The organism is Mesorhizobium sp. STM 4661, from assembly GCF_000359125.1.
GTDB lineage: Bacteria > Pseudomonadota > Alphaproteobacteria > Rhizobiales > Rhizobiaceae > Mesorhizobium.
In genome coordinates, this window is the sequence record NZ_CAAF010000027.1 from 1 (window position 1) to 115343 (window position 115343).

Below are 115343 nucleotides of genomic sequence, written 5' to 3' on the forward strand. Positions count from 1 at the left end.
CCGTCTTCGAAACTTTGCTGGAACAATTGTCTTTGAGCGTTGATGAAGTCGACTTCCATAACGCACTGGCCAGCGCCGCCGGCGCCTTTGACATTCCCGCATTCGCCTATCTGTCTCTGGTGTCTGATCGCGTGACAAGACCCAGGCTGATATCGAATTATCATGCCGGTTGGACGTCGCACTACTTGCGCCACCAATATGAAAGGATTGACCCGGTCATAGAATGGGCTAGGTGCAGCGAATGTCCCTTTCAGTGGGGACCGGGTTTCGGCCATGCCGGCATTTCAAAGCGACAGCATCAGCTTTTCGATGAGGCTGCCGAATTCGGCATCTGCTGCGGACTGACGATTCCACTTGTCGATCGCCGCGGCGGTGTCGCTGCGATGACCTTCGCGGCAGACAGGCTCGATCCGACCTTCCTGCGCATCGCCGAGCGATATGAACAGGCGCTCGAGATTATGGCCATGTGCTTTCACATTGGCGTTCGCCGCAAGCTTTCGGGCGATCTGGCGGTGGATGGTGTTTCGCTGACGCCCCGTGAGTACGAGTGCCTGGAATGGACGGCGAAGGGCAAGTCCGCCTGGGAGATCGGCTGCATCTTGGGGATCAAGGAGCGCACGGCCGCTTTCCATTTGGACAATGCTAAGAAGAAACTCGGCGTGCGCACCAAAAATCAGGCGGTGACGCTGCTGGCCTCCTCACGATCATCAATCCTCTGAGGAACAGAATCCCTCTTTGATCTACCTGTGCAAATGCACAGGCAGTCGCGGCATGAAGGTTCGCCTCCAATGGCAGGGTCATACCTGCGAGGAGACCATCATGATTGAGCTTATTGCGCCCGGCTGGTACGGCGCCTTTGCCGACGAACTTCACGAAATGCACCGCCTGCGCTACCGCGTCTTCAAGGAGCAGCTCGACTGGAACGTGCGCACGACCGGCGGCTTCGAGATCGACTCGTTCGATTCCCTGAAACCGCACTATCTTGTGTTCCGCGATTCCGCTGGTCGCGTCGGGGGCGGCGTACGCCTTCTGCCCTCGACGGGGCCGACGATGTTGCAAGATGTCTTTTCGAGGCTATTGGAAGGAAGAACAGCACCCCCGGAACCGAGTATCTGGGAAAGCAGCCGTTTCGCCCTTGATCTTCCACCGTCTGCACCGAAGGGCAGTGGGAGCATTGCTGTTGCCACCTATGAACTCCTCGCCGGCATGATCGAGTTCGGTTTGTCGCGGCGGCTCACCCATATCGTTACGGTTACGGATTTGCGCCTGGAACGAATCCTGCGTCGCGCCGGATGGCCGCTGGTCCGGATCGGTCCGCCCCAGACAATCGGCACCACGCGCGCTGTTGCCGGCTTTTTGGATGTCTCAGACGAGAGCCTTGCTGCGGTCCGCCACAATGGCGGTCTTGGCGGTCCCGTGCTGTGGGCGCCGGTGCTTTGCACGGGCGCCTGACATGGCTATGAGAGGCAACGACGCCGACTGGCCGGACTGGCAGGATGAGAAATCTTATCGCTACACGCGGCACCTGACGCGACGCGGCTGGGCCTGGGAATTCGTACGGCGCAATCCGGCCTTCCAGCGTGACTGCAGGCTCTCGCTTGAGCAGGCAGAATTTGCAGAAAGTTGGTTCGAGGTAGAAGTGGTGAGATCGTCGCTCGATCTCACGCAGTGGGGACTCCTTTTTCGCAAGCTCGTTGAGGCGCGATGCGGCTGTGTTCTGGTGCTTCCGCCAATGCCCGCATGTTCTGCCGCTCATTGCGGAAAAGGCACTGTCGACCGAAACGCTTTCGTTTGATCTCGCTGCATTGCCATGTCGGGCGGCACTCGTGGTCAGGGCGGACGGTCGCCAGCATGTCATGCTGCGAAATGCTCACCGGGATTTACAACTGGCTGTGGAGGGCGCGGACGTTTTGCGCCCCGTTCGACTTTCCGTCGACGCGATCTGGCCCGCCGATCGGATGAGACATCACCTGAATGCGCTCGAATGCCTCAATGCTCTTCACGCGACCGGGCAACTTCCCGACAGGCTGTTTCCGCCCGAAGCGCGCGCCAGCCGTTTGCGCTTCGTCCTCCAGGCGCTTGACGGCTCGCTGGGCGGGGCATCGCACCGCCAAATCGCAAGGGCCTTGTTGGGCCGACAACGCGTCCAGGCCGACTGGACGGATCCGCGCAACCACCTTCGCGATCGCATTCGCCGTGCCGTCCGGCGCGGTCACATGCTCATGGATCGCGGCTATCAGGATTTCCTCGCCTGAAGGTGATTGCAATAGGTCACCTGGAGTCGCTCAGCGCGCGAACAGTTCTTTGTATCCAGTCGTAACCATCCAGTTTGCCCGACCGAGATGGCTGCGAACCGCCATTCGAGCGCGCTCAGGTTCTCGCACCGGATCGATGCCGAGGACGAGCTGCGCCATCTCATCCTCGCTGGCATCGTCGGCGGACGCGTCCAGGAGCCTCATATAGACCGTGAAGTGCTCGTTGTCGTAGGCGGTCACGCGGTCCGACCACGGGACTTCGTCTTGAACTTTGGGTTTCATCGCGACCTCCTGGGGTTCGGGTTTGTCGTCATCGGATGGGGCAAGACATCTCCTCGTCGGGCTAATCATATCGAATAGGAACGATCGTTCCTAGAACGATAGTTCCGGTTCTGGTCCCATCTTGCCATGGACCTCAAAGAGGTCATGGCGATCAACATGCGTCGTTTGCGCCATGATCAGGACCTGACGCAGGAAGAATTGGCTGCCCGCGCAGAGCTGAGCATGCGCTATGTGGGCTCGATCGAGCGTGCTCGGGTTTCCGCAAGCGTCAGTGTGCTTGGCCAGCTCGCAAAAGCGCTTGACGTTGATCCTTGTGAGTTGATTAGGCCGCAGTAACAAAGGCGATCCGGCCCATCCCGGATTGCCGCAATCGATTTTGATGGCGCGCAGCCGGCCGCCGGTGACCTGAGCCCGCTTTCTTCGACATGGGTCTAGACCATTCGGCTTCGCTCCCTGGCGCAGCTTTCGTGACCTACAGCGCTGACCTTGAGCGATAATCATCGCCAGATCGCATCCGCGAAGTCGCGATCCCTAACAGCAGGTAGTTCGGGCAAAGTCGATGCTCGTGCGAGTTGCTCCTTAAGTTTGTAGAGTATACTCCGTGGTGAAATCCTCAACAAGAGGGTGGCCTCTCGCGTATGGGAATCCGAGAGGTCTTTGCCCGCAATCTGCGTAGGCTTCGCGAGAAAAAGAAGCTGTCGCAGGAGGCGCTGGCACATGAAGCTGGTGTTGATCGAACCTACATCAGCGCTCTTGAGCGCAGTGTATATGCGGCTACCATCGACATGGTCGAGAAGCTCGCTACGGTGCTGGAGGTTGAACCGGCAACGCTGCTCGATCCGCGATCTGAATAGACTTAAGCACCGTCTGATGCCGGCGATCTTTCGATCGCCCCGCGAACGCCGGCTGCTGGAACAGCTGATAGCGGCGCGCAAGAACAAGGGCTTAACCCAGGCCAAAGTAGCCGAAGCGCTTCGCGGCCCGCAGTCTTTCGTGGCAAAGAGTATGAGGGCGGTGAACGTTGCATGGACGTCATTGAGTTCCTCGACGTAGCTGAAGCGCTCGAAATCGAGCCTTGCGAGGTTCTCGCAGATGTGCGTTGCTTGCTGACCGATAGCTCGTACTGTGCTTGACTGTGCCACGCCGGCGGCAGATGGTTCGGGCAAATCGATGACAATGTGAATTACATATTATAGTTGATAAAGCACCGTGATCCGCTGAACTCCGCGCATGGATATGCGCAAGCTGGTCGGACGAAATGCACGCAGGATCAGAGAGAAGGCCGGCTTGACGCAGGAGCAGCTTACCGAGATCTCCGGCTTCAGCCAGCAGTACATCAGCGGGCTGGAGAAGGGCAAAAGGAACCCCACCATCGTCACGTTTTATGAACTGGCACAGGCCCTCCGTGTCAGCCACATCGATCTGGTGCGACCTGACTGACCAGGATTAAGCGCTATTTGGAAATGGCGCCGACGCGCCGCGGACATTTCAATCGCTTCCGTCGCATGGTTAATGCTGCGCACACTCTCGAGATAGGCGAAGAACGGCACGACGTGCTGCCAGATGCGCCGCTAGTCTAGGTCTGAGTGATCGCCGGGTATCGCCGACCCCAGTCGCCGGCCCCGAAATCCTCCGGAGCCTTCATGCCGGCTTTGGCGTCCGCGGCCCGGTAGATGGCGCTGAGCGTCGTCACGACGGCTTCGCGACCTTCCGCGACACGAACTCAAGCAAATGGCGGATGAGGCGCACGATGCAGGTTAGCACTGTCGCCTAGGTAGAGGTGGCGCCGCTCGCCTCCCTGTTGGCCAAGCAGTTTGCCAGCTTGCCGTCTTACCAGCACCTCGCCAGTCTCGTTGCGTTCTTGTTTAGGCCTTGCAACAGATCCTTCAAGGAAATTTATGGAATCTTTGCGACCGCAAATCGCTGTCAATGGTAGGCTCACCACAACTTTCGAGTTCCGCGGCGGCAGAAATCTGGTGTGTTTATGTTCCGCTGCCGAACAGCATTTGCGAAGAGCCCGATATGACAAAGCGAGCAGGACGAGGGGTTCGGTTCTTCTATTTGGCGCCGTGCTGACCAATGATGATACTTGCCGATCGCCTAATGACAGCAGCGCATCTTGATCGCCTACGGATTCTGGGCCTTTGCGCGCATGCCGACCTGACTGTCAGCGAACTGGCGGAGATTCTCGATCTTCGTCGGGAGCGCGTTGCGCGACACGTCCGGATGCTGGCCAGAGCCGACTTTCTTTGCGGCAACGGACAACGTCCTTTGTCCTCATATCATCTCAATGCAGGGGGCAAGGACGGAGGGTTGGTTCAATTCCTGGTCGATCTCCTGCCGCACGACGATGGGTGTCATAAGCGGGACCTGGAGCGGCTCGAGGCGGTACAAGACGCGTGGTCGAAGGGGACTGCTGCTTGATCGTAAAAAGATCTGCCCAGATGGGAGCGCAACTACCATGAACAACTCCGCTGACGTAGCCATGGCAGAACCCGGCACATACGGACGGTCTTCCTTGGTCCACGTCGATTGCCGCGTTCATGAACTGCTTCTACGACAGAGGCGGCAAGAGCGGACGATGCTCAAACTCATCGCATCCGAGAACTTTGCCTCCTCAGCCGTACTGGAAGCGACCGGCTCTATCTTCGCGAACAAGTATGCCGAGGGCTACCCGGGTGCGCGCTACTACGCGGGAAACGAGATCGTCGATGAGCTTGAGACCCTCGCGATCGAGCGCCTGAAAGCGCTCTTTGGCGGTGAGCACGCCAACGTCCAGCCTTATTCGGGCTCACCAGCCAACCAGGCTGTCTATCGCGCGCTTTTGAGCCCCCGCGACAAAGTCATGGGCTTGCCTTTACCCGAAGGCGGCCATCTGACTCATGGGTGGTCCGTCAACTTTTCCGGCACTGATTATCAACGCGTCCCATATGGGCTGCACGAAAAGACGCAGCAAATTGACTATGACCGCTTGCGCGAGACAGCCAGGCGGGAACGGCCGAAACTGATTTGGGTCGGCGGAACTGCCTATCCGCGTGCCTTTGACTACGCGGCAATGGCAGAAATCGCTGCGGAGGCGAACTCCTATCTCGTGGCGGACATCGCCCACATCAGCGGCCTGATTGTCGCTGGAGCGCATCCGAATCCCGTGGTTCATTGCGACGTCGTCACCAGCACATCTCACAAGTCGATCCGCGGCCCCCGTGGAGGCTTTATTTTGTCGAAGAATGAAGATCGTTATCAGGCGCTCTATCATCCCACGAGCAAACACCATCTCGCCAAACGGATTGATCGCGCGGTGTTTCCTCAACTGCAAGGTGGGCCGCATATGAATATCATCGCCGCGCTCGCTGTTGCTTTGCAGGAAGCCGCGACCCCCTCTTTCCGCACCTACGGTCACCAGATCGTCAAGAATGCCAAGGCGCTGGCCGAGGCGCTTCTGGGTCGTGGTTATGATCTGGTCACCGGCGGGACTGACAATCACATGCTGATCCTTGATCTTCGGGACCGGCCGCTATCAGGCAAAGCCTATGCCGAGCGCCTGGCAAGGGCAGGCATCATTACGAACTTTAATATGGTGCCGGGCGACCCGCGCGACCCGACGGTCACAAGCGGAATCCGCTTGGGGTCGCCGGCGGTGACGTCCATGGGCATGCGTGAAGGGGAAATGGTGCAGATCGCCGCTTTTATTGATTTGGTCTGCCGCCAGCCCGACGACCCAGAAGTTCATGCGAGCGTACGAAGAGACGTTGCTAACTTCTGCACTGCGTTCGACGTCCCCGGCATCCCCGACCGGTAAGCCACCTCAATCCAGAAACTCCCCACCTTCCAACACTTGCAGCGAGGACATTCCATGACCAGGCAGTTCGTGTTCTCTTCCGAATCCGTCGGCGCGGGACACCCCGATAAGATGGCAGACAACATCTCCGATGCCATCCTCGATGCGATCCTCCGGACCGACCCGAAGGCGCGCGTCGCCTGTGAAACGTTGGTGAAGACAGGGATGGTCGTTCTGGCTGGCGAGATCACCAGCCACGCGGAGATCGATTACAGCCAAGTTGCCCGCGATACGATCCTCGATATTGGGTACGACGACGATGCCATCGGCTTTGATGGTCGACGTTGCGCCGTCGTTCTGGCTCTCTCCGAGCAGTCGCCCGACATAAGCCAGGGCGTTGATGAAGGACGAGGGCAGGATCTCGAGCAGGGGGCGGGGGATCAGGGCCTCATGTTTGGATTCGCATGCAACGAGACGGATACATTGATGCCCTTGCCGATCCAACTCGCTCACCACTTGACGAAAAGACAGGCAGAGGTCCGGAAAACGGGACAGCTTGGCTGGCTGCGTCCGGACGTGAAATCTCAAGTGTCCGTACGCTACGAGGGTCTCCGCCCGGTGGCGCTGGATACCATAGTCCTGTCGACGCAGCATGACGAGGCGGTCTCACAAGCCACGGTCCGCGAAGGCGTCATCGAGGAGATCATCAAGCCGCTCTTGCCGCCCGACCTGGATACGACGGGGATCAGATTTCTGGTCAACCCAACAGGGCGGTTCGTGGTCGGTGGGCCTGCCGGCGACTGCGGTCTCACTGGACGCAAGATCATCGTCGATTCCTACGGTGGAATGGGGCGTCACGGCGGCGGCGCCTTTTCGGGTAAGGACCCGTCCAAGGTTGACCGCTCGGCCGCCTATGCGGCGCGGTACGTCGCAAAGAATATCGTTGCCAGCGGACTTGCGGAGGTCTGCGAGGTTCAGCTTGCCTACGCGATCGGCGTGGCCAGTCCGGTTTCTGTGATGGTCAACACCTTCGGAACCGCAAGAATCGAGGAAAAAAGGATCGAGTGCCTTGTTCTTGAGCTTTTCGATCTCCGACCGAAAGGCATCATCAAGATGCTTGATCTCTTGCGCCCGATATACCGCAAGACCGCGACATACGGACACTTCGGCCGTGAAGAGCCTGAGTTCACCTGGGAGAAGACGGACAGAGCCGACGACTTGCTGCGTGAAGCAGGACCGGCAGCTGCGTGAGGGCCGCTGGATCAAGCGCATGCGGCAACCCATTTCAACTCGCTCGACCCGCGCCTGGCCGGCATAGCAGAAAGCCGGTGGGTAGTTGGCGGAGACATTGATGCCGGATTATGACGTGCTTTGCATCGGCAATGCCATTGTCGACATCATCGCCCAGTGCGACGAGGAATTCCTCGAGACCAACGGCATCATCAAGGGCGCGATGAACCTCATCGACACCCAGCGCGCCGAACTTCTGTACAGCCGCATGGGTCCAGCGATCGAGGCGTCCGGCGGCAGTGCCGGCAACACGGCGGCCGGCGTCGCCAGCTTCGGTGGTCGCGCCGCCTTCTTCGGCAAGGTGGCGAACGATCCGCTCGGCGAAATCTACGCCCATGACATCCACGCCCAGGGCGTCGCCTTCGACACCAGACCGCTCGAGGGCCTGCCGCCGACGGCGCGCTCGATGATCTTCGTCACCCCCGATGGCGAGCGTTCGATGAACACCTATCTCGGCGCCTGCGTCGAGCTCGGGCCGGAAGATGTCGAGGCCGACAAGGCTTCCAGCGCCAAGGTCACCTATTTCGAGGGTTATCTGTGGGATCCGCCGCGCGCCAAGGAGGCGATCCGGCAGACGGCCAGGCTGGCGCATGCCGCAGGCCGCGAAGTCTCAATGACGCTGTCGGATTCGTTTTGCGTCGACCGCTATCGCGACGAGTTCCTCGAGCTGATGCGCTCCGGCACAGTCGACATCGTCTTTGCCAACAGCCACGAAATCAAATCGCTCTACCAGACATCGTCGTTCGACGAGGCGTTGGTGCAGATCCGCAAGGATTGCCGGATCGCCGCCGTCACCCGCTCGGAAAAGGGCTCGGTCATCGTGCGCGGCGACGAAACCGTCACCATCAAGGCGACGACAATCCGCGAACTGGTCGACACGACCGGCGCCGGCGACCTCTATGCCGCCGGCTTCCTCTACGGTTACACTGCAGGACGCAGCCTGAAGGATTGCGGCGACCTCGGCTCGCTGGCGGCCGGGCTGGTGGTCCAGCAGATCGGGCCGCGCCCGCGGCAGAATTTGCGCCGCGAGGCCGAGCAGGCTGGGTTGTTGTAGGGGGGCGTTAATGACGAGCTGCCCGTCTGCCCTCCCGGGGGCTGTGCGGAAAAGTGCGCGTAAATCGAAATGTCGGATGAGCATCCGCGTGAGGCGGCAGCCCGGGGCATGTCACGATCGAAACGGTTGATCGCGGTGCCGCCCTTTAGCGCGACCCTTTTGCCGTGTGATACAGGGAACGCGTTCGGATCAGCAGCTCGACCTGGCGAATGTTTTGCTCACCCGCGATCATCGACCTTGTGTGGCAACAGGTCGGCCGGGATCGTCATGCGATAGAGCGGGCGAAGCGGCCAACTGGTGAATTGACATCAACGCATCGCCGATTGAGATTATCCTGCCGGGAGCGCAGTGCGTTGTTCAAGCCAGTCGGACGATCATGGGCAAATACAAAGACCATCGTGAGCCACGCCGGCATCGTCATGACAATGACGCGGTTTCTTTTTCCGAACGGTCTTCCGAGCCAAGCTACTTTCAGCGTTCGTCCACTGTAACCGCGGATCCTGTCGACGCCGAAGTGGTGTGGTTCAACACCAGCAAGGGTTTTGGCTTTGTCAAATTGCCGGAGGGCATCGAGGCCTATCTGCACATCCGGGTGCTGGAGGCGGCCGGGAGCCGCGGTGTTTCCGAGGGAACGCGTCTGAAGGTCACAACGGAAGAAAGTCCAAGAGGTCATCAGGTCGCGCAAGTGCTGGAGGTCAGCGATCAGACCGCGAGAACTCAGCTACATACGCGTCGCACTGGAGAGTCCACCGCCGGGACGAGTGCCCAGGTGGAGAGCGAGGGCACGGTCAAGCGGTACAATCCCCAAAAGGGCTTCGGCTTCATTGCTCCTGAAAACGGTGAGAAGGACATCTTCGTTCATGCCACCGCGCTGACCCGCTCAGGACTGAGCATGCTGATGGAGGGTCAGAAGGTGTTTGTCCAATGCGGGCAGGGCAACAAAGGCCTGGAAGTTCGGAGCATTCGCCTCGCTTAGAGCCAAATGCGTTGGCCCTACCGAAATCGCGCCTCAGACAAAGAAAAAGCCCGCTACCGGGAGGAGGTGGCAGCGGGCTCGATTTAGAATGAGACGCGGGAGGAGGTGCGCCCCATTCAGCGTCGGCACCACATCTGGGAGGAGTAGATGGCCGACAACATGATCATACCGATTGCCGCGGATATTGCAACGCACAAATTTTATCTCGCGAGTGCGAAATGGATGTCTGATCCGCTTAGCCCATCCTGAAAAAGTGCGGTCAGGCTGCGGCTTTTTTGCGGGGACGCTTGGCAGGTGCCGGCGTTCCCGGTTCCTTCGGCTTGCGGCCCAGACCCATCGTCTTGGCCAATGCCGAGCGCGCCGCAGCGTAATTCGGCGCCACCATGGGATAGTCCGCCGGCAGCTCCCATTTCGCGCGATATTCGTCGGGCGTAAGGCCATAGTGGGTCGCCAGGTGACGCTTGAGCGACTTGAACTTCTTACCGTCCTCAAGGCTGACAATGTAATCGGGTGTAACCGATTTTCTGATCGGTACGGCAGGCTTGAGAGCTTCCGACTTTTCTGGTGCGGCACCACCAGCAGTGGCTTTCAATGCGATGTGGACCTGGCCGATCAGCCCAGGCAGTTCACCGACGGGAACCGGATTGTTCGAAACATAGGCTGAGACGACATGGGCGGTGAGTTCGATGAGGTTGTCGGCTTTGCTCTCGGTTTCTTCGGTCATGAAAACGCTCCTGCGGAATTAGAGTAGCCGGGTAAGAATCATCTCGTAGCTTAATAGTGACGACCGCGTTTGATGGCAACCAAAGCCATTGCATGATGTGTTGGCGGATCGCTGCACGCCCGGTCGCCGTCGCGGATCTTCCTCTTGAACCGTCATCGCCCTGACAACACATTGTGCCATGGTCGCCGTGTCGATGCGGCGCCTCTTCACCGCAAATTGGCTATTTAGAAAGTTGGGAGAAACCAATGAATGCTGAGGCTTTCGGCAGCCCCCTTTTCGTGAAGCGCGCCACGCACATCATCCAAGAGATCGCCGGCCTTGCGGATGCAATCGATTTTCTCAATGAATGGCCGGAAGATCGCAGAGACATGATCCACGAAGCCGCCCTGAGGGCATGCTACGATGCGTACGATGGGCGCAAGCCGGTAAGCACGGCGCGCAATGCCTTTTTCGGCTTTGCGAAGCGGGTCGCCATCTTGGAAGATTCAACCTCCGCGATGCAGTGGATCGCCGCCTGCAGATCGGGCAGTGGAAAAGTGCAGGTGTAGATTTCGACGAAGTGTTTGAGACTGGCGCGAGCCGCGTCGAATAGTGCAGTATGCACAGGTTTCACGGTTAGACCACGCGAATGAGAACCAGTTCCTCACCACCAACTGCAAAACCGCAGATCGCACGCAAGCTCACCATGGCCAGACGCTGCTCATGGTGATCGCTGGTCGCCAATGCCCAGGTTCGGTGGCGCAGATGCAGCGGTCGCATTCGGCTGACTAAATGCGACCCGGCTGTTTGCCGCATAGTGGCTGTGGAGGAGGGGGATGACCGGGTTGATCAGATTTGAGAGGCCAGTCGTTGTTCAGGTTAGCCGCCGCAGCTCGGAGCGTATCGTGTTCGACGTCAACGACGCGGCCGCTATCTTGCTGCGGGATCTGCATCATGAGACCGATAAACGCAGAATAGCGATGGACACCTGTCTGCAGGTGTTACGCGGTAAGACCCATCCACCAGCTGCTCGACGAGCTTTCGTCGCGGCCGCGCTCGAAGCACGCATTCTACGCGGCGATTGAGATTTAGGACGCCGCTCATGAATTTCGGCCATCTGCGCATCGCTATTGGGCGCGGTCCGAACACCCCTGCCGGCTCCGCCAGGAGCAAGCCAACACCGCACTTTCCGCGGCGGCTTTCCTGGTCCGGCGCCTGATCTTCCACCATCAAAACACAAGGGTCCGCCAGCCAGCTGCGGCCGCTCGGCTTCGCCGTCGCGGTGATGGTGATTGCAGCCAGAGGCAGACGGAGCCATCGAGCGGGAATTGGCCCGGTGCAGATGGCAGAGCGTCGATGCCGCCTCAATAGTCTCCAGAAGTGCCGTTTGAACCTTCCCCAGCTTAGCCCTGTATCCGGTTTCCCGGAACACGCTCCGCAGACCGGCGCCGCGTGATCGCCGATGCCTCTCCCGATGGTCGGGAACGGGGTTTCGGCGATCAAGGTCGGGGAGACGATAGTGATACTGGATTATCCCAATACGGAATAATCCGAAACTGGCTGGCGGTGAGCCGCCTCGTTTCTGGCCGGCTCATTTGAGGCCAAGCCTCCTTCGATCGCCAGCCAACGGCGGCGTCTGGAAAGCTGACTTCGACGCGCCGTAACAAGGGCCGCGGCCAGGCCAAGCTTGCCGAGGCGCTTCGTCACCGGCAGCGCGATTGCCTTGGGCGCGCCGGATAGACTCCCCCAAGGTTGCCCGGTGTGTGGCGTTGCCGCTCACCGCCGGCGAGTGGCACCGAGCCCTACGCCGTCTGCGCTTTTTCCCGAATTGCGCGTGCCGCAGCCACCATGTTCACCAGGGCAGGGCGGACCTCCTCCCACCTGCGCGTTTTGAGACCGCAGTCGGGATTCACCCACAGTTGGCCATCCGACAATCGCTCGCGCGCAAGCATGATGAGGTTGGAAATTTCGCCCACTTCCGGGACCCGCGGCGAGTGAATGTCATAGACGCCGGGACCGATCTCGTTCGGATACTTGAAGGTTCGCAGCGTATCGAGCAGTTCCATCTGCGAGCGCGAGGTTTCAATGGAGATCACATCGGCATCCATTGCGGCAATCGCGTCCACGATATCGCCGAACTCGGAGTAGCACATATGGGTGTGGATCTGGGTCGCATCGCCGACGGCCGTTGAAGCCAGCCGGAAGCATTCGACGGCCCAGTCGAGATAGGCCTGCCACTCGGCCTCGCGCAGCGGCAAGCCCTCGCGCAGTGCGGCTTCGTCGATCTGGATCATCCTGGCGCCGGCCTTTTCGAGGTCGCTCACTTCATCGCGAATGGCGAGCGCGACCTGGCGGCAGACGGCTGAGCGCGGAAGGTCGTCCCGGACGAAGGACCAGTTGAGGATCGTCACCGGGCCGGTAAGCATGCCCTTCACCGGCTTCGGCGTCAGCGACTGGGCATATCGCCACCAGTGTAGTGTCATCGGATTTTGTCGCGACACATCGCCAATGATGATCGGGGGGCGCACAAAGCGCGAGCCATAGCTCTGCACCCACCCGTGTTGCGTGAAGGCGAAGCCGCAGAGCTGCTCGGCGAAATACTGCACCATATCGTTGCGCTCGAATTCGCCGTGGACCAGCACGTCGAGTCCGATCTCTTCTTGCCAGCGAACGGCGGCTTCTATCTCTTTTTTCAGGAACGCCTCGTAGTCGACGTAACTCAGCTCGCCCTTGGCATGGGCTGCCCGCGCCTTGCGAACCTCGGCTGTTTGCGGGAAGGAGCCGATCGTCGTGGTGGGGAAGGAAGGCAGGCCAAACGTGTCGCCCTGAAGCTTGGAGCGCAGGTCGAATGCGCTCTTCCGACGCGTCATGGCGACCTTGATGCTGGCGACCCGTCCTTCGACGAGCGGATCATGCACCTTCGCGGATGTCGCGCGAACGGCGGCAGCCTCAGCCGACGCCTCTAGTTCGGCGGCGACCGCGTCCCGGCCTTCAGCCAGGGCACGGGCGAGCACGACCAGCTCGTCGGTTTTTTGCGCCGCGAAGGCGAGCCACGATTTCACGTCCGCATTGAGTGCCGTCTCCATGTCCAGGTCGATCGGCACATGCAGCATCGAGCAGGACGGGGCGATCTCCACGCGGTCCAACGGCCAGCCGGCGACGATCGGCTTGATGCGGTCAAGTATGGCAGGCAGGTTCGCGCGCCAGACGTTGCGGCCGTCGATCAGCCCGAGCGAGAGCACAAGTTCCTTCTGCGCGAGCCGGCCGACGGTCTCCAACTGCTCTGGAGCGCGCACGAGATCGACGTGCAGTCCCGCCACGGGCAGAGAAATTGCGGTCTCGAGATTGTCTCCCAGCGATCCGAAATAGGTAGCGACCATGATCTTCAACTCCGGTGCTGCTTTTGACAGCCGGCAGTAGGCGAATTGGAGCGCATCCCGTTCGTTGGGAACCAGATCGACCACGAGCGCCGGCTCATCGATCTGCACCCAATCGGCTCCCGCGAGCCTCAGCCTCCGCAGGAGCTCCTCGTAGACCGGCAACAGCCTTGGCAGGAGCGCGATAGGGTTGAAACCTTCCTCAGGTGACTTCGCCAACTTGAGAAAGGTAACCGGTCCAAGCAGGACCGGGCGCGTGTGGATGCCGAGCGCCTTGGCCTCGAGGAAATGATCGACCGGTTTCGCCGACGAGAGGGCAAAGCTCTGATCGTCCGTAAGTTCCGGCACAATGTAGTGATAGTTGGTGTCGAACCATTTGGTCATTTCCATCGCGGCAAGGCCATGCCCGTTGGCCGCATGCTCGTCACCGGCATGTCCGCAATCAGCGGCCTGATCTTGGTTGCCGCGCGCCATTGCGAAATAGGTATCGAGTGGGACCTCGCCGTCAGTCCAGGCGTATCGTGCCGGCACAGCGCCGACCATGGCGACGGTGTCGAGGACATGGTCGTAAAGCGAGAAATCGTTGGACGGAATTTTCGACACGCCGTGATCGTGCTGCTCCCTCCAGCTGCCGGCACGCAGCGCCTTCGCCGTCGCGAGCAGGTCGGCAGCGGGAGATTTTCCGGACCAGTAACTTTCAAGCGCGAATTTCAGTTCCCGCCTTCGACCGATACGCGGTACGCCGAGCGTTGTCACAGGAATTTGTTGAGAGACAGTCATGCCATACCCCGATGGTTGGGGCGTGGGGACGAGGAACGCGCGAGTAGGCGGCACGAAGCCGGGCTACCGCGACCTCCGAGACACCCCGCCCGTGGACGTTGTTCGTCGTGGCAGGTCTCCTGGCTCGCGGGTCAAAGCCTCTGCCCGTCTTCCCGAGGCCGTTCGCCTCAGTGACATCAATGGGCTTGGCTCGCCGCTAACAGTTGCGGGGGCAGCGCCGGCATCACACCGGCTTCCCTCTTAGCTCCGCTACGGCAGTGCCGCGCGGAGAACCATGACATGCGCACAATCACAGCCGCTTCGCTCCTTGTCAATACCATATAACGAGATGTTTATGTGATGATGCGAATAATGCATTGCGCTGACCGGTCTCTTTCGCCCCAAAAGCCGCATACGATGCGGCCATCGGTGCTGGCTCGGAGAGGTCTTTGTCCCATCGGCACGAAAAGAGCGTGTCGCAACAGGCGTTGTCGCATGCGGCCGACGTTGCCAATGCCGCTGATGTGCGAGCCTTCCAACTATCTCAACGAGAAAAGGAAAAGCTCCGGCCTCACCGAGGCCACCAAGAACGAAGCGCCGTGGATCGGCGCTGATCCGCAAGACTTTGCAACCGTCAGATATGCAGCGGGCGGTTCTTACGCGAGGCCGCGAACGCGGCTTTGGGAACCCAATCGCGGGCGAGGAGGGGTTGGAGCGGGTTCGTGCCGATAGTGAATTTCCTACCCTCTCCCACATTATTGAGCATGTGCCCGAGCGACCGCACACAAGGCCGCATCAAGAGAAAGCCCGGTCAACTGCAGGGATTCTTCATTCTTGATTTCATTGGATACGCCCGGCCGCCCTGAGTTTCTTGATTCGACTATTTTTCAGCTCAGGAGGCAAAAAGTTAACACGATTGTCCAGTTTAGTCATGAATTGTTCGAAATCCATATTGATCTGATTTATAAACAGTCGATTCGAGTACATCTTCCGAACCTGATGATCATCTCTTGGAAAGACAGTGTACCAAGGGATGCCTCTGTTTTTCTGCCTGATTGAGTATAATTCAGCACCAATGTCCATATCACTGAAAGAATATCCAATGAGTAGGACGCAGCTGTTCTCAAATCCGCCCATGGCTTTTGATATCATCTTTCGATACGATGATATCATTTCAAAATAATCGAATTGAGTTATAACCAAGCCACCTTTACCGACCGGCTCGTGGGCGTAGGTTAAACTTCCGTGCGGCTTGTAGAGCGGCATGCGACCGCTCAAAGCTTGCCTATCATCATAAATTATGTCCGGGGGGAGAGAGCTACTCGATTTGTAGCCAAGCTCAACTAGCTCATCGTAGTTGGTCGTGAATATCGACCGCGCTCCCAGATTGGCCAGTGCAACATGCTGCCACAATGGCAGGAAGCAGGTAAAATGTTCGACCAAGAACTCAGACATCGGCGTTCGGCCGGTCTTGGTTTCGATTATCGCGGCGGCATGCTCTAGGCTCATGAGCTTTAGGCTCTCCGGGTCAAACGCAGTCGAGCCGTCATGCTTGAAACGCTGCCATAGCGTGTTTCGCAGAGCATATGCGTTGGGAAGATCCTCGCCCAATTTGTTCTTGGCGCCTATCGAAGCTCCTGCGCCTAGAAAAATTGTCAACCGTCCGCGAAACAAATCCCAATTGGACACGAAGTCTTCGAAGTTGTCGTCGATTTTGCCCGGCACGCGTTAGAACCTTATGTGGGGAAGTGATTTTGTGTACTAGACGCGGAGTGCGACTCATAGTCTTAAAGCAACATGGTCACAAAAATATTAGGCGGACGTTACGTCCTCAAAAGGAAGCTGCTGCCGGGTAGTGTCGAGCGGGGCGAGCCCGAGTTATGGCAAGCACAGGACGCCGGTGACGTGTACTATGTCAAATTGTGGCCTCGTCGCAGCGGCGACGAAATGGACATCCGGGCCTTGTGGAATCGAGAGGTTAGAGGCCTCAGGCGGCTTCAAAGCTATCCTGGAGCCAGCCAGAGGTTCATGACCCTCCAAGATCTCGGCATCACTGACGATTATTTTTTTATCGCGCTGGAAGGCGGGCGACGCGGAATCCTATCGGAATTGCTTGAGCGAAGGCAGAACGTCCACTGGCTGCTTAACTTGACAGTGGCATCGAGGAGACGACCGCTGTGGGAGGGGCTTTTACGCATATCCGAAGCCTTACGCCTTTTACATGACGGCGGCACGATCCACCGGACGCTTTCCTCGGCTTCAATTTTCGTTGGCCCTGACGGCAGCAACGACTTTCGATTGAGTGGTTTCGAATGGTCGCTGCGAATTGCAGGTAACGACGGTGCTTCAGCAAATCCGGCCAAGCAACGCGTCGCGAGGCCACCGGAACTTGAGCGCGGTCCTGGTGAGTTCTCGACAGCCACCGATTGGTTCGACTTCGGACTACTAGCTGCAGAGATGTTTGGTGCGCCGGTCAGAACTGTAAGAAAACTCAGTGCGCTCAAAAAAGCGATTACCGATCTCCCAACTCTGCGAGAGCGAGAAAAGACGCTTCTCCTGTCGTTACTTGAGGAAGAAGCAGATCGCCGTTTGGTGGATGGTGAGTCCGTGGAGCGGGCCATCCGCGATATTGTTGTCGGCCTAGAAGCTGTTGCATCCGCGTCCAGCAATCCAATTGTTGTTGCGGTGCGCTTAGGACCCCTTACGGACCTGTCTCGCGCCATAGAGCGTATCGCGGGAGACCAGGCCCGCGCCGACGCCGTCGAGAATCAAAGAAAATGGATCGAAAATGACTTACGGGGTGATATCCGCGTGATCGCTCGGAGCTACCCGAGGCGTCGATTTATCCTGAAAGGCTCGAAGCTTGAGTATCGAGTATCTCAGTGGGATTTGCCTCAGGGGGGCGCAACTTGGGATGTAGGATATTGCGATTCAGTTGAAGAATATCCGAAGTCTTTCCAAGGGGACGACATTCTTAACACTGGTGAACGAAAATTACAGATTCGTCTATACCCCCACGTACGCAACAACATTAACTCGATCCGGGACAAAAGTCTTCCTTGGGATAAGGCATTTCCGCCTAGGGTGGTTGACGCAACCGTAGAACCACACCTTCAAGATGTCCACGATTTCTTCAGGGTCACCCAGCAGATAGACACTCTTTTGATTGCTGCTCAGATTTGCCCCGTTCGAGTGATAGAAGTCGATACGATGGGGGGCATCACCTATATCTCGGTGACCCCCGTCAAGGAAGTCGAACGTAATGAGCTGTGTACGTTCCTCAAGCTTTCGCCGCCTGCCGATCAAGTTGCAGACTGGTTTGGCTTGGGTGCGGAAGAAATTTCAGATGATGACGAACAAGAGCCGAGCAGAGATACCTACTATCTTCTTGATAGAAGGACGATCTCGCGTGACCCGCAGGGGGCCGTTCAATGGTCATTTGACCGCAGAGAGATGAATTCTGGAGGCCCCCGCTACCATTTTGTTACGGAGCAAGGCGCCGTAACACGTGCTGGTGCAACACTCTACTTGGCTCGGAACTTCGGTGGAACCATTGCGCAGATTCGGAGGCGTCACAAAGCCATTGAAGATTTGCGCCAGCACACTTCGTTGTTGCGACTAATCGCGGACCCCTACATTGCGAGCAGGCGCGGGTTAGACCGGGCACCGGCAGGAAGAGCAGCAATCGATCTTGACGAATCGAAAAGAAAAACAATCGAGCAACTTTGGCAGGTTTATCCATCCTTTGCAGTCCAAGGGCCGCCGGGGACTGGCAAGACAACTCTAATCCAAGCGTTCTCTGATCGCCTGCTTACTGACGACCCAACGGCGCAGGTTCTTCTTACGGCCCATTCTCATCACACCGTTGACGATGTGCTCCAGAAGACTTCAAAGCTTTTCAATGAGCTGCCCCCAAACAGTCGCCCAATCCTTCTCAGGCTGGGCGCCCGGCAAGGGTCTGATTTCGATATTGATGCCACGACCAACGTCATTTTGGATTCCCTCGCGGCTAGTGAAATGGCGCAGGCCGCGCCAGGGTTTCTTAAGGAGAAGCTGGCGGAGGCCATATCGTCTCCGGATGAACACATGAGCCCAAGCGTTGAACGGAAGGCAATGCAACTGCTCATCCAAGATGCGGCGAATCTAACGTTTGCCACGTCCAACGCGCCTGACTTAGCCGAGCTTTCCAACAGGGGGCGGCGGTTTGATTGGTCTGTAATTGAAGAAGCGGGCAAGGCGCATGGCTTCGATATGGCGGCGGCGTTGCAGGCAAGCCATCGCATTTTGCTGATTGGAGATCACCATCAGCTCCCTCCCTACAACGCAGAGACATTTGAGGACCTCTTAGGGGAACCTCTTCGAGTACAAAAGGCTGTGCAATTGGGTGCTCAGTTCGCTCCCGGACTGGTTGACCCCGCTCTCGTCGATGAGGATCCTAGCAAAGATAGCTTTGCCGACCGCTGCACCAAGTGGAGATCAATGGTTCGCTTTTTCGGCCGCTTCTTCGAGCAAAGCATGGGAGAAGGCATAGGATTAGACGGGCCAGCCTCCACGCTGACCGATCAGCACAGGATGCATCCAGACATCGCGGACTTGGTGGGCCGAATATTTTATCCAGATGACAGCGGCACTCTCCTGAAAACTCCTGACGAGGCGAAGGTGAAATTTGAAGGCCTACCTCCATACGACATAACCGGCTCTTCTTGGATGCCGGAGGCGCGGATAATTTGGCGTGACGTTCCATGGATACAGAAGGAAAAGTTTTCAGTCGGCGAGCAAACGGGACTTTTTGTTTCGGACAGCGAAGCCGAAGCGGTTGTTGACACTCTTCAACAGTTTCGGCCGCGCGGAAGCCAAAAGTGTCACATCCAGATTTTGTCGCCATACAACGATCAGTTGAAGCTTATCCGAAAAAAGATCGAGGCTGCGAGGGGGGCTGGGACACTTGACTGGATGTTCCAATCGCCTTTCGATCTTACGGTCGACAAACGGCTTGGTGCGACGGTTGATGAATTCCAAGGAAGTGAGGCTGATATTGTCATAGTAAGTCTCGTGCGGAACAATGCGTTGGTTCCGTGGAAGAGCCTTGGGTTTCTTAAGCAAGAGACGAGAATGAACGTTTTGCTTAGTAGGGCAAAACAGAAGCTTGTAATTGTAGGAAGCTGGGATTTTTTTTCGAGCAGATGCAACGATTTCACCCCAGAAGAGGCTGATTACGCCTACATCGGACGAATGATGGCGTTCATGGAGAGAGCGCAGGTAAATAGAACGTTGGTTCGGACAGGAGGCCACTCGTGACCTCGCTCTACGTTCCAGTCTTCCGCGTTGCGGTGAACTATGTGGTGAATTTTGGCCGGCGGTGGAGTGTTCTTGAGCAGATGTTGCTGCTCGAATTGGCTTCTGGGCGACACTCTGTGCGTGAGTTAGCCCGAAAATCTCTGGTTCCGGACCGTCTTGTCGTGGAGGGCTTGATCAATCTAATGCGGGTGGGTTGGATTGAAGTTCGATCCACATCAGCAGGGAATTTTTTCACGGCTACCACAGCCGGCAAAAGACGGGCCGCCGACGAAAGTCTGCCTTCCCAGCTACAGCGCGGCGGGCGTTGGATATCGCTATGTTTTGATCGATTGTCGGGAAGCTGGCTTAGAGCAGACGATCTTGATCTGGTGTATGAAAAAGACCTGCCGGAGAACGCAAACCTCCTTGAGCCGATTGAACAAAATTACGATCCGAACGACGCGACCATTCGCGATCTTCTATATTTAGGCGTTGACGAGGATCTGGAGGACGAAGAGCCGAAGTTACGGACACCGTCCAGGCCCTACGCTCGGATTTATCTTGACATGGGGGAGCTCACAGGTCTCCCCGACTACGCCCCTATGCGTCTCAGGGAAAAGCTACGCGCACAACTCATTAAACTTGGGGCCGTCCCAACGAAGCGGGCCGCCAAGATCAGCACCGGCATGGGCGAGGGGGTCGGGCGTGCGTCCTTGGATTCAAGTAACTTTATCGTTGGTGGGGAGGAACACTTTGAATTTATTCAGAGTGCTCTGAGATCTACAAAATCATACATTGCGTTCCACTCTTGCTTCGTTCATCCAGAGACAGTCAAAAGACTTCTGCCATCACTTTCAGAGGCGGCTAGGCGCGGCGTAAAAGTTGATCTGTTGTGGGGATTGCGCGTAGACGCTGAAGACCCGAAGCCTGCTGCCCCCATCGGGGAAGTGCAACAGTTGCTTGCAATGCTGCCCCAATCTGCAAACCAACGTATACAGCTATCTCCAAATTCATCAGGTTCTCACGCCAAGATCATCATCTTTGACGACAAAGATCTCGGCTGGACTACCGTCGTGGGGTCCTGCAACTATTTGTCTTCATGGTACAGCGCCAAGGACGTGTCGCTTCGGACCACCTCGCGAGTAGTTGGGCGCGAGGTGGTGGGTCAACTCATCAGCGCCCAGGTTCCCTCAGCGGGGAGTTGGCCCGCTGTAGCTAGAAGACTGCGCAGTGTTTGGCAGGCAATTCGCAGTTTCGATCCGCAAACAGAGGCAGGCGAGTACTCTATTGAACTCTTGGTTGACGAGGACCATTACGCGTGCATTACGCGAGCGCGGGATGAGGCCAAGTCCCGAATATTGATTGGGTGTGATCTCTTCGGCTTGGCAGCCGAAACCTCGGTGGTGGTTCCGATGGAGGTTGCGGCTCGAGACGGTTGCCGAGTAGAACTCATGTACAATCGGCCCAGCAAGACTATGACAGAGCAGGGCCGGGCACCCAGTGTGAACGAACTTGCCGCACGCGGCTTGGAATTGCACCGCGATCCGTCACTGCACGGCAAGTTCCTTATCGTTGATAACGACACCGTGGCGGTGACGAGCTTCAACTGGCTCTCCACTTCGGTTTCCGGCGCCCGATCGCGCGGCGCCGAGCTTGGTTTGCACGTACGAGGGCCGGGGGTTGGCTCGTGGTTGGCAGAGAAGTTGACTGCTGAGCAAAGCGCCGGATCAGAACGGGCTCCCTAAACAATTCGGGATCCCACTTCGTGGCACGGTCTATATGCAGACGCGCGGTGCCGTCAATGCGCTCGGGTTTGACCCGGAGGCAGATCGAAGTGGGGCCGAATGGTTCAAGCGTTCAGCGGGTGGCGGAGAGGTGGTTGCGGGGGCGCGCTGCAGACCCAAAGACCGGCCATCCCGTGGACATTGCTCCCGAGGAAGCGGAATCCGCGTACGGGCTTTGGCGCATCTGGCGCCCTGCAGTAGTTGCGGCGCCGACGGCACGCGCGACCACAAGGCTCGTCCGGGACGATTTCGGCTTGTGCCCACAGGTGCGCCACCGCGTCGGCCTTATAGATCGAGTTCCAATGGACGATCGCCGCGCTGAGGAGGTTTCAAGCCCGACGCCCGGTATTGCTGGGCCTCATGCCGCCAGCGTCTCGAACAACTGCGCGGCGGTCGACTCGACCTGCTGCGCGAGCAACTTCACCCTGCGGTTGCTGAAGGCCAGCGCGTAACTGGGCATGCTCGCCCCCCTCGCGCGAGCGAGCCGAGATCCGGGGTGAATGCCGCACTCGCTAAGCGATGGAAGGGCGGAAGCTGACCGGCAGGCGCTGCGGGCAGCGAATGACGTAAGAAGGCATGTAGACGACGTCCTCCGCGGCGATGGTCAGCGCCAGATCCTCCAGTCGCCCGAACAGCGCGGGGAAGGCGCAGCGCAATTCCAGGCGCGCCAGCGCAGCGCCCAGGCAGGCATGCGGCCCCTCGCCGAACGACAGGTGCGGGTTGTGCCGCCGGGTGACATCGAACCTGTGGGCGCCGGGACCGAAGGCCTTTTCGTCCCGGTTCGCCGCATGGAACGCCATCAGGACGGCATCGCCGCGGCGGACCATGCATCCGTCGATCTCCACGTCCTGGGTGGCATAGCGGAACGGCAGATTGGCCGCTGAGCTGCCCCAGCGCAGGATCTCCTCGATCGCCTGTGACCACGGAACTTGGCCGCTGCGCACCAGGTGCAGTTGCTGCGGATGCGTCAGCAATGCCAGCACGCCATTGCCGATGACGCCGGCGGTGGTCACGAAGCCCGCAGAGAGCACCATGAACAGCATGTCGATGAGCTCGGTGTCGGAAACGAGCTCGCCTTTGTCACGCGCGACGATCAGGGCCGAAGCCAGATCATCGCCGAGCTGGCCCCGCTTGAGCGCGATCAGGCGACGGAAGAACTCCGGGATGCGCTGCCGCGTCTGTCGCACCTCTTCGGCTGTGGCGGAGGTGTTGGCCAGGCTGTAGGTGAGCGCGACGATCTCTTCGCGCTGTTCGTCCGGCAAACCGAACAGTTCGGCGATCACGTTGGTGGGCAGCGGAGCGGCGAACTCGCACATCAGATCGGCACTGCCGCCGCGCTGCGCCATCTCGGCCAGGAGTCGATCGACGCATTGTTCGACCCGTGGCGCCAGCAAGGCGATACGACTGGGCGCGAAGCTGCTGGACAGCAGGCCGCGCAAGCGCCGGTGATCGGCGCCGTGCGCCGTGGTCATATTGTCCACTTTGCATATCCCGATCAGCGGATGATCCTCGGGAATCTCGCCGTCCTGCAGCGCCCGCCACTGTCGCCAGTCCTTGTTGAAACGCTGGTCGGAAAGCATCTGCCTGAGCGTCTGGTGACGGGCTGCCGCCCAGGTCACCACATCGCCTGGCAGCGACACTCGCGCCATCCCCCCCTGCCGCAGAATCGCAGAAGAAAGACGATCAAGTTGCGTGGGAGCGGCCGGCACACCGATCAGTCGCAATGATCGTTTTCTACGCGCATGCCAACAACTCCTTAAGAACCATCGCGGGTCCACTTCTCGGCACGGATGATCCGCGCGCGGACTTCGAAAAGTGCCCCCCCCAGTGTGTTTCGTCCTCAGAAGCGGTAGGTGAGACCTGCGCCTATCAACCAGGGATCGAGCTTGGCCTTGCCCGTGAGCTTGGCGCCGGCGACAGTGACGTCGAAGTCGGGCTTGAGGAAAAGCTTCTTCACGTCGAAGTTGACGCCCCAGTGCTCGTCCACCATGTAGTCGAATCCGACCTGCAGCGCGCCGCCGAATGTGTTCTTGACCTTGAGATCATCGGCGCTGCCGGCTTGCTGATGATAGAAGATCGTATAGTTCACGCCGGCGCCGAGATAGGGTTTGAAGGCGTCGAAATCGGTAAAATGATACTGCAATGTCACCGTTGGCGGCAGCAGCCAAACCTTGCCGACCTTGCCAAGCCCGCCGATCGCACCTTGGCCGTCGATGTTGGCATAGGTGGTGCCGAGTATGAGTTCGGCGGCGATGTTGTCCGTGAAGAAGTACGAAATATCGAGTTCCGGCGTCACGGTGTTCGAATAGGAAAGACCAGAGCCGGGTACCGCATTGACGTAGCCCGAATCCTCGGTAATCACCCCCAACGCCCTCAGGCGGATCTGCCAGGGGCTTGGCGCTTCCGCGACCCGGGCTTCTGCCTGCGGGACGCTCGCGGCTTGATGAACATCTGCCGCGCTGGCCTGTCCCGCAACGATGAGGACGACAGCCGCTGTCATTGCCCGCGCCACGCCAATTCGCGCTCTCGCCATACTTTTCTCTCCTTGATCTTCAGAAGCGACGCACTGCGCCTTGATTGAATCCTGCTCGCATCAATCGAGATTGACGGAGCGCTCATGCGGGATAGGCCCCGCATGAGTCGTGCCAAATGAGAAAATCGTTGGAGAACAATGCGGTCACTTCGATAGCGCTGTGTCTCATGTCCGACTTCGTCGAAGATCCGACAATGAGTGCAGCCGTAGCCGCCCCTGATAGCCGTTCGTCAACATCGGCCGGCAGTTCGTTGACACGCTCGTACTCGGCTTCGAGTTTTGGCGTATTCTGCGTTCAGCGCCTTGATCGTCGCCTGCTGCTCGGTCGTCAGGCCGGGGGACGTTCCAGCCAGTTCGCGCAGTCCGTGGGCGCGTCCGTAAGGCGTCTCGACCGCGACCGATATGGGCGGGAAATCCTTTGACAGCATGCGCCAGCCGCCATCCGATCGGGCCATGTAGCGGATCGCGTTCAAGACCTCGCGCAGGTCCGTCACCACGCGCCGCCCGGTCTTGGCCGCGCCCGGCAGGAACGGTTGTATCCGCGACCATTCCTCATGCGTCAGATCGGAGGGGATAGCGCTTGGTCTTCTTCTCGATATCGGCCATCCGGCCACGCGTCGCTCGGGCCCACATCCCAAGCTTGAAACACGATTAATCCCGCCAATTCGCTGCCGCCCTGCAGCAGGCCCCTCTCCGGGCGGCAATTAATCCTGCTTCGGTTTGAAATTCGCTACGAGAGCACGATATCGTTGTGACGACCGACCTGGATTGATCATCAAGTGGCCGATACCGCCGTAGAATGCGACGAAAAGGCGCGTGGCCGTTCTGAACCTCCGGGCCGGCCGCCGCGCAATCGTGCGGTGATGAAGCACTCCGATGTCCTTGGTGGGCTCGATTACCTGGCGGCGGACTATCACCGGCAGGATTTCTCCAAGCATATCCACAACGAGTATCTGATCGGGCTGATCGAGCGAGGTGTCCATGATGTCTGGTGCCGAGGTGAGATTTGGCACGCCGGTAGCGGCACCGTCGCGACCTTCGCGCCCGGCGAACCGCATTTCGGGGGTGCTGGTGACGATCTCGGCTGGAGCCAGAAGATCTTCTACATGCCCGAAGGCCTTGTCCGGCAAGTCCTTGAGGACAGCGGCCAAAACGAACCCGGAACGATCGACTTCAAAAGCCCGTTCCAGGAGAATGCCCCAGTTGCACACGGCCTCAGCGCGTTTTGGCGCCTGCTTGAACATGGGCATAGCTCGGCACTGGAGATCGAGGAGTATCTGATCCGTTTCCTGCCCCACGTCTTCGCAGAGGCCGGCGGATCGCGCGTTGCAGGGCCAAAATTCGTGCCGCCGAGGATCCGCGACGTATGTGACTTCATCCATGCCCACTTTGACGAAGTTCTGCAGCTCGCCGCCCTGGCCGCCCTCGCCGGATGCTGCAAGGCGACGCTGATCGATGGCTTCAAGGCGCATTTCGGGTTGCCCCCCACCCGTTACCTGATCCAGGTCCGCATCGACGAGGCGCGACGGCTGCTGAGGCGAGGCCAGCACGTCGCCGATGTCGCCGTCGCGGTCGGGTTCGCGGACCAGAGCCACCTGACCCGGCACTTCAAGGCGGTGCTGGGGGTGACGCCGGCGCGTTACCTCTCGGTTTGAATATCGTTCAATAAAGCGCGCGGCGAACCGTCTAGCTTGGACGCTCAATGGATGAAAAGAGCGTCAAGACCATGAACGAAAGCAAGCAGACCCGCCCCCGCGGCTTCACCAGCGACAACATCGCCGGCGTCTCCCCCGAGGTGATCGCAGCCATCACCGCATGCGCGTCGGGTCAGGCGCTTCCCTACGGCAACGATGAGCTGACGCATACCGTCGAGCACCAGCTCGCCGAGGTGTTCGAGCATGCGGTCGACGTGTTCCTCGTTTCGACGGGGTCGGCGGCGAACGCGCTGGCGCTCGCGGCGATTACGCCGCCTTGGGGCAGCATCCTCTCGCACGCCGACGCACACATCAACCGCGACGAGTGCGGCGCGCCGGAGTTCTACACCGCCGGTGCGAAGTTGGTGCAGCTTCCAGGCGAGGCTGGCAAAATCGACATCGACGCCTTGGCGGCCAATGCAACGCGCATGGTGGGCGATATCCACTCGGTCCAGCCCTCCAGCGTCAGCATCACGCAGGCGACCGAGATGGGATCGGTCTACGCGCTCGACGAGATCAAGGCCATCAGCCATATCTGCCGGTCAGCGAAGCTGGCGCTCCACATGGACGGTGCTCGCTTCGCCAACGCCCTCGTCACTCTGCGCTGCTCGCCGGCCGAGATGACGTGGAAGGCCGGCGTCGACCTTGTGTCGTTTGGCGCCACGAAGAATGGAACGTTTGGGGTCGATGCGGTCGTCTCGTTCCGCGGAGATCTCGCGAGCACGATAGCCTTTCGCCGCAAGCGGGCCGGCCAGTTGAGTTCCAAGATGCGCTTCATGGCGGCGCAAATGGACGGTTATCTGAGGGACGGTGTCTGGCTTCGCAACGCGACCCATGCCAATGCGATGGCATCGGCGCTCGCGCGGGGGTTGGCCCTGGTGCCAGACGTGAAAATCCAGCAGCGTCCCGAGGCCAATATCCTGTTCTGCCGACTTCCCACGCCCCTGATCCGGGGGCTGCTCGACATGGGATTCCGCTTCTACCATGATCGCTGGCAGCCCGGGATCGTGCGGTTCGTCACCTCTTTCGCGACGACCGAGGCCGACGTGTCCGACCTGATCGGCGCGGCAACCAGCCTCTGCGCACCGGTCGGCTCGGCTCGTGTTCCGGCTGGCGCCGAATGAGTGTGGCGACCGTCGAGCGCTCTCGCCGCCCGTCACGGATGTCCTCTTTGCTCGACTGCATTGATGATCCGAGCGTTCTGGCCGCACGAGCATCTCAGGCTGTATCTTTTGTCTCAGGCCCTTTTAGACCTGCGACTTCATCTGACCTCGGCAAGGCGGCTTCACCGTGCGGTCACGAAGTAACCAGGTTGATTTGCAGGCCCCCTATCTGCGCAATTCACCGCAAGTCATCGGTATCCTGTTGCTTGTAATATTTATTTTGCAATTTTTTATCATATTTTTGATGAAAAATGCTGTTCACTCGTCCGAGTTACTTAAAAGAGTGAGTCGGATCTGCGCGGGGTGGCAGCATCAATCGGGATTTTGACCACTAGCAGGAGAAAATATGCCTTCCATATCTACGCGCCGCGCCAACGCAACGGACGCAGGGACGGTCGTCCGTTTTATTCACGCGCTACTCGATGAACTCACTGGCGGGAAAGCGCCCACGCCCGACGACGTGAGACAAAGCGCGGAGATAATGCTTGCCGACGCTGGCGTGGTCGCAGTGATCGCAACTGCAGATGACGAGCCGGTCGGCATCATGGTGCTGAATGAATGCACGGCGATCTATGCAGGAGGTAAGTTCGGCCATATTTCGGAGCTGTATGTTCGACCCGAAAAGCGTTCCAAAGGGATTGCCCCTCATCTGCTTGAGGTCGCCTCGCGGGAAGGCCGTGCGCGTGGTTGGAAGCGACTTGAGCTTGCAGCGCCCAGGCAACCAAAATGGAAGCGCACGCTCGATTTCTATCTGCGCAACGGCTTCGAGGAACTCGGCCCTCGGCTCTTTCGGATTATCTAGACTAGAGAGTTTGCTATGGGCCGATGAAAGCAACCTGCACGATCTCAGCGGATTGAGGTCCGGCGTGGTCGCTGGCTGCCGCTGCAATCGTACCAGCATCGTCATCGCAAATGTGTGCCTCGGATAATGCAGGGGTTCCCGTCACGCCGGCCGCCCGGAACGCATCGGCAAAAACCGCCGTCAATCGGGTCACGCTAACGACGTTTCCTTAAGTGTTGAGGAACAGAGCCGAGGGCGGCAATTTTGCCAACCTACGGGGGCGCTGCATAGACGACCGCACCTGAGTTGCCCCCCGGTTACGCTGCGTATAGCCGAATGGCGGATCATTCCTATGAGGGTAGTTATATGAAATTGAAAGCGAAAGTCTTTGGTGGAGCGGCAGCGTTGCTCACTGCCTGGCCGGCGATGGCCAGCGACGCGGTGGTGAGCGAACCGGCGCCCTACAAGCCCAATTTCTCTTTCGTCAGCGGCGTCGGCGTCATCGACATCGAGGCCAACGAGCTGGTCTATCGGGGTCCCGGCAGCGGCACCAAGCAGAGCCACCTTATCTGGGAAAGCACCTCTCCGGTCATTTCAGCCGAGATGACGGCGCGCAGCGAGGCCGGCTGGACCGCCAAGCTTTCCGGCCAGATCGCCTTCAGCGGCGACAGCTACATGGAAGACTATGACTGGAAGCCGAAATTCTCCGCCAATGATAGCTGGAACGACTGGAGCGACCGTTCGCGCTTTTCCGAGACCGATCTTGATCACTTCTATTCGGCAACCGTGGCGCTCGGCCACGACTTCCAGGTCAGCGACCAACTGCTGATCAACGTCAACGGTGGCTTCAAGTACACCTCGGTCAAGTGGACTGCCTATGGCGGCTCCTACGTCTCCAGCTATCAGGGCTTCCGGGATTCGGTTGGCGACTGGCCAGGAGGCGCAAAGGTCATCAGCTACCAGCAGAAATTGCCGGTCGCCTTCGCCGGCATCGATGCGACCTATGTCCAGGACCGCTGGAACTTCGGCTTTGCGCTGAAGGGCGGCATGACCTTTTCGGTCGGCGCTACCGATCATCACTGGTTGCGTGACCTGCGCTTCGAGCAGGATTTCGAATCGGCGCCGGTTCTGATGGTCGGCGGCAGCGTCGGCTACCAGTACAACGAGCGGACCAGCTTCTTCGTCTCCGGTTCCTACGAAAAGATGTTCACCGCTCGCGGCGACTCCAACTACTATGACATTGCGACCGGCGCGGAGACTGGCGGCCACTACGACTCGTTTGGCGGCGATTTTGCCGCGGCGACGGTGATGGTCGGCATCAAGACCTCGTTCTGATTGAACGAGTTCGACCGGAACGCCAAACCGATGTCCGCACGGCGCAGAAATCTGACGCGCCCGCGCGCCTGACGGCGCGTGCCGGGTGCTCGTGAACCGAGCCCGCTTTTTCTTCGCCAGGCTCAGGCGGTCTCGGCCATCCGGCTTCGCCCCCTGGCGCGGGCAGCCTGTCGGCTGCTGACGGTCGCCGCCCTGTCGGCCGGCGCGGTTTGTTCGTTGGCCGTTCCCGGCGGCGCGGGGTGGGCGGCACTCCCTTCTAGGCCCGCCGCGGCATCCCGCAACCCTTCGCTTCGCTTCGGGTCCTCCTCTTCGTTCCGGTCCTTCGGATGCGGTCCGCCTCCGACGGCGGGCCTTTCCGGTCGCGTCTCGCCGCCCACCCCGCTTCCGGGGAAAGGCGCGGGATTGAAGAGCGGAGGACCAGACGATGCGTGCAAAACACCAGCGTTCCGGCAGCCGAGAGGCTGGCGCGGGCAGGGGCGGGCGCCCGGGCGCCAGCCTTTATCAGGAAATCACGGACCGCATCATTGCCGAACTGGAGCGCGGCACCGTGCCATGGGTCAAGCCATGGGGCAGCGCAAAGGCCGACCTCGGCCTGCCCAGCAATGCGGCCACCGGGCGCCGCTATTCCGGCATCAACATCCTCATCCTGTGGGGCGCCGTCATCGAGCGCAGCTATCCCGGCCAGAACTGGCTGACCTTCCGGCAGGCGCTTGCCCTTGGCGGCAATGTCAGGAAGGGCGAGCGCGGCACCACAATCGTGCATGCCGACCGCTTTGTCCCAAAGGGCGAGCAGGAGCGCGCCAAGACAGACGGCGACGAGCCGCAGGCGGTGCCGTATTTGAAGCGCTTCACCGTCTTCAACGTCGCGCAGTGCGACGACCTGCCCGAGCACCTTTACGGCAACGCCGAACCGTTGCCCGAACGCGAGATCGTCCCGCAGGCCGAGGCGCTTATTCGAGCAAGCGGCGCGGATTTCCGCATCGGCGGCGATCGCGCTTTCTACATGCCGGGCAGTGACACCATTCAGGTGCCGCCGCAGCCGGCATTCTTTCAGCAGATCGACTATTACCGCACCTGCTTCCACGAGCTTGGCCACTGGACCGGCCACCCGGCGCGGCTGGCGCGCGACCTCTCCGGCGCCTTCGGTTCCAAGACCTATGGGCGCGAGGAACTGGTTGCCGAAATCACCGCTGCCATTGTCTGCTCGACGCTCGGCATCGAGCCGACCGTGCGCCATGCCGACTATATCGGCACATGGCTGAAGGTGCTGCGCGAGGACAATCGCGCCATCTTCCGCGCCGCCTCTCACGCATCGAAAGCCACCGATTTTCTTCTGGGCTTCAACGCCGAGGCCGAAGGCGCCCAACAAGACGAGATCGCGGCATGAGCGCGCGCGATCGCCACACCCTGCAGACCGAGCCAACGCAAGGCCAGCAGAAGCTCATTCCCGGTGTCCGGCCGCTCACCACACGCGACCGCCTCGCCCTTTTGGCCGACGCGCCCGCGCGCGGCGCAAAAGCCGCTCGATATCGGGCTGTTCGATGACGCCAGAAATCAACTCGATCTGAAAGGAGTTTTCCCATGATCCTGATCACCGACGAGCTTTACGCCCGGCTGCGAGCCAATGGCGCAACCGACACCGAAACCGACCATGTCCCGGTGGTCAAACTGTTCGATCCGACCGGGCCAGCAACCTGGCTTCTCACTGAACTCGACGCCGACGGCGACACCGTTTTCGGCCTTTGCGACCTCGGCTTCGGCTTCCCCGAACTCGGCAGCGTCAGCCTTGCCGAGCTTGCAAGCGTCAAGGGCCGGCTTGGCCTCGGCATCGAGCGTGACCTCTGCTTCAAGCCGCGCTTTCCGCTCTCCGTCTACGCCCAAGCAGCGTACAGCGCCGGCCACATCACCGAAGCCGACCGGTTGCTGCGACAAGCGGCGGAAGCCCTTGGCAACGCCCATTCCAAGCTTCCGCCCGACATGGCGGAACAGACGCGCCGCTAGGCGCGAAAACCGTCCCGCCGCGCTGGCCTTCGGCCCTTGCGGCGGGGAAATCCCGCCCCTCAACGAAGGAGACAAACCATGCAACTTGCCCACATTCCGCTTGATAAGCTCAACATTTCCGCGCTCAACATGCGCCATTCCAAACGCGCGCCCGACGTGTCGGACATCCTGCCATCGGTTCGCGCGCGCGGCGTCCTGGTGCCGCTTCTGGTGCGGCCCAACGGCACGCCGGAAAGCTTCGAGATCGTCGCCGGCCGGCGCCGCTATTTCGCCGCGAAGTCGCTCGCCGACGAGCGAGGCGAGGGCAATGCCTTGCCCTGCGCCATCATGGAAGACGGCGACGACGCCGACGCGCTCGAGGCCTCGCTGATCGAAAACTTCGCCCGGCTCGATCCCGACGAGGTGTCGCAGTGGGAGACGTTTTCGAGGCTGATCAGGGAAGGCCGCACCATTCCAGATATCGCCGCAACCTTCGGCGTCACCGAGCTTCTGGTCAAACGCATTCTGGCGCTCGGCGATCTTCTGCCCAAGATCCGCGAAGCCTATCGGCGCGAGGACATCGACGCCGAGACGGCGCGCCATCTGACCATGGCCTCCAAGGCGCAGCAGAAGGATTGGCTGGCGCTTTATGCCGATCCCGAGCAATACGCGCCGCGCGGCCACCAGTTGAAGCAATGGCTGTTCGGCGGCCAGTCGATTTCCACCAAGGTGGCGCTGTTCCCCATCGAGGACTATCCGGGCCTGATCGTCTCCGATCTGTTCGGCGAGGACAGCTATTTCGCCGATGCCGACCTGTTCTGGCAAAAGCAGAACGAGGCGATCGCCGCCAAACGCGATGCCTATCTGAAAGCCGGCTGGCCCGAGGTGGCCGTGCTCGAACCCGGGCAGCATTTCCAGTCATGGGACCATGAAAAGACGCCGCGGAAGAAGGGCGGCAAGGTCTTCATGTCAGTCTCGCATCGCGGCGCGGTCGAATGCCACGAGGGCTGGCTGTCGCGCAAGGAGGCCCGCCGCGCCCGCGCGCAAGGCGAGGGCGGCGCGCACGAAGAATCCGCCGCCAAGCAGTCGCGGCCGGAACTCACCGGCTCGATGCAGAACTATGTCGATCTGCACCGCCACGGTGCCGTACGCACCGCCATGCTCGACCATCCTTGTGTCGCGCTGCGCCTGATGGTGGCGCATGCCATCGCAGGCTCGGGCCTGTGGCAGGTTCGCCGCGAGCCGCAGCGCACCGCCAATGAAGCGGTGGCGGCAAGCATTGCCGCGTCCAGGGCCGAAGCCGCATTCGCCGAAAAACGGCGCACGGTGCTTGCGCTGCTTGGGCAGGCCGACGAGGAGGGTGCGATAGCCGGCGGCAATGGCGACGCCTTTGCCCTTGCCGCCGTCTTCGCCCGTTTGCTGGCACTTTGCGACGACGATGTCATGCGCGTTCTCAGCCTTGTCATGGCCGAGACGCTCGAAGCCGGCAGCGCCGTCGTCGAGGCGCTCGGCAACCATCTGGGCATCGACATGGGCGGGTGGTGGCAACCGGACGACGCCTTCTTCGACCTGCTGCGCGACAGGGAGATCGCCAATGCGATGCTGGCCGACCTCGGCGGCAAGCATGTCGCCGACGGCAATGTCGCCGAGAAGGTCAAGACGCAAAAGAAGATCATTCGCGATTGCCTCGCGGGCGAGAACGGCCGCGAGAAAATCGACAACTGGCTGCCCCACTGGATGAAATTCCCGGTCGAAAGCTACACGAAACGCGGCGGCTTCCGCACCGCCGATCAATGGGCCAGAGTTCAGCCGCTGTTCATGGCCGAATGAACTAGCCAAGCCAGGCGGAGGCAATTCGAGTGCCGCCGCCTGGCACCTCTCTCGGGCGATGCCGGCTGCACCTTTGCGGCTTTTCCGGCGCGCACCGCACGCGAAATCCCGACGCCAACTCATCGCCTTCGCCAGCCCTGCGCCGCGCCGGGATGCTTGCCGAGGCGCAACGCGGATAGCCACGTCCGCCCCTGGCGACGGTGTCTGAATCTGCGCAAGCCCGATATCAGCGACGCCGCTTGGGCATCGTGTCCGTTAGCCCCAGCAGAAGCGCGCCGGCATCCGAAGTGATCGTCCCGCCGTCAAAACCGGCCACAACGGCACAGCTCCAAATCCGCGCTACACTCTGTTTGCCTCGGGGAACCCCTCTGCCTTAAGTCTTTGTAAGAAGCATTTTCCCTGATTCTGACCCGATGAACCTCAACTCTGGTAGAGTCGAGGAAGGGCGCGGTGGCTTGAGCCGTGTTGGCATCGCTCCGTTTCCCTTCCCCGCTCATCAAACTGGACGTGCGGATTTCCCGCATCCAGCTTTCCGACTGGCTTCATCGCGAGGCCCACGGCGGCGGCCCAATGTGCACGCGTCGAAGACGCAACACGCCGAGCTCTCCGAAGACCTTTTCATCGGAGAACCTGTACGTGCCGTGTCCTTGCACCTTGTGCCGTTTGCATAGGAATGCGCGCACCCGGTCGTAGACGTGGTTGTCGACCGCCCGATAGGCAGGCAGACGCGAACCGTAGCCGAAGTAGCCTGACCAGCCACGCAGAAGTCTGTTTAGCCGATCGCGCACCTCGGGCCACGGCTCTTTGTTGCCGCTAACCAAGAGATCGCCGATCTTCGCCTTCATCAGCTGCACGCTCTTCTTGGACGGGCTCGCACCCAGGTACCAATGGCCTTCTTTCCGGTAGCGGTGAGGTCCGAACGTGTAACCGAGGAAGTCGAAGCGTTCCGTTCGGGTAGCCTTCAGCGAGGTCTTCGCCTCGTTGAGCGTCAGTCCGAGCTTCGTCATCACCGCCCGCGTCCACGCCAGCGCCTCGGCCGCATGTCCGCGGCTAAGGAGAAGTCATCGGCATAGGAGATGACATACGCGCGGTTCGCCTCGCCGCGTCCGGTGAGCCGCCAATGCTTCAGGAACCGGTTCATGTAGATGACCGAGAGCAGCGGGCTTGCGACCCCACCCTGCGGCGTGCCGCACGTGCTGCTCTTACCACCGCTCACGTGCCGTTTCCCGTCACCGTCCCGCTCTTCGATCGGCGCTTTCAGCCACAGCTTGATCAGCCGCAGCACGTGCCGGTCCGACAATGCGTCGGGCCACCGATTTAAGGAGGTCCGAATGCGGAATCGTGTCGAAGTATTTCGACAAATCGGCGTCTACCACGTCCGTGTAGCCCCGGCAGACAAGCCGGTGCACTTCCTTGATTGCGTCGGTCCCACTGCGTCTGGGCCGATAGCCATAGGCACCATCCTCGAAGTCCGCCTCGAATATCGGTTCCAGCACCAGCTTGGCAACGGTCTGAATCATCCGGTCCCGAATGGTCGGGATGCCGAGCGGGCGTTCGCCGCCCCCCGGCTTCGGGATCATCACCCGTCGCACCGGCTGGCGGCCGGTAGCTCTTCGAGACGAGTTCCTCGCGTAGGCCCGCCAGCCACCTCCCCACACCTTCCGCCTCAATCTGCGCGAATGTCACGCCATCCACGCCCGGCGAGCCCGCATTGGCGCGGGCCAGCGCATAGGCATGGCGTAGCATGTCCTCACGGCAGATCTTGTCGTAGAGCACGTAGAAGCGGAAAGCGGGCTCCGCCTTCGCCTTACGATACAGCTTCCTCTGCAGGTTCCTGATCTTTTCGGGTGTTTCCAGGCTCATTGCCAATCACCCCCTCCTCACCAGCTTCGAAAGCACACCAGAAGTCAGGGCCCTTCCCTCCACCGGCATTACCCGGCTTCAGCGGTACTATGACCCTGTCCGACTCCCGCCGGCACCGCCGCCCCGAAAGCTGCGTTGAGGCCGCTACCCTCATGCCGAACGGGTCTCCCCCGATTACCCGCATCACCCTTCCAACGTGCCGTGCCCACTACCCCGGCGGATCGAACGGGTGCACATGTCGATTGCTTCCCCGTTCACGCGGCCTTCCCCGAATCTCAGGCGGGTCGGCATCCGCAACGTCACTTTCGAGGCCTGCTCAGGCTTTACTCGCATTACGGCCCACGGATCGCTCAACTTCCCAAGGCGGCCTTTGTCACGAGGCTCCGACCCGGCCAGTTACCCGACCGAACCGCTCGTCAGCTACCAGACCAATCGACTACTATCTGGGTGGAACCTTCCTCCACTGGTGATACGCGCCGTCGGGGCGCACTGAGATATTCGGGTTAGCCCTCTGCCGGAAGTCTGGGTTCCGAATCCGGGGACCAAGTCACCATGCGCACACAGCTGGTTCGCCAGCGTTCCTCTGAGACAATGAATCTCAGGCAAACCATGGGGAGCGCTTTTCCAAGAGTCTGCTCGACGAATGCTAACGTTAAGCGACAGCTAAATGAATGTAACAATAATTCCTATATTCTTAGCTTACGCGTTATTGAAACCGCCGTAAACCGGATGTACCTCCATTTGCAACGTGCAAGTGACGCCGATCAACGCCAATCGCAACTTTGCTTGTGAAGGAGAGCCCCGATTGCAGAAAGCGCCGTGGGAGATGGGCGAACACGTGCGCCTGGCGTTTCCCGCTATGCCTAAGTCAATGTCAGGTCAGAAGAGGCCGCTATTCAAGGGGGAAACTGCTGCTGTGTTTCACGTTCAAGTATGTTTGCCGGATGGCTGCCCGAGCGAGGTTGCGTCACGCGCCCGAACGGATTTGTCATCTTAAGCGTTCGCAAGAGCCTGAGAGCTGATTTAGCAACTTTGTCAGAAAGGAAGGACTCCGTCAGATGATTAAACATTACACTCCGAGGATGACAAAGGAGCAGGTCAAGCTGCTCCGTACCTGGCACGACGAGAATTATCAAAGCCAAAAGGCGAGCCTTCCGAAACAACTTTGCTTTATGGGGTTAGACCTGAACATCAGAAATGACGTGTTTGCTCCCGACGTGGACGACGAGACCGGCAATCCTTTCCACCGTGCAGTCGAGGCGGAAGTCAAGCCCGGTGAACGCGTGTTGGACATGGGTACCGGAAGCGGGGTAAGCGGGATACTCGCAGCCCGCAAAGGAGCTCGCGTCGTTGCTGTCGACATCAATCCCAATGCCATCGAGTGCGCCAGGCAAAACGCCGATCACAACAACGTAGCAGATAGGATTACGTTCGCCGTGTCTGACATCTTCGATGAAGTTGAGGGTGATTTCGACCTTATTGTGTTTGACCCTCCGTTTCGCTGGTTTAAACCCCGCGACATGCTTGAAGCTAGCACCGCAGACGAGGACTACCGGGGCCTTACGCGGTTCATCAACGAGACTAAAGACCGATTGCGATCAAACGGCCGGGTTCTGTTGAACTTCGCCACATCCGCCGACATCGATTACCTCCACAGTCTCATTGACACCGCGGGACTTCAAAAAAAAGCAACCCAATATGGAGAACTCACAAAAGGCGACTTCACCGCCCGCTATTACATTATCCGATTGACCCGCAGGTGGGCGCCCATTTCGGCCCGACGCCGAGGAAGTACCAGTCTGGCGAGACCGACGTGACGGGGCGCATCTCCAGGTCGGCGACCATGGGATGCGTGTGGCGCTCTACGAGGCGGCCAACGTGATGCTGACGCGATCGGTCAAGGGCTCGGCCTTGAAGTCCTGGGCGCTTGCGGTGGCCAAGCGGGCCGGGATGCGAAAGGCCAAGGTTGCACTTGCGCGCAAGCTGGCGGTGGTTTTGCATCAGATGATGCGCAGCGCTGAGCGCTTTCTGCCGACAGGCCGTCCTGCGGCAGTCGTGTAGTGAAGCGTTCGATGAGAGGATAAGGATAAGGAGGAACACGGCGGGCATCGACACCAGGTCCTGCCGTTACGACGTCCCTTGCCGGGACGGTGCACCCGGTTAGGCCGCTAAGACGGGAGCAGCTCGTTTGAGGACTGCGCGTCCCTAGATTGGCCAGCCGATCCCGATCAGATCCCATCAGGCAGCCGACGAAGCGCCGACTGCGGACAGAAGCAAGACCCCGGCAGCGGACGAAGTTACGAGGGATTGACAGTAAGCGGTGTTCTTAGGCCACAGCCCTCGAGCTCGAGCTTGTTGCTGTAGACCCAAGGCAGGAGATCGTCGATCTGGCTGTTGGGGTGGCCGTTGACGATCCTGGTGAGGACATCGGCGAGATAGCCGAGCGGTTCGACACCATTGAGCTTGCAGGTTTATGCCGACCGCCGAACTATGCCGAGTGAGCAAGTTTTTACCAACACTTTCCTCAACGTAGCGGTAGCTGGATCGGCATAGCTTAGGCTCTCTCCGTCGCAATTGACGCGAAGGAGAGGACACATGAACGCAAGTGACTATCTGCAACGCAGCACACTGTATCGGAAGCTGATCCACGGGCCATATGGCGAGTTTGCACGCATTTATGCGGGCAGATTGTCGGACGAAGGCTTCGGTCGGCAATGCACCTGGCGATCGCTAAGCCTATTTCGTGAGCTGAGAGACTGGCATGTCGGCAACGGGCACGATCTCCAGGATTTAAGCGAAGTTCATGTTGAGCGGTTTCTTGTGTTCGCGGCTTATCTCTCGAATGAGAGAGGGCTCGCCGCCTCGACGGTGGAAAGCCATAAGCTGCTGTCACATCGATTTATGCTGGAGGTCTGTCCGGCCGGCGCAGATGGGTTTGCAGCGCTTACGCCGGAGACCGTCATCGGTTATGTCGAGCGACATGCCCTTGATGGTTCCGCCGACAGCGGCAAGGCGATGTGCGGGGTGGTGCGTGCCTTCCTGCGCTACTTTGCATCTGAAGGGATTCATTTCGGTAGCCTTGGCCGATTGTGTGCCGTCGATCCGGCGCTGGCGGCTTGTTGGCCTGCCAACCTTCCTGCCGCCGCAGAAGGTCCAGCAGGTTCTCGATGCCTGCGATCAGACCACAGCAATGGGACCTCGGGACTATGCGGTTCTAATGGTCTTGGCAAGCTTGGCTTGCGCGCCAGCGAGGTTGCGGTGCTCAATCTTGACGGCATCGACTGGCGGTCGGGCAGTATCCTTGTCCATGGCAAGGGACGACGGCAAGCGGTGATGCCGCTACGCCACGACGTCGGCGCAGCTATCGTAGCTTACATCCGGCACGGGCGACCGGCTTCAGCATGTCGCCGGCTATTTCTGCGAATGCTTGCTCCGCACGTCGGCTTTGCCTCCGGCTGCGCCATCACGATGATCGCGAAGGAGGCCCTCGAGCGGGCGGGCATTCATGGTTATGCGCACCACGGCGCCCACCTCTTCCGTCACAGCCTTGCGACCGACCTGTTGCGTTCGGGCGCCAGCTTTGCCGAGATCGGCCAGTTGCTTCGTCACCAGAGCACCGACAGCACAAGGATCTACGCCAAGCTCGATATTGAGAAGCTGCGCGAACTGCGCCTGCCCTGGCCGGAGGTGTCCAATGAGCCGGCTTCGCATCGCGCTCGAGCGTCATATAGGCATGCGCCAGAGGCGTCGTCCCGCCCCGCTCAAAACGCTCCGCTCTCGCTACACATATTCACCGCCTGCAGGCCATGGCGGAATGGAAAGCCGTGGCCGTGGTCAGCTGACATCAGCGGCCGCAGGTCTCAACGCGTTTATATGCAGACAACGTGACATCGCCGGCGAGTGTAATGCGGACCGAACTTGATGCCCCACCGGCGGATTGTCTCATACGAAACCACGATCCCGCGCTCCAGCAGCATTTCCTCGACCAGACGCAGGCTCAATGGGAACCTGTAGTAGAGCCAGACTGCATTGGCGATGATCTGCGGCGGGAAACGACGGCGCTTGTAGCTGACGGTTGCCCTGTTCATGACATCGTCTATGCCGCGAATCCCTGAACGCGTGTTAAGTTGATAACGCTGCCCTGACCATGGGACACCTGGGCAATGCGCCGGCGGCAATCGTTGTTGAAGTCTTTACAGCTGCGGCAGTAGGCATCACAAACCTCTTCTCAGCGGCATGGTTAGACAGTGTGTCGAGCCGCCTTCGAGCACGAACTGTTGGAGATCCGGCTCCAGCACCCTAAGTCCGTTGGCGCGAATCCGCGCGTTGGTCTCGGGCTGCTGTTTGGCAGACAGGACAACGTCGTTGCCGAGCGCGGTAACGTTGCAGCCCATCCGCATCACATCGCTGTAGCTCACATGGATAAGTTCGTACCTGTGTGAGAGCCAGTCGACATCAGCAGCATCCAGAATGTCGGTTGCGCATAGCGCTAGCCGCCCGTTCAGCACGCTGAAAAGAACATCGAGATGGAGGAAATGGGCTGGAACGCGGATCTTGCGCACACTCCAGCCCTCGCCCCCCACCCAGCGCGCGACCTGGTCCGCGCCTTTTGAGAAGGTCCGGACCTCATTCACACCGATGATAATCTCCCCCTCTCTGAGGACCTGGACATCGCCACCCTCGACCGGGGCCGCCGTAACGCGTTTCCAGATAGGCAGCTCAAGATGGGAGGCGAGATCTTCGATAGCGCCCCATTCGCCGCGCCGCTCCGGGCGGGCCATCTGTGCGATCAGCATGCCCCAGGGCGTCATAATCCCGCTATCGCGGACGAACGTCTGCATCGGCAAATGTTCATCGGGCTCGAGAAAGTGGCATATCACCCCCTCCGCCTCAAGCGCGGCGACCAGTTCTTGGTGTTGAGAAATGGCGGCGTCCACGTCGACGGACGCGCCTGACGACTTTGACTGCTCGACGATCGCGTTCTCGGCGGCCCAGGCGTAGTAGACGGGGCGACAGAGCGCGACCTTCTGAAGAACACCGTGTTCGCTACGCACGAACTCCCGGCCATCGGTCTGGCGTACTGGGCGCGGACTGGTCTCCGGCATGTTTTCTCCTGATGGATCGCTTAAAATGGTCTATGTGAGGTTGGCACGGCCCGAGACGATGAAGATGGAGCTCCAGCAGTCGGTCGGCGATGCGATGTGGAATTAGCTGATCGAGTAGCTCTTCAACCTCTTTTTGTTTCTCAGTTCGCGAGCATAGCTGTTCTGGAAGCCAAGCCATCCGAAATGCGTGGTCCTCAGCTCTGGCGACCCCATGCGAGGCGCTGTGGCCGCCGATTCCGTGACGCGAAATACTTAGGATCTCGATCCCCGGCGCAGGGAGCGACATCGCGCTGCCGGCTGAGGTCGCGCTACTGGCTGAAGACGAGCAATCATTGGCGAAGAGACTTGTTCAGGTGAGATACCCCGTTATATCGTCCTCTTCCTTATGATAATTCCTCACATAGATTCGGTTGCCGCGTCGAAATAGATAGGGCCTTTGAGCGGGAATCTTTCCAAGTTTTGTAGTAATTACATAGCTCGGAACGGAAAAGCCCGTTTCAAACCCGACAAGCCCATCCACAATCTCTTGGCCTTGCTCGAGACTAGTCCCAAAATGGGAAACGCCAGTGACCCGATCACAATGGTAGAGATAATAGGGCCTCACCCGTATTTCGATGAGTCTGCGAAAGAGCGCCTTCAGTGTCTCAAGATTGTCATTAATTCCCTTCAATAGGACCGTCTGATTTTGCACCGGAATACCGTGCCGAAGGAGGCGGTCGCAGGCTTCGGCAGCCTCTGCAGACACTTCGATCGGGTGATTGAAGTGCGTGCTAAGCCATATGGGCCGATACTTATCCAGCATGCTACATAGCTCATCGGTAATTCTCTGAGGCAAAAAGACAGGATAACGAGATCCGATTCTTATTATCTTAACGTGCGGTATAGATCGCAATCGACTTATTATTTCCTCCAGCTTTCCATCGTTCAGTATGAGCGGATCGCCACCTGTCAATAGCACGTCGGAAATTTCCTCGTGCTGGACTATATAATCGAAATCTGGATCGAAGGAGGAATCATAATCGGTGTTATAGTATGTGCCGTTCTCGTTAGACGTATGATATTTTCTGGTACAAAAACGGCAGTAAACAGGACACGTATGTGAAACCAAGAAAACGACCCTATTCGGGTATTTGTGTATAACACGTCTCGTCTTAATGAATATTGCGTCCCCAACGGGATCAACATCCGCTCCTACATCAGTATTCATCTCATCCGTATGAGGTATGGCTTGGAGGCGAATTGGACACTTGTCATCCGTCTTCGACATCAATGACGCATAGTAGGGAGTCACCATCCACCGGTAGGTGCCTTTGACCGCATCAATCCCTGTGACATCCTGATCGCTTAGGGCAACCCACTGCGCGAGCTTGTCCTTCGTCCTGATTAGATTGCGTGTATGGAATTTCCAGTCGCTCCATACGGCCTCCGGGAAATTATCTTTCGTCAGTAACATTTGTATGCCTCCATAATTTCAGAAGTTCGACCTCCCATGGGCGCACTTATGTTTCCACGCGGAACTGCCGGCTGTGACAATTCGCATGAGATATAGTTGATGCTCTCTATCAGAATCAGCTCGCAGCATTGACACTGTGCAATTTTCGTCCACGTACCGTCCCTCGGTATATCTGCATCTCCGTCATGACGAACTAGGAGTGGGGCTCAATGATATTAGGCTGTAGTTTGGTGTCGTTCAACCCTCCGGAATAAGGTTGGGCATTTTATTATGTTTCTGTTTTATTTCATTTCGAATAAATATTCGTCAGGCGTTTGCCGAAATGTTTCATCACCTAAATATTCGTTGCGAGTCAGCTCTTACTTGCAAGCCGATCCGGCTTGATCGACCCTGGTCCTTGTCCTGCCGGCGCGCGCCCGAAGTCGCAGGCGTCAACGCGGCCAATTGGAATGGGCGAGGCTTGACGTCATGTTCGGATCTGAGATCGGTGGCGCGCCCTTTCGTGCGATCAAAGGCAAGGGTCGCTCGGATGGGGCGAAACCGATCCTCACGCACGGAGATAGGTTGCTTGGGTCGTTAGCCCGTCCGATGCTGTCAGCCGATGAGCGCCTGCGGCGCCCCTAAGCCGTAAGCGCGTAGGTCACCCCACGTAGCGGCTGGTTCGCTGATCTGGGAGTCTCCTGGATGATTTATCCTGGGAGGCTCTCGTGAGCGCACACATGTCTGATAGCAAGAACTTCGAAGTTCTCACGGCCGAGCCGGTCCGGCTTGCGCACAGTCCGGCTCGACGCGTTCGGACCTGGTCGCGGGAGGAGAAGACCAGGATCGTGACGGAGACGTTTGCGCCGGGGCGAACGTTTCGGCGATTGCGCGTTCTCACGGCCTTGATCCCTCACAGGTCTATGCGTGGCGTCGCAATGCGCTGGAATCGGGCATGGTCGCGCCGTTGGCGGAGGCGCGGATCAAGCCGGTCAAATTCGCGCGCTTCGACGCGGTAGCCGGCGACATGGTGGAGATTATCGTTGGCGATGTGGTGGTGCGTGCCGGCGGCGATGTCGCGGCGGATCGGCTGATCCGGGCGGTGCGGGCGGCATGATCCCGGCGGGCGTTCAGGTTTACGTGGCGGCGACGCCGGTCGACTTCCGCAAGGGTGCGAACGGCTTGATGGCGCTGGTGCGGGACGGCGGAGTCGATCCGTTCAACGGCGCGCCTTACGTGTTCCGCTCGAAAAGAGCGGACAGAATCAAGGCGGTCTGGTGGGACCGGTCCGGGGTATGCCTGTCTGCCAAGACGCTCGAGGAAACGAAGTTCTGCTGGCCACGCATCGGGCCCTCGCGTGTTCAGCTGAACCACGCTCAGCTCTTGGCGCTGGTCGAAGGCCTACAGGAATATCCCTGTTGGTGAGTCCGACGAATCATCGGGCGAGCTGGTCCGGGTTCTGGACCCACATCATCCGCTTTGCGGGCGATCCTTCCGCCTGATCCGCCGAGTGGCGCATGGAGGTGGCAACTTTCCACCATCATATGAAGTCGAGCATCGTGATGGATCAACATTGCTGATCGCGGTGGCAGCAACGCAGAAGTATGTAGATGGCGCGAATCAGACTAAATTGAGCGTCGAGGCGGTTCGGGATCTTGTCGCGGTGGCGGAATGTCTCGAAGGTCATGACCATAGACCCCAAGAGCCTGTGGGCGACGCTGTCACCAGCTTTGCGGCGTCAAATCCTCGATGACGTCGCCGCGGTTCTGGCGGAGGTGTCCCGTGAAGTCCGAACTGGTCAAGCCAACCCATCTGGCGCGCAGAGCGGTTGTTGTTTACGTCCGGCAGTCGACGCCGCACCAGGTGGTCAGCAATCAAGAGAGCCTGCGGTTGCAGTACGCGCTTCGTCAGCGCGCCCGAGAACTCGGCTGGCATGATGCCGACGTCGATGTCATCGATGCCGATCTCGGCTTGAGCGCAGCGTCTGCCGCAAAGCGGAATGGCTTCAAGGAACTCGTCGGACGGGTTGGCCTCAGCGAGATCGGGTTGATCCTATCGATGTGACGCGGCTGGCGCGCAACTGTTCAGATTGGGACCCGCTCCTGGATATCTGCGGCCTGCGCGGCTGCCTTATTGCCGATCGCGATGGCGTTTATGATCCCGGCAGCGCCAATGGCCGCCTGCTTCTCGGCCTGAAGGGAACGATCTCAGAGCTCGAGCTGCATACGATCCGCAGCCGTCTGACGGCTGGTTTGCTTGCCAAGGCCGAGCGCGGCGAGCTTGCCCTCATGCTGCCAGTAGTAGGCTTGACGCGCGATCCGAGCGGGGTGGTTGTCAAAGATCCGGATCTTGCCGTTCAGGAACGGCTTGAGCTTGTGTTCCAGACATTCCTGAAGTTCCGCACCGTTGCCAAAGTTATGCGTGTGCTGAACGATCGGAGCCTGGCTTTGCCGCGCCGCGACCGGCACGGCGAGCTGCGCTGGGCGCGAGCGACGGTCTCGGCGGTGGCGGCAATCCTGAAGAACCCCGCTTATGCCGGTGCCATCGTCTATGGACGAACCAAGCCCAGTGCCACCGCGTGCGAAGGCGGTTCGCCGGCAAAGGTGGCGCGGCCAGAAGCGCCTCCTGATCGACCGTCAGCCGACCGGAGCCTATCTGTTCCAAAACTCCCCTTCCGTAATCAATGCTGTCCGCGACCTCCGCAACCACACCATCCGCCACCTTGATCTTCGAATCATTCAGCCTCAACAGGAGGGGTATCAACATGTGTGATCGGTTGACGGGCTGGACTGGAAGAAGGTCCGGCCGGCGGTAGTGAGGCGGCCGCAATCGGTAGGCTGAAGAGCCTGTGGCAAGTTGAATCAGGCCATTGAAAGCGTTGGGAAAACGGCTGCGAACATGCTGTGATGCCAGTCATGGCGATGGCTGCCGAAGAGCTTCCGGACGACGTTGATGCGCTGAAGGTGATTGTCGTGGCGCTCGCCGAAAAGGCCGCCCTTCTGGAGGATCAGGCGGCGCGAAACATGCGCCTCACGGCCGAGCGGATCGAGGCTGCCGATACACGGGTGGAGGTGGCTGAAGCGCGCACTAAGGCTGCCGACGAACGCATTGCCACACTGACGGCGATCGTGAAGATGCTGGAGCGATTGCGCTATGGCAGGCGTTCTGAGCGACTGGGCATCCCCGGGCTGACGGATGAGCAATGTGCCTTCGTGGTTCGAGGAGAGCGAGAGCGGCGTCGGCGAGGCGGTTGCCGATCTGGAAGCTGTCGCCCCCGATCGTGCGAAGCGCGCGCCGCGCCCGCGCAAGGGGTTTTCCGCCCATCTTGAGCGGGTGGAGCAGATTATCGAGCCCGAGGGCTACGAAGGTCTGGATCGATTGCTGATCGGCGAGGATGTGTCGGAACGTCTGGACGTCACGCCGGCGAGGTTCGGGGTGATCGTCACCCGCCGCCCGAAATATGCCTACAGAAACCGTGACGGCGTATTCCAAGCGCCTGCGCCTGCCCATATTGTCGAGAGCGGCGTTCCCACCGAGCGGCTCCTGGCCCAGATTGCCGTCTCCAAATACGCCGACGGCTTGCCGCTTTGCCGCCAGGAGGCGATCTATGCGCGCGACAAGGTCGAACTCAGCCGCTCGCTGATGGCGCAATGGATGGGCAAGGTCGGCTTCGAGCTCCAGCCGCTGGCCGATTACGTTCTGGAACGGATCAAGCAGGGCGAGCGGGTCTTTGCCGGCGAGACCACCTTGCCGATATTGGCACCGGGAACCGGAAAGTTCGGAAAGCTTGGGCAGCGCCAGCCCGCCCATGGTCGCCTATCGCTTCGAGGACGGTCGGGGCGGCGACTGCGTTGCGCGCCACATGGCGGGCTTCACCGGCATCCTGCAGGTCGATGGATACTCGGCCTACACGCACTCGCCAAAGCAAAAGCGAGATCCAACGAGGCCGGTGCTCTCGCGGGCTGCTGGGCTCACTTGCGCCGCCGGTTTTACGAGCTGCACATCAGCGGCAGTTCCCAGATCGCGACGCAGAGTGTCACGACCATGGCTGAGCTCTGGTACATTGAAGAGGAGGTTCGTGGCCAGGTTCCTGCCACACGTGCAGCCGTCCGTCAGGACCGCTCCGTCGCCATCGTCGCAGATCTCTTCAAGCTCTGGGAAAAGGAACTGCCGCGGATCTCAGGAAAATCGAAGCTGGCCGAGGCGATCCGCTTACGCCACGTCCAGGCGGGCTGTCCTCGAGCGCTTCCTGGCCGACGGCCGCGTCGAGATCGACTCCAATATCGTTGAGCGGGCGATCAGGCCCCAGACAATCGTCAGAAAGAATCCGCTTTTTGCAGGCAGCGACGGCGGCCGAAACAAGTGGGCGACTGTCGCGACCCTTCTGCAAACCGCCAAAATGAACAGTGTCGATCCGCTCGCTTGGCTCACCCAGACCCTCGAGCGTATCGCTGATCGCTGGCCAATCTCCCAAATCGACCAGCTCATGCCCTGGAACTACAGCTCCTGAACGGCTCCAGCTACGCGCTTACGCATCTTCCTTCTCGAATCGGTACCGCACAAGGAATCACAGCCTATTCTAACCCCGTGACCCCAAATCCGCTAACCGACTCTCCCGACTCACAAAGTCCTCGGACGGACACTAAGGTACGCAAACCATTACTAAAGGCTCTGGTATGCACTGCTGGAAATGGGTACCGATTGAAACGGCAATTCCGTCAGCGACATGGGTACACTGCAAAAGCAGCTATCTGCGGGTAATTTGGTCGATGCGCATAAAAGGGTGAAGATGAGCAAGAGGGTAATCAGATCTACAAAGGCAGGGGTACCGATCGTAAGAGCGGTAGAGAGAGCGATCGCACTCTTGAGAGCCTTCTCGTCAGAGCGCCCGCGGCAGACACTAACCGAATTGGCATTGTCTACTTCGCTCGACAAAAACACTACACGGCGACTCCTCCACACTCTAGAAGCTGGCGGCCTAGTAGAACATAGTGAGGGCCATTATGCGCTCAGCTTCGGGCTTCATGAACTCCTTTCTGCTGTCACTGTAGGCGGAGACCTGCGCGACATCGCTTTGCCCACAATGCATCGAGTAGCGGCTGAAACGTCGGCGACAACCTTCCTCTGGGTCTATCAAGACGGCTTCGCCGTCTGTGTCGAACGTGTTCGACCTCCACAGCCAACGGTCGAGGTTACATGGTCTCCAATCGGCAGTCGCAACACCTTGAACAGTGGCGGCGGACCTTTGACGATACTCGGATATCTCCCTCCGGAAAAACTCGCCGTTGCTTTGGAACATCCGCTGATATCCCGCACACCGTTCAGCATCACCAACCCTGGCGAATTGCAGAGGCGGGCAGCCAAAATCGCGAAAGACGGTTACGTCATCGCAGAAAACGACTTTGTCGTTGGTTTGTCTGGAGTAGGAGTGCCCATCTTGCATCCAAACGGAGATCTTATTGCTGCCTTGAGCATTTCAAGTTTGTGTGACCACGTGAAAAGCATTGTTGAGGCGGACGGAGTGAAAAAACTGAAAATGTACGCACACGCGATTGCCCGCCGTCTATAGAGACCGCGGAGTGATGGCGGCGACTGTCAATGATCTTGGACTATGTATTTTCGCGTAACGGAGGGGCTGACCCTCTTCATCAGCGTCGCGACGTGCAACCGTCGGCTTCAAGCTTCAAGCTTGAAGCTTCAAGCTTCAAGCTTCAAGCTTCAAGCTTCAAGCTTCAAGCCCTTCCGCCTTCAAAAGCCCTTGCAACTTCCGGCTTCCGGCAAACGGTCGTCGAGATGCCGAAATCTTTAGTGGTGATCACCCACCTGCGATCTTTGCGAAACTGTCCTAACCCGTTTCACCAACGCAACCGGTGCGAAACTGCCTATAGCTTCTACCGCACAGCCAACATCCAACCCTAGAGATCTCGCAAGCTCGCGCTTCGACATCTGTAAGCTTTGAGGGCTTCGACACATGACGATTTCAGAGCTTACGCTTAAATCCAGCGATCATGAGCCCGCGCGCACGTTCGAGGTGTTCACGGGCTCCGATCGGCGGCGCGAATGGCTGCCGGAGGAGAAGGGTAAGACCGTATGTCCGCCTCTGTCGGTGAGGTGGCTCGCCCTACACTGCGCGTCCGAGGGTTGCTTCTCTATTCGGCGTGTTGAAGTCAAGCGCCTTTTCGAGCCTTCCGCTTCGTCGGCGTTGCGCATCTTTCGCGGGGTCTTGCTTCTCTCCGGGATCGGCGCTTGGGCCCTACCTAAATGGGGAATTCAGGAGAATGAGGTGGAACAATCTCGGACGCGTCCTGATCGTTGTGATGCGACCGGTACTGCAACCCTCGCGAACTCACCTCATTCATCGTCCCGCGAAGGACGCCCCTTTTCCACCGGCAGGTGGAATCTTATGGGGTGATCCTTGTCACGCTCGCTCTGCGATCATGTTTCTTCTCCTCGTCCCGACCTTCTTTGCGCTGGCCGCCCGCGCGCAGGTGGGTCGTCAAGGGCCACGGCCATCGCGCAGCGACTTGCCCTTGACGGGCCCATGCGCACGGCGGCAGGCTGCAATGGTCGGGCGCACGATTAGGCGGCCTTCGGTATGATGTCTTGTCGTGTCCAGCGGAACTCTGTGCCGTCGCGCCACATGCGATGCATGATTACCGCCAGCCGACGGGCCAATGTGGGTCGCTACTCCTTCATTGCAATGCATTTTCACCATCTACTCCTTGCCGGTCTCCCGGCGCACCTTGTTCCGACCCCGATGCGCAACGCCCCAAGATTGTAAAGGAAATGTTGCCGATGTTGTAAGGAAAATAACGCCGCAAAACCCATGGGGCTTCGCTAAATGTGCCATATTAGCAGAAATTATATGCGATTAGATACTCGCTTGGGGCGCAAACTCGGGTGAGACCGAGCGCGAATTCTTCGCCCGCCGTGCTGCCGAACTCGATCAGCTCATCGAGCGTCTGGGGCCCGACAATGTCGGCGCCTTCATCGGAGAACCGGTGCTCGGCACAGGCGGCATCACGCCGCCGCCGGAAGGGTATTGGGAGGCAATCCAGGCGATGCTTAAGAAGCACGACGTCTTGCTGATTGCTGACGAAGTGATCACCGGCTTCGGTCGCACGGGCTCAATGTTCGGCTCTAGCATTATGGCATCGAACCTGACTTGATCACAGTCGCCAAGGGCTTGACCTCCGCCTACTTCCCGCTTTCGGCTTCGATTGTCGGTGAGAAGGTCTACAAAGTACTGGAGGATGCGGCCGACAAAGTCGGTGCGTTCTCGCACGGCTATACCTATTCCGGCTACCCGATCGGTGCCGCCGCGGCCAACGCGGTCTCGATATTGTCGAGAAAGAAGACTTCCCTAGTAATGCTCGTGACGTCGGCGCGTTTTTCCGAGCGCAGCTGAAGGAGAAGTTCGCACAGCTGCCGATCGTCGGTGAAGTGCGTGGCGTAGGTCTGATGGGAGCCATCGAGTTCGTCGGCGATCGTGACAACAAGAAGCGTTTCGATCCTTCGCTCAAGGTCGGTGCGCGTATCTCCAAGGCGGCTCGTGATCGTGGACTGATCGCTCGCGCTATGCCGCACGGCGACATTCTGGGGTTTGCCCCGGCACTCGTAACAACCAAGTCTGAAGTCGAAGAGATCGTTGCAATCGCCGAAAGCGCCGTGCGCTCCATCATGGATGAACTCGTTCGTGATGGTCAGAAAATCTGAAGATGACGGCCGGAGAGGTTCGGCCGCCTGGCAAACGTTCAGGTAGTAATCGACCACCGCATCGAAGAGGCTGGGCGTGGGTCCTAGCACCTGACCAACAGACTTAACAGCAGCGATGGTGGCGCATCATTGAGGAGGAAGCTCGCCTATGAGCGGTGCATCACAACCGGCTTGGCGCGCCCATATCTGTGTACAGCCCCTACGACGGGGCTCTGGTGGGATCGGTCGACGCGACGCATGCAAGCGAAATCGGCGAACTTCTCGCGCTGGCCCGGCGCGGGGCCGAGCTTTCGCATAATCTGCCAAGGCACCGGCGCGCGAGTATTCTTGAATGCGCCGCACAAATAGTTGAGCGCCGTCGCGATGCTTTCGCCGAAACCATCGTTTGCGAAGCTGGAAAAACCATTGTTCAAGCGCGGAAGGAAGTCCTGCGTTGCGTCAATACGCTGAAGCTCTCGGCTGAAGAAGCAAAAGCGCAATGCCGGCGAGATCGCGCCCTTCGATGCCTATGCTGGATCTGAGCGCAGCGTCAGGGTTGGTTCACGCGTGAACCGCTCGGGATCATCACCCGCCATTACCCCGTACAACGATCCGCTGAACCTTGTGGCTCATAAGCTCGGTCCCGCAATCGCCGGCGGCAATGCCGTTCTGCTGAAGCCATCGGAGCTGACGCCGCTTTCAGCCATCAACTCCGTCGAAGCCTTTCGCGAGGCCGATTTGGCGGAGGAGGTAATCACTGTCGCGGTGGGCGGTGCCGATCTCGGCAAGGCCCTGGTCGCCGCACGCGAGGTTCGCATGGTGTCGTTCACCGGCGGATTTGCAACCGGGGAGGCAATCAGTCGCTCGGCAGGGCTCAAGAAACTGGCGATGGAACTCGGCGGCAATGCGCCTGTCATCGTCATGAATGATTGCGACTTCGCCAAAGCGGTCGAAGGCTCGGTCTCCGGCGCGTTCTGGGCGGCTGGACAAAACTGCATCGGCGCCCAGCGCATTTTGGTGCAGGCGGCACTCTATGAGCGATACCGCGAGGCCTTTGTCGCGGTAAGTTGAAGGCAGGCGATCCGTTATGCAGGATACCGTTGGCCCGATGATCTCCAGAGAAGCGGCGGAACGCGCCGAAACGGCAGTCAATGACGCCATTGACGCGGGTGCGAAATTGTTGAGCGGACACCGCCGCGAGGGCTCCCTCTACCATCCGACTGTGCTGGATGGCACGCCTCAGACCTGCCGGCTATGGGAGAGGAGGTGTTCGCGCCCGTCGTTATGCTTGCTCCCTTTGCCACGCTCGATGAAGCCATCGAGATGTCCAATGTTCCGGAATACAGCCTGCATGCTGGTATCTTCACCAACAATCTCTCTGTCGCACTGGAGGCGGCAAAAAGGATGGAGGCCGGCGGCGTAATGATCAACGACTCGTCAGACTATCGCTTCGATGCCATGCCATTCGGGGGCTCAAATACGGAAGCATGGGAAGGGAGGGCGTCCGGTTCGCTTACGAAGAGACGACCCAACCCAAGGTGATCTGCATCAATCGCGGGTGAGTCTGAATTTTCGACCTGTGCTGCGCTCGTCTCGAATGACATTGCCACAAGCAAAACTCTAGTGGCCGGTCCAAAGTAATAATCGACAGCTGCGAAAAGATAATCTAGTCGAGGAAACAATGACTATCGACAATCGCATTGAACATGATTCTTTGGGTCCAGTGAGCGTGCCGGTGATCGGTACTATGGCGCTCAAACCGCCAGAGCGTCGAGAATTTCCCAATCTCGGGCATCGCGATTAAATGCATGCCATTCGTCATTCAGGCTTTGGCCCACGTAAAGATAGCAGCCGCACAGGCAAATTGCGAGGAAGGCTATCTTTCGACCAAAAAACGGGGCGCCATTGTGGAAGCTTGCAAGGAGGTTCTGGCCGGGAAACACGACGAGGAATTCCTCGTCGATGTATTCCAGGGGGGGCGGGCACTTCCACCAACATGAACATGAACGAAGTGCTCGCAAACCGGGCGAGCGAATTGATGGGCGGCGTGCGGGTGAAAAGCGTCTCGTCCATCCAAACGACGACGTCAATAGGTCCCAGTCGACTAACGATGCCTACACCACCGCTGTTCGCCTAATCAATTATTCCGGCAAGTCGCCAGTTGCGCGACTCGCTCGTTGTTGTTGCCGCAGCCCTCAATAGCAAAGCGGAAGAATTCGCCGTTATCCGCAAGCTCGGTCGAACACAACTGCAGCACGCTGTTCCCATGACGCAGGGCGAAGAATTTGCGGCATTTGCAACGACAATTCTGGAAGATTGCGATCGTCTTAAGAGATATTCAACAAGGAAAACGTAGTATCATCTGTTGACACGAGTATCAAATTTGCACTACGATGTCAGTCGACGCTGAGGAGAACATCGTGGACGACATCATCGAGCAGGAACTGTTGGAGGGGATAATCGCTTGGACGCAAATTCGCAGTCACACTTTTGACGTGGCGGGTGTGAACCAAATCATCACCAAGGCGTCTGATGATTGCGAACGGATTGGTATGTCGGTTGAGCGTTTTAGTGAGCTCAATTTTGGCGATATGCTTAAGGCCCGCATGCCTGACGGATCCGGTTGTACCGAGGGCGGAATCCTTGTTCTTGGTCATGTCGACACTGTCCACTGCCCTGAATCAATTGGCTGTGACGTGCCTATAGTCGTTGAGGCCGAGCGAGTTTACGGACCTGGGATTTACGATATGAAGGGGGGCATGCGGGCGGCTCTCTATGGATTTAAGGTAGCCTCGCGGCGAGGTCGTCCTCATCTTCCGGTGACCTTCATGTTTATCCCAGACGAAGAGATCGGCAGCCCCACCACACGGGAGCTCATAGAGGCTGAGGCGCGTAAACAGAAATACGTTCTCGTGCCTGAGCCGACCCACGGCCGGAAGCTGGTGTCAGGACGACATGCTTTTTTGCGCTATACTCTGACTACTCGTGGTAGCCCCGCTCACGCGGGCGTTAATAATCGTGATGGGAAAAGCGCGGTTCGCGCGATGGCCGAGTTGATCCAGGAGGTGGAGGGGTTCAGCGACTACGAGCGCGGCGAAACTTACAGTGTCGGTGTGGTTCATGGAGGACTCTTCGTGAATGTTGTTCCGACTAGTTGCGTTGCGCAGGTATTGGCCGTCGCCCCAACTCACGAAAGTTTCCTTCGCATTCAGCGCAAGATGGCCGCACTCGCTGGCGAAGGTGAGGGCGGGGTGGTAGTTGAAGTGGCCCCTGGCCCAGTCCGTCCGCTCTTCGAGGCGAGTGAGGGTACGTTGTTTCTATTCGATCAGGCGGCTCAAATAGCCGCAGAAATCGGGATAAACCTGCAGCACGCTCAGTTTGGTGGTGGCAGTGATGGCAATTTCACTGGCGCGCTAGGCATTCCGACCCTTGATGGTTTGGGGGTCGATGGAGCAGCGCTCCACACCGCCGGCGAGTATATGTTGAGAACAACGATGGTGCAGCGCTGTCATATTCTCTCGCGCTTGATTGCAACGCTCCAGTGAGGGCGCTGGGATTGGAGGTGCTGGATCCGGACATTGAGCAATACGTGCTTGAGGCCGGTTGCCTGAGAATGCCGATGAGAAGGGACTGACCGGTGACATCTGCCTTGGATACGACGACATCGACGACGATCGCAGCAGCGTGGCTGCCGAAGGTGGCCTGGGGCACAGGGGGTCACGTTACAGATACATCCGGCAAGACCTATATCGACGGCTCCGGCGGACCGGCGGTGTACAGCCTCGGCTACAGCAACATCGAGGTCGTGGACGCCATCCACGATCAGATGAAGCGTGTCATGCATGGCTACCGGTATACCTTTACCAGCGACCCCATGGAAGAGCTTACGGCGCTGATCAGTGAAGCCTGCGGCGCGGATCTTGACTCGATGGTCTTCGTGTCTGGAGGGTCGGAAGCGGTCGAATCCTGTTTGAAATTGGCATTGCAATATCACGCAGCGCGCGGCGAGAGGTCCCGTAACAAATTTATCTCCCGCCATCGGTCCTGGCACGGCAACTCGCTTGGCGCGCTCGCAGTGTCTGGCTTTGCAGAACGTAGGGCCCCTTACGAACATGCGTTACCAGCCATGTCGTTTCTATCGCCCGTCAATGCCTATCGCCCGCCGACCGGTGTTTCCCCCGACATGGTCGCGGACATCTGCGCTCTGGAGCTAGCCACCGAGATCGAACGGCTGGGAGCCGAACACGTTGCTGCCTTCATCTTCGAGCCGGTCGTCGGCGCTGCCGGCGGCGTCGTTCCAGCGCCTCCGGGTTATGCCGCACGCATCCGGGAAATATGTGATCGCTACGGCGTTTTGATGATTGCCGACGAGGTGATGTGTGGAAGCGGGAGGTGCGGCACCTTTCGCGCGCTTGAACATGATCAGGTCGTCCCCGACATCATGCCGATATCCAAGAGTCTGGGTGGTGGATACATACCGCTTGGCGCTGCGGTTTATGGCCACAAGGTGAGAGATGCCATAACAGCAGCATATGGTGGACCGATGACCGGTCATACGTTTACTGGCCATACGGCTGCCTGTGCGGCCGGCGTTGCAGTGCAGAAGATAATCAAGCGCGACCGTCTCTTGGAGCGCGTCAGGTCAACGAGTCCGCGGTTTTTTCAGCTTGTGCGGGACGCCCTGGACGGCGTGGAAGCAGTCGGAGATATCCGTGGCAGAGGCTATTTCCTCGGTGTGGAGCTTGTGGCGGACAGAGCAACCAAGGTGCCCTTTCCTGCCGAGAAGAAGCAGTTCTTGAAGGTTCGCGAGCGCGCCTTCCAGAATGGATTGATCTGCTACCCCTCGGGCGGAAACGTAGGCGGTTTCTCTGGCGATACCATCATCCTCGCACCTCGCTACAATTCGCCGGACAGTGAACTTGAAGAGATCGCTGACAAGCTTGGTATGTCTGTTCGCCAAGCCCTTTCAGACGGGAGGCCTTGAGATGAAGCAAACTCGCTCAACCATCATCACATGCGCGCTCACTGGATCGATTCACACGCCATCTATGTCACCCTATCTCCCAGTGTCGGAGGAGGAGATTGTCAAGCAGGCAGTCGGTGCGGCCGAGGCCGGCGCGGCAGTCCTCCACCTTCACGTTCGCGACCCGGATACGGGCAAACCTTCACCGGATCCCGAGCTGTTTTTGCGGGTTGTGAAGAAGATAGAAGCCCAAACTGACGCGGTGCTCAGTATCACGACGGGCGGAAGCGCTAACATGTCAGTCGATGAACGGCTAGAGGCACCGGCTTTGATCGGGCCCGAATTGTGCTCACTTAACCTCGGAACGATGAACTTTGCTCTTCACTCCATGGCGGAGAAGCCGCGGGAATGGAAGCACGATTGGGAAAAGCCGTTTCTGACGTCCACCAAGGACGGCTTCTTCAAGAACACTTTCACCGACATGGAGCGGATCATCAAGGATCTCGATGCTCGCTTCGGCACGCGATTTGAGTTCGAGGCCTATGATGTGGGCCATCTATATAGTCTTGCGCACTTGCTCGACCGCGGTATCGTTACCTCTAAGCCTTTCATCCAGTTTGTGATGGGTATTCTAGGCGGGATCGGCGCCGACGCCGACAGCTTGATGCTGATGAAGGATACGGCGACCCGCCTCTTCGGCAACGATATCGAATGGTCAGCCCTGCCCGGCGGTCGGGCTCAGATGCCTCTTTGTACCATGGCGGCAGTTATGGGAGGCAACATTCGCGTCGGGCTTGAGGACAACCTTTGGCTTGGTCCCGGCGAACTTGCGCAGACGAACGCCCAACAGGTCCGAAAGATTGCAAGTATCTTGGCTGAATTGCACCAGCCGATAGCATCTGCTGCTGAGGCCCGGCAGCGTCTGGGACTAAGGGGCGGATCGTGACTATTGGCGACAGATTGGATGCCATCCGCCGTCGCGAGGCCAAAGTTCCGCTCTATGAGCTGATAGGTCTTCGGGTCAACGATTTCGGCCCTGGCAGAGTGTCGATGTCGCTGACGCCGGCGCAGGCACATGCCAATCCGCGGGGAAGCGTTGCCGGAGGCATCATCGCAACCGCATTGGATACAGCCGCCGCCTGGAGCTGTGATCTTCTTTGTTCCGAAGGGAACATTTGCACCACCATCGACTTGAAAGTGAATTTTCTTCGGCCGCTCGCGGTCACCGATGGAGACGTTGACGTGGTCGCGACAGCTTTGCATTCAGGCTCCAGGATCATGGTCTCCGAGGCGAAAATGTGCCGTAAAGACGGCAAGTTGATTGCGGTAGCCTTGGTAACCCTTGCCGTCGTTGCGTAGTGCGCGTTCCTCAGCCTCGGTTGTCGAATTGACCACTCATCTGCCGCAGGGTTTTTCGCGACAGGCGAAGGACCGCGCTTCTCAAGGGCGCGGCCAATACAGAGTCAAGCGGCCTGCCTGGGCGCCATGACCATATCAACGTTGGGGTCAGAACAAGAACTGCTCGAAATCATACGCTAAGGTCGAACGAAGTATGAACATCATGCCGCCCAGAGCATTTTCCCCGGCAAGCGGAGCGGCCTGAAGCCTTCCGGAAGGTCCGGCGCCGTGTCCCAAGCATAGATGCCAGTGAGATTGACGTGTTCCCAGCTCAGCGGCGAGACGTGCTTCAGTAAGGCGTCGGGGATGTTCCGGCCGCCCTGACGCAGATGGGTGACGGCGCGGCTGAGATAGACGGTGTTCCATTGGACGATCGCGCTGACGACAAGATTGAGACCAGAGGCGCGGAATGCCTGGCTTTCGAACGACCGATCGCGGATTTCGCCTCGCTCATGGAAGAAGACGGCACGCTTGAGTTTGTGCGCTGCTTCGCCCTTGTTGAGACCGGCTTGGCAACGCCGACGCAAGGCTGGACTGGAATACCACTCGATCATAAACAAGGATCGCTCGATACGGCCGAGCTCCCGCAGGGCTTTGGCCAACTGACTCGGATTCGGTGAAGCAGCCAGCTTTTTGAGAATCGTCGAGGGAGCAACGGTACGCGCTCGGATCGAGCCGCCAGATGCAGCAGGTCATCCCAATATTCCATGATGAGCGCGGGATTGATCCGCACGCCGATATGGTCCGCCAGAGCCGGGTAGGTATCGGCTTTTTCGAAGGTATGAATTTCCGGTCCTTGAGGTTGCGCATTCGGGGCGCAAAGCGCTTGCCGATCAGGGCGAAGAGGGCAAAGACATGGTCGCTGGCGCCGCCCGTGTCGGTGAAGTGTTCCTCGATGTCGAGGATGGTGTCGTGGTCGAACAGCCCGTCCAGAACCTAGGCCGCCTCGCTTTCGGTCGGACTGATGGGCAGGATGCTGAAGTAGCCGTACTGATCGGAGAGATGGCTGTAGAATTTGGTTCCTGGCTCGCTGCCATAGTGGAGGTTGATATCGCCGCGCCCTGCAGCACGATCACTGGCCCGGAAGAACTGACCGTCGGAAGACGCGGTCGGTCCATTGCCCCAGAGCAGAGCGTGGGGATGACGCGCATGGGCGTCGGTCACGCTTGCCTGCGCCGCCCGATAAGTTTCGGTCCTGGCATGGAACATGCGCATCCAGCCGATCTGATGGGCGGTGATCCCTTTCGATGCGCCCGCCATGCGTTTCGGCCGGAGATTGGTTGCGTCCGCGAGTGTGCCGGCAAGCATAGCGGCGATGTTTTGCGGCACGTCGCCCGTTCGCACATGGGTGAACTGGTCGGCAAAGCCTTGGCTGGCGCTTTATGCCGATCCCGAGCAATACGCGCCGCGCGGCCACCAATTGAAACAATGGCTGTTCGGCGGCCAGTCGATTTCCACCAAGGTGGCGCTGTTCCCCATCGAGGACTATTCGGGCCTGATCGTCTGCGACCTGTTCGGTGAGGACAGCTATTTCGCCGATGCCGACTTGTTCTGGCAAAAGCAGAACGAGGCGATTGCCGCCAAACGCGATGCCTATCTGGAAGCCGGCTGGCCCGAGGTGGCCGTGCTCGAACCGGGCCAGCATTTCCAGTCATGGGACTATGAGAAGACGCCAAGGAGGAAGGGCGGCAAGGTCTTCATATCGGTCTCGCATCGCGGCGCGGTCGAGTGCCATGAGGGCTGGCTGTCGCGCAAGGATGCCCGCCGCGCCCGCGCGCAAGGCGAGGGCGGCGAGCACGAAGAATCCGCCGCCAAGCAGTCGCGGCCGGAACTCACCGGGCCGATGCAGAACTATGTCGATCTGCACCGCCACGGTGCCGTGCGCACCGCCATGCTCGACCGTCCTTGTGTCGCGCTGCGCCTGATGGTGGCGCATGCCATCGCAGGCTCGGGCCTGTGGCAGGTTCGCCGCGAGCCGCAGCGCACCGCCAATGAAGCGGTGGCGGCAAGCATTGCCGCGTCCAGGGCCGAAGCTGTATTCGCCGAAAAACGGCGCGAAGTTCTTCCCCTGCTCGGTGCGCCGGACGAGGAGGGTGCGATAGCCGGCGGCAATGGCGACGCCTTTGCGCTTGCCGCCGTCTTCGCCCGTTTGCTGCCACTTTGCGACGACGACGTCATGCGCGTTCTCAGCCTTGTCATGGCCGAGACGCTCGAAGCCGGCAGCGCCGCCGTCGAGGCGCTCGGCAACCATCTGGGCATCGACATGGGTACGTGGTGGCAACCGGACGACGCCTTCTTCGACCTGCTGCGCGACAAGGAGATCGCCAATGCAATGCTGGCCGACCTCGCCGGCAAGCCTGTCGCCGACGGCAATGTCGCCGAGAAGGTCAAGACGCAAAAGAAGATCATCCGCGATTGCCTCGCGGGCGAGAACGGCCGCGAGAAAATCGACAACTGGCTGCCCAACTGGATGAAATTCTCGGTCGAAAGCTACACGAAACGCGGCGGCTTCCGCACCGCCGATCAATGGGCGAGCGTCCAGCCGCTGTTCGTCCGCCAATAGGTGCCAAGCCGGGCGGCGGCTCTTTTTAAGTGCCGTCGCCCCGTTTGCCTGCCGCTGGAATATTGGCTGATGCGCACGGCGATCCGAACAGCATTTGCCACGCGCAAGGCTATTGTGCATTGCACAAAAACCGACGCGCGCCTACACGTCCTTCCGTTGCGGGAATCGGGCTTGGACCAGCGGCGAGGCAGTGAGAACCGATGCTTCGTCGATATCATATTGCATTCATAGCTGAGGACCTTCATGACCCTTTCGAGCCCTGACAAATCCGGCGCCGCCAGTCTCGAGGCCATCGCGCGAAACGGCGGCGTGCTGCGCCGCATCGCCGTGCGCATTCCAACCTATCTGTCGGACATTCGCGAGAACCCGGCCTGGCTGCCGATGTTCGTGCTCGCCCGCACCATGCCGGCTCGCCGGATCCACTGGCGTGGGGCAAAGCCGGTTCGCGTGTCGCAAAAAGCCCACGACACCATGTTTGCCGGCGTCGATCGCCAGGACGTTGTCGAGGCGCTGCGGTCGGACGGGCTGTTTTGCGGGCTCGTCCTGCCGACTTCCATCCATAAGGAGATCGCCGCCTTCGCCCGGTACACGCCTTGTTTCGGCAATTTCGATCGCCGTCTCGAATTCATGGCTGAGGACCATGCCGAGGCCGAGAAGCGTTTCGGCCGCTCGCTGCTCAGCGGCCACTTTTTCGAACACATCCTCGGCTGCAAGGCAGCGGTCGCCATCCAGAACGACCCGCTGCTGCTCGACATCGCCGCGCATTATCTGGGCGCTCAGGCGAAATTGATCACCACACGCGTGTGGTGGAGCTTCCCGACCAGCGAGGCTTCCGACGCCGACAAGAACCGTGCCTCGCTCGGCAAGTATCATTTCGATCTCGATGACTGGCGGATGCTGAAATTCTTCTTCTACCTGACGCCGGTCGACGAAGGCACCGGCCCGCATGTCTATGTCCGTGGCAGTCATAACCGCCGCGCCATCAAGCATCAGCTGACGCTGCTCGTCGGCCATCCGGCGCAGGAGGTTCTCAAGGTCTATGGCGATGACAGCCCTGTCACGCTGACCGGCGAAGCCGGTCTCGGTTTCGTCGAGGATCCGTTCGGCTTCCATATGGGCACCGTGCCTTCGCGCACGCCACGGCTGATGATGGAAGTCGGCTTCGGCGTCTCCCCGCCCTCGCGCCGGCGCTTCCATGGCGAACCGGTTATTCGCTGATCTCGCAAAAAAACAGCCTTCCCCAGATCAGACGCCTGGTTCTTCCTTGGGCTGGCTGGTGCCATGGCGTCGTCATGGGATCAGCTGGCACATGACTGGATTGGATCGATGTCATCTGACGCCGGTTGGGCCTCGACTGACCCAGATCAAGGCCACGCCCTTGTCGGCGTGGTTTGATCGCCCAGTCCTTCACGGGAAAACGCATGGGCTGACCGACAGCCTGGTCGTCGCTCCCATCGTCTTGACAATCCAGATCATACGGCAGGCAAATGACGCTTCACCAGCCAGGAACCGACGTGAGAACCGCGCTTGAGGCGATGCGGGCAATAGATCACAGCGCAATCGATGCACGACCTGCGGCTCGACTCCCCCAACATCTCACGAAGAGAACCGACGCGCTGGCGGCACGCTGATGGCTGGCTGTGACGACAGCTTCGACATTATTGTCGTGGGCGCCGGGCCGGTCGGACTTTCCTTCGCCGCATCGCTTGCCTATAGCCAGCTCAAACTGGCGGTTGTGGAAGGGCAGGCCCTGGAAAGACTGGCAAGTCCGGCTTTCGACGGCCGCGAGATCGCGCTCACCCACGCCTCGATTGGAATCCTTCGCGAGCTCGGCGCCTGGGATGTTATCTCCTCTTCGGACAAGTCACCGCTTCAAGGCGCACGCGTCCTCAACGGATCGAGCCCGTTTGCGTTGTGTTTCGATTCCCCCGGCGGATCCGCGGAACCACTGGGCGTTCTGGTCCCGAATTGCCAGATCCGCGATGCCCTGTTCAAGATCATCCGCTTGCGGGCCCATGCCCGGCTGCTGTGCGGCCACTCGGTCGTGCGTGCAACAAACAGCCGTCAAGGAGCAGTGATAACGCTCTCCAATGGCAGGCAGCTGAGCGCTCGGCTTCTCGTTGCAGCCGATTCGCGTTTTTCCGCCACCCGCAATCTGCTCGGCATTGGCGCCGATATCAATCGGCTTGGCAACTCGATGCTGATTTGCCGGGTGAGGCACGAGCGCCCCCACCACCAGATCGCGATCGAATGGTTCGATCACCATCAGACGGTGGCGATGTTGCCTCTCGCGCAAGGCGTGTCGTCGCTGCTTTTGACTTTGCCCTCAAACGAGGCCGACGGACTGCTTGCCCTCGACGACGAGTTGTTCCTGAGGGAGTTGACAAAGCGCTGTCGAGGCCGCCTCGGCAATATGAACCTGGCAAGCCAACGCTATATCTATCCGTTGGCCGCGACCTGGGCGCACAGGTTCCGGGCGCCGAGCGCCGCATTGATCGGCGACGCTGCCATTGGCATGCACCCGGTGACCGCGCATGGCTTCAACATCGGCCTCGGCGGCCAGAAGCAGCTCGCCCGCGGTATAGAGACCGCATGGCGCGACCGTCGCGACATTGCCGACCCCGACATGCTCCACAGATATGAAAGCCGACTGCGCCTGTCGGCGGCGCCGCTCTACCATGCTACGAATATCCTCGTCGGACTCTACTCAAGCGAGCATCCGGCGGCACGGCTTGCAAGGCATGTGGGGCTGCGCCTCGGCCAACATCTTCCCTTTGTCCGTCATGGCATTGCGGCCATGCTGAGGCGGTAAACCCCAGTCACCATAGTGTCAGCATCAGCGTGCGGCGTCGTAGCAGGCGGGCGAGTGTGGTTCGATGGGAGCGGTCGCGGCTGCGCGGGATCAGCTTGATGAAGACGGGGCTGCTGAATGCCGCGAGCCTCTTCCATCGCGGATCGTCAACGTGTCAATCGCCGTGTGTGTGCGGAATCCACGCCCAATTCCGCCTTCGATGTGTTCAGCGCGTGGATGGTTGTCATCCAAACAATCAATTTTGCCAATCCTGCGGACCCAATTAGGAGCGTGACCGAAATCAACTGCCTCGGCCCGCAGTACGGTCCCGACCCTACCGACATCTGACGGCATTTGCAGCGCCGGTGATTGCTGCCTTAGCTAGGTGCGAATTTGACCCATAAAATCGATCATGAACTGCTGAATCGAGAAATGGCCGCAGACGATCCATGGCGGCTCGATGGCAACCCGTTCGAGCGGGAGCGCCACACCCAAATTCTCCGGTTGTCACTTGCGCAAGGTCGAGTCGCGAATGCGCTCGAAGTCGGGTGCGCTGCCGGCGCTTTTACGGAGCGGCTAGCCCCCATTTGCCAGCGGCTCACTGTGATCGATGTCGTGGAGCCAGCGATTACGCGAGCACGTTCACGCATGAAGGAGACGCCGCACATCAGCTGGATAATTTCCGATGTTCAACAGTTTTCGAGTGATGAGCTGTTCGACCTGATCGTCGTTGCGGAGGTTCTTTACTACGTCGGAGACCTCGTTCAGATCCGCGCGGCAGTCCGCAACCTGGTAGGTCTGCTTGCGCCAGGCGGGCAGCTGGTTTTCGGGTCGGCACGTGACGCCAATTGCCAACGCTGGGGGCACGCTGCTGGTGCAGAGACCACTATCGCCATGCTCAACGAATCGTTGACCGAGATCGAGTGCATCGAGTGCCGGGGCGCGTCGATCAATGAAGACTGCCTGCTGGCCCTCTTCCGAAAGCCGATTTCCGCTTCCTGATAAAACACTTGGAAACTGTGTGCGCTTCTGTGGTGTCAAGCTGACCCAATATGGGGACGTATAAGAGCGCCCGATTGCAACAAGTTAGCTGGATCCGGTTGATGGTAACAACTGCTGACTACATCCGGCTTCTTCATGCGGCTCGATGTTCTGCGCCGCGAGCCTCGAGGGGTTTTCGCCCGCTTCCACCTCAACGGCCCCAGACTTTTTAACCGATCTCGTCGTTGCAGTCAGTTCCGCGTCCCGGCCCTTCGGCGGGCGCAAGTGCTGACGCTCCTTAGGCTGCCTTTTCTGTTTGCGGCGATCTTTGATCCCTCGTACGGAATGAAAACTTAAGGGCCAGCCCCTTCGCGCACTTCAGGCCTCAGGTGCTCAAGCTAGGGGTTCCAGCCTGCCAAACCTCAAGCAATTCGTTCGAAGTAGCGCCATCCGGGCGCGCCCTCCTTCCCGCTCTCCAGGTGCTTTCACCGACAGTCCGGTTGACTGGCAACACTCGAAAGCATTGACCAGACGATTCCTGTTGGCGAGCGCGACCATCGCGCCATTGGCATGCCGCCTTGCCGCAACTTGTCGAGCCAGAGCTTCGCGGAACCTGTTTGCCGCCGGCGATCCAGAGCTGCGCGATCGCCATGCATCATCAGCGTGCGCCAACGGTCGCCGCCTTTGCTGACGCCTAACAGTCGGGCCATCCTCCACTTGATCGCTGCTTCGGCACGGGCGCAGCCACGCGCTGGCGGCCGCTGTTGAATCAGGTTGTGTCACCGACAGCTGCCATCGGTGCCGCCGCTTATCGGGCCAATCGAGCACGACCAGATGGTTCAGATCAGGGCCTTTGAAAGGCACGGTTTTAACATCCATAGCGTGGATGCTCGCGATCTAAACAATCAATTTTACCAATCCGGGAGGGTCGTTCATAGACCCATGACATGCACCGCCATTGCTCTACCGCGTGAGGTGCACAAAAGAACCCGAAAAAGAGGAAGTCTTCGCATGCGCCCTGACGTGCAGTGGAGGTTATGCTGGGAAAATGAGTTGCAGCTTCCCGATCACCTCGAACTCTCTGAGTTCTTCCGGAAGACCTATGAGCCGACCGGAGCCTTTAATGGGAAGCAATTCGCAGGCGGTCGAAGTTGGGCCGGTGCAAGGCCGGAGCTCCGCGTAATCGGCCGTGATATGCACGGGATAGCGGCTCACTTGGGCCTGCTGCGCCGATACATCAAAGTTGGCGACGTTGATCTGCTTGTCGCTGAACTCGGTCTATACGGCGTGCGTCCGGATCTTGAGGGGCTGGGAATCGCCCATTCGATTAGCGTGATGTATCCAGTGCTGCAGCAGCTTGGCGTTCCATTCGCTTTCGGCACGGTTCGGCAGGCGCTCCGGAACCATGTTGGGAGGTTCCGCCGCAAAGGCTTGGCGAACATTTTGACAGGCGTTCGCGTGCGTTCAACCCTCCCGGACGTGTACCCCGATCTGCCTTCCACGACGCGAGTCGACGACGACGTGCTCCTCATTGTGCTGCCAATTGGACGCTCAATGAGCGAGTGGCCGGCCGGCACTTTGATCGATCGGAACGGTCCAGAGCTATGAAGAACACCCGCAATGATATCAGTCAGCCCGACCCGGCCCTCATGGCATTGATCGATCTGACTCCAGCATTGGCCGCGGATTTACTATCCGCCCGCTTCCCTCAAACTCACTGAAAAATCTGACATCTCATGACCCTGTTTGCCACAGCCAGTACTGTTGCCATCTGCTCTTATGCGCTGCTGTCGACCGTCTACAAAACCGCGCAGGTGTTTTATACCCTGCCTACAAACGTACCGCCGACCTCGGGCGACCCGCCCAGCGGTGAGCCTTGGCCGAGCGTCGATGTCATTATCCCGTGCTACAACGAGGCGCCTCGCACCCTCTCGGACTGCCTGGCTTCCATTGCAAGTCAGGACTACGCCGGCAAACTGCAGGTCTATGTTGTTGATGACGGTTCTGCAAACCGCGATGCCCTCGTGGGTGTACACGAGGAATACACGGGCGACCCGAGGTTCAACTTCATTGCGCTCCCAAAGAATGTCGGAAAGCGCAAGGCGCAGATTGCCGCCATTCGCCGCTCGTGCGGAGATCTGGTGCTGAATGTAGATTCGGACACGATACTCGCCCCGGACGTCATCACCAGGCTTGCGCTAAAGATGCAAGATCAAGCGGTCGGCGCCGCCATGGGCCAGTTGGCGGCTAGCAATCGCAGTGAAACTTGGCTGACGCGGTTGATCGACATGGAATACTGGCTCGCCTGCAACGAAGAGCGGGCAGCGCAGGCTCGGTTCGGTGCCGTCATGTGTTGCTGCGGTCCGTGTGCCATGTACCGGCGATCCGCGCTTGTTTCGCTGCTGGATCAGTACGAGACGCAGCGCTTTCGAGGGAAGCCGAGCGACTTCGGCGAGGACCGCCACCTTACGATCCTGATGCTGAAAGCAGGCTTTCGAACAGAGTATGTCCCGGAGGCCGTCGCGGCAACAGTCGTTCCCAACAGCATGGGTCCCTATCTGCGCCAACAGCTTCGCTGGGCCCGGAGCACTTTCCGTGACACGTTGCTGGCGTTCCAACTGCTGCGCGGCCTTAATATTTATCTCACATTGGACGTGATTGGCCAGAATATTGGCCCATTATTGCTCTCTTTGTCGATTCTGGCGGGGCTCGCGCAATTGGTAACGACAGGTACTGCGCCTTGGACGGCATGCCTGATGATTGCAGCCATGACTATAGTTCGCTGCAGCGTGGCAGCGTTTCGTGCGCGCCAACTTCGATTTCTCGGATTCTCGCTCCACACACTCATCAACATCTTTCTCTTGCTCCCGTTGAAAGCATACGCGCTGTGCACATTGAGCAACAGCGATTGGTTGTCGCGCAGCTCTGCGGCCAATGTGACAGACACTGGCGGCACCAGTTCAAAGCCGAACTTGGTGGGATCTGACGCAGCTTACAGCGAACAGCAATAGTCACGTGATCTCAGGTAGAAGAGTTTTGAGCCAGGACCAGAAACATCAAGTGTTGAAGCGTAAGTTGGGCCCAGAGGATTTGCGGCGATTCGAGACTCCTGCGATCGAACGGGAGTCTCACGGGCAGACAAGCGCGAAAAGCTCCGTGCCTGACTCTCTGTCGACCGTGGCAGTCGATTTTGCCGGCGTAACCAAGTCGTATGGGAACAAGATCGTTGTCGACGAACTGTCGTTCTCCGTTGCGTCGGGAGAGTGTTTCGGCCTCCTCGGACCAAACGGGGCGGGCAAAAGCACGATTGCGCGTATGCTCCTCGGCATGACATGCCCTGACGCGGGCACGATCACGGTGCTCGGCGTCCCGGTGCCGGCGCGCGCTCGGCTGGCACGCAGGGGCATTGGCGTGGTCCCGCAATTCGACAATCTTGACCAGGAATTCACCGTACGAGAGAACCTGCTGGTGTTCGGACGCTACTTCGGCATGAGCACACGTCAGAGCGAAGCGGTCATCCCGTCGCTTCTCGAGTTCGCTCGCCTCGAGCGCAAGGCGGATGCGCGCGTCTCGGAACTGTCCGGCGGCATGAAGCGATGCCTGACAATGGCGCGGGCGTTGATCAACGACCCCCAGCTCATTGTGATGGACGAGCCGACCACCGGCCTCGATCCGCACGCGCGCCACCTGATCTGGGAGCGGCTGCGCGCCCTGTTGGCACGCGGCAAGACGATTATCCTGACGACGCATTTCATGGAAGAGGCTGAGCGATTATGCGATCGGCTGTGCGTGCTCGAAAAGGGCCGCAACATCGCCGAAGGCGGCCCGCAGGCGCTGATCGACGAGCATATTGGATGCCAGGTCATGGAGATTTATGGCGGCGATCCGCACGAGTTGCTTTCGCTGGTCAAGCCACATTCCCAGCGCATCGAGGTCAGCGGCGAAACCCTTTATTGCTATGCGCCAGACCCTGACCAGGTGCGCACGCAACTGCAGGGGCGAGCAGGTCTGCGTCTTCTTCTGCGTCCAGCCAATCTCGAGGATGTTTTCTTGCGGCTGACCGGGCGCGAGATGGAGGAGTGAACGATGATTGAAGGTTTTGCGGCGGCGCTGCCGGCCAATGCGTGGAACTGGGTTGCGGTATGGCGCCGCAACTATCTGGCATGGAAGAAAGTCGCACTCGTGTCGCTTCTCGGTAACCTTGCCGATCCTATGATCTACCTTTTCGGCCTAGGCACCGGCCTCGGCATAATGGTCGGCCGCGTCGACGGTGCGTCGTATATCGCCTTTTTGGCGGCCGGCATGGTCGCGGTAAGTGCGATGACCGCATCTACCCTGGAAACATTGTACGCGGCTTTCGCTCGCATGCATTCTCAACGCACATGGGAAGCCATGCTGTATACGCACGTTACCCTCGGCGACATCGTTCTGGGTGAACTGGCGTGGGCAGCCACCAAGGCCTTCATGGCCGGTACGGCTATTACCATCGTCACCGCAACCTTGGGCTATGCCGCCTGGCCGTCCGTACTCTATGCGCTGCCAATCATTGCTCTGACAGGGTGCGTATTTGCGAGCCTCGCGATGATCGTCACCGCACTTTCGCCCAGCTACGATTACTTCGTGTTTTACCAGACGCTTGTCCTCACACCTATGCTGTTCCTGTCGGGCGCCGTTTTCCCATTGGACCAGCTGCCTGGCGCCTTTCAGCAAATAGCGCGATGCATGCCGCTGTCACATGCGATCGACCTCATTCGTCCGGTTATGCTTGATCGCCCGATCAGCGGCATCGCCCTGCACGTCGGTGTGCTCGCCCTGTACGCGCTGTTGCCATTCTTCCTCTCGATGGCGCTGTTGCGCCGCCGACTAATGCGCTGACGAAAGAGAGTGAGATAAACAATGCGCTACGGACTTCGTGCTGCAAATAAAAACGACATCGCAACGCAAATCGGCATCCAACCCAGGGTCTTCGTGGCATCCACTCAATCTCTCAACGTTATGGAACGCCCGGGACCTCGATCACAGGATCTCATTTTGATCCAGGCGTAAGAGAATTTCTTTGAGGTTGGTGATGTCTGACTGGCGTTCGCGGCGGCGAACGACAACGCAGCCTGTGTTTTTGATCAAACGGCCTTGAGACAGGCCAATTCAGTCTTCCTGTACGATAAACGGAGAGCGAGATGCTGTGTCTAGGATTGAGCGGCGGATTAGACAAAGTCTATGAAAACCGATTCCAGATTGCGAATACATTCATGCACGATGGCGCTGCGGTGCTCGTCCGAGACGGACAGGTCATCGCGGCCGTAGAAGAGGAGCGCCTCAATCGGATCAAGCACTCCAACAAGCTCCCAATCAGTTCGGTTCAATACTGTCTTTCAGCCGCTGGGGTTCAGCTCAGCGAAATCGATCATGTGGCGTACTACGCTACCGAAGCCTATTGCAACGCCATGCTCGAAAACATGCTTGCTTCCGAGCCGGACGCCTCCATTCCGTTGGATGCCAAATTTTTGGTTCAGCAGCTGTTGGCGCAGGAGTTCGGTAGCGAGCTCGACCCTTCGCGTATCTCATTCGTAAGTCATCATCAGGCGCACGCCGTGAGTGCTTTTGCAATGTCGGGCTTCGAGCAAAGTCTGATTTTCGCGATTGATGGCTCTGGTGATTTCCAGTCGGGTCTTGTGGCGGTAGGATCTGGTGCTGAAATTTCGCAACTCGCGACTTTCCCAGAGAACAATTCCCTTGGGCTATTTTATCTCGAGGTGATCCGGTATCTCGGCTACGGCTTGTTCGATGAATATAAGGTAATGGGGCTTGCCCCCTACGGCGATCCCGTTCCCTATCGCGAGCTTTTCGAGCAGTTCTATGAACTGTCTGCAAACGGCGAGTATCGCGTCCACCTGGACCGCATCGGTCCGACTTTGCTTCGCACCATTCAGGTCCGGCAAAAGGGAATGCCATTCACTCAGCAGCACAAAGATGTGAGTGCGTCGCTACAGGAAGCACTCGAACGCATCGTGTTTCACATTCTTCGGCATCATCGTGAGGCCACCGGGATGACGCGGCTGTGCCTGGCCGGTGGCGTTGCGCACAATTGCTCCATGAACGGCAAGTTGCTCTATTCAGGCCTTTTCGAAGACATCTTCGTGCAGCCCGCGTCGCATGACGCTGGCTGCGCATTGGGCGCTGCATTAATCGTGTCTGGTGAGCTGGGCCGCCCCGCGCCGCGTGCGCGACTGCAGGAGGTTTATTGGGGGCCGGATCTCGCGAGCGATCACGCTGTCGAAGAGGAACTAAAAGCATGGGCGGGGCACCTGGAGTTTGAACGCACTGAGGAGGTGGCGGATAGGGCAGCCGAGTGGATGGCCGGTGGCGCCGTGATCGGCTGGGTGCAAGGTCGTTCGGAGTTCGGGCCGCGCGCGCTCGGAAATCGCAGCATTCTTGCCGACCCCAGGCCCGCCACAAACAAGGACCGGATCAACGCCATGGTCAAGAAGCGGGAAGGGTATCGCCCGTTCGCCCCATCAGTGCTGGAGGAGGATGCGCGCGAATTTTTCGACCTCCCAGGCAGTGCGTGCGAATTTCCCTTCATGAATTTCGTGGTCCGTGTGCGCGACTCCAAGCGTGGTTTGCTCGGCGCCATCACGCACGTCGACGGTACGGCTCGGCTGCAAACAGTATCGCGCAAGGCCAGTCCGGCCTACTGGGACGTCATCAATGCCTTCAAGCAGCGCACTGGCATCCCAATTCTGCTCAATACGTCCTTTAACAACAATGCCGAGCCGATCGTGGATTCAGTTGCAGACTCGATTGCCACGTTCCTGACGACAGGGTTGGATGGACTTGTGGTCGGGCCGTTCCTCGTCAAAAAACGGGCCACAACGCTGGAGGATTGGACTGCGCTCGCGGTTTCATTGCCGCCTTATGTATCCCTGTATAAGGTCCGCGCTCACACGGCGCTGGATCGCCAGGAGACCGTCTGCGAAATCCGAACGGATCACTCCAGCCGTGACGGTGTGCGTATCTCACATGACTTGTTCGATCTGCTGACGCGGATCGAAGGCGAAGCCGTGCTCGCGGATCTCCTCGATACAATTACGCTGGATCAGGCCCAGCGCGAGGCTCTCACAGGAGAACTGCGACGATTGTGGGAGCAGCGCCGCGTTCGCATGCGTCCCTCGCAAGCTGCTCGAGTCGATCAAAACTGATGCCAATCGCTGGACGACAGATAGCAGTTGCCGAAACACCGGTCTGTCCAAGCATCTTCATATGACTGTGCCCAATCCATCGGCTGAGGCAAGGATCCTGACGATTGCATCTGCTCGCGAGCATGTCATGTTCAACCCATCTAACCCTTATGGCAGTCGAGGATCAGTAATGGATTTGCTTGCCGGTGGCCCAAAACAGCACCAATTTGTCGTTTCTCGACGGCGGACCCGGTTCGGTGACTGCCTATGGTCTCCGGCATCAGCCTGGTGTTACGCATAGCGGACGGGACGTGCGAGCGGGCTGCGCCGCTCGCAGGATAAGGCGGCGGCCCTACGGCGCGCCAAGCCGGCATATTCGTCGTTGAGATGCTTTTTGGCCAAATGCGTTGGTGGGGCGACGATCATGTCTTAGCGCGGCTTGACCCTTCGCCCTCCATGCGGATTTCGCCGGCGCTTTCTTCAGGACTCGAGATTTGTTGGTCAAGGCCACCCGCGCGGTTAGCGTTGGCGATGCCCGACATCTGCTTTCGGGCAATCGCCTGATCGGGATGCGAGTCGAGGAAGGGGAGCTCACCCAATCCACGGCCGAATGCCCGTCGCGCACCTGCGCGATCGCAAGCGCCGTGGTGCTGTGCCATTCCATGCGAAGCGTGAGAGTCCTTTTCAGCCCGCGCAGAACCAGGAAGGCCGACATGGTCGGGAGCGCCGCGCCGGTGATGTAGCGCAAGGCCGTTTCGTACAGCGTGTGGAGGGGTTCCGCGTCGCCGAGGATTGCGCCGCCAAGGCTGCGGCCTCATTCGCCGCACCGCTTTCAATCGTAGGTCGAGTTCAGGAAGACGCGTGGTTGAACGGCATTGGGAAAACCAGCCGGATCGTAGCCGTGATGGATGGCGCGGGTAGCGAAGCCGAATTTGGCATCGTTCGCAGATGTGCCACTTTCCGGTCTTGGATTGCGGTCTCGGGCATCGGCTTCAGACGTGCTCTTGGCTTTCGGAAGGAGTGGCTGCAAACTGGTTGATATGGAATGTCCAGTTGGCAGGAAAAGAAATGGTCCAGTCTCCAGGTCCCGGTGCTTCAACCCGCTCGCATGGCATGGGCGCGCGCCAGATCTACGAAGCGCTTCGCGAGCAGATCCTCAGAGGCGTTTACGGCACCGGCAGCCAGCTGCCGTCCTCCCGTGGTCTCGCCGAGGAACTTGGAGTCTCGCGAACGACCGTCACCGTCGCCTACGAGCAGCTGGCCGCGGAAGGTTTCATCGACATCCGTCAAGGCGCGCGCCCTCGTGTCGCATCCTCACTGCTGGGACATGAGCTGACCGCCAATCCCCCAAAACGGTTCGGCCCGGTTCACTTGTCAAGCTATGGCGAACGGCTGCGTGGTACTCCGCGCTGGCCGGATTACCTGCCGAACACGCTGAAGGTTGATTTCCGCTATGGCGTCCTGGCGCCCTCAGATTTCCCCGCATCGGTTTGGAAGCGCGCGATGAACGCGGCGATGGCGCAGCGGCCGGCACGGCTCGCCTATGACGATCCGTGCGGTTCGAGCCGGCTCCGCCAAGCGCTTCAGGGCTATCTCTGGCGCGCCCGTACTGTGCGCTGCGACCCCGAGCAGATCGTCATCGTCAATGGTTCGCAGCAGGGCCTCGATCTCTGCGCGCGCCTGCTGCTCGACCCCGGGGACAGCTTCGTCATCGAGGACCCCTGCTACAGGATGGCGCGCCAGGTCTTTGCCAGTACAGGTGCCACGCCCGTTCCCGTCGAGGTTGACGATCACGGCATGCAAACGGAGCAACTGGCGGGGGTCGCGGCCCGGCTGGCCTATGTGACGCCCTCGCATCAGTTTCCGCTCGGCGGCGTCATGCCGATCCCGCGGCGGCATCAGCTTCTGGAATGGGCGCGGGAGCAGGGCGCCTATGTCATCGAGGACGACTACGACAGCGAATATCGCTACGATATCAGCCCCGTTCCCCCGCTGCATAGCCTCGAGGATCATGGGGCCGTCATCTACCTCGGCACCATCTCCAAGACGCTCTCGCCGATGCTGCGGATCGGTTATCTCGTCGTCCCGGCGGAATTCCTGCAGGTTTTCGAGACCGCCAAGCAGCTTGCCGACCGGCATTCTCCGATGGCGGGGCAGGAGTCATTGGCCTCTCTGATCGAGAGCGGTGGCTATGAAAGCCATGTGCGCCGCGTGCGCCGCATCAACGGCGAGCGCCGGGAGGCATTGCTGACCGCCCTGAAGCGGAGTTTTCAAGGTCGCATCGCCGTCCAGGGGGCAGAGGCTGGACTGCACGTCGTCATATGGTTCAACGACCTGCCGCGATCGCGTGAAATGGCGTTGGTCGAAGCTGCCCAATACGCGGGTCTGGGTCTGCACCCGATTTCGCCGCTTTATCATCGGCAGTCGGGAGCAGGCGAAGCCGACCGCGTCGGGCTTGTCATGGGCTATTCCGCCCTGAGCATCCGGCAGATCGAAAAAGGCGTCGAGATGCTGCGGGACGTCGTCGCTCGATTCTGAGACGCTGACGGTTCCGCACGCGGGTTAGAACGCATTCGCGGCCGCTCATCATAAACAGTTCATCGTTGAAATAGTCGCGCGGCCGGGCGACGGCCGCGCTCATGGACGGCTGACATGATGCTGCTGCCGCCGTGAGGTTGCGCGCGATCCAAGCCTTTGTCTTATCTATCCGCAACGTGGATGCTTGTCATCGAAACAATCGATTTTGCCGATTCGACAGAACGTCCCATAGGAAGAATTCAAGGATGCAGCCCTAAGGAGATTGTCGATGCATGCGTTGGCTCCGAGGAGCATTTTCTGGTGTGTCCCTCCTGGTCTGCGCCGAACATCAAGCGAGCCGATCCCCTTTTCGACCAGGTACATCGGTGATCGGCGCAAGCTGCATCGCGTCGGCTCTTCGCGACAAGCTCCCCCCGATAGCGTAGGCCCCTACCTCAAGGATCGGGGTTATGCCGATTGCGAATGGCCGACCGGTACAACAATTGACCGCAAGGGTTCGCAGCTATGAGACGTCTCGATGACAGATGGGAGGTGCAGAGTGAATGCGCTGACGGCACCGGGCGTCGAAGCGTTTATCTGACGTTTGACGACGGTCCCAATCCATGTTTCACACCACAGATACTCGATGTGCTGGCGCAAAATCGGGTGCCAGCGACATTCTTCGTCATTGGTGCTTACGCCGCAGAGCATCCGGAACTCATCCAGCGAATGATCGCAGAAGGGCATGAGGTAGGCAACCACACGATGTCTCATCCGGACCTGTCCAAGTGCGGTTTGGGCGAAGTGCAACGTGAAGTATTTGAGGCGAACCAGGCCATCATGCTGGCATGCCCGCAGGCCTCGATCCGCTACATTCGCGCGCCATACGGCGCCTGGAGCGAAGAAGTGTTCACTGCCTCAGAGATCGCGGGGCTGGCGGCCCTTCATTGGTCGATCGACCCAAGAGACTGGTCGCGCCCCGGCACCGACGCGATCGTCGATGCAGTGCTCGCCTCGGTACGCCCCGGCGCAATCGTGCTCTTGCACGACGGATGCCCTCCCGACGAGTCGACACGGAGCACTCAAGCCAGTCTGCGCAACCAGACCGTTATGGCGCTGTCCAATCTGATTCCTGCATTAGATGCCTGCGGATATGAAATTCGCTCGCTTCCAGAACATCACTGAAATGCGAGATCCCACGGACCTGCTTTCCCAGCCAGTACCTGTGTGGTCTCGCTTATGAAGGCTTACAGGCCGTTTGCGCCTTGCGAACAAGCACTTCGTCGACATCGGACAAACTGGTCGGCTCCGACCCGTTGGCTAAGGGTAGTGTTGTCACCTGCTACAGTGAAAACCCGCGCAGGCTCTCGGCATGCCTAGCATCGCCGGTAGGTTCACTTTTCGACGATTGTTTGCATGTATGGTTCACTTTGCGTTGGATCAATTTCATTGGGCTTGCCGCAGGCTCACATAGCGCGACCAAGCGGGATCGCTGGCTGCGTCCAAAAGGTTTGGCAAGCAATTCGCATACCGTGACCGGCACCGGGGGATTCCGGTGCTCCGATGCGGCGCGCGATGCCAACTTTCCCCAACTGGACCGCCTCAAAAGCTTCTGACTGGCTGTTTCCAATATGCCAGCTTGCCAGTATCTGAACTGGTAACGCAAGGAGTTTCGCGATGTACATCCCTCCCGCTTTCCGCGACGACGACAAGGAATGCCTGCGCGCGACCATTCGCGCGGCGCTGCTGGCGAACTTCGTTACCGTCACGGCGGAAGGGCCGCTCGCAACGCCACTGCCCCTCTTCCTTGACGAGAGCGAGGGCGAGCACGGCGTGATCTACGGGCACCTGGCGAAGGCCAATCCCCAGTGCCGTGTTCCGCCGCTGGGCGACGGCTTGGCCATCTTCATGGGGCCGGACGCTTACGTGACGCCGGCATGGTATGCGACTAAGCGGGAAACCGGGAAGGTCGTCCCGACCTGGAATTACGTCGCCGTCCACGCCTATGGCCCGGTCGAGTTCTTCGAGGATGCGGGAAGACTGCTGGACGTCGTGAATCGGCTGACCGACCACCACGAGGGCGAGCGCGCCTCGCCTTGGGCCGTGTCGGACGCGCCGCCGGATTTTGTACAGGCGCAACTCCGGGGAATCGTCGGCCTGCGCATGCCAATCACGAGGCTGGAGGGCAAGCGCAAAATGAGCCAGAACCGGAACGCGGCCGACCGCGCTGGCGTGGCGGCGGGCCTTGCGGCGAGCGAGCGGGCATCTGACCGCGACGTCGCCGCTCTCATCCCAAAATAATCTTCGTCGGAATCGACCATCATGCCAGAACTGACCCCATTCGCCCTGTACCTCGCCGCGGCCTCCGTGCTCGCCATCACCCCCGGTCCGGGCATCTTCTACGTTGCCGCGCGCACGCTCGCCGGTGGTCGTCGGGAAGGTATCGCTTCCAGCTTCGGCACGGGGTTGGGGGGCATGATCCACGTCCTCGCCGCAAGCTTAGGTGTTTCCGCGATCGTGCTCGAGAGCTCGGAACTGTTCTCCGCATTAAAGCTGTTCGGCGCGGTCTACCTCGTCTGGCTCGGCTTTCGCACCTTTCAAGCCGCCCGCCTCAAGGGAGCGACTGGCGGCGATGACGGCGCCGCAGTGGGTCCAGTCGGACCCCGGCGGGCGTTTCGTGAAGGGGTACTGGTCGAGGCGTTCAACCCGAAGACGGCAGTCTTCTTCCTCGCCTTCATTCCGCAGTTCGTGAATCCGAGCGCAGGGCTCGTAGCTCTGCAATTCGTGGTGCTTGGCTCCGTGTCCATTGCGCTCAACACGCTCGCCGACATCGTGGTTGCCGTCGTGGCCAGCGGCATTCAAGACGGCGCGGCAGCGCGTCCCGGGTTGATCCGCCGCCTGAGGGAGGCGTCAGGCGGCGCGATGATCGCGCTGGGCGTCGGCCTCGCTCTGGCGAAACACCCTGCTGCCTGACTTTTAATCTGATCGGTTAGGCATCTTTCAGGGTTGGCGGGTACCTTGCGGAAGCAGTTGGATGGCTGCGAGCCAGTTCGGTCATTGCACCGCCATGTCTCAGGAGGCGCGGCACCGCCGTATGGGTGAACGTCGGCTCATAAATGAGAGAAAAACATAGCGTGAGAGAAACGTGAGGTACGACTGCCTCGCCTCGCTCATGCCCATCATTTCGGCCCTCGCGAATCAACGCACGGTAGAAGCCAGTCAGCCGAGAATGACGCGCGTTTCATGGAAGGAAAGCCAAGCCATGCGCCAAGCATCGCCCCGCTTTGCACTCGATTATATGGCGACGCCCGGACTTGACGTCAGGGCACTTTTCGCTTTTGCCCGCGACCAGGGCCTAACCGATGTCCAGATCCGTAGCCAACCGGGCAGCAATGCTTTTGCACGCGGCGAACCGGCGGCGGACGTCCGGTCTGCGGCCGCCGACACAGGCGTTGGGATTATTTCCGTCAATGCCCTCCAGCGCTTCAATGAGTGGACCCCCGCCCGCAGGGCCGAGGCGAGCAAGCTCGCCGATTATGCAGCGGCCTGCGGAGCCACGACGCTCATGCTGGTGCCGGTCAACGACGGCTCCTGGCCCGCCAATGTCGAGCGCCGGGGCGATCTCCGCGTCGCCTTGAAGGCGATCAAGCCGATCCTCCAGTCGCGCGGTCTGATCGGTCTCATCGAGCCGCTGGGCTTCCGGACCTGCTCGCTTCGATCGAAGAACGAAGCGGCTAAGGCCATTGCCGCCATTGATGGCCAATCCGTCTTCCGCCTCGTGCACGATACGTTCCACCACACGCTTGCCGGGGAGACGTTCTTCTCCTCCGAGCTGACCGGTCTCGTCCACATTTCAAGCGTGAACGATCCGATCCACTGGATTTACCCGGATCGCGTCCTAGTCGGTTCCGACAATGGCAGCCAGATCCGGGCGCTGCTTGATGGCGGCTATGGGGGGCCCTTCTCATTCGCACCGTTTGTCGACGCAGCCCACCCGCTGGACGACCTCGCAGGCGCACTTGCCGCGAGCATCGCTCTCTTCCGACACGGGCTATTGACGCGAGTGCCGGCGTGAGACGCGGGAGTAAATTAGGGCTGCCTGGGGCGCCTTTTGGCGTCCCCCGGAGAAGTCATTCGAGACGCCTCCTGTAGCAATATCTCTCGCAGCCAGATGCTTGCCGGATCACTGTTGTGAAGGGCGGGCCATTGAACGGCCTCGGTGAATGCGGGAAGCGGCAGCGGAAGGTCGATGATCCGCAGGGGGAAGGTTTTTTTGAAATGCTGAACCAGCCGGAAGGGCATGGTCGCTATACGAGCTGTGCCTGAGACCATCGGCGGGATCATGCTAAAGGCCTGCACAACGATTTCGACACGTCTCTTGAGACCATGCTCAAGAAAAAACCGTTCCTCGATGGAGGGCTTCAGCGTCCGCCCGAACTTGACCGCAACGTGCCTCATCGACATGTATCTCTCGAATGTAAGCTGCCGTGGCAGCTGCTTGTTCGTGGAGCAGCCCACGCACACGAGCGTGTCGTCGAACAGCGCCGCTCTTGGATGGGCACTTGACATGAACAATTCTGGAAAAATCAGAAAATCGACGTCACCGCGCCGGAGAAGCTCATCGGGGTCGTCGTCGATAGGCAACAATTCGAAGCTGACGGCGGGTGCTTCGCGTGCAACCCGCTCCACGACCTTTTCAAAAAACACGAGTGTGGCGAAATCGGAAAGAATGATCCTGAAACGGCGATCGGATTGAGCCGGATTAAACGGATCCCAAGAGATAATCGAGCACTGGATTTTCAGCAGTGCGCTGCGAACTGCGGGGGCGAGTGTTTCCGCACGCGGGGTTAGAACACGTTCGCGGCCGCTCGTCGTAAACAGTTCATCGTTGAAATAGTCGCGCAGCCGGGCGACGGCCGCGCTCATGGCCGGCTGACTAAGGTTGATGCTGCTTGCCGCCGCCGTGAGGGTCCGCTCGGTCAGCAGTGCGTCGAGCACGACGAGAAGGTTCAGATCAAGGCCCTTGAAGCGCATGGCTTTCACTTATCCATAGCGTGGATGCTCGCGATCTAAACAATCGATTTTACCAAACTTCCAGGGCGCTGCATAGATGACCGCACTTGACATGCGCCCGATCACGCCACTGCTTCTGCAGCGTGTGCTGGGAAATGACTTGTAAGTAGCCGATCATGTCGAACTCTCCGCCTTCTTCCAAAAGGCCTATGGGCGACAGGGGCTTTCAGGCGGTTGTAGCTGGGCCGGTGCAGGGCCGAAGGTTCGCGCAATCGGCTCTGATGTGCACGGCGTAGCAGCTCACTAGGACCTGCTGCGCCATTTCTTCACGGTTGGCGAGGTTGATTTCTTGGTAGGCGAGCTCGGATCGTACAGGATGCATCCGGATCTTGAGAGACTCGGAATGAGTCATTCTATCCGCATCATGCGGCCGGTGCTGCAGCAGCGTGGCATTCCATTCGCTTTTGGCATGGCTCGGCACCCGTTGCGAAACCATCTTGAGAGGTTCTGCAGAGACGGCCAGACGACCATAGTGCCGGGCGTTCGCATCGCCACACATGATCGCGACCGCCAATGCGCTCGAGGTTTGCGATCAGGCACTGGGATTTGTCCGCTCGGTTGCAGCCAATCGGCCCTCCATACCACGCCGCGATCCGCGTGATTTTCGATCCTTTGCACCGCGCTCGCCGTGCCCAGAAACGGCAAGTAGCAACTGCAACAGATAGGCTGGAGTCTGATGCTTGATCACATAAGAGCCGGAGCGAAGGGACGCGGCTCGTGCCCAGCAGGGACAAACAACCGAGACCTAAGCTTTGATTTCGCCAAAGGCATACTCATTACTTTGGTGATAATTGGGCACTTGTTACAATATTTAATCTACCAGGGCACCGACGCTTTCTGGCTGTCGCCGTATTTCAAGTCGATCTACATGTTTCATATGCCTCTCTTTATGGCGATAAGCGGATATCTTTCTTCTGGGGCAATTTTGCAAAAATCGTTCACCCAAGGTGTCGGTGAGCGGGCAATGCAGCTACTACTGCCAATGCTTTTTTGGTGTACGTTGATTTGGACGTTAAAGTCCGCAGTTATTTTTCCCATGAAGAGTTTAACCGCTACATTGTTGGATTTGTCGACGGAAGTTATTGGAACCTACTGGTTCATATGGGCGGCATTTATTTCGTTCATTCTGATTAGACTTCTTACAACTTTCAACCGTCTATCGATATGGATCATAAGCGCATCTGCAATTGCGGTCGCATTCGCACCCATCACGTTATCAATAACCCCGTTGTTAAAATACACTTACCCATTTTATTGTTTAGGGTTCCTGTTTGCCCAGCCGATCGGATGGCAGAATGGCGTCATCTGGCGTTACAAATCGATTTTTGTTGTCCTACTTTCGATAGCGGCTTTCATATGCTTCCTCGGGTGGGGCAAGGAGACTTATGCCTACAACAATCTCGTTTTAATTCATGATGAACAGTCAGCTAAACAAGTTTTTCTGATGTTCTCTGGCTCTTTGGCGGCTTCTGCGGTGGCAATGCAGTCTATGTTCCAATGCTGGAGACTTGTCTATTCGACTAGAGTAGCTCGCTTTGTCGCGGTGCAGCTTGGTCAGAGCACGCTGCTGCTTTACCTGGTCCAGGGTGCCGTGTTTCGCCTCATGGATTTGATACAGTTTGGAGAAGTCTGGAATCTCACGACCAGAATCGCCTTCGCAACTGTGCTTGGAGTGGCGATTGTCGTCATAGCGATGGCAATTCGCAGGATTGCGCGCAACCTCGGATATGTGTCGCGGATCGTTGTCGGAGCGCCGCCACGCCCAAGTCTGCTCAAATCTCAATCTGCAATCAATTAGCCACGTGAAAAATTCGCATCTGTAATCGACATGTTTCATAGCTCCGGACCTATCCGATCGACTGTTGTACCGGTCGGCCATTCGCTCATCGGCCGCGCTATCCCCATAACTACGACGAGCACGTCCTCCACGCGCGCGGGCGGCAGGTCGGGACACAACACCTCTGAGTGGGACCGTAAACGAGCGCCCATAATGGTCACGATGACAAACAACCACGTTACGGACAGATGAGGCATGCGTTTCAAAGGCCTTGATCTGAACCTTCTCGTCGTGCTCGACGCACTGCTGACCGCGCGCAACCTCACGGCCGCGGCAAGCAGCATCAACCTTAGTCAGCCGGCCATGAGCGCGGCCGTCGCCCGGCTGCGCGACTATTTCAACGATGAACTGTTTACGATGAGCGGCCGCGAACGCGTTCTAACCCCGCGTGCGGAAACACTCGCCCCCGCAGTTCGTGGCGCACTCCTGCACATCCAATGCTCGATTATTTCTTGGGATCCGTTTAATCCGGCTCAATCCGATCGCCGCTTCAGGATCATTCTTTCCGATTTCGCCACACTCGTGTTTTTTGAAAAGGTCGTGGAGCGGGTTGCACGCGAAGCACCCGCCGTCAGCTTCGAATTGCGGCCGCTCGACCACGACCCCGATGAGCTTCTCCGGCGCGGTGACGTCGATTTTGTGATTCTTCCGGAATTTTTCATGTCGAGCGCCCATCCAAGAGCGGCGCTGTTCGACGAGACATTCGTGTGCGTGGGCTGCCCCACGAACAAGCAGTTGCCACGGCAGCTTACATTCGAGAGATACGTGTCGATGAAGCACATTGCGTTCAGGGTCGGCGGTGCCCAGATGCCATCCATCGAGGAACAGTTTTTGCTTGAGCATGGTCTCAAGAGACGTGTCGAGATCGTCGTGCAGGCCTTTAGCATGATCCCGCCGATGGTCTCAGGCACAGCTCGTATAGCGACCATGCCCTTCCGGCTGGTTCAGCATTTCAAAAAAACCTTCCCCCTGCGGATCATCGAACTTCCGCGGCCACTACCCACGTTCACCGAGGCCGTCCAATGGCCCACCCTTCACAACAGTGATCCGGCAAGCATCTGGATGCGGCAGATAATGTTGCAGGAGGCATCCCGCATGTGAAGTCGCGGGCACTCCTGGTCTTAGTCTCGATTTACTCAGCGCCTCATACGGGTGCGAACCGGCGTGCAAAATTGGGTCTGACTCAAATTCGATGATTTTGCATGACGGCGTGCCACGTGTTTCCCACGCTGACAGCCGGCAACACCAAAAACATGAAGTGGAAGAAGTACTTTACCGCAAGCTATGCGAGGCTGAAGGTTTTCGCCATGCACTGCACCGAATTGCCGGATCCTGAGCGTGAGATAACTCGTCGCGTCATCCTGCCGACTTCCGGTAAGCCGCCTTGCCAAGGGCAGGCGGCGCTCGAGATTCCGCCGCTGGAAAGCCGCTGCGCGGGTCTGTCGACGTTCAATCGCGGCTGGATCACAGTTGGTGAATACAACTACGACATCGCCGAACGATCCTGCTATTTCGGGCCGAATCAGAAGCCGCGGGGCATGTTCGGCCCCGAGCTTCATGTAAGAGATCAGGCGCGCGATCCGCCCGATGCTCGCCGCAAGACAAAGCCGCATAGACCGCACGCTCTGACGGTTAGCAGCGGCCGTTGTGGCCACGTAGCGTGGTTCTCGCCTGTTGGAGGATCTTTCAGAATTCAGGTGGTTGTACCCACACCACAGCGACATTGTCGCCGTGCCAGAGCGGTCGACGGCGAGGCGGTCCGGCTCGGTCCGGCACTCTTAGCTTCTCCCGTCGGCACCATCATTCGAAACGCCCCCGCCGGTCGAAATCGACCGGACAACAACGTCCGATCACCCGGAGACGAGGCCGGCAACCGCCAAAAATCGTGCGTAGGATCGCACCGCGCGGCTGATGATTGCATCTTTCCCGCGCTGCACTGATGGCCTCTCTGTCAGGTGGTCTGGGGTTCGCGCTTCGGGCCGAGCAAGAACACTGTCAGGGCGGCGAGGAACGAGGCAACGGCGCTGTAGGCAAGGGCACTGGCGACGCCGACATTGTCCATCAGCAGTCCGCCGAAAATCGCGCCCGCTGCGATGGCCACCTGGAACGTTGCGGCCATCAGCCCACCGGCGCTTTCGGCCTGCTCGGGAGCGGCGTGCAGCACCATCCATGTCTGCAGTCCCACCGGCACCGCGCCGAAGGCAAAGCCCCATACGGTAACCGCAATCGCCGTGGCCCAAGCCGATGCTCCCAGCGTCAGCAGCGAGACAGTGGCCATCGCTATGAGCAGGGGCGGCAGGGCCGCGGCTGCCTTGAGGCTGTGCTCGGCCAGGAATGCGCCGGCCAAATTGCCGAAGAAGCCGCCGATGCCAAAGGCGAGCAACACGAGCGAGATCGTCTCGATATCAAGCGCGGGAAACTTCTCAAGGAAGGCGCGGATATAGGTGAAGCCGGCGAAGTGCCCGGAAGCGACCAGCAGGACGACCAAGATCGCGACTTTGATCATCGGATTCTTGGCCACATCCAGCAGACTGCGGAAGCTCGTCACTCCAATCGGAGGCAGCCTCGGAATGGTTATGAGTTGCACTACCAGCGTAACGGCGCCGACGACCGCAGCGATCATGAAGGCGGTTCGCCATCCCCAGATGTCGCCGACATAGGCGCCGATTGGAGCCGCGCAAACGGTAGCGCAGGTAACGCCGGTGAGGATGATCGACATGGCGCGCCGCAGGAGGTGACTTGGAACGAGCCGCATCGCCAGCGCTGCCGAAATCGACCAGAACCCTCCGAGTGCTATGCCGAGCACGACGCGGGCGGCCAGGAGAACCGGCAGCGACCCCGCGACGGCCGATAGAACGTTCGACAGGATCAGCAGCAGCGTCATCGCCCATATGACGATCCTGCGGTCCAGGGGCCTTGTGATGACGGCCATCGTCGGCGCCGAGATCGCCCCCACGATGGCGGTCGTTGTCAGCGCCTGTCCAACTGCACCCTCGGTGATAGAGAGATCATGCGCGAGCGGCGTCAGCACGGAGGCAGGCAGAAACTCTGCCGTCACAAGCCCGAAGGTGCCTAAGGCAAGCGAAATGACTGCACCCCATGCGGGACCAGACCGTTGATCTGGCTGTTCTGGATCATGCAGAACTCCGTCCATGAAGCCCGTAGCGGATTCGGTCATCAACAGGGTCTCCAGTTTGGATGTGCTGCAAACTCGGGTGGCTGCGTTGACCCGCATTAACGCCAGAAGCGCCATTCCCTGCGGCATTGCACGGACGAGGGGACGTTCATCGCTTCGCGATATTTTGTGACGGTGCGGCGCGCAAATCGATGGCCCTTTCCTTGGGCCGGACGACGATGTCGTCGTCGGAAAGCATTGCGATTCGTCGGCGATTGTCGCCTTGATCCGATGGCGGACAGCTTCGGGGGGGGCGCGCGTCGCCACCTTGGGAGGACGCGCTCGCGACGGTGAAAAAATACCTCAGTTCGAACACTTCGCGCGGGGTCAGCATGTATTTGTTCGACGTCACCCGGCTTACCGTCGCCTGATGCACGTTGATCGCGTCGGCGACAGTCCTGAGACCGAGAAACCGCACTTGGTCGACGCCGTGTTCCAAAAAGGCATCCTCCTGGCGGCGGAGGCGGGTAAGCGACAATTGTGGCGAGCGCCACGGCTCCGTCAGTCTCGAACCAGCCATCGCAAATCAGATATCGGAGCAGGGACGTCTGGAGGGAACGTTCGGCGCAAATGTGCACGGTCTCCTTGGGCGCTTGTATGGAACTTCGCGTTTTTGCCATGGTTCTGTTCATAGCTTTCTACGTGCTTTGATGGGCTGTAACGGATAACAGCAAGCGCTATGCCATTTCACTTGGGGGCACCGAATCGGACTATCTTTTGCCGAAGCCCTGTCGGCTTGAGCAAGGCGCCGTGCCTTGACCGAGACCGCGCGCGCCGCACAATCGCTTGGTCACCCGGACCGAGCAAAGGTGCTGTACTATCGGAGTAGTCAGAACTTCCGCACCGGCTGGGGAAGACGAAAGCCGTTCCCGACGGGCCGAGCCGATGCATTGCCGCACGCCGGCGGGCACTGCATCGACCGCGCAAGGCTTTGTCTCCAGCGTGTAATTGCGTGCGCAGGCTGGCAACTTGCGAAGACGCGGCCGTCGCGCCTCTACCATCGCGCTGTTGCTGTTGCCCCTGTCGAGGAAGGTCTTTCACACCTTCGAGCTCTTCAGCACGGCGCGCCGGTCTCCACGCGGTGAGGATCGAGCCCGGCTGGGCGTCACGGCGTTTGCGAGATTGAGATTCCTTGATTTGCTCCCTCGTGCGCGCCTATCCGAAAACATTGTTGGGTACCGAAGGCGGACAAGAATGTCGCAAGCGCGACCAAAAGATCGCCACGGCCGCAGGGGCAATTGCGACCAGTGGCCGTCTTCGGAAATCGGTGGAGCAATACCCTTTCCTCGTCGACGTCGGATGCGGGGCTCAGCTGTGCCCGCCGGGCCGCTACGAACAACGCTGACCATGGCGCATGACGGCTGGCCGATCACCCGGGCATGTCCGCGTCGATCAAAGGAAAGCGTCTGGTCTCAGCCAGGCGGACCTCGCGAAGGCCATCGGTATCAATGTGGTCGAATTCCTCGATCACGCCGAGACGATCGGTTTCGCTGGCGCGGATTTCGACCAAATTCCCAACCGAAAACACACGAAACGCGGCGGCTTCCGACCGCCGATCAATGGGCCAAGGCCCGGTCGCTGTTTTACCTCCGAATCGTTCGCCATGCCGAGGCGGCTCGTCGATAGCCGCGGGTTGGCGCCTCTCCGGGGCGCGTTGGCTGCACGTTCCGCCCCCTTGGACCCCGCTTCCGGCAAACAACATCCGGCCGCGAAAGCTCGCCCTTGTCAGTGCTCGATTACCACGCCGAGACGCCTGCTGGGGCTCCCGGTGCACGGGCACATTTATCGATCCGGCACGGTGTTGAGCGTGCGGAACCCGCCGCACGCGTTCCGATCGCTTGTTGTGCTCACCCGATCACGCGACCTGTCCCCACACGTCTTGAGGACATTCCCCTGCGGCTGGCTCATTGACCTATGGGCGGTTCCAGCCCGCCCGAAACCCTCGCCACCAGCTTTTTTCCCCGCCGCATGACGCGGCTTCCTCGCGCCGCTTCGCTTCAAAAAAGCTGCCCGCTCGGGTCCTTCGCTGCCGCTGCGGCCCTGCCGGGTTCGGGCGGTCCGGACGCGCCCATCACGGTCCGCCATCGCAGGGGAATGGTCCCCGGCGACAGCAGAAGGAGACAGGAAAATGACCGCGATCGGTTACGTCAACAAGCAGGAAAACGGCAGCTACAAAGGCCAGCTCAGGACGCTCAGCGTCCGCGCCGACATCGACATCGTGCCCAATCGGAGCAAGTCCGCCGACAACCATCCCGACTTCCGGGTGCTGACGCAGGGCGTGGAGGTCGGCGCCGGCTGGATCCGAACCGGGGAGACTTCCGGCAACGACTATGTGAGCTTGTCCATCGCCGCACCGGAGTTCGGTCCGCGCAAGCTCTACGCCAATCTCGGCCGCGCCGCCGGCCAAGACGATCAAGACACCTACGCCGTCATCTGGAACCCGGCCGACTGACCGGCCGGCTCAAGCCCTCGCGCCGCAACTCGGCGCGGGGGTTCCCGCCGACGCTCGCCCGAAGGGGCGGCGAAAACTCCCACCCGACTCTTCGCCCGTCCCCAAGACGACCTCGCCCGCCGATCCTCGCGGTCGCTTGTCCGAAGCGAAACGAGGACCATCATGGACGACGAAAACGACCGCGCGGCCCGCGCCAAGAAGGGCAGTCCGTTTCTGAACACCGCGCAGGCTGCCTTCTATATCGGCCTGTCCCAGCGCACCCTGGAAAAGATGCGGCTGACCGGCGGCGGCCCGAAATACCGCAAGCACGGCCGCTATGTCCGCTACCACATCGACGAACTCGACGACTGGTCGAAAGGCCGCCCGCCAGAACCCGGCTCCGACGATGACAAGGGCGGGTCCGGCTCAGCCGACGAGGGAGCCCGCTCATGAGCCAGCGGCCTTCCATCCATCTGATCGGCAGCCGTTTGCGGCGCGTTCGGGCGCGCAAGGCAATCGCCATCGCCGCGATTGGCCTGAGCCTGACAGGCTTCACGGCGCTCCCAAAGCCGTCTCCCTTGCTGGTCTGGAACGCCTCGGCTAGCGCGCCGGTCGGTCTCTATCGCGTTGGGTCTGGCACGCCTGCGCGCGGCGATCTTGTGCTCGCCCGCCCGCCTGGCTTCGTTGCCTATCTCGCCGACCAACGCGGCTATCTGCCTCGCAATATACCGCTGGTGAAGCGTCTCGCCGCGCTGCCGGACGAGCATGTCTGCGCCTTTAGTAATGCCATCATCATCGGCGGCGAGATCGTCGCCCGTCGGCTCAAAATCGACACGCAAGGCCGTCCGCTGCCCTGGTGGAACGGCTGCCGAGCGCTCGCCCATGACGAGGTTTTCCTGCTCGGCAACGAGAAAAATCACTCCTTCGACAGTCGCTATTTCGGGCCGGTGCCGGCCGAAAACATCATCGGGAGGCTGGTGCCGCTATGGACCGAATGACCCTCCTGATGCTCGGCATGATCGCCGTCGCGCCATGCGCCTGTTCCGCCTCGACCGGCGCTGAGCCGGCCGTCATCTCCCAAAGTCCGCAGCTGCAACGATGGCAGCACTTCGTATCGGAAGCAAGCGCACGCTTCCACATTCCCCAGGCCTGGATTTGCGCCGTCATCGATGCCGAAAGCCGCGGCAAGACCGTCCTCGATGGCCGTCCCATCACCTCCCGCGCCGGCGCCATGGGCCTCATGCAGGTGATGCCCGGCACCTATCAGGAGATGCGCGTCGAGCACGGTCTGGGAGCCGACCCGCACGATCCGCGCGACAACATCTTGGCCGGAACCGCCTATCTCAGCGCCATGTATAAGCGTTTCGGATTCCCCGGCCTGTTTGCCGCCTACAACGCTGGACCCGAGCGCTATGAAGGCCATTTGAAGCTTCGAAGGCCGCTGCCGAAAGAGACCGTTGCCTATCTGAAACAGCTTGAGGCGACGGGGATTTCGGCGGCCGACATGAACGAATTCAAAGGCCAATCCACAACTTCAAAGGGGCGGAACGCTCCCTCCGGACGCTCTTTGTTCTTCCTTCGCGGCGGTGTTCGCGCCGGTGAAACGAATGGCGGCCTTTTCGTGCCGCTCGGCAGGGATCGCGCGCGGAAAAAGAAGCACAATGGCTAGCGATGTTGAGGGCATCCGGGAGGGGCCAGGGACGCTTAAGGCGAGGAGGCGAGGGGCGCGTAAGGCAAGATAAAGGCACCGCCTCCATGAGGCGGCGAAGCCTTTGTCTGCACATCGTTTTTGCCGGAGGCTGCCGGCGGCGCCAGGAGGGTGGGCCAGCGAGACTCAGGTTTCGCTTGAATTTGCCCGGAGGCTGGTATGCAGGACGATGAGTTCAGGCCGAAGCTCGGCAAGATCGGCTCGCGCGGCTCGAAAGCAGGCAAGCGCTATGCCGGCCAGGTCAAGGCAGCGATCAACCGAGCCGGCGGCCGCCTCCAGCGCGGCGGTCGCTTCACGGGGAGCCGGACAGGCCGCGGCGGGGCGGCGGCCGCGCTGCTCAAGTCACGCGACCGGTATGCCGCCTTCCGGCAGCGGCGGGTGATGGTCAAGGCGCGGATTGTGAAGCTGGCCGGCAAGGGTGCGGACGGAGCGGGTGCGCATCTGCGCTACATCCAGCGCGATGGCGTCACCAGGGAAGGCGAACCCGGCAAACTCTATGGCCCCGGCAGTGATCGCATCGACAGTAAGGCCTTCGTCGATCGCGCGGATAGCGACCGGCATCAATTCCGCTTTATCGTCGCACCGGAAGACGGCATTGAGTATGACGACCTCAAGCCGCTGACGCGGCGGCTCATGGCCCAGATGGAGGAGGATCTCGGCACCAGGCTCGACTGGGTTGCCGTCGACCATTTCAACACCGGTCATCCGCACAGCCACATCATCGTTCGCGGCAAGGACGACCGCGGCGAGAATCTCGTCATCGCTAGGGAGTATATCTCGAGTGGAATCCGCGAGCGGGCGGCCGAGCTGGTCGGCCTAGATCTCGGTCCGCGCACCGACCGCGAGATCGAGCAGCGCTTGCGCCAGGAAATGGATCAGGAACGCTTCACCAGCATCGACCGGCGGCTTCTCAGGATGCGCGACGGCGATGGGCTTGTTGTACCGGACGTCCGCGACGCGTTTCGCCAGACGTTGCACCAGGGACGCTTGTGCAAGCTCGAGCGCATGGGGCTCGCCGGAGAGATCGACTCGGGCCGCTGGCGCCTGGATGATGAGCTTGAAGCGACGCTGCGCCGCATCGGCGAACGCGGCGACATCATCAAGACAATGCATCGCGAGCTGACAGGCAAGGGGCTCGCTCGCAGTGCTGCTGACTGTGTGATTCACGATCGATCCGGGGAGCCGGCCCAGCCGGTCGTTGGCCGCGTTGTCGCGCGCGGGTTGGGCGACGAAATCAACGACCGGCATTACCTCATCGTTGATGGCCTGGACGGCAGAAGCCACTACATCGACATCGGCAAAGGCGAGGCCACCGCACCAACGCCTGACGGCTGCATCGTCCGTGTCTTGCCGAGGAACACCGAGCCCAGGCAAGTCGACCGCACCATCGCCGAGATCGCCGCCGCCGATGACGGCCGCTACAACATCGATATTCATCTAAAGCATGACCCGTCCGCCACCGAACGCTTCGCCGAAACGCATGTCCGCCGGCTGGAGGCGGTCCGGCGCGCCACTGGGGGCCTGGAGCGCGAGCCGGACGGCACCTGGATCATCGCGCCGGATCATCTACATCGCGTATCGGAATACGAGCGGCAGCGGGCTAGGGCTGAACCTGTCATGGTCGAAAAACTCTCCTCAATGCCACTCGAAAAGCAGGTCGGTTTCGATGGCGCCACCTGGATCGACCATGAGCTGGTTTCCGATACGCCGGATACCTTGCGCAACTCCGGCTTCGGTCGCGAGGTGCGGGAGGTGCAAGCCCGCCGGCGCCAATGGCTGATTGCACAAGGGTTCGCCCGTGAAGAGCAGGACCGGATCGCTTATCGCGCCAACATGATTTCCATCCTGCGCCAGCGTGAGCTGAACCGTGTTGCCGGTCAGATGTCGGGCGAACTTGGTCTTTCCTATACCGAAGCGAAGCCCGGGGGCCGGATAGAAGGCACGCTGCGCCGATCGGTCGAGCTTGCCAACGGCAAATATGCCGTCATCGAGAAGTCGCGCGACTTCACGCTCGTGCCATGGCGGCCGGTGCTCGATCGTCACGTCGGCAAGGAGGTGTCCGGGATAATGCGCGGGGAGGGGATTTCATGGACCATCGGGCGGCAGAGGAGCGGGCCGAGTGTTTCGTGACATGGCGGCACGGAATCTTCGTCCGCGCAGCAGAAAGCGTGCTCCGTCGAGAGCTGCATGATTAGCCGGCTTACTTAGTCATGGATATCGTGATGAGTTAAACGGCTGATAATGCAACATTATCATTCGTTTTTGATGCACGACAAGCACAGCGCTTTTCGTCCATTTCTGTTGCTAAAAGCGCCGCCATGATTCATCGTGCTCTCGATGATTCTGCGTCCCAGACCTTCTGCACGTCACCACGCCATGCCTGCCGGAACCCCTCCGACCGTGCCAATGGCAGCGGTGCCGGCCTGGCTGCGCCGGGCCATCTCGGATGCGCACAGTCATGCGGGAAACGAGTTCGAGGACGTCTCGCTCGCCGCCGGCGCTGCCATCGGCGCGCTCGATGCTGTCGTCCGCCGTCAGGAGCGGTGGGCCGGCGCCTGGCGGCAGCGCCTGGCGCTTTCGGCTGCCGTGGCAACGGCAAAGCAGGCTGGCCGCGTCGAGGATGAAAGCGCGCTGCGCGACGCCGTGTTGCTCACCCGGCCCGGCGACAATGTCGGCCCCGCCGGCCGTTTTCTCCTCGCCTGGCGTCGGCTGGCATCTCGGCCAGCGGAGGATCTACTGACGGAGAAAAATCTCGCGGCGGTGTTGGAGGAGTTTGGCTACGCGCCGGATGATGAGGCGGTCAGCGATCTGGCGGATGATCTTCGACAGCTTTCCGCAGGCATCGGAATGGTCGGCATGCTGACCGGTGCGTTCACGGCCGCCGAACGCCGTGGCTTCGCACGCACCGTTGGAGCTTGGCTCGCCGACGCCCTGCGGGCGCAGCGGCTGGGTTGGGCATACGCCATGCCGCTGCTGGGCGCCGGGGCAGCCTTGGGGACAAGCGCCCGCACGCCTCGACTGGCAGCCAGCTCCGTGGCGACAGGCATTGAGACAGATCCTGATGAGCGTGCGAAAGGCCTGCTGGCCGCGCAGGCGCGCGCCGCGCTTCGCGCCATTGATTTATCCGTCGAGCTCGAGCGCCGCGCGGACCGGCTGCTTGCGGTCGCGCCGAAACTCCGGGCCAAGGCGGCGGACATGGTCGTCGAAAGGCTCTTGTCCGACGACGCGATCGTCGCATCCGAAAAGATCGCCGGCATGAGCGACCGCGCCCTGCGCCGGCTGTTCAACCGGCTGGTCGAACTCGGTGCCGTGCGCGAGCTGTCGGGCCGCCCAACCTTTCGCATCTACGGGCTGTGACGACCATGGTGGAAGCGGTGCGCAGACGCGGAAAGGATCGGCCAGATGACCGTCGATCAGTGGACCAGCTGTTTGACCGGGAGCTGGATCACCTGCCGCCGGAGGCGCGCTGGCGCGAATGGAAGAACCGTGTCGAAGCGACCATCTTCGCCGCCAGCGAACCGGTCGGCCGCGAGACGCTCGCGCGGATCGTCGGAAAAAACTGCAGCATCGACCTGCTGATCGACGACATCCGCGAAGAACTGCGCGGTCGACCCTATGACCTCGTCGCCGTCGCCGGAGGCTGGAAGCATCTCACCCGCCCGGCCTATGCCGATGCCATCCGCTGTGCAGTCGGCGGTAACGAACGCGCGGCAGACCTCACGCAATCTGAAGTGCTGGTGCTGATGTGCATCGGCTACTTCCAGCCGATCACCCGCGCCGAACTGTCGTCTTTCTTCGGCAAGGAGATCAGTCGCGATTTTATTGGTCATCTGCGCGGTGCCGGCCTGATCGCTTCCGGTCCGCGCAGCCCAACACCGGGCGCGCCCTACACCTATGTGACGACAAAAGAATTCCTGCTTGAGTTCGGGCTCGACACGCTGCGCGACCTGCCGGATTTCGAAGCGCTCGAAGATGCAGGGCTGTTATCCAAGGCGAAGCTGCTGGCCGGTGACATTTCACCAGTTTTCACGGATGACGATGCCGGCAGCGAATAGGGTGAGGGCAAACGAATGGGGAAGATGAAAGAGCTGCAGATCGAGACCCACAACCTCGCACGAGATTGGGAAGCGTTGTTAATTAGAATCCTCGCGCAAGAGAAGGTCGGGCGGGCCGCTGGAACGAGGCCGGACGAAGAGCCTGCAGACGAAGACGAATGGGCGATGTATCGCTCGCTTCCAGACCTGACGTTTACGCCGAACGCCGCCACCACAACATTGGCGGTAGAATTCAAAATGTTCCGCTGGCAAACGGATTGGCGGCGCCGCGTTAGGGATGCGATCGCGCATACCCACGAAGTCATCAAGACCAATGGCCTCGACGGTGGAATAGTCATCGTTTCGCTAGACCTCCCGGAGGAGATCCTCGCTGAACTCAAGTCGCCGGCGGCGCCTGACGTTGAAATCTGGGGACTGGCAAAATTGAGATCGTTGGCCGCGTACGATGACGAGCTTGCAAACGAACTTGAAGAGCTCGTGTCTGAGACAGTGCTCGATGGCGATTCCGGTACCCGCACAACGCCCGAAACAGAATCGCTGACGGGCACGAAGATTGCCGCGCGCCTTCGGCAAGTGCCGCCTGGCAAGGAAGGTTGGACCGAATTCGAGAAATATTGTGAGCAGGCAATCCGGTTCCTGTTTGCAGCTGAGCTCTCCAATCTCAAAGCCCAACAGCGTACCGACGATCAATTGAACCGCATGGATCTGATCGGCCGGATCAAATCGGATCGCGGTTCATTCTGGTCGATGATCGCTACGGATTTTTCTTCCCGGTACGTTGTCTTTGATGCAAAAAACTATCGCGATCCGATCGGTCAGCGCGAAGTCGAGATCACCGAAAAGTACCTTTTCGACAAGGGTCTCAGGACCGTCGCCATCGTCGTGGCACGATCGGGTGCCAACGCAAGCGCACGTAAGTCTGCGGAGGCGCTCCTGCGTGAATATGGGAAACTCATTCTCGTCATCGATCTCGAGGATCTTTGTCGAATGCTCACAGGGGCCGATGCCGGTGATCCCCCTGAGAATTTGCTCTTCGAGCGAATGGACGAAATGCTCATGACGATGGGCCGCTAGTCGGCTCGGATCGATCGGATCAAATGATCGGTGCTTGCGCTTGCGGCTTACTAGGACTTGCTACTGGAGGCGGGCGTGATCAAGGCGAAAGTCGACACCAAACAGATCGGTGTTGGAACCGTCGAGTTCTGGGAGAAGGTCAACAACTTCGATAGGGCCGCTATTGAAGCCCAGGCGAAGGAGTGCAAAGACCTCTAGGCGCGGCTTCACACCTGTTACCCGGGCAGGCGTTTACCCCCTACCTGGGTTGAACGTCGGGAGCGAGTGTCAAACCAGCAGATCAAGAAATACCAAGCGACTTATCTTATCTCATCTTGATTGTTGGGACTTTCCAATGAAGTATTGGCCGCATGGTCGATTGTTGAGGGGAGGCCGCTTTGCTGCGTCGTATCGGAGTGGCGGTTTCCGTCGTCTTTTCCGCTGCGGGCGCTGCCAATGCCTGGGGTGCAACGGGGCACTCCGTCGTTACCGAGATCGCCCAAAGACGCCTGAATGCAGAAACCTCGAAAGGTGTGGCGGAATTGCTCGGGCCTGGAGCGTCGCTCGCGTCGATCGCCAGCTGGGCGGATGATGAGCGCGTCCGGGACAAAACCACCACCCGATGGCACTTCGTCAGCATTCCCGGCACAGCCATCGCGTACGAGGCTTCCCGGGATTGTGTTCTTGATCCAGCCCTCGGCGATTGTCTCATCGCCGCGATAGAGCGGCAGCTCGCGGCCGTTGCGTGCCCGAGGCAACCGCTGGAGTCGCGCCAGCGTGCTCTCAAATTTCTCGTGCATTTCGTTGGCGACCTGCATCAGCCTCTCCACACCATCGATGACCAGGGAGGAGGCAACGGGATTGTCGTGACGCTCGTTACTCAGGAAGCCGTCAACGGCAATCTTCCCTACAATTCCAACCTGCACTCCGCGTGGGACGCAGGCCTCATCGACAAGACCACCTGGTCTTGGGGGAGCTCTGTGGAGCGGCTTGAGTCGGGTTGGCTGAAGACCGCAGTCGTATCGGCAGTCACCGCCGGCACGACAATCGACTGGGCCAACGAAAGCCATCTGCTTTCAGTGGCGGCACTCAAAGCCGTTCCTTCGAACATCGTGCTCGACGACGCTTACAGGCGATCGAATCTGCCTGTACTCGACGGACAGCTTGGCCGCGCTGGCCTACGGCTGGCCAACTTGCTCAACCTGGCTTTCGCGACGGGCCAGTGCACGGCGGATCAGCCCAATTAGCGAGAGGCGCCGGCAAGCTCGCGTACTGGTCTAGTGATGAAACGGGTGTAGGAGTGGCTAGAAGGGCTATGCCAAGCGGTCGCGGTTCCGAGAAGGGCGTTCTGTCACCGGCTGAGGCGCGCGATGTCTACTCAGCGCGTCGATTTCTGGATGGCGGCACGCAAAGGACGCTCGGACTGAAGGCGCGCTTTGACACGTACTTCAAGGATCCGCTGATAGCAAAGCAAAACCCGGGTTTGGAAATCGACAGCGAGTTCTATGTGCCCTGGGAGCCGCGCATCGGCGACGGACCGACCAGTGCCCGGTTTGCGATCGTCGACTACGACAGCACCGCCAACAAGCTTGAGGACCCGGCGGTCTGGAACCCGCGCCAAAAGGCCTTCTTCACGCCGGACGGCCGTAGGGTAGACAAGTCCGTCAGGGAAACGACGCACTTTCGTCAGGTGAGCACCTGGGCCATCCTTCAGAACACGCTCGACTTCTTCGAGAGTCCGAGTGGGCTTGGGCGACGCATCTCCTGGGCATTCGAGGGCAATCGCCTGCTCGTCACACCGAACGCTGGTTACGGTGCGAACGCTTATTATGACCGTGAGAGCAAGTCCCTCCAGTTCTATTACTTCGACGACGAGGCCGGTCAGCGCATTCATACCTGCCTGTCGAGCGACATCGTCAACCACGAATTTGGTCACGCTCTGCTGGATGGCATACGGCCATACTACCTAGAGGCTGTTTCGCCCCAGACCGGTGCCTTCCACGAGTTTCTGGGCGACCTCACCGCGATCTTGATGACCCTTCGCAACAATTCATTCCGAAGGGAGCTGGCTACCAGGACGCAGGGCGATCTCAGGTCCAAGTCGGGCAGCGATCTGCTTGCCGCCGTAGCGGCAGAGTTCGGTGAGGCGGTGTCTGGACAGCCGTATCTTCGCAGCGCCGCCAACGAACACACGCTCGGCGAATACAAGGACGTGGTCGAACCGCATGCTCTGTCGGAAGTCATGACCGCGGCGATGTTCGACATCTTCGTCGCGTTGACCGAGCAATATCTCAAACGAGAACGCACCGACGGCAAGACGCACAGCCCAGCCCAATCGCTAAGTTTCGCCGTCACTCGCATGCAGGTCATCGCCATCCAGGCTTTGGACTTCCTGCCTCCCGTCGAGGTGACGTTCAACGACTACGCACGCGCAGTTCTGCGCAATCTCGCAATTGCTGACCCGATTGATCAAAACGAGTATCGGGACATGATCGCCAGCGTCTTCGTCCGCCGAGAAATCCTGACTGCGGAGGAAGCCGCCACGCTCCTCGCACCTGGGCCTCTCTATGAGCGGATGCCGGGAACTATTGCGCACGACGCCGAGCGCATAGGCAGTTCGCGCGCCGAGGCGTATCGATATCTCGACGACAATCGCGACAAGCTCTTCATCCCAGACCATGTCGACATCATCGTCGACGAGGTCTTCACGGCCCAGAAAATGGTAGGCATGGGCCTGTTCCAACCCAAGCAGATCATCCTTCAATATCTCTGGCGCGAGGAACTCGTTCTGGAAGGCCGGAAATTCGGCCGATTCAACGGGAAGACGACGAGCCTCCTGTGTGGCGGCACCCTCGTTTTCGATGTAAATGGAAGTCTCCTGTATTGGACGCGGAAGCCGGGAAGCGAACCGTCGGCAACGGCGGCGGCAGCGATGCGAAAGCGGAACAGACGCAAGGACCTTTTCGGGACGGAAGTCGCCGCACTCGACGAAATGGAGGCCGGCGAGCGGCGGCGGTTGGAATACCTAAATGTTCTGGCGCGCCGTGTCGGCGAAGGCATGGTCGGCGAGGAACTGGCCGGTCCGGAAGGCTTGGTCGGCGGGCTGACACCGCCTCTGATCGCGCGAGAAGTCGATGGATCGGTCCGATTCGAGCTATCACCCCACTTTCATATTCACGATGACCATGAAACCGAGTTTGGAGCGCTGAGATGGCAAACGAGCTCCTGATCCGGGTCTACGATGTCGGCTTGGGCGATTGCATCTATGTTCGGATACCGGGCAAGAGTGCAAAAGTTGAAGACGCCTTCCATCTGCTGATCGATTGCGGAACTTGGAGCGAAGGAAAGCTGCTCACGGCCGCTATCAAGCAGCTGGAAAGTGAATTGCCGACAAGCGACGGTGGCAAGAAGCGGCTCGACCTCGTTGTTGTGACGCACGAACACAAAGATCACATTGCGGGATTCGATCCGGCACTGTTCGAGAACATCGAGGTGGGCGCGGTCTGGATGAACTGCGCGATGAATCCGAAGCACCCGCAGGCTGGAAAGACACGCAAAATACGGGGTGTGGCTGAGAAAGCCATGCGCCGTGTCGCGGCCTCAGGACTGAAGCTCAGTCCGCGCATGGACGAGCTGCTGTCGGTTTTTCAGATCGACAATAAAGGTGCGATGAACACCCTGCGAAAGACGCTGCTGAAGGGGCGAGACCCAACCTACGTCAGTGCCGGAGACACGAACGAGAAATACGGCCTCGCACTGCATAAGGCCAAGATACACGTTCTGGCCCCGGAGGCGGACTTCGATCGCTATTACATTGGTGCGCCAGCTCAGCGTGCATTGAAGGGAGTGCTTGGCCCGGCTGCCTTTGACGCGGAAGGGGAGCTCATCTCCACCGCAAAATCGGAAAAACCCGACAAGCTGCCCATGCCCAGGAACGTCGGCCCGGCGTCATTCCGAGCGCTACGGGCGAGAATGCAGTCGCAGGCCCTCGCATTCGCGGAATTGGACGGCACGCTTAAGAACAACTCCAGCGTCGTCCTGCTGATTGAATGGAAGAAGAAGCGCTTGCTGTTCGTCGGCGATGCCGAATGGCACGGCGCCTTCAAGGAAGGCAAGATGAACGGCTCGTGGAACGTCATGTGGCAGCGTCCGGATAAGCTCCTGAACAAGCCCGTCGATTTCCTGAAGATCGGTCATCACGGCAGTGAAAACAGCACGCCGTGGGATATGGGAACAGGAAAGGCATCGGAGGCGGTGTCCATCCTGGACGCGATCCTCCCGCTGCCCCAAGCGGGCGAGCAAGCCACCGCAAAAGCCGTCGTTTCCACGGAGCGCGGCAAGTACCGGACGATCCCCCGCGGCCTTCTCATGATCGAGATCGCACGTCGCGTCGAAGGGGCGCGGATCTATGCGCCCGACCTGAAAGGGTTCAAACCGAAGGATCCGGCCGACTTCGACGCATATGAACGAGAATGGCTCGGCCTGGCCCAGCCGCTCAGAACCGATTTCGAACGCATTCGAGAATCGAAGGGATTCGTGGATGTGATTTTCACCTAAGGTCAACGTGCTTCACAGCGCACCTAAGCCGGCGGCCCCAAAGGATCATCGGGAATCTCTGTTGCCTCACCAACCGCGTAGGCAAGTACGATCGAAAAGAGACTAGGGAGGCCCTCGCGTGAAGCAGCCGCAATCCGTCTTATATCCTCCTCGGCGAGCGCCAACCGCTTTGTCGCCAGAGCCAGGAGGAATTCGAGACACGCTTCACCTTGGCTTTCCCCGTGCTGGGCGAGCATCTTGACGATCAGGTTGGCCATCTTCGCGCTGTGCTTTTCGGTTTGCACATCAGCAAAATTGAGCTCGTGAGGGAACGAAGCGCGCAACAGAGCCGCCTGGATGATCCCGTCGTTGTAGCGGGTAAAATTTTCGCTCGACAGCACGTTGAGATGGAACGGCGATTGAGACAGCGACGCCGACGTCTGCTTCGGCTTCGGCACCTTCCGACAGTTCTCAAGAATCGCCGCGATCGTCGAAAAGATATCGCCTTGGGTGATATCCTCTTTCTCGTAGTCCCCGGCCCAGAATGCGAAACCCTGCCGGAGCTTGAGAGCGTCGTCGGAACTTGTTCTTAGGAAAAGGTCATCTCCACCGATATCTGCCGATATGGTGGCTATGCGACTCTCGATAGCCGCAATGGGAGCATCCTCGGCATTCGTCATCCTTAGCGGCAGGAGCGCATTGTTCCAGAATCGCAGTTCGCGGCTCCAGGCAGTGAACTGGTTTGGGTGAGGCAACATCATATCGTCGACGAAACACATTGTGTGTTTGGGCGACTGATTGTTGTGCTCGAGGTCGCGTAACAAAGTCAGTTGGTGCTCGGCCGCGCTGTGCTTCCGCAGTCCCGCCAGGAACGTCCTCGGGCGGTCCTTGAATCTATCGCGGAGGTCGCGGCTTGCGTCCTGGAAGGACTGACCGGATCCAACGCATCCCGCAACGACGACCACGCCCCGACGATCCTCGCTTCCCTTTTCGAGGTCCGTACCGTGGATGACGTGCGGGCGACGCAGGCCAAGACCTTCGATCTCGTCTGCAACGCACTCGGCGAGTGCGATACTTTCCGCCCCGCGAAGCGCCAGAACGTGGCTCGTCGAGGCTGGAGCGTGTCGTCGGACGATAATCTCAATTGCCTTTTTCCCGCCGTCACTCAGGAGCGTGCGATCAAGGTTGACGAACAGGCGATGAACGTCGCGATCGGGGTCACGCCGCAGCGAAAAGGCACGCTTGCCCCGATATCTTCTCATCACGTCGCGCAACTGAGCTGGGGCATCGGTGTGAATCAGGGTGTAGGGCGTGACTGTCGCAGCGTCGGCAAGAAACTGGTCGCCGACGAAGGTGATCGTTCGCGAGCCGTTCCTGCACCAAGGGCACCGCTCTTGCTCGAAAACCTCCATCGACAAAGGATCAAGCCCTTGAATCTCATCACGCGCGTCGAAAACAACTGTGCCCGGCACTTGATGAGCGGTAGAAAAAAGCGTCACGACGCGCTGGGGTGGGAGCTTCGTCTGTTCGAACACCTGTTTTGGCAACGAACCCGTCGCAGTAGCCGATATCAAGACCAGCTCGCTGTCCGGATCTTGGATACTCAGTTTTTCAAGTCCTTCGTAGGATGAGAAACTCGTCACGCGCGGGGTGATAAAGTCGCGGCGAAGTCGGCTCTTGAGAGAATACGCTGCAAACACGAGAGCCGAAATCGATGAGGAGTCGACCCAGATCTTTCTGATGCTATCGTGGAGATGGGGAAGGAGTACCAACGATAGAAAGCCGATTTCCTCACCCTGGATGAGCATGTTTGCAGCCCGAAAGAATGCGGCGGAGTGCCTTCTGCGCGGGTGGATGAAATGATGTCCGGAAGGCGCAACGAGCACAGCTTCGCGCGTCTCAGCCAAGTGGCGGATTCCCGCAGCTCGAAGCGAGCGAAAGTCCTCCTTTACAAGTATTATTGAACCTTGCAGCGTCGAGGTTGCCCCCGTTTTCATTCTGCCTCGGGCGTCGAATGACACAATGACGACTGGTACGAGTGCGTTGGCCAAGCGAAGCGCAGTACCGGCTTCGATTGATCTCTTCACGCTCGCCCGTGCCGTGGCGGCGGCATCGCTTGGCACGACAATAATCAGACTGTCGGGATAGGGACGTCCACCGAGCCTGTCGTCGTCGACGATCCGGATCAGATCCTGGATGCTGAAAAACGGAAGAGTCGTGACGAGAACCAGGGCGTTGCCGACGCCGTTTTTGTGCCAACGGTAGTGGAAGAACGAGCTCATCGGCTTCCCAATCCCATTGGTATCAGGATCGAAAACGAAGCTCCCGTGACGGGCGCGTAGCTCTTGATTTCGGCGTCTCCGCCGGCATCGATGAACAGAGCATCATCAGGCGAGAACTGGATGTTCTGTGTTCGAGGCGGGAACCACTTGCAAAGCGACAGTCGGCCCGTTCGCAACCTCATGAAGCCGCCGCAAGCCTTCAGCGCCTGCATTACACGTGGCAATCCGAGTCCATGACTCGGGTCGTTCTGCGTCGTGAAGTTTTTCAGGAAGCATCCACGAACGAGATCATACTCCTGATTGATGGGCATCGCCTCTTTTACTGGCTTGCCGAGCGCTCTGGCCGCCAAGCCAGGACCGCTGTCGAAAACAGATATCTCCAGAAACTCAACGCGTGGCCGTGCCGAGGCATCGGCCATACTGGCGTAGTATTCGCGCAAAGCCGTGAGCCCACCAGCATGACTATCATGGGGGGTGTCGACTGGTCTTAACGCGAAGAGAATGCCTCTTGCAGAGCGCCGATAGAAGGCGCCGGTGAGATCTGTCCGGGCATGAACATGCGTGTTCGAGAACAGCTCCTTGAGCAGACCGGCGATGATATCGGTCTCGACCTCCTCGAGGCGCAGGCGCTGGCGATTGATCAATCTTCCCAAGGCCCGATTCACCACGCCTTGAAAGTCGCCGCGCACCGCACCCGATATCGGCTGGTAGAGGAGGGGGTTCGGACCATCCAACTCGATATGATCCACCGAAAGCAATGCGATTACCCCGCCGTGAATTATCTGGTCGAGGTCGCCGCTATAGAGTTCCCGCAGGCGCGCGACAGCGAGTTTCAGCATGCCACCCGTTACGTCACGACGCCCATCGCGGCCGATGATCCGGTCCGCGAAGACGGTGGCGACAAGACCGTATGTCCGGTGAAGCAACGACCTCGCCGCGTCCTCAGGCGCTTCGTCGGAGGCTAGCTGAAGCGTCGCTGGATTGTTGGATCGAGCCCAGCTGACTGCGAGTTGAGCGCCAGCTGCCGCGCCACCTGGCCGAGCTTCAAAGGGCCACTTGTTCGGAACTGTGAGAACGCTTGACCGGCGCGCAAAGCCATCAAGTGCCTGCTCACACTCGACATAGGCCGCGCGACGGCTGAGCACATCCTGGTTCAGGTTTCCGTCCACTAAGTCAAACCGAGTTTAGCCCGAAACTCATCCCATTCGCGTTTCGTCATCGACGTATCCGAATGCGTGACCGTCTCCCCAGCGAGCATCCTGAGCAAAGCGCGCATCGCCTGACCCGAGAACGTGGCGGCCTCCAACCGGTGTTCCCGGAACGCTTCATAAGTCAGCGGAACCCACTTTCGCATCACGTCCAATATCACCTCCGCATAGGCGCGGATTTCATATTGCGCATGGGGATCGGCGCGCAGCCGCAGAAAATTCATGAGGTTATGGAGATCGGTCTTCCAGTACCACTGCGTGTAAAAATTCAAGGTAAGGTTCATGCGCGCTAGCTCCCGCGCCAACCCTTGACGACCCTCATCCAGGCGCTTGCCGTCTTCGTCGTGGTTGAGCAGGTCGAGGTAATGATCGTAGTTCCGTTCCGCATCCTCGGTCAGGATACGAAGCACATTTTTGGCTTCCTCGGCACCGACCACTTCGCCACGTCCTTGCCGGTTTTGAACCGATTGCGCGGCAAGCTGCTCAGTAGCCGGAACATAAAACTCGCGGTCGAGGATAGAGTATCGCGCCGAATACTCATTCACGTTAGCCATGCGATGCCTGATCCACTGCCGGGCAACGAAGATCGGCATCTTCACGTGCAGCTTGATCTCAGCCATTTCGAATGGCGTCGTATGCCAATGACGCAGAAGATAGTTGATGAGATTGCTGTCCTCGGACATCTGCTTCGTGCCTCGACCGTAAGAAACGCGGGCAGCCTGCACGACGGCGCTGTCGTCTCCCATGTAGTCGACCACCCTGACGAACCCGTGATCCAGCACCGGGAGGACTTGAAAGAGTATTTCCTCCAGCCCCGCCGCCACCGGCCGCCGAGTTGGAACGACCGCTTCGCGGGCTCGTGCGATCTCGAGCGATTGTTCGTGGGAGATATTGCTCATTGCTGATCCTTGATCACCGCGCGTCCGAAATAGTCCTTTTGCGCGCTTAGAAGCACCGTTGCGCGATCGGTGTGAAAAACCAATTGCCGCAGAGTTACGGCCTCCAATATCAGCCTAGCAACTAACTTGTTGTTGTTAAGGCCCCAAATGCCGCCGTTACGTGTTCCGGCTTGACTGCCGATGCGCAAAGCTCCCAAGCTGCGTGTATGAACTATGACTTTTCAAGCTTGTCACCCACCGATTTTGAAAGACTGGCAAGTGATCTCGTCGGTCGGGAAATAGGGCTGCGCTTGGAAACCTTTCCCGCGGGTCCCGACGATGCGATGGACGGACGGCATGTTTCGGCGGATGGGACAGTTGTGCTGCAGGCAAAGCACTATGCCCGATCGGGTTTCTCGAAGCTGAAGTCCAAGATGTCGGCCGAGCGCGCCAGCATCGAATTGCTCGATCCGAAGCGCTACATTCTCGCCACGTCGGTGGCGCTCACACCAGGAAACAAGAGTGCGCTCGCGCTGGCGATTGGTCCCGCGCTAAAGACGCCGGGCGACATCCTCGGCGCTGACGACTTGAACGCGCTGCTGCGCAAATATCAGGACATCGAAGTCGCGCATCAAGGGCTCTGGGCGCACAGCACCGGCGTTTTGAAGAGCGTCATTACTGGCGCCGTTGCCAAGGCGATCACGCAAGTCGGATCAGTTCCTTCCGCGCTCGCTAGGCTGCTTCCACCCGCCGCCTCCGTCGGCGAGGAAACGCAGCCAGCTTCGCCGAAGGCGGAACGGGATGTCATCTTCCTGATAAAATCCTCACCCGTAGACGACGAATTCACGCTCTGGCTTGCCCCGAAGCTCGAGGCGGAGGGATACCGGGTGTTCGCGGATATCCTGACGCTTCAACCCGGAGATCGGTGGCGCCGAGAAATCAACCTCGCCCTGCAGTATCGAGCTGCGAAAGTGCTTCTCATCAGCCGCGAGATCACACTCGCCGATCCACATGTTCAGGAGGATATCGATATCGCGTTGGAGATGGCGCGCGAGCTCAAGGATGGCCGTTTCATAATCCCGCTTCGACTCGGACCCGCGCGGAAGGTCAAGGGCATCGGAGACGCCGTTGCGGTCGACTTCGTCCGCGGCTGGGGCGACGGACTGACGTCGCTCCTCGTGGCACTGCAAAGGCAGAAGGTCCCTCGCAAGGTCGACGACGCCATCATCGATCCGAATTGGGAGACATTTCGTAGGCGCGGCGCGGTCCCTTTGGTCAGGGAGCCGGAACGTCTGAGGTCGAACTGGCTTCGCATCGTTGAGGCTCCCGATGTCATCCGCTTTTTCGAGAGTTCCGGGGCGACCGATCAAAGATTTCTGGAAAAAGCGATCGCCGGCTTCGCCTACCCGTCGGCACCCCTCGGCTCAGGAATACTCTCATTTGCCGATCAGGCGGAAATTGACGCGGCTTTCCAATCCGTCGGGAGGTTTCGGCTGAAACACGAGATTCCGCTTCTAGAGTTCATCGAAAAGGGTTCTTCCAAACTCGAGGTGGAGCGGCAGGTTGCTTCAAATCTCATAGTCACGATGTTCAAGCGCGCCTGGTATTCGTTCTGCAGAGCTCGCGGGCTTGTCGAGTATGAGTATTCCAACGGAACGGGCTTTCACGCCTCCGCCGCGCTGGCCGCGACAGGGCAACGGATACCGTGGGGCAGGCAGGGCGAGCGACGATCTTCGGCGCTCCGGAATTCGGCCAAGAAGCATATATGGGAGTATGGCGTTACGGCTCTGCCATCCTTCTGGCCTTTCTGGCACTTCAAGTTGAAATCCCGCGTGCTGTTTTCGGTCGACAACGGAACGCCGGCAGGGCTCGCGATCGATGACAAGAAGAAGCTGCACCGCTTGCGCCGATCCATCTGCAGCGGATGGCGCAACAAGCAGTGGTATGGGCGGATGCTGGCGTTCCTCGAGCTGCTTTCACCCGATTCGGCCTACATTCGCCTCGAGCTTTCCGCGGCGCAGTCGATCTTGCTCGAAGCGTCGCCGATTCTGTTCTCGTCGCCGGTCAGCACGGCTCTGCCAGACGTGCTGGATCCAGATGATGAAGAGACAGACCTAAGCACGTTGGGGCGACCTGAGAGCGAGGAGGAACTCGAAGGATGAAGTTCCCGGAAAAATCACTTCTGGTCGAGCATTTCGATGAGCCCGACCTCGAGTTCGCGTTCTCGCAACGCAGCCCGCATCCAAAGGATGGCCTGTTCCTCTATGGCCCCCACGCCCGAGCAAAAAAGACGCGTGAAATCAGTGTCGGCGTCGTCGGGACCAATGAAGGCATCGTCCATTTTCGGACCTGGAGCCACAAGCTGAATGATGTTGTTCAGGTTCCCCCTCCGGGGAAAGGCGAAAAGAAGGACAGGCTGCACCTCGCCAACTTTCCTGGGCTCGAGGCAGCATTCGGTATCTCGTACGATCCGGACAAATGCTCATTTCTCTCAATTCCGTTGCATGACATAGATCGGGTAAGCCGAGTATGGAACCTCAACGAGGCGGTTGAGAAGGTTGCGCGGCTTTACATAGATCGAGTGAAGAAGCATCTGCGTAACGACGAGCAGTCCATAGACGTGTGGGTGCTGGTTCTGCCCGAAATTGTCTACGAGCGCTGCCGACCCGGCTCCGAGCGAACTGGCCTCCCAATGGAGAAAGGCGATTTCGCGAAGAGGCAAAACGCGAGATCGAATCTGCCACTATTGGCTTCGGCTGGCGTCATCGACCAAACCGTTGAAGAGATTTTCGATGATGTCCCCGACTTCCATCGCAGGATCAAGGCGGAGTTTCTGAACATCGCCCCGACGCAGCTGGTCAGGGAGACGACACTCGCGCCCGGAGCCTTCCTGAACAGCGCCAACTACCCAATTCGGCGGACACAGGATGCGGCAACGGTCGCATGGAACCTGGCGACCGGCCTCTATTACAAGACGCAACCGCGACCGCCCTGGCGGCTGGCCGGCGTTCGGCCGGGCGTCTGTTACATCGGCATGGTCTACAAGAATTTGCCGAACGATCCCAACGGACACGCTTGCTGCGCGGCGCAGATGTTTCTGAACGAAGGAGACGGTGTCGTCTTCCGAGGAGCGAACGGTCCCTGGAAGACCGGGGAGTACGAGTATCATCTCAAGGCGGAGGCAGCGACGAATCTCCTGGAGGTCGTGCTCAACACATACCGCTCAATGCACGGCGAGCCTCCGAAAGAGCTCTTCATCCATGGCCAGACGTTTTTCAACGACGAGGAATGGAATGGATTCGTCGACGCCGCCCCGAAGGAGACGAACGTCGTCGGGGTAAGGATTAGAACCACCTCCGGCGAGACGAAACTTTTCAGGGACGGTGACTATCCGGTGTTGCGTGGAACGGCGCTGCTGCTCGACGAGCAGACGGCCTATCTTTGGACGACTGGGTATGTCCCTCAGCTCGACACATATATTGGGCCTGAAACTCCGAATCCGTTGCACATTACCCTCATGCGCAGCAAGCGAGCAAAGCCCAACATTCGCACAGTCTTGGCCGACATAATGGGCCTCACAAAGATCAACTACAATTCTTGCAACTTCAACGACGGACTGCCGGTCACCGTTCGCTTCGCGCGCATGGTAGGCGATGTTCTCACAATGGGCTCGGCCAAGGGAGAGGGGAAACAGCAGTTCAAATTTTACGTTTGACCGACGCTCTCAGGGCACGGACACTCTGGCCTGATGACCTTTCGTTAACGCCTGGCCAACTTGTCTCCAACCTTTTCCGGCTGTTTCCAGCTGATTTCACCGCCGACTTGAGAGGGGCGTCCCCGGATTTCGTCGATCCTTGCGGACACATCGACGAGATCAAAGTGAAGGCCCGGGATTTTCGCTGAGATGACAAAGAGGCTGACATGTGTATTAGCGTGCAGCTTAAAATCGTTCGGAGCCCGTGCGTTGACTATGTTTGAAGGGAACCATCCTGAATTCAGCATGCGGCTGAACGAGTTCCTCGCTTCGCGGGCGAGTATCGCCGGTCTGCCGCAGAACATCCTATTGCTGGCGTATGAGGGGTACGGACAGGATATCGTCTCTTGGCAGCACGTCGTCCAACGCGCGCATGAGGTCCATGACGAACTTCAGCGGCGCATGCCTGAAGCTATTTTCGAGATGGTCGTGCACCAAAGTGAGGAGGTTGGCGAAGCCGCGATCGGTGTCAGCGCGTACCATATGAGCGCAGCGAAAATGGAAGTCGGCGGTGAGGCCTTCTTGAACGGTGCGACCAACACCTTTGTGTTTTGGCGTTGGGGTGTATGGCTCCTGCAAACGAACGATGTGGTCGGCGCCACGGGACACTTTCATCGGCGGGTGATGACGCGAGACAAGTCACCGCACTTTTCGTTCACCGCGTTGCACAACGCGGCATCCACTCTCTGGCCCGCCCTCGCGGAGCTGGGGCAGCGGCGTCGCCGGTTCGATGAGCGCGCGAACATAACGTTCTTTGCCGTGCCTTACTCAGGCGGCCTGATCTGCGCCGAATTTCAGAAACTGCAGGAATCCCACAGGTTCAAACCTGTGATCAAGGTCCTGGATAAGGAGATTGTCAGGGACTTTGCGCTTGCGACGCCGTTCGCGAATGGGGATGATCACCTTCTGGTGATGCCCAGAACATTTCTTGATCGCCGTCGTCTGAATTCCAATCAGAAAAAGCTGCACTCCATGCTGGTTAGCTTTGCGACCAAGCACACAGGCGCAATCGACTATCTGCGAAGATCGTCCCGCTTGCTCCTACGGCTCTCCGCGTGTGGGGAGTTATATGCAACGCACATTCAACGACGATGGTGTGCCGCAGACTCTCATTGAACCTGCGATCGCGGATCTCGACAACCTGACCAAGTCGCCGGAGTGGATCAAGGAAAGTGAGCGAAACAGGCGAGCTGTGGAGCGGGCGCTATCGGACCAGGCGCATTCCGAGTGAGATGTGTCGGGTGAAGCGAGAGGATGGGATGTTGCGTCGCCCATCGAGCCGGGCTGTTGGCAAGGTTGAAGCCCTGAGGTCTTCACCCTTCGGGCTGCCATCCCTGACGTTGTGTATGATGTCTCATCAGCACGATGTTTGACGTCATTCGACGGTGGCTGGCATACCGCAAGAATTTACGTCGACGTTGGCAAGACGACGCGCGGCGGCTGCTCGTGGCTGAAGAAAAAACGCCTACTACGAAGCGCAATGCCGCGCGACGAGGGCGCGCTTACACGGCAATAGACGCGAATTCTATCATTGGGCCAAGGTGGCCGCCGAGGTGGCACGCCTGTCGCCTGCCGTAGCGATGGACCTTGATGAGGTCAAGCGTGTGGTAGTCGACGAAGAACGGCGACACCGGTTATCTTGGATTAATTGCCGCTTGCGCTAAGGCGGGATTTGCGGGGGCGGAGAAAACTTCAAGAGGATATCTTTGGTTTCCTCTCTCTCTCTCTCTCTTTTTGAGTGCCGCTTAGATTGGCAGGATCCACCAACTCAATTGGACCGGTTCCGTCGCACCGCGAGGGCGAGCAAGACGAAAGGTGGGTTCCGGTATCGATCCTGGCTTCAGAATCGCCTTGTAGTATTGGACATCGCGCTTTCGGCAGTGTTCACTGCCTTGCAGGCAAGCCTTAAGGATGAAGACCGTGATCAAGGTTGATCGAGACAGCGTTCCTTTCCCTGAAGTACTGCGGCGCGGAAGAGGCGGCGCGGCGGACGAAGAATTTCAAAAGGCAAGCGCGTTTTACAGCGAGTTCGACAAGAAGCGGCAACACTCGCGCTTCGAATTCAAACTGTACCGCCACAAGACCGTAAGGGATGCTCTCGCAAAACTGTTCAACGGGAAGTGCGGGTATTGCGAGTCGCAGATTGCGGCGATCGGCTATGGCGATGTCGCCAATTTCCGGCCAAAGGGCGGGGTGCTCGACGCAGGCAGCACGTACCTCCCGCTGCACTATTGGTGGCTGACGAACGAGTGGACCAACCTCCACCTTTCCTGCTCGATGTGCAATCGAGCCAAGGGCGGGAGATTCCCGCTCGAGGACGAAAAGGATCGGGCGCCCGTGCTCGCCTCGGCTTCCGACCTTCTAAAGGAACGGCCGCTGTTGCTGGATCCATGCGTCGACGATGTCGAGAATGTCCTGCTCTTTTCGTCAAACGGCACCGTTTCGTCCAGCGATCCGCGTGGGCTAACAACGATAGAAATCCTCTCACTGAACCGTGTCGAGTTGGTCAAAGCCCGGCAGCAGACCGCTCGCGCTGTCCTCAGTCAGCTCGAAGTGCTTTTGCTTTCAGAAGGAAGTCCTGATGGGCCGCAGATCAATACCGAGATCGTCAATCGCCTGAAGGAAATGATGTCGCCCGAGGCCCCTTATGCGAGCATGTGCCGGCAACTCGTCAGTCAGGCGATAGCGGCGAAGCCGAACGGCATGGTTGCTCTGGCCTTCGCAAATGATCCCCTCGCGGCCTCGGTCAAGCCGTTCACCTCAGGTGAGGAACGCGCCGCGCAAACCGCGCTTAACAAATTCCAGGCTGATCAAGAGAGTTATTCGCTTGAAGCCGAGACCGAGCAAACTGTCGCGGCCTATGTCAGCACGCGAGACCGTCTGATCGAGTCTGTCCGGATCAAGAATCTGCGCGCTATCGCTAACCTCGACCTCAACGTGGTCGACGGGAGTGAACGCGCGCCTTGGCTAATGCTCTTGGGCGAAAACGCGACCGGCAAGAGCACGGTCCTGCACTCTATTGCTCTTGCACTCGTCGGAGAGCGCTATCGAGGGAAACTCGTCGATGCCTTGCACCTAGATGTTCCCAGGATGGTGAGGAACGGGGCAGACTTTGGGGAAGTCAGTATCAGACTGACAGGTGCCACCGAGCCGCGAACCCTACGCATTCAAGCCGACGGAACGATCACAGCGACGGGAAGAGAGGCGCAGCTCATGCTGCTCGCCTACGGATCGACGCGCTTGCTACCGCGCAAACCGGATTCCGAGGTTCAAGGCACGAACTATGCTCGCGTCGAGAACCTATTCGATCCCTTCATCCCTCTGGTTGATGCCCAGCAATGGCTTCTCACGGCACCGGCTGAAGCTTTTGACTACGCCGCTGGTGCAATCAAGAAGGCCCTGACAGTCGACGTCGAACGCGAGCTTATCCGCCAGGATGGAGAAGTCGGGATAATCGAAAGGGGCGCCCTTATCCCGCTCCCCAGGCTCTGCGACGGCTATCAGACGGTGATCGCGCTCATCGCCGACATCCTCTCAGTCGTCTTGCCGGCTTGGAAGACTCCGGACTTGGCGCAGGGCCTGGTCCTGATCGATGAGGTGGGGAATCATCTCCATCCCTCCTGGAAGCTCCGCTTTGTCGAGAGCGTACGGAGTATCCTGCCTGGGATGCAGGTCATAGCGACCACGCACGAGCCCCTATGTCTGCGGGGGCTGCACCATGGTGAAGTTGCCGTTCTGCAACGCGGGCCACGCGGTGGAATCCATATGCGCGCCGACTTGCCGGCGATCGACGGAATGCGGGTGGACCAGATCCTGATGTCCGAGCACTTTGGTCTGCAAAGCACCCTCGATCCCTCGCTCCAATCACTTTTCGACGAGTATTACGCGCTTCTCCGGGAGGACGACCCCAGCCCCGATGACCGCCAACGAATGGAAACACTGCGCAACGATATCAATCAAAAGCAGAAGCTTGGCGTGAACGAACGTGAGCGCCGCATGCTGGAGGCCATCGACCGATTTCTCGCGCGCCGCATTGAGGTGCCCGACCCGATTGAGCTCGCCGAACGCGAACAGTCGCTCGATGCCGAGCTTTCGTCGATATGGAGCGAGGCACTGGTTAGGGTGGAGGGAGCAGCATGATCCCGATCGTTCGAGACCAAGCCGTGGCGGCGTGCGCGGCACTGAACAAGATCGGTTCAAACGGGTTGACCGAACTCGAACATGCGCTCTGGTTCTTCGGCGGGATAGCACCGGAGAAAAATCCCCTGCCACCAAAGCCGACCAAGCCGCCGGCGTTCTCCGTTTACAAGGAGGAGCCTGTCAGAGATGCGTTGCGGGCTCTGTTCGGGACACGATGCGCATACTGCGAGAGCAACTACCCCCATCTCGCGCAGATGGAAGTGGAACACTATCGTCCGAAGGGCGGGTACATCGACGAATACGGCGTTCTTAAAAAGCCCGGCTATTATTGGCTTGCAGCCAGCTGGGGCAACCTTCTACCGTCGTGCATCGACTGCAATCGCGAGCGAAAGCAGCATCATCGGTCGAGGGACGGAAAGATTGTAAAGAGCAAGTCGGGCAAGGCCAATCGCTTCCCGATCCTGCCTGGAACCTCATACGCCACCACGCCGGCCGCGGTTGCCCTGGAGCGTCCGATGCTGCTCAACCCCTGTGAGGATCAGCCCCATCTGCACCTGCAATTCTTCGCCGACGGATTTCTCCAGCCTGCACTCACGGCAGAAGAAAGGGCTGCCGGTCGAGGAAAGTCCACAATCGATGTTTGCGGTTTGGCGCGGGACGCTCTGGTGGGGGTGCGCCGCGAATGGGCGCTGCGGACGAAAGGAGCGATGGAGGCGGTTCTTCGCGCTGATCGGAATAGGCGAGTCTATCCACACGATCCGGTCATGGCAGCGCAGCTGACGGATGCGGAAACCAATCTCCACACGTTTGTCGATGGCGAAGCGCCTTACCACGCGATGACTGCTGCGATGATGGCGGCCTTCGTCGAGGTCCGATCGCTTCTGGACCCCTACTTCACCGCGCTCGAAGCATGGAGGGCGAACCAAAGCGTCGGCAACCGGCAAGCATTGTTGGAGCGTGCGACCGCCATTCAGCAGCTGCGCCGCGACGCAAGGTTCGACGAACAGCTTGTCAATTTTCTATTGGATAAAGCGGGGGCCTCCGAAGCCACTCCGGGCAGGACCTAACCAACCGCACCTCATGCGGGGATAACTGCGGTCAGCTGGGCTGGATCAAGCTTACGACGTTCGGCCCAATCAACGAGTCCCGGCGGCCGGTAGTGGCGGTCCTCTCGCCATCGGGCAAATACGGAAGGGTCGATGCTTTCGTTGACGTTGTCAGAGTACCCCTTCGTCACAGTGCGCCGGAGTGCACCGATAATGCGCTGATGGCGGTTCGTCACTTTCGAATAAAAACCGTACATGAACTGGCTATACGAATCGACGATCTGATCCCGGTGAGAATCCCCGTCGACGATCACGGGATAGCGGAAAGTGAGACCGTGACTTTCCGCTTTCTCGACCATCCAGGCGAGCGGCAACTGCGATAGTTTGTTGGCGGGATAGCCGCCTCCAACATTGGCATGAGCACCAACGAACCAGCGCTGCTCAGTGATAGTAGCACTGCGTTTCGACCGTCGAGCAGATGCATCGGGCGGGTCAGGCGTGAAGCGGGTCCACAGCGTCGGCGCGAACGCAGCGCGATGCTCGTCGATGCCTAGTGCCTGATAGCTGTGTTTGTAGATCGTCGAGAGATGGGTGTTGTGAAACCAGTGCGAGGTTCCGAAGGGCACGCCCAGCGCTCCGACCGTATCAAACACCCCAACCATCTTGATCGGCACGCGCTTGCAATAGGCCAAGAGGGAGGCTTCCTCGCGCGACAGCGGGTAGATCGGCGGGTCGTCCATTGCGGTGCCGCCACGCTTTTCGCGCCGCCGCAGCTCGCGCTGTTCAAATTCGAGTCTATACAGCGGACGCAGGGTCAAAGCCCGTCGATAGCGTTCAAAGACCTCTTCAAGGGAAAGTGGAGCGCCAGGCTGAAGCAGGCCACATCGGGCAACCAAGCCCATCAGCGACCGTGCTGTGAAGGCGCCACGGCTGAAGCCGAAGACAAAAATCTCGTCTCCGGGGGAGTAGGTTTCGACCAACCATCGATACGCCGACATGATGTTGCGATCGAGACCGTAGCCGAATATTCCGCCCCGGAACTGCTCACCCAGCCGCGTTCCAACGCCTTGGTCGTAGTACAGAACCTGATCCAACCCATCGGCGCTCGTTCTTGCGCAGAGCGCATGCAGTCGCCAGACATTCGTATTGTCCGCGACTGTGTTCCAGGTCCCATCGAGAAACATTGCTATTCGCCTGCGCGGCGGCTGTGGCATGAGGATTTCCGTTCACTGTCCAATAATTTTGCCGACGAAACTTATTCCCAATCTTTTCCCCTCTCTATCCGGTCGGAATCCCATTGTTAGTTGAATCTGAGTGGTGATTTCGGTTTCTCGAATGCCTGGTTTTTGCGGGCGAAGCCAGCGACGTACTTCATCGTCGGTAGGCCGCCGGGTTGATGGCACCGGGCCTTTGCGATGATCACTTGGTCAGCGTCTGTATTACGACCAGATTGTCACGGTGTTCGGCAGGTTACTGCCGCTCCTCGCACTCAATCACCTTCGATGGCGCGCCGAACCCGATGATGGCTCAAATGAAGATGAGGGAAGTCGGGCCGTTTCCTCTGTTGAAGGGCTGACCAACACCGCAGTTGGACAAAACGGGGAAGCGTTCACGGCGCGCGACAACTCCAGGTCACGAATTTCTTCACTTCAGGTGGACCGTCTTTGCCGGCAGCGATCCGTCGCCTGCGATGAGTCCCGCCGACTCCCGCCCTGACACCTCGGCGCCAAAGTTCGGCTATCTCTTGATCGGGATGTCGCCGGCCGGATCCTTGATGAACCAGGCAAGCCCCTTCGTGATCAAGACCAGATTGCGCACCGGCGCGCCCACCGGACCATCGACCACCGTGAACATCTTGGTGTCCATGAAATCGTGTACGCCGCAGGAGAAGTCGAAGCTGGCTTCCGTCCCAAGCGCGGCAAGGTCGAGGCCTTTCCGGACGGTTGCGGTGTACTTCGGCTTCGTTGGTGTCTTACACTTCGTCTCGCTACCGGTGCAGGGAAAATCCTTGTCGAATTCGAGCAGCTTGAGGACCTGCGCAAACGGTACGTTGTCAGTGTCACCGAACATCGCGTTGTGGCCTGGCGCCGGCTGCCAGGACAGTGTGTCCCCGGGATGCAGCACCAGAGGGTCTTCCTGAGCACGTGCCCAGGGACTAAGCGAGAGCGCGACAGGCAATCCCAGGCAGAAGATGGCGGCATTCAAGGTCGAAACATGGCGCATCGTGATCTCCTTTTGTTTGATTGCTGGGTTCAGTGATGTCGCGCCACCGATGCCTTCGGGATGACACGGACCAGTTGCATCATGCCCCGGTCCTCATGCTCCAGAATGTGGCAGTGGAGAACGAACGATCCGGCAAAATCGTCAAAACGATGCCGAATCTTTACGTATCCATTGGCATCGGTCCGAAGTGGGATCGCGACGGTGTCCTGCCAAGGTCTTGGCGTGGGCACTTCGTAAAGGGTCTTTCCGTCAAATATTTCCAGAACCTGGAACGGATTGACGTGGATATGGAATGGATGCGACGCCGTTGTCGTCGTGTTGAAAAGCGTCCAATCCTCTGTATCTCCGAGGATCATGGTCTGATCGTATTGTCCGTCGGCGAAGTGGTGGCCGTCGATCTGGGGGCCCTTCCCGTCTTCAGAGAAGGTGATCTTGCGGGCAATCCGCGGCTCATCCGTGATGTCGTCGAGGAAGCCTGGTCGCGGCGGAAAGTTCGCTTCCCTCGGGAGCGTCATCTCGACAGGCTCGCCGCTCACGGTCAGCGTCAGCAATGGATTCGCCCCCGAGCCTTCGCGGGTCACGTCGAGCGCGAAAGCGGCGCTTGGCGTGTCGGAGGCAAGCGCAGGAGCTTTGACCAGCAGATCGATCCGGTTTCCGGGCGCGAAGTTGCTTAGGGGGTTCCCGCCTGCTCTGAACGGCTGGGCCTCATAGGTCGCCGGATCGAACTGTATCCCATCCTGCGCCGTCTGCTTCCATTCGGGCAGCGTGTCTGCCGTCACATCGTCATCAGCTCGGAAACCGACGATCTTGCAGATACTGTCGACGCTGCCATTGACCAGCCGCCACAGTTGCACCTCGCCCGGACGCATGGCGATCGTCGGATGGGCCTGTCCATTCACCGTTAGGACCGGCAGTTCGCTGGATCCAACGATCATGGGCGGAAACTCGGCGAACTGCTGCACGATCATGACTTGCTCGACCAGGCCGGGCAGTAGCGCCTTGAGCTTGTCGTCGTAGCTCTCGCCTTCGACCACGAATACGCCCGCCATGCCATGATACATGTTGATTGCGGTCGATCCGTGCACATGTGTGTGGTACCAGTGCGTGCCAGGCGCCTGTCCGGCCACAAGTGGCTCAGCTGCGGCCGCGTCGTGGTGATGCGCGGTTGCGTCCGAATCGGCGAAGTTCGGGATCTGGAACGAGAACGGATGCGCACCGATCTCGAATTGTGGCCACAGCCCCGCCGCTATCTGCTCCTTCAGTAACGGCAGCAGCCGGTTGGCCGTCGGCAAAGCGCCCGGTTCTCCGTGCCACACTGCGGCATCGTCGTAGTCTGCAAGCATTTTTTTCTGCAGCGCGGTCAGGCCGGGCGGCAGGTCGCCCCAGTTTCGCGGCGGGTCTCCACGCCGGGTACGCTCGAAGATCCCGTCGAAGAAGCCGCTGACTTCTTCCTCCTTGAGCCGAGGATTGGGGCGCAGTTTGAGCAGCACGTTGTCCCCCAGCCCGTCCGGAGAGACGTGGAAACCATGGAAATGGACGTTCGTCGTGCTAGATCCGTGGAAGCAGTTTGGAAACGAGTCGCCAAATCCCTCTGGGTAGATCTGGAAGCCATCGACCATCGTGAATATCTCACAGCCGTTCTGAGCGCCGGTCTCGGCATGGTCGATGCCGGCATCGCCGAAGGCGGACACGTCGATCTGGTTGAAGAACTTGATCTCGACGAAATCGCCGACCCGGGCGCGCAGTGTGGGCCCCGGGTTCATTGCCTCACGATCGTTGGGTGGCGGCCATATGGCACCCGTCAGCACGTCGCGTCCCCAGAAATGCCGCAGCGTCTTTGTTTCAGTCGCGTGGGGAAGACGCCGCTGGATGTTTGCGCTGCCCAAAACCGCCTGCAAACGGCCACCGGCACTGCGGATCTCGCCGATCTGGCGCAATGCCGGCCCGGGCGCAAGCGGTTGTGCTCTCGCCTCGTGCACCAGGCTTCGCCGAACACCAAAGGCCGCAAGCGCCAGCGCGACCGCTGTTCCCGCCAGAAAGTGCCGTCGAGCCAGACGCGGCACTGGCACGTTGACTCCGCCTGACCGGACAGCCTTCTGGTCGCCCGGGTTCGTCATGGCATATTGACCTTGATGCTGCCGCCTTCGGCCGGGTCACGGTGGGGATGTTTCGAGCAGGTGTAGGGATACTCTTTCGGGCCATCGTCGCTGGTAAGTATCAGATGGCTGCTGACTGGTGGAAAATCTGGATCCGTACAGCGAGCCAGGGGCTCCGGAAACCATTGATCCTCAGATCTTCCCACCGGCATGATCCAGTGCCCGGCCTTGCGGTCGTTGTTTCGGAACACCACCACTTCAGGCGACCCTGGCGCAATCGTCAGCGACAGAACCTCCGGATCAAATGAGATCACATCATCCACACGGCGAATATCGACAAACATTCAACCCGCCCCCGTCCATTGAACCCAGACAGCAATACGTTCGCGCCGCGCACAACACGCCAGCAATTTATCTACATAAGAAATGTTTCGTCTCAGCTACATTGCCAAATATTCCGGATTCAGACAATACATTGCAGATGATAAAATCACGATACCAATCATCAACATTCTAAAAATGATTTTTAGAACAGGTATTTTGTCGACAGAGAAGTGCTTCATCGTGATTGAGGGCGACGCTCGATTCAGATTCCGGCAAGTAAGCACGCACGATACATCCGCATTCATGCTGCAGGCTTGGTCCAGGAAAACATGCAGGCGGGCGGCACAACGAGATCAGCCGGGAATGGCGGCTCCGGGAAATACTGCAGCGTGCGCTGGATGCCGCGCGCGACATCATCGCCCTTGAGCAATCTTACAAGATGCAGCGATTCGTCGATGGCCGAGGAGATGCCGCCGCCGGTTAGCCGGTTGCGGTCGAGGTGGTAGCGCGGAAAGCCGTCGACGACCGTCACCTTTTCGAACTGCCGCAGACAAGGGATGAACTTCCAGTGCGTTGTTGCCTCATAGCCGTCGAGCAATCCGGCAGCGGCGGAAAGCAGTGCGCCCTCGCACACCGAACAAACCCATTTCGCCCTGGCACCTATGGTCGCCAGGAAGGACATATACTCGTGACCCGCTCTCCCGCTCATCATTTCCGCAAGCGCCCGCAGATCGCCACCCGGTACCCAAAGGACATCGAGCGCGGCGACCTGCTGAAAATTATGCGTAGCAAGGAAGCGAAATCCGTCGCGGGTCACGATCGGCTGTTCCACACTGGCGGCGATCAGGCGAACCTCTACCGCCGGATCCGAAATCCATTTGAAGACTTCGTGCGCGCCAGTCACGTCGAACAGGTCGACGTCGTTGTAGACCGGAATGCCGATGATCATCTCGCGCCGCCCCATACCGATCGTGTGGAGGGCCAGTTCGCCCACGATGCCGCAGGTCCCCGCTCCACCACGGCCGCGAATGTTATAAGCACCATTGTCGCCGTGTGCAGGAAGCCTGGCGCCAGCAGCGGAACGAGCATCATCCCCCAACAACTGCCCACGCACCAGATGCCATGCGTCGCGCCAAAACGCAGTGGATCGCCCTCGGCCTTGGAGTCGAATTCGGCCACAACCGGGCGCGCGCGGCACAGCCGAAGGCTGTTTCTCTTCATCGGCGTCCTCTGCCAGGCGAGCGCTATCGCGACTCCCAAACAGATTCGCAACAGGTCGCGCTCCGCAAAAAGACCAAAAAACAAAAGCGAGATCGGCACAAGGGCGAGGCCCGCGACACACCAGACAGCAGCATAGCCCCATAAAAACTGAGCTACAGCATGCAGGCGGCGGCTCGGCAGACTGCCCTGCCAGACATGTCGCAGGGGACTGCCGAGCAATGGCGGCATCATTGCCAGAAGCATGCAGAACCAGGACAAAAGCAGCAGGGGTGAAGCGTTGTCGAACGCGACTGAAATGCGCGCCATCGTTGCTCCCGCATCCGGTGCGTAGGTGAGGCAAAGCGACGCCAGAGGCCCGTTATAGTCCGCCATTACCGCCAGCAACCAACCCGCAAGGCTCGCCAGTTGGAGCGGCACGGGCAGATGCCTCAGTGAGTGCCACGCAACGGTTGCCGCGCGCATCTCATTGCTCCTGCCGGTAGACGATTATTCTCTCCGCAGAAATCCCGCGACCCGAACCATCTGGCCAACGAGACGACAAGCATCTCCGTGCCGGATACTTCACAGCCGTCATGGACAGCTGTGTTTCTTCCGGGAATAGGGCGCAAGGTTCGTTCATGGTTCGAAATGTCCTCGACACCACGCCCTCTCCAGGTCGTGCGGAGAGGCTCTCTTCTCCTGGAATCGGGCGAAAAATAGCGGATGGACCGCTCTGTCGACGTCACACCGATCGTTCATTGGCCGCCACCTGAATGGCAGGCCATGTGCTTGTTGCGTGGGACATTCGCAAGTCGCGCCAACTCGGCAACGACGCTCCCGGGATCAGCTTGAAGTCTCAAGAACCGGTGAGCAATCCGGCCCTTGCTGTCGAGCAGGTAAAGTTCAATGCGGTGGTCATTGACTTGATTGCCGCCATAATTGACACCCAGGTCAAAGGCATCAACCACGCTATTCAACTGCGACGGC

The 115343-nt window shown here is 59.5% G+C and carries 102 protein-coding genes, 12 pseudogenes and 1 riboswitch (1 of these 115 running past the window's edge); of the genes and pseudogenes, 78 read left to right on the forward strand and 36 right to left on the reverse strand.

The window, feature by feature from the left end:
- The 3 genes from MESS4_RS08170 to MESS4_RS08180 form a co-directional block, all read left to right on the forward strand.
- A partial coding sequence (locus MESS4_RS08170) for a LuxR family transcriptional regulator (protein WP_157385530.1) occupies nt 1-719 on the forward strand: 719 nt, incomplete at its 5' end.
- A gap of 100 nt (nt 720-819) precedes the next feature.
- The gene (locus MESS4_RS08175) at nt 820-1452 is read left to right on the forward strand and encodes an acyl-homoserine-lactone synthase (protein ID WP_006328737.1); all 633 of its coding nucleotides are present in this window, start codon (nt 820-822) and stop codon (nt 1450-1452) included.
- 242 nt (nt 1453-1694) lie between these two features.
- Nucleotides 1695-2255 (forward strand): DUF2285 domain-containing protein, encoded by a 561-nt coding sequence (locus tag MESS4_RS08180; protein ID WP_081609665.1) that lies wholly within the window; start codon nt 1695-1697, stop codon nt 2253-2255.
- Between the two features lie 30 nt (nt 2256-2285).
- Here MESS4_RS08180 and MESS4_RS08185 read toward each other — a convergent pair whose 3' ends face one another.
- Nucleotides 2286-2537 carry a DUF2285 domain-containing protein gene (locus tag MESS4_RS08185; protein ID WP_006328741.1) on the reverse strand — a complete coding sequence of 84 codons (252 nt, stop codon included), beginning with the start codon at nt 2535-2537 and terminating at the stop codon, nt 2286-2288.
- 126 nt (nt 2538-2663) lie between these two features.
- Here MESS4_RS08185 and MESS4_RS08190 point away from each other — a divergent pair, with 126 nt between their 5' ends.
- The 3 genes from MESS4_RS08190 (at nt 2664) to MESS4_RS08205 (ending at nt 3977) form a co-directional block, all read left to right on the forward strand.
- Nucleotides 2664-2873 carry a helix-turn-helix transcriptional regulator gene (locus MESS4_RS08190; protein ID WP_010913773.1) on the forward strand — a complete coding sequence of 70 codons (210 nt, stop codon included), beginning with the start codon at nt 2664-2666 and terminating at the stop codon, nt 2871-2873.
- 302 nt (nt 2874-3175) lie between these two features.
- Entirely contained in the window at nt 3176-3391 is a 216-nt protein-coding gene (locus MESS4_RS31855) for a helix-turn-helix transcriptional regulator (RefSeq protein ID WP_006328748.1), read from the forward strand.
- A 376-nt stretch (nt 3392-3767) separates the two neighbouring features.
- On the forward strand, nt 3768-3977 hold the full coding sequence (locus MESS4_RS08205) for a helix-turn-helix transcriptional regulator (RefSeq protein ID WP_006328749.1): 210 nt from the start codon (nt 3768-3770) through the stop codon (nt 3975-3977).
- A gap of 47 nt (nt 3978-4024) precedes the next feature.
- Here MESS4_RS08205 and MESS4_RS34360 read toward each other — a convergent pair.
- Nucleotides 4025-4301 (reverse strand): annotated as a pseudogene (locus tag MESS4_RS34360) (transposase); the annotation flags it as partial.
- Nucleotides 4302-4640: 339 nt separating this feature from the next.
- On the opposite strand from MESS4_RS34360, the gene MESS4_RS31865 reads away from it, so the two are divergent.
- The 5 genes from MESS4_RS31865 to MESS4_RS34915 all read left to right on the forward strand — a co-directional run bounded on the left by MESS4_RS31865 (nt 4641) and on the right by MESS4_RS34915 (nt 9635).
- The gene (locus tag MESS4_RS31865) at nt 4641-4961 is read left to right on the forward strand and encodes a winged helix-turn-helix domain-containing protein (protein WP_244441074.1); all 321 of its coding nucleotides are present in this window, start codon (nt 4641-4643) and stop codon (nt 4959-4961) included.
- A 37-nt stretch (nt 4962-4998) separates the two neighbouring features.
- Nucleotides 4999-6336 (forward strand): serine hydroxymethyltransferase, encoded by a 1338-nt coding sequence (locus MESS4_RS08210; protein ID WP_006328752.1) that lies wholly within the window; start codon nt 4999-5001, stop codon nt 6334-6336.
- A gap of 54 nt (nt 6337-6390) precedes the next feature.
- Nucleotides 6391-7566 carry a methionine adenosyltransferase gene (gene metK / locus MESS4_RS08215; protein WP_006328754.1) on the forward strand — a complete coding sequence of 392 codons (1176 nt, stop codon included), beginning with the start codon at nt 6391-6393 and terminating at the stop codon, nt 7564-7566.
- Between the two features lie 100 nt (nt 7567-7666).
- The gene (locus MESS4_RS08220; RefSeq protein ID WP_006328755.1) at nt 7667-8659 is read left to right on the forward strand and encodes an adenosine kinase; all 993 of its coding nucleotides are present in this window, start codon (nt 7667-7669) and stop codon (nt 8657-8659) included.
- A gap of 376 nt (nt 8660-9035) precedes the next feature.
- A complete protein-coding gene (locus MESS4_RS34915) occupies nt 9036-9635 on the forward strand; it encodes a cold-shock protein (protein ID WP_006328757.1) in 600 nt (199 codons plus the stop codon).
- Between the two features lie 259 nt (nt 9636-9894).
- On the opposite strand, the gene MESS4_RS08230 is transcribed toward MESS4_RS34915, so the two are convergent.
- Nucleotides 9895-10359 carry a MucR family transcriptional regulator gene (locus tag MESS4_RS08230; protein WP_006328759.1) on the reverse strand — a complete coding sequence of 155 codons (465 nt, stop codon included), beginning with the start codon at nt 10357-10359 and terminating at the stop codon, nt 9895-9897.
- 245 nt (nt 10360-10604) lie between these two features.
- Here MESS4_RS08230 and MESS4_RS08235 point away from each other — a divergent pair, with 245 nt between their 5' ends.
- Together MESS4_RS08235 and MESS4_RS08240 are read left to right on the forward strand one after the other, a co-directional pair.
- Nucleotides 10605-10907 carry a DUF982 domain-containing protein gene (locus MESS4_RS08235; protein ID WP_006328761.1) on the forward strand — a complete coding sequence of 101 codons (303 nt, stop codon included), beginning with the start codon at nt 10605-10607 and terminating at the stop codon, nt 10905-10907.
- A 267-nt stretch (nt 10908-11174) separates the two neighbouring features.
- A complete protein-coding gene (locus MESS4_RS08240; protein ID WP_006328763.1) occupies nt 11175-11423 on the forward strand; it encodes a DUF982 domain-containing protein in 249 nt (82 codons plus the stop codon).
- Between the two features lie 717 nt (nt 11424-12140).
- On the opposite strand, the gene metE is transcribed toward MESS4_RS08240, so the two are convergent.
- Both metE and MESS4_RS08250 read right to left on the reverse strand, forming a co-directional pair.
- Complete coding sequence (gene metE / locus MESS4_RS08245) at nt 12141-14471, reverse strand: 5-methyltetrahydropteroyltriglutamate--homocysteine S-methyltransferase (RefSeq protein ID WP_036240889.1); 2331 nt, start codon at nt 14469-14471, stop codon at nt 12141-12143.
- Nucleotides 14472-14586: 115 nt separating this feature from the next.
- Nucleotides 14587-14787, reverse strand: a riboswitch (cobalamin riboswitch).
- Nucleotides 14788-15314: 527 nt separating this feature from the next.
- Nucleotides 15315-16199: an SIR2 family protein gene (locus MESS4_RS08250; protein ID WP_006328768.1), complete on the reverse strand. Its 885-nt coding sequence runs from the start codon at nt 16197-16199 to the stop codon at nt 15315-15317.
- Between the two features lie 303 nt (nt 16200-16502).
- Here MESS4_RS08250 and MESS4_RS08255 point away from each other — a divergent pair, with 303 nt between their 5' ends.
- Both MESS4_RS08255 and MESS4_RS08260 read left to right on the forward strand, forming a co-directional pair.
- The gene (locus MESS4_RS08255; RefSeq protein ID WP_244441076.1) at nt 16503-19772 is read left to right on the forward strand and encodes an AAA domain-containing protein; all 3270 of its coding nucleotides are present in this window, start codon (nt 16503-16505) and stop codon (nt 19770-19772) included.
- Nucleotides 19769-21496 carry a phospholipase D-like domain-containing protein gene (locus MESS4_RS08260; RefSeq protein ID WP_006328783.1) on the forward strand — a complete coding sequence of 576 codons (1728 nt, stop codon included), beginning with the start codon at nt 19769-19771 and terminating at the stop codon, nt 21494-21496. Before MESS4_RS08255 ends, MESS4_RS08260 begins: the two co-directional genes overlap by 4 nt.
- Before the next feature lie 400 nt (nt 21497-21896).
- Here MESS4_RS08260 and MESS4_RS33340 read toward each other — a convergent pair.
- From MESS4_RS33340 to MESS4_RS31875, 4 genes and pseudogenes are all read right to left on the reverse strand, one after another.
- Nucleotides 21897-21977 (reverse strand): annotated as a pseudogene (locus MESS4_RS33340) (monooxygenase); the annotation flags it as partial.
- A gap of 70 nt (nt 21978-22047) precedes the next feature.
- Nucleotides 22048-23259: a cytochrome P450 gene (locus MESS4_RS08265; RefSeq protein ID WP_244441077.1), complete on the reverse strand. Its 1212-nt coding sequence runs from the start codon at nt 23257-23259 to the stop codon at nt 22048-22050.
- Between the two features lie 116 nt (nt 23260-23375).
- Nucleotides 23376-24068: an OmpW family protein gene (locus MESS4_RS08270; RefSeq protein ID WP_006328785.1), complete on the reverse strand. Its 693-nt coding sequence runs from the start codon at nt 24066-24068 to the stop codon at nt 23376-23378.
- 230 nt (nt 24069-24298) lie between these two features.
- Complete coding sequence (locus tag MESS4_RS31875) at nt 24299-24682, reverse strand: transposase (RefSeq protein ID WP_157385531.1); 384 nt, start codon at nt 24680-24682, stop codon at nt 24299-24301.
- A gap of 165 nt (nt 24683-24847) precedes the next feature.
- Between MESS4_RS31875 and MESS4_RS08275 the strand changes: the two genes are divergently transcribed.
- The 3 genes from MESS4_RS08275 (at nt 24848) to MESS4_RS08285 (ending at nt 27727) form a co-directional block, all read left to right on the forward strand.
- Nucleotides 24848-25723 (forward strand): AraC family transcriptional regulator, encoded by an 876-nt coding sequence (locus MESS4_RS08275; protein ID WP_006328787.1) that lies wholly within the window; start codon nt 24848-24850, stop codon nt 25721-25723.
- A 47-nt stretch (nt 25724-25770) separates the two neighbouring features.
- Nucleotides 25771-26886 carry a low specificity L-threonine aldolase gene (locus MESS4_RS08280; RefSeq protein ID WP_006328788.1) on the forward strand — a complete coding sequence of 372 codons (1116 nt, stop codon included), beginning with the start codon at nt 25771-25773 and terminating at the stop codon, nt 26884-26886.
- A 385-nt stretch (nt 26887-27271) separates the two neighbouring features.
- Entirely contained in the window at nt 27272-27727 is a 456-nt protein-coding gene (locus MESS4_RS08285; protein ID WP_006328793.1) for a GNAT family N-acetyltransferase, read from the forward strand.
- Between the two features lie 13 nt (nt 27728-27740).
- Here the strand turns inward: MESS4_RS08285 and MESS4_RS33010 are convergent, their stop codons facing one another.
- The gene (locus MESS4_RS33010) at nt 27741-27920 is read right to left on the reverse strand and encodes a hypothetical protein (RefSeq protein ID WP_006328798.1); all 180 of its coding nucleotides are present in this window, start codon (nt 27918-27920) and stop codon (nt 27741-27743) included.
- Between the two features lie 152 nt (nt 27921-28072).
- On the opposite strand from MESS4_RS33010, the gene MESS4_RS08290 reads away from it, so the two are divergent.
- The 5 genes from MESS4_RS08290 to MESS4_RS08305 all read left to right on the forward strand — a co-directional run bounded on the left by MESS4_RS08290 (nt 28073) and on the right by MESS4_RS08305 (nt 32851).
- A complete protein-coding gene (locus MESS4_RS08290) occupies nt 28073-29041 on the forward strand; it encodes an omptin family outer membrane protease (RefSeq protein WP_006328799.1) in 969 nt (322 codons plus the stop codon).
- Between the two features lie 424 nt (nt 29042-29465).
- On the forward strand, nt 29466-30428 hold the full coding sequence (locus tag MESS4_RS08295) for an ArdC family protein (RefSeq protein WP_006328801.1): 963 nt from the start codon (nt 29466-29468) through the stop codon (nt 30426-30428).
- Nucleotides 30425-30586 (forward strand): hypothetical protein, encoded by a 162-nt coding sequence (locus MESS4_RS33345; RefSeq protein ID WP_006328802.1) that lies wholly within the window; start codon nt 30425-30427, stop codon nt 30584-30586. The genes MESS4_RS08295 and MESS4_RS33345 overlap by 4 nt, the downstream gene beginning before the upstream one ends.
- A gap of 36 nt (nt 30587-30622) precedes the next feature.
- On the forward strand, nt 30623-31042 hold the full coding sequence (locus MESS4_RS08300; protein WP_006328803.1) for a DUF2958 domain-containing protein: 420 nt from the start codon (nt 30623-30625) through the stop codon (nt 31040-31042).
- A 78-nt stretch (nt 31043-31120) separates the two neighbouring features.
- Complete coding sequence (locus MESS4_RS08305) at nt 31121-32851, forward strand: ParB/RepB/Spo0J family partition protein (RefSeq protein ID WP_006328804.1); 1731 nt, start codon at nt 31121-31123, stop codon at nt 32849-32851.
- A 542-nt stretch (nt 32852-33393) separates the two neighbouring features.
- Here MESS4_RS08305 and MESS4_RS34375 read toward each other — a convergent pair.
- From MESS4_RS34375 to MESS4_RS34925, 3 genes are read right to left on the reverse strand one after another with little or no spacing between them, the layout of a single operon-like run.
- The gene (locus MESS4_RS34375) at nt 33394-33858 is read right to left on the reverse strand and encodes a group II intron maturase-specific domain-containing protein (protein ID WP_006328805.1); all 465 of its coding nucleotides are present in this window, start codon (nt 33856-33858) and stop codon (nt 33394-33396) included.
- Complete coding sequence (locus tag MESS4_RS34920) at nt 33858-34136, reverse strand: reverse transcriptase domain-containing protein (RefSeq protein WP_006328806.1); 279 nt, start codon at nt 34134-34136, stop codon at nt 33858-33860. The genes MESS4_RS34375 and MESS4_RS34920 overlap by 1 nt, the downstream gene beginning before the upstream one ends.
- Nucleotides 34081-34431, reverse strand: a complete 351-nt coding sequence (locus MESS4_RS34925; protein WP_280110234.1) for a reverse transcriptase domain-containing protein — start codon at nt 34429-34431, stop codon at nt 34081-34083. The genes MESS4_RS34920 and MESS4_RS34925 overlap by 56 nt, the downstream gene beginning before the upstream one ends.
- Before the next feature lie 1455 nt (nt 34432-35886).
- Between MESS4_RS34925 and MESS4_RS08315 the strand changes: the two genes are divergently transcribed.
- Complete coding sequence (locus tag MESS4_RS08315) at nt 35887-36531, forward strand: methyltransferase (protein WP_244441086.1); 645 nt, start codon at nt 35887-35889, stop codon at nt 36529-36531.
- Nucleotides 36474-36775 (forward strand): annotated as a pseudogene (locus MESS4_RS08320) (transposase); the annotation flags it as partial. The gene MESS4_RS08315 and the pseudogene MESS4_RS08320, both read left to right, overlap by 58 nt.
- Before the next feature lie 236 nt (nt 36776-37011).
- Here MESS4_RS08320 and MESS4_RS31880 read toward each other — a convergent pair.
- Nucleotides 37012-37185 (reverse strand): annotated as a pseudogene (locus MESS4_RS31880) (transposase domain-containing protein); the annotation flags it as partial.
- Between the two features lie 124 nt (nt 37186-37309).
- Between MESS4_RS31880 and MESS4_RS08325 the strand changes: the two are divergent.
- Nucleotides 37310-38602, forward strand: coding sequence for a tyrosine-type recombinase/integrase (locus MESS4_RS08325; RefSeq protein ID WP_006328821.1), 1293 nt, complete (start codon nt 37310-37312; stop codon nt 38600-38602).
- An 8-nt stretch (nt 38603-38610) separates the two neighbouring features.
- Here MESS4_RS08325 and MESS4_RS08330 read toward each other — a convergent pair.
- From MESS4_RS08330 to blsG, 3 genes and pseudogenes are all read right to left on the reverse strand, one after another.
- Nucleotides 38611-38802 (reverse strand): annotated as a pseudogene (locus tag MESS4_RS08330) (IS6 family transposase); the annotation flags it as partial.
- A gap of 126 nt (nt 38803-38928) precedes the next feature.
- Nucleotides 38929-39819 (reverse strand): arginine deiminase family protein, encoded by an 891-nt coding sequence (locus MESS4_RS08335; protein WP_006328824.1) that lies wholly within the window; start codon nt 39817-39819, stop codon nt 38929-38931.
- A gap of 349 nt (nt 39820-40168) precedes the next feature.
- Nucleotides 40169-41272, reverse strand: a complete 1104-nt coding sequence (blsG, locus tag MESS4_RS08340) for an arginine 2,3-aminomutase (protein WP_006328826.1) — start codon at nt 41270-41272, stop codon at nt 40169-40171.
- Nucleotides 41273-42206: 934 nt separating this feature from the next.
- Here blsG and MESS4_RS34390 point away from each other — a divergent pair.
- The 4 genes from MESS4_RS34390 (at nt 42207) to MESS4_RS34935 (ending at nt 43977) form a co-directional block, all read left to right on the forward strand.
- Entirely contained in the window at nt 42207-42368 is a 162-nt protein-coding gene (locus MESS4_RS34390; RefSeq protein WP_006328828.1) for a hypothetical protein, read from the forward strand.
- The gene (gene tnpB / locus MESS4_RS08350; protein WP_006328831.1) at nt 42365-42676 is read left to right on the forward strand and encodes an IS66 family insertion sequence element accessory protein TnpB; all 312 of its coding nucleotides are present in this window, start codon (nt 42365-42367) and stop codon (nt 42674-42676) included. The genes MESS4_RS34390 and tnpB overlap by 4 nt, the downstream gene beginning before the upstream one ends.
- Before the next feature lie 357 nt (nt 42677-43033).
- Nucleotides 43034-43315 carry a recombinase family protein gene (locus MESS4_RS34930; protein ID WP_006328833.1) on the forward strand — a complete coding sequence of 94 codons (282 nt, stop codon included), beginning with the start codon at nt 43034-43036 and terminating at the stop codon, nt 43313-43315.
- A complete protein-coding gene (locus MESS4_RS34935; protein ID WP_006328834.1) occupies nt 43312-43977 on the forward strand; it encodes a recombinase family protein in 666 nt (221 codons plus the stop codon). Before MESS4_RS34930 ends, MESS4_RS34935 begins: the two co-directional genes overlap by 4 nt.
- 135 nt (nt 43978-44112) lie before the next feature.
- Here the strand turns inward: MESS4_RS34935 and MESS4_RS34405 are convergent, their stop codons facing one another.
- Nucleotides 44113-44454: a hypothetical protein gene (locus MESS4_RS34405; protein ID WP_244441090.1), complete on the reverse strand. Its 342-nt coding sequence runs from the start codon at nt 44452-44454 to the stop codon at nt 44113-44115.
- Between MESS4_RS34405 and MESS4_RS08360 the strand changes: the two are divergent.
- From MESS4_RS08360 to MESS4_RS08400, 12 genes and pseudogenes are all read left to right on the forward strand, one after another.
- Nucleotides 44359-45761 (forward strand): annotated as a pseudogene (locus MESS4_RS08360) (IS66 family transposase). The gene MESS4_RS34405 and the pseudogene MESS4_RS08360 overlap by 96 nt on opposite strands.
- A 279-nt stretch (nt 45762-46040) precedes the next feature.
- Nucleotides 46041-46820 (forward strand): IclR family transcriptional regulator, encoded by a 780-nt coding sequence (locus MESS4_RS31885; RefSeq protein WP_244441088.1) that lies wholly within the window; start codon nt 46041-46043, stop codon nt 46818-46820.
- Between the two features lie 29 nt (nt 46821-46849).
- The gene (locus tag MESS4_RS33350) at nt 46850-47170 is read left to right on the forward strand and encodes a hypothetical protein (RefSeq protein ID WP_157385532.1); all 321 of its coding nucleotides are present in this window, start codon (nt 46850-46852) and stop codon (nt 47168-47170) included.
- A gap of 965 nt (nt 47171-48135) precedes the next feature.
- Nucleotides 48136-48967, forward strand: a pseudogene (locus tag MESS4_RS08370) (aminotransferase class III-fold pyridoxal phosphate-dependent enzyme); the annotation flags it as partial.
- A 155-nt stretch (nt 48968-49122) separates the two neighbouring features.
- A pseudogene (locus MESS4_RS08375) lies at nt 49123-50508 on the forward strand (aldehyde dehydrogenase family protein).
- Nucleotides 50509-50627: 119 nt separating this feature from the next.
- On the forward strand, nt 50628-50750 hold the full coding sequence (locus tag MESS4_RS34940) for a hypothetical protein (protein WP_006328859.1): 123 nt from the start codon (nt 50628-50630) through the stop codon (nt 50748-50750).
- A 4-nt stretch (nt 50751-50754) separates the two neighbouring features.
- Nucleotides 50755-50946, forward strand: a complete 192-nt coding sequence (locus MESS4_RS34945; RefSeq protein WP_051070858.1) for a lyase family protein — start codon at nt 50755-50757, stop codon at nt 50944-50946.
- 161 nt (nt 50947-51107) lie between these two features.
- Nucleotides 51108-51302, forward strand: a complete 195-nt coding sequence (locus MESS4_RS34950) for a lyase family protein (RefSeq protein WP_006328861.1) — start codon at nt 51108-51110, stop codon at nt 51300-51302.
- Between the two features lie 64 nt (nt 51303-51366).
- On the forward strand, nt 51367-52491 hold the full coding sequence (locus MESS4_RS08385) for a M20/M25/M40 family metallo-hydrolase (protein ID WP_006328862.1): 1125 nt from the start codon (nt 51367-51369) through the stop codon (nt 52489-52491).
- A 104-nt stretch (nt 52492-52595) separates the two neighbouring features.
- Complete coding sequence (locus tag MESS4_RS08390) at nt 52596-53930, forward strand: aminotransferase class III-fold pyridoxal phosphate-dependent enzyme (RefSeq protein WP_051070860.1); 1335 nt, start codon at nt 52596-52598, stop codon at nt 53928-53930.
- A 1-nt stretch (nt 53931) separates the two neighbouring features.
- Nucleotides 53932-54855: a 3-keto-5-aminohexanoate cleavage protein gene (locus tag MESS4_RS08395; RefSeq protein WP_006328865.1), complete on the forward strand. Its 924-nt coding sequence runs from the start codon at nt 53932-53934 to the stop codon at nt 54853-54855.
- Complete coding sequence (locus MESS4_RS08400; protein WP_006328868.1) at nt 54852-55268, forward strand: PaaI family thioesterase; 417 nt, start codon at nt 54852-54854, stop codon at nt 55266-55268. The genes MESS4_RS08395 and MESS4_RS08400 overlap by 4 nt, the downstream gene beginning before the upstream one ends.
- 200 nt (nt 55269-55468) lie before the next feature.
- Here MESS4_RS08400 and MESS4_RS35110 read toward each other — a convergent pair.
- Nucleotides 55469-56675, reverse strand: a pseudogene (locus tag MESS4_RS35110) (transposase); the annotation flags it as partial.
- Between MESS4_RS35110 and MESS4_RS08410 the strand changes: the two are divergent.
- The 10 genes and pseudogenes from MESS4_RS08410 to MESS4_RS34415 all read left to right on the forward strand — a co-directional run.
- Nucleotides 56623-57870, forward strand: a complete 1248-nt coding sequence (locus tag MESS4_RS08410) for a chromosome partitioning protein ParB (RefSeq protein WP_081609668.1) — start codon at nt 56623-56625, stop codon at nt 57868-57870. The pseudogene MESS4_RS35110 and the gene MESS4_RS08410 overlap by 53 nt on opposite strands.
- Before the next feature lie 243 nt (nt 57871-58113).
- Nucleotides 58114-59088, forward strand: a complete 975-nt coding sequence (locus tag MESS4_RS08415; RefSeq protein ID WP_006328874.1) for a hypothetical protein — start codon at nt 58114-58116, stop codon at nt 59086-59088.
- A 412-nt stretch (nt 59089-59500) separates the two neighbouring features.
- Complete coding sequence (gene ubiM / locus MESS4_RS08420) at nt 59501-60682, forward strand: 5-demethoxyubiquinol-8 5-hydroxylase UbiM (RefSeq protein WP_006328875.1); 1182 nt, start codon at nt 59501-59503, stop codon at nt 60680-60682.
- Between the two features lie 372 nt (nt 60683-61054).
- A complete protein-coding gene (gene nodS, locus MESS4_RS08425) occupies nt 61055-61663 on the forward strand; it encodes a nodulation methyltransferase NodS (protein ID WP_036240893.1) in 609 nt (202 codons plus the stop codon).
- 990 nt (nt 61664-62653) lie between these two features.
- Nucleotides 62654-63250: a NodA family N-acyltransferase gene (locus MESS4_RS08430; RefSeq protein ID WP_006328883.1), complete on the forward strand. Its 597-nt coding sequence runs from the start codon at nt 62654-62656 to the stop codon at nt 63248-63250.
- Between the two features lie 128 nt (nt 63251-63378).
- Nucleotides 63379-64653, forward strand: coding sequence for a chitooligosaccharide synthase NodC (gene nodC / locus MESS4_RS08435; RefSeq protein WP_006328886.1), 1275 nt, complete (start codon nt 63379-63381; stop codon nt 64651-64653).
- A gap of 49 nt (nt 64654-64702) precedes the next feature.
- A complete protein-coding gene (gene nodI / locus MESS4_RS08440) occupies nt 64703-65725 on the forward strand; it encodes a nodulation factor ABC transporter ATP-binding protein NodI (protein ID WP_006328887.1) in 1023 nt (340 codons plus the stop codon).
- Nucleotides 65726-65728: 3 nt separating this feature from the next.
- Nucleotides 65729-66517: an ABC transporter permease gene (locus MESS4_RS08445; protein WP_006328888.1), complete on the forward strand. Its 789-nt coding sequence runs from the start codon at nt 65729-65731 to the stop codon at nt 66515-66517.
- Between the two features lie 302 nt (nt 66518-66819).
- Nucleotides 66820-68841, forward strand: a complete 2022-nt coding sequence (locus MESS4_RS08450; protein ID WP_006328889.1) for a carbamoyltransferase — start codon at nt 66820-66822, stop codon at nt 68839-68841.
- Between the two features lie 169 nt (nt 68842-69010).
- A pseudogene (locus MESS4_RS34415) lies at nt 69011-69118 on the forward strand (nodulation protein NodZ); the annotation flags it as partial.
- 54 nt (nt 69119-69172) lie between these two features.
- Here the strand turns inward: MESS4_RS34415 and MESS4_RS31900 are convergent.
- Nucleotides 69173-69568, reverse strand: a complete 396-nt coding sequence (locus MESS4_RS31900) for a PLP-dependent transferase (protein WP_244441078.1) — start codon at nt 69566-69568, stop codon at nt 69173-69175.
- Nucleotides 69569-69933: 365 nt separating this feature from the next.
- Between MESS4_RS31900 and MESS4_RS08465 the strand changes: the two genes are divergently transcribed.
- The 5 genes from MESS4_RS08465 (at nt 69934) to MESS4_RS08490 (ending at nt 75412) form a co-directional block, all read left to right on the forward strand.
- Complete coding sequence (locus MESS4_RS08465; protein WP_244441079.1) at nt 69934-71358, forward strand: PLP-dependent aminotransferase family protein; 1425 nt, start codon at nt 69934-69936, stop codon at nt 71356-71358.
- 504 nt (nt 71359-71862) lie between these two features.
- The gene (nodB, locus tag MESS4_RS08470) at nt 71863-72522 is read left to right on the forward strand and encodes a chitooligosaccharide deacetylase NodB (protein ID WP_006328893.1); all 660 of its coding nucleotides are present in this window, start codon (nt 71863-71865) and stop codon (nt 72520-72522) included.
- 492 nt (nt 72523-73014) lie between these two features.
- Complete coding sequence (locus tag MESS4_RS08480; protein ID WP_006328898.1) at nt 73015-73638, forward strand: FMN-binding negative transcriptional regulator; 624 nt, start codon at nt 73015-73017, stop codon at nt 73636-73638.
- A gap of 21 nt (nt 73639-73659) precedes the next feature.
- On the forward strand, nt 73660-74310 hold the full coding sequence (locus tag MESS4_RS08485; protein WP_006328899.1) for a LysE family translocator: 651 nt from the start codon (nt 73660-73662) through the stop codon (nt 74308-74310).
- A gap of 289 nt (nt 74311-74599) precedes the next feature.
- A complete protein-coding gene (locus MESS4_RS08490; protein ID WP_244441080.1) occupies nt 74600-75412 on the forward strand; it encodes a TIM barrel protein in 813 nt (270 codons plus the stop codon).
- Between the two features lie 14 nt (nt 75413-75426).
- Here MESS4_RS08490 and MESS4_RS08495 read toward each other — a convergent pair whose 3' ends face one another.
- Nucleotides 75427-76371 (reverse strand): LysR family transcriptional regulator, encoded by a 945-nt coding sequence (locus MESS4_RS08495; RefSeq protein WP_006328902.1) that lies wholly within the window; start codon nt 76369-76371, stop codon nt 75427-75429.
- A gap of 208 nt (nt 76372-76579) precedes the next feature.
- Between MESS4_RS08495 and MESS4_RS31910 the strand changes: the two are divergent.
- Both MESS4_RS31910 and nolL read left to right on the forward strand, forming a co-directional pair.
- Nucleotides 76580-77011 (forward strand): annotated as a pseudogene (locus MESS4_RS31910) (acyltransferase); the annotation flags it as partial.
- A gap of 75 nt (nt 77012-77086) precedes the next feature.
- A complete protein-coding gene (gene nolL, locus MESS4_RS08505; RefSeq protein ID WP_036240903.1) occupies nt 77087-78208 on the forward strand; it encodes a nodulation factor fucose acetyltransferase NolL in 1122 nt (373 codons plus the stop codon).
- 35 nt (nt 78209-78243) lie between these two features.
- Here the strand turns inward: nolL and MESS4_RS35115 are convergent, their stop codons facing one another.
- Nucleotides 78244-78531: a hypothetical protein gene (locus MESS4_RS35115; RefSeq protein WP_085987813.1), complete on the reverse strand. Its 288-nt coding sequence runs from the start codon at nt 78529-78531 to the stop codon at nt 78244-78246.
- Here MESS4_RS35115 and MESS4_RS08510 point away from each other — a divergent pair.
- Both MESS4_RS08510 and MESS4_RS34425 read left to right on the forward strand, forming a co-directional pair.
- On the forward strand, nt 78443-79348 hold the full coding sequence (locus MESS4_RS08510) for a LysR family transcriptional regulator (protein WP_006328916.1): 906 nt from the start codon (nt 78443-78445) through the stop codon (nt 79346-79348). The two genes, MESS4_RS35115 and MESS4_RS08510, sit on opposite strands and share 89 nt — an antisense overlap.
- 116 nt (nt 79349-79464) lie before the next feature.
- On the forward strand, nt 79465-80187 hold the full coding sequence (locus MESS4_RS34425) for a nitrogen fixation protein NifQ (protein WP_244441081.1): 723 nt from the start codon (nt 79465-79467) through the stop codon (nt 80185-80187).
- Between the two features lie 11 nt (nt 80188-80198).
- Here the strand turns inward: MESS4_RS34425 and MESS4_RS08515 are convergent, their stop codons facing one another.
- The 4 genes and pseudogenes from MESS4_RS08515 to MESS4_RS33370 form a co-directional block, all read right to left on the reverse strand.
- A complete protein-coding gene (locus MESS4_RS08515) occupies nt 80199-81425 on the reverse strand; it encodes an MFS transporter (protein WP_036240904.1) in 1227 nt (408 codons plus the stop codon).
- A 56-nt stretch (nt 81426-81481) separates the two neighbouring features.
- Nucleotides 81482-81664 (reverse strand): hypothetical protein, encoded by a 183-nt coding sequence (locus tag MESS4_RS35120; RefSeq protein ID WP_348259529.1) that lies wholly within the window; start codon nt 81662-81664, stop codon nt 81482-81484.
- Nucleotides 81637-81942, reverse strand: a pseudogene (locus tag MESS4_RS08520) (hypothetical protein); the annotation flags it as partial. The pseudogene MESS4_RS08520 and the gene MESS4_RS35120, both read right to left, overlap by 28 nt.
- An 849-nt stretch (nt 81943-82791) precedes the next feature.
- Nucleotides 82792-82932 carry a hypothetical protein gene (locus tag MESS4_RS33370; RefSeq protein ID WP_157385534.1) on the reverse strand — a complete coding sequence of 47 codons (141 nt, stop codon included), beginning with the start codon at nt 82930-82932 and terminating at the stop codon, nt 82792-82794.
- Between the two features lie 618 nt (nt 82933-83550).
- Between MESS4_RS33370 and MESS4_RS08525 the strand changes: the two genes are divergently transcribed.
- From MESS4_RS08525 to MESS4_RS08575, 12 genes are all read left to right on the forward strand, one after another.
- On the forward strand, nt 83551-83874 hold the full coding sequence (locus tag MESS4_RS08525; RefSeq protein ID WP_006328923.1) for a DUF736 domain-containing protein: 324 nt from the start codon (nt 83551-83553) through the stop codon (nt 83872-83874).
- A gap of 162 nt (nt 83875-84036) precedes the next feature.
- Nucleotides 84037-84306 (forward strand): helix-turn-helix domain-containing protein, encoded by a 270-nt coding sequence (locus MESS4_RS08530; protein ID WP_006328932.1) that lies wholly within the window; start codon nt 84037-84039, stop codon nt 84304-84306.
- Nucleotides 84303-84851 (forward strand): S26 family signal peptidase, encoded by a 549-nt coding sequence (locus MESS4_RS08535; protein ID WP_006328934.1) that lies wholly within the window; start codon nt 84303-84305, stop codon nt 84849-84851. The genes MESS4_RS08530 and MESS4_RS08535 overlap by 4 nt, the downstream gene beginning before the upstream one ends.
- A complete protein-coding gene (locus tag MESS4_RS08540) occupies nt 84839-85522 on the forward strand; it encodes a lytic transglycosylase domain-containing protein (protein WP_036240907.1) in 684 nt (227 codons plus the stop codon). Before MESS4_RS08535 ends, MESS4_RS08540 begins: the two co-directional genes overlap by 13 nt.
- A 198-nt stretch (nt 85523-85720) precedes the next feature.
- Nucleotides 85721-87691 carry a relaxase/mobilization nuclease RlxS gene (gene rlxS, locus MESS4_RS08545; protein WP_006328936.1) on the forward strand — a complete coding sequence of 657 codons (1971 nt, stop codon included), beginning with the start codon at nt 85721-85723 and terminating at the stop codon, nt 87689-87691.
- A gap of 276 nt (nt 87692-87967) precedes the next feature.
- Nucleotides 87968-88918 (forward strand): DUF1403 family protein, encoded by a 951-nt coding sequence (locus MESS4_RS08550; RefSeq protein WP_006328937.1) that lies wholly within the window; start codon nt 87968-87970, stop codon nt 88916-88918.
- Between the two features lie 5 nt (nt 88919-88923).
- Entirely contained in the window at nt 88924-89616 is a 693-nt protein-coding gene (locus MESS4_RS08555) for an SMC-Scp complex subunit ScpB (protein ID WP_006328938.1), read from the forward strand.
- 24 nt (nt 89617-89640) lie between these two features.
- Nucleotides 89641-90690 (forward strand): restriction endonuclease, encoded by a 1050-nt coding sequence (locus MESS4_RS08560; RefSeq protein ID WP_157385535.1) that lies wholly within the window; start codon nt 89641-89643, stop codon nt 90688-90690.
- Between the two features lie 75 nt (nt 90691-90765).
- A complete protein-coding gene (locus MESS4_RS34965) occupies nt 90766-90888 on the forward strand; it encodes a hypothetical protein (RefSeq protein ID WP_280110235.1) in 123 nt (40 codons plus the stop codon).
- Between the two features lie 179 nt (nt 90889-91067).
- Nucleotides 91068-91916 carry a S1/P1 nuclease gene (locus MESS4_RS08565; protein ID WP_006328948.1) on the forward strand — a complete coding sequence of 283 codons (849 nt, stop codon included), beginning with the start codon at nt 91068-91070 and terminating at the stop codon, nt 91914-91916.
- Nucleotides 91917-91984: 68 nt separating this feature from the next.
- Complete coding sequence (locus MESS4_RS08570; protein ID WP_006328949.1) at nt 91985-93898, forward strand: hypothetical protein; 1914 nt, start codon at nt 91985-91987, stop codon at nt 93896-93898.
- Nucleotides 93880-95226, forward strand: coding sequence for an MBL fold metallo-hydrolase (locus tag MESS4_RS08575; protein ID WP_006328950.1), 1347 nt, complete (start codon nt 93880-93882; stop codon nt 95224-95226). The genes MESS4_RS08570 and MESS4_RS08575 overlap by 19 nt, the downstream gene beginning before the upstream one ends.
- A 23-nt stretch (nt 95227-95249) precedes the next feature.
- On the opposite strand, the gene MESS4_RS08580 is transcribed toward MESS4_RS08575, so the two are convergent.
- The 3 genes from MESS4_RS08580 to thyX are packed head-to-tail and all read right to left on the reverse strand — an operon-like array spanning nt 95250 to nt 99594.
- Nucleotides 95250-97487 (reverse strand): hypothetical protein, encoded by a 2238-nt coding sequence (locus MESS4_RS08580; RefSeq protein ID WP_006328952.1) that lies wholly within the window; start codon nt 97485-97487, stop codon nt 95250-95252.
- Nucleotides 97484-98656 carry a hypothetical protein gene (locus MESS4_RS08585; RefSeq protein ID WP_006328954.1) on the reverse strand — a complete coding sequence of 391 codons (1173 nt, stop codon included), beginning with the start codon at nt 98654-98656 and terminating at the stop codon, nt 97484-97486. The genes MESS4_RS08580 and MESS4_RS08585 overlap by 4 nt, the downstream gene beginning before the upstream one ends.
- Nucleotides 98656-99594: an FAD-dependent thymidylate synthase gene (thyX, locus tag MESS4_RS08590; RefSeq protein ID WP_006328958.1), complete on the reverse strand. Its 939-nt coding sequence runs from the start codon at nt 99592-99594 to the stop codon at nt 98656-98658. Before thyX ends, MESS4_RS08585 begins: the two co-directional genes overlap by 1 nt.
- A 206-nt stretch (nt 99595-99800) precedes the next feature.
- Here thyX and MESS4_RS08595 point away from each other — a divergent pair, with 206 nt between their 5' ends.
- The 5 genes from MESS4_RS08595 to MESS4_RS31125 all read left to right on the forward strand — a co-directional run bounded on the left by MESS4_RS08595 (nt 99801) and on the right by MESS4_RS31125 (nt 108534).
- Nucleotides 99801-101735: a toll/interleukin-1 receptor domain-containing protein gene (locus MESS4_RS08595; protein WP_006328962.1), complete on the forward strand. Its 1935-nt coding sequence runs from the start codon at nt 99801-99803 to the stop codon at nt 101733-101735.
- On the forward strand, nt 101732-103288 hold the full coding sequence (locus MESS4_RS08600; protein ID WP_006328963.1) for a hypothetical protein: 1557 nt from the start codon (nt 101732-101734) through the stop codon (nt 103286-103288). The genes MESS4_RS08595 and MESS4_RS08600 overlap by 4 nt, the downstream gene beginning before the upstream one ends.
- 249 nt (nt 103289-103537) lie before the next feature.
- Nucleotides 103538-104443, forward strand: a complete 906-nt coding sequence (locus MESS4_RS08610) for a hypothetical protein (RefSeq protein WP_157385536.1) — start codon at nt 103538-103540, stop codon at nt 104441-104443.
- A gap of 795 nt (nt 104444-105238) precedes the next feature.
- On the forward strand, nt 105239-107467 hold the full coding sequence (locus MESS4_RS08615) for an AAA family ATPase (RefSeq protein WP_036240913.1): 2229 nt from the start codon (nt 105239-105241) through the stop codon (nt 107465-107467).
- Entirely contained in the window at nt 107464-108534 is a 1071-nt protein-coding gene (locus MESS4_RS31125; RefSeq protein WP_006328970.1) for a hypothetical protein, read from the forward strand. Before MESS4_RS08615 ends, MESS4_RS31125 begins: the two co-directional genes overlap by 4 nt.
- Nucleotides 108535-108545: 11 nt before the next feature.
- Here MESS4_RS31125 and MESS4_RS08625 read toward each other — a convergent pair whose 3' ends face one another.
- From MESS4_RS08625 to MESS4_RS08655, 7 genes are all read right to left on the reverse strand, one after another.
- Nucleotides 108546-109697: a DUF2235 domain-containing protein gene (locus tag MESS4_RS08625; protein ID WP_244441082.1), complete on the reverse strand. Its 1152-nt coding sequence runs from the start codon at nt 109695-109697 to the stop codon at nt 108546-108548.
- Between the two features lie 553 nt (nt 109698-110250).
- Nucleotides 110251-110736 carry a hypothetical protein gene (locus MESS4_RS08630; protein ID WP_006328978.1) on the reverse strand — a complete coding sequence of 162 codons (486 nt, stop codon included), beginning with the start codon at nt 110734-110736 and terminating at the stop codon, nt 110251-110253.
- A 29-nt stretch (nt 110737-110765) separates the two neighbouring features.
- Nucleotides 110766-112853, reverse strand: a complete 2088-nt coding sequence (locus MESS4_RS08635; RefSeq protein ID WP_006328979.1) for a multicopper oxidase domain-containing protein — start codon at nt 112851-112853, stop codon at nt 110766-110768.
- Nucleotides 112850-113176: a hypothetical protein gene (locus MESS4_RS08640; RefSeq protein ID WP_006328980.1), complete on the reverse strand. Its 327-nt coding sequence runs from the start codon at nt 113174-113176 to the stop codon at nt 112850-112852. The genes MESS4_RS08635 and MESS4_RS08640 overlap by 4 nt, the downstream gene beginning before the upstream one ends.
- Nucleotides 113177-113457: 281 nt before the next feature.
- The gene (locus MESS4_RS08645; RefSeq protein ID WP_006328981.1) at nt 113458-114150 is read right to left on the reverse strand and encodes a DJ-1/PfpI family protein; all 693 of its coding nucleotides are present in this window, start codon (nt 114148-114150) and stop codon (nt 113458-113460) included.
- Complete coding sequence (locus MESS4_RS31130; RefSeq protein ID WP_006328982.1) at nt 114102-114839, reverse strand: DUF2182 domain-containing protein; 738 nt, start codon at nt 114837-114839, stop codon at nt 114102-114104. Before MESS4_RS31130 ends, MESS4_RS08645 begins: the two co-directional genes overlap by 49 nt.
- A 272-nt stretch (nt 114840-115111) precedes the next feature.
- On the reverse strand, nt 115112-115343 hold the end of the coding sequence (locus MESS4_RS08655) for an SCO family protein (protein ID WP_157385537.1). The gene runs 983 nt beyond the window's last position; 232 of the gene's 1215 nt are visible here — the last part of the coding sequence; the start codon falls outside the window, past its right edge; the stop codon is at nt 115112-115114.

Excerpts from the sequence above, each read along its gene's own strand:
- MESS4_RS08175 (WP_006328737.1), top strand. The coding sequence starts at position 820 with ATGATTGAGCTTATTGCGCCCGGCTGGTACGGCGCCTTTGCCGACGAA.
- MESS4_RS08185 (WP_006328741.1), bottom strand. The coding sequence starts at position 2,537 with ATGAAACCCAAAGTTCAAGACGAAGTCCCGTGGTCGGACCGCGTGACC.
- MESS4_RS08190 (WP_010913773.1), top strand. The coding sequence starts at position 2,664 with ATGGACCTCAAAGAGGTCATGGCGATCAACATGCGTCGTTTGCGCCAT.
- MESS4_RS31855 (WP_006328748.1), top strand. The coding sequence starts at position 3,176 with ATGGGAATCCGAGAGGTCTTTGCCCGCAATCTGCGTAGGCTTCGCGAG.
- MESS4_RS08205 (WP_006328749.1), top strand. The coding sequence starts at position 3,768 with ATGGATATGCGCAAGCTGGTCGGACGAAATGCACGCAGGATCAGAGAG.
- MESS4_RS31865 (WP_244441074.1), top strand. The coding sequence starts at position 4,641 with ATGACAGCAGCGCATCTTGATCGCCTACGGATTCTGGGCCTTTGCGCG.
- MESS4_RS08210 (WP_006328752.1), top strand. The coding sequence starts at position 4,999 with ATGAACAACTCCGCTGACGTAGCCATGGCAGAACCCGGCACATACGGA.
- metK (WP_006328754.1), top strand. The coding sequence starts at position 6,391 with ATGACCAGGCAGTTCGTGTTCTCTTCCGAATCCGTCGGCGCGGGACAC.
- MESS4_RS08220 (WP_006328755.1), top strand. The coding sequence starts at position 7,667 with ATGCCGGATTATGACGTGCTTTGCATCGGCAATGCCATTGTCGACATC.
- MESS4_RS34915 (WP_006328757.1), top strand. The coding sequence starts at position 9,036 with ATGGGCAAATACAAAGACCATCGTGAGCCACGCCGGCATCGTCATGAC.
- MESS4_RS08230 (WP_006328759.1), bottom strand. The coding sequence starts at position 10,359 with ATGACCGAAGAAACCGAGAGCAAAGCCGACAACCTCATCGAACTCACC.
- MESS4_RS08235 (WP_006328761.1), top strand. The coding sequence starts at position 10,605 with ATGAATGCTGAGGCTTTCGGCAGCCCCCTTTTCGTGAAGCGCGCCACG.
- MESS4_RS08240 (WP_006328763.1), top strand. The coding sequence starts at position 11,175 with ATGACCGGGTTGATCAGATTTGAGAGGCCAGTCGTTGTTCAGGTTAGC.
- MESS4_RS08255 (WP_244441076.1), top strand. The coding sequence starts at position 16,503 with ATGACCCTCCAAGATCTCGGCATCACTGACGATTATTTTTTTATCGCG.
- MESS4_RS08270 (WP_006328785.1), bottom strand. The coding sequence starts at position 24,068 with ATGGCGAGAGCGCGAATTGGCGTGGCGCGGGCAATGACAGCGGCTGTC.
- MESS4_RS08280 (WP_006328788.1), top strand. The coding sequence starts at position 25,771 with ATGGATGAAAAGAGCGTCAAGACCATGAACGAAAGCAAGCAGACCCGC.
- MESS4_RS08285 (WP_006328793.1), top strand. The coding sequence starts at position 27,272 with ATGCCTTCCATATCTACGCGCCGCGCCAACGCAACGGACGCAGGGACG.
- MESS4_RS08290 (WP_006328799.1), top strand. The coding sequence starts at position 28,073 with ATGAAATTGAAAGCGAAAGTCTTTGGTGGAGCGGCAGCGTTGCTCACT.
- MESS4_RS08295 (WP_006328801.1), top strand. The coding sequence starts at position 29,466 with ATGCGTGCAAAACACCAGCGTTCCGGCAGCCGAGAGGCTGGCGCGGGC.
- MESS4_RS33345 (WP_006328802.1), top strand. The coding sequence starts at position 30,425 with ATGAGCGCGCGCGATCGCCACACCCTGCAGACCGAGCCAACGCAAGGC.
- MESS4_RS08300 (WP_006328803.1), top strand. The coding sequence starts at position 30,623 with ATGATCCTGATCACCGACGAGCTTTACGCCCGGCTGCGAGCCAATGGC.
- MESS4_RS08305 (WP_006328804.1), top strand. The coding sequence starts at position 31,121 with ATGCAACTTGCCCACATTCCGCTTGATAAGCTCAACATTTCCGCGCTC.
- MESS4_RS34375 (WP_006328805.1), bottom strand. The coding sequence starts at position 33,858 with ATGACGAAGCTCGGACTGACGCTCAACGAGGCGAAGACCTCGCTGAAG.
- MESS4_RS34925 (WP_280110234.1), bottom strand. The coding sequence starts at position 34,431 with ATGATCCCGAAGCCGGGGGGCGGCGAACGCCCGCTCGGCATCCCGACC.
- MESS4_RS08315 (WP_244441086.1), top strand. The coding sequence starts at position 35,887 with ATGGGGTTAGACCTGAACATCAGAAATGACGTGTTTGCTCCCGACGTG.
- MESS4_RS08325 (WP_006328821.1), top strand. The coding sequence starts at position 37,310 with ATGAACGCAAGTGACTATCTGCAACGCAGCACACTGTATCGGAAGCTG.
- MESS4_RS08335 (WP_006328824.1), bottom strand. The coding sequence starts at position 39,819 with ATGCCGGAGACCAGTCCGCGCCCAGTACGCCAGACCGATGGCCGGGAG.
- blsG (WP_006328826.1), bottom strand. The coding sequence starts at position 41,272 with ATGTTACTGACGAAAGATAATTTCCCGGAGGCCGTATGGAGCGACTGG.
- MESS4_RS34390 (WP_006328828.1), top strand. The coding sequence starts at position 42,207 with ATGGTCGCGCCGTTGGCGGAGGCGCGGATCAAGCCGGTCAAATTCGCG.
- tnpB (WP_006328831.1), top strand. The coding sequence starts at position 42,365 with ATGATCCCGGCGGGCGTTCAGGTTTACGTGGCGGCGACGCCGGTCGAC.
- MESS4_RS31885 (WP_244441088.1), top strand. The coding sequence starts at position 46,041 with ATGAGCAAGAGGGTAATCAGATCTACAAAGGCAGGGGTACCGATCGTA.
- MESS4_RS33350 (WP_157385532.1), top strand. The coding sequence starts at position 46,850 with ATGATCTTGGACTATGTATTTTCGCGTAACGGAGGGGCTGACCCTCTT.
- MESS4_RS34940 (WP_006328859.1), top strand. The coding sequence starts at position 50,628 with ATGACTATCGACAATCGCATTGAACATGATTCTTTGGGTCCAGTGAGC.
- MESS4_RS34945 (WP_051070858.1), top strand. The coding sequence starts at position 50,755 with ATGCCATTCGTCATTCAGGCTTTGGCCCACGTAAAGATAGCAGCCGCA.
- MESS4_RS08395 (WP_006328865.1), top strand. The coding sequence starts at position 53,932 with ATGAAGCAAACTCGCTCAACCATCATCACATGCGCGCTCACTGGATCG.
- MESS4_RS08410 (WP_081609668.1), top strand. The coding sequence starts at position 56,623 with ATGTTTTGCGGCACGTCGCCCGTTCGCACATGGGTGAACTGGTCGGCA.
- MESS4_RS08415 (WP_006328874.1), top strand. The coding sequence starts at position 58,114 with ATGACCCTTTCGAGCCCTGACAAATCCGGCGCCGCCAGTCTCGAGGCC.
- ubiM (WP_006328875.1), top strand. The coding sequence starts at position 59,501 with ATGGCTGGCTGTGACGACAGCTTCGACATTATTGTCGTGGGCGCCGGG.
- MESS4_RS08430 (WP_006328883.1), top strand. The coding sequence starts at position 62,654 with ATGCGCCCTGACGTGCAGTGGAGGTTATGCTGGGAAAATGAGTTGCAG.
- nodC (WP_006328886.1), top strand. The coding sequence starts at position 63,379 with ATGACCCTGTTTGCCACAGCCAGTACTGTTGCCATCTGCTCTTATGCG.
- MESS4_RS08445 (WP_006328888.1), top strand. The coding sequence starts at position 65,729 with ATGATTGAAGGTTTTGCGGCGGCGCTGCCGGCCAATGCGTGGAACTGG.
- MESS4_RS08450 (WP_006328889.1), top strand. The coding sequence starts at position 66,820 with ATGCTGTGTCTAGGATTGAGCGGCGGATTAGACAAAGTCTATGAAAAC.
- MESS4_RS08465 (WP_244441079.1), top strand. The coding sequence starts at position 69,934 with ATGGGCGCGCGCCAGATCTACGAAGCGCTTCGCGAGCAGATCCTCAGA.
- nodB (WP_006328893.1), top strand. The coding sequence starts at position 71,863 with ATGAGACGTCTCGATGACAGATGGGAGGTGCAGAGTGAATGCGCTGAC.
- MESS4_RS08480 (WP_006328898.1), top strand. The coding sequence starts at position 73,015 with ATGTACATCCCTCCCGCTTTCCGCGACGACGACAAGGAATGCCTGCGC.
- MESS4_RS08485 (WP_006328899.1), top strand. The coding sequence starts at position 73,660 with ATGCCAGAACTGACCCCATTCGCCCTGTACCTCGCCGCGGCCTCCGTG.
- MESS4_RS08490 (WP_244441080.1), top strand. The coding sequence starts at position 74,600 with ATGCGCCAAGCATCGCCCCGCTTTGCACTCGATTATATGGCGACGCCC.
- MESS4_RS08495 (WP_006328902.1), bottom strand. The coding sequence starts at position 76,371 with ATGCGCTTCAAGGGCCTTGATCTGAACCTTCTCGTCGTGCTCGACGCA.
- nolL (WP_036240903.1), top strand. The coding sequence starts at position 77,087 with ATGCTTGATCACATAAGAGCCGGAGCGAAGGGACGCGGCTCGTGCCCA.
- MESS4_RS08510 (WP_006328916.1), top strand. The coding sequence starts at position 78,443 with ATGCGTTTCAAAGGCCTTGATCTGAACCTTCTCGTCGTGCTCGACGCA.
- MESS4_RS35115 (WP_085987813.1), bottom strand. The coding sequence starts at position 78,531 with ATGCTGCTTGCCGCGGCCGTGAGGTTGCGCGCGGTCAGCAGTGCGTCG.
- MESS4_RS08515 (WP_036240904.1), bottom strand. The coding sequence starts at position 81,425 with ATGACCGAATCCGCTACGGGCTTCATGGACGGAGTTCTGCATGATCCA.
- MESS4_RS08525 (WP_006328923.1), top strand. The coding sequence starts at position 83,551 with ATGACCGCGATCGGTTACGTCAACAAGCAGGAAAACGGCAGCTACAAA.
- MESS4_RS08530 (WP_006328932.1), top strand. The coding sequence starts at position 84,037 with ATGGACGACGAAAACGACCGCGCGGCCCGCGCCAAGAAGGGCAGTCCG.
- MESS4_RS08535 (WP_006328934.1), top strand. The coding sequence starts at position 84,303 with ATGAGCCAGCGGCCTTCCATCCATCTGATCGGCAGCCGTTTGCGGCGC.
- MESS4_RS08540 (WP_036240907.1), top strand. The coding sequence starts at position 84,839 with ATGGACCGAATGACCCTCCTGATGCTCGGCATGATCGCCGTCGCGCCA.
- rlxS (WP_006328936.1), top strand. The coding sequence starts at position 85,721 with ATGCAGGACGATGAGTTCAGGCCGAAGCTCGGCAAGATCGGCTCGCGC.
- MESS4_RS08550 (WP_006328937.1), top strand. The coding sequence starts at position 87,968 with ATGGCAGCGGTGCCGGCCTGGCTGCGCCGGGCCATCTCGGATGCGCAC.
- MESS4_RS08555 (WP_006328938.1), top strand. The coding sequence starts at position 88,924 with ATGGTGGAAGCGGTGCGCAGACGCGGAAAGGATCGGCCAGATGACCGT.
- MESS4_RS08560 (WP_157385535.1), top strand. The coding sequence starts at position 89,641 with ATGAAAGAGCTGCAGATCGAGACCCACAACCTCGCACGAGATTGGGAA.
- MESS4_RS08570 (WP_006328949.1), top strand. The coding sequence starts at position 91,985 with ATGCCAAGCGGTCGCGGTTCCGAGAAGGGCGTTCTGTCACCGGCTGAG.
- MESS4_RS08575 (WP_006328950.1), top strand. The coding sequence starts at position 93,880 with ATGGCAAACGAGCTCCTGATCCGGGTCTACGATGTCGGCTTGGGCGAT.
- MESS4_RS08580 (WP_006328952.1), bottom strand. The coding sequence starts at position 97,487 with ATGAGCTCGTTCTTCCACTACCGTTGGCACAAAAACGGCGTCGGCAAC.
- thyX (WP_006328958.1), bottom strand. The coding sequence starts at position 99,594 with ATGAGCAATATCTCCCACGAACAATCGCTCGAGATCGCACGAGCCCGC.
- MESS4_RS08595 (WP_006328962.1), top strand. The coding sequence starts at position 99,801 with ATGAACTATGACTTTTCAAGCTTGTCACCCACCGATTTTGAAAGACTG.
- MESS4_RS08600 (WP_006328963.1), top strand. The coding sequence starts at position 101,732 with ATGAAGTTCCCGGAAAAATCACTTCTGGTCGAGCATTTCGATGAGCCC.
- MESS4_RS08615 (WP_036240913.1), top strand. The coding sequence starts at position 105,239 with ATGAAGACCGTGATCAAGGTTGATCGAGACAGCGTTCCTTTCCCTGAA.
- MESS4_RS31125 (WP_006328970.1), top strand. The coding sequence starts at position 107,464 with ATGATCCCGATCGTTCGAGACCAAGCCGTGGCGGCGTGCGCGGCACTG.
- MESS4_RS08625 (WP_244441082.1), bottom strand. The coding sequence starts at position 109,697 with ATGTTTCTCGATGGGACCTGGAACACAGTCGCGGACAATACGAATGTC.
- MESS4_RS08630 (WP_006328978.1), bottom strand. The coding sequence starts at position 110,736 with ATGCGCCATGTTTCGACCTTGAATGCCGCCATCTTCTGCCTGGGATTG.
- MESS4_RS08635 (WP_006328979.1), bottom strand. The coding sequence starts at position 112,853 with ATGACGAACCCGGGCGACCAGAAGGCTGTCCGGTCAGGCGGAGTCAAC.
- MESS4_RS08640 (WP_006328980.1), bottom strand. The coding sequence starts at position 113,176 with ATGTTTGTCGATATTCGCCGTGTGGATGATGTGATCTCATTTGATCCG.
- MESS4_RS31130 (WP_006328982.1), bottom strand. The coding sequence starts at position 114,839 with ATGCGCGCGGCAACCGTTGCGTGGCACTCACTGAGGCATCTGCCCGTG.